The sequence below is a fragment of the Burkholderiaceae bacterium DAT-1 genome (genome assembly GCA_019084025.1).
Lineage (GTDB): Bacteria > Pseudomonadota > Gammaproteobacteria > Burkholderiales > Chitinimonadaceae > DAT-1.
The window spans coordinates 57,672-173,014 of sequence record JAHRBI010000006.1 but is presented as its reverse complement, the minus strand read 5'-3'; the positions used below and the strand labels follow the sequence as shown (position 1 = coordinate 173,014).

Sequence of the window (115,343 nt, the reverse complement as noted above, 5' to 3'; positions counted from 1 at the left end):
CAGGCGAGCAGGTGGTTGTGTACAGCGAGCGAGCCATCAACGGGCCACACGGCGTACGTGTCTATGCGCGGCTGCCGGGAGTGCCATCATGATCAGCCTGGCAGGCAGGGACATCCTGCATGCCTGGGGCAAGTTTCTCTTTACAGGCGTCGGCCTCGGGCTATTGATTGGCGTGACCCTGACCATGGCCGGGGTGTATCGCGGGATGGTGGATGACGGCAAAGTGCTACTGGATAACAGCGGTGCAGACATGTGGGTGGTACAGCGGGATACGCTCGGACCGTATGCCGAGTCTTCCAGTATTCCGGACGACACCTGGCGTAGCGTGCGCAGTCTGCAGGGCGTATCGCAGGTTGCCAGTATTACCTATCTCACCATGCAGGTGGCCAGAGGCGAGCAGGAAGTACGTGCCATGGTGGTGGGGATCGCGCAGGGTGAACCCGGCACCCCGGGCTGGCCTCCCTATCTGGTGGCGGGCCGCCATGTTGCGAGGAGTCATTATGAAGCCGTCGCAGATATCACCTCGGGATTCCGGCTGGGGGATGAGATTCGCATTCGCCGCAATCTGTACCGGGTGGTCGGGCTGACGCGCCGGATGGTGTCCTCCGGTGGTGATCCGATGATCTTTATCCCGCTGCGCGATGCGCAGGCGGCCCAGTTTCTCAAGGATAACGATGCCGTATTGCAGCTGCGGCGGCGCACACAGGCCAATCCCGCGCTCAATGTGCCGGGCAATCCGGGCGTGATGAAGTCGGTTCTGGCAAGTCAGACTGCCAATTCGATGGTGAATGCGGTACTGATCCGGCTGGATTCGGCCACCGCGAATGACCACGTCAGGACAGCTATCGAGCGCTGGCAACGCCTGACGGTATACGACCGCAGCGCCATGGAGCGCATTCTGGTCGGCAAGCTGATCGCCAGTTCCGCGCGCCAGATCGGTTTGTTTCTGGCGATTCTTGCCCTTGTCAGTGCTGCCATTGTGGCCTTCATCATTTACTCGCTCACCATGGACAAAATCCGAGAAATTGCGGTGCTGAAATTGATCGGAACGCGCAATCGCACGATTGCGTGGATGATTCTGCAGCAGGCGTGGATGCTGGGTCTCATCGGCTTTGTGGTCGGCAAGATTTCCGCCACGTTTGCGGCGCCCGCCTTTCCCAAATATGTGCTGCTCCTGCCTCAGGATGCGTTGGCTGGACTAGCGATCGTCCTGGTGATCTGCATGCTGGCCAGCCTCGTTGCCATTCGCATGGCGCTCAAAGTAGACCCCGCTGAAGCAATTGGAGGCTGAAATGCGCGGAAAAGGCATTCATATCGAAGGATTGAGCAAGCGCTACGGCGAGGGCGATACGGCTGTGCTGGCGTTAAAAGAAGTCAATCTGCACGTTGAGCCCGGCGAAGTGGTGGGCCTGATTGGGCCGTCCGGCTCGGGCAAAAGCACCTTGCTGAAATGTCTGGGTGCGGTCATCGATCCGACCGAGGGCATCATGCGACTGGGCGATGAGGTGATCTTTGATTCGGGTTGGCGAGTACGTGATTTGCGTGCATTGCGGCGGGACAAGATCGGCTTTGTGTTTCAGGCACCCTATTTGATTCCGTTTCTGAACGTACTGGACAACGTCGCCTTGCTGCCCATGCTTGCAGGCATACCAGACGCACAGGCCCGAGCACAGGCAATGGAATTGCTGACCGCGCTGGATGTACAGCACCGCGCCGAGGCCATGCCCGTGAGATTGTCCGGCGGCGAGCAGCAGCGCGTGGCCATTGCGCGCGGACTCGTGAATCGCCCCCCGGTCATTCTGGCAGACGAGCCCACAGCGCCGCTCGATTCCGTGCGTGCGCTCTCTGTGATCCGCATCCTCAACGACATGGCGCGTCGCTATGAAACAGCGGTGATTGTGGTGACTCATGACGAGAAAATCATCCCGACATTTCGGCGCATCTATCACATCCGCGATGGTGTCACCCACGAAGAGGCGGGTGAAGCGCGCCCCATAGACGGCTGAGCCATCGCCCATCTGCTCGCGCAATACCACGCAAATACATTTAAACCAGAGGAAATCAGTATGACTACATCCATGATCAAACACGTGATGGTAGCGGGATTGGCTGCATTGATCCTGCCCGGACTCGCCGTGGCAGATGCCCCCGCCCGACCGGGCAGCCTGCGCACCATCATGCTGAAACTCGATAGCAATATGCAGGCAGTTTCATCGGCCATTTCCCGCGAAGACTGGGTAAAAGTCGCGCAACTTGCACCCCTCATTGCCCAGCACGATGAACCCATTGCCGCAGATAAGCTCCGCATTCTCGGCTGGCTGGGCAAGGATGTACCGACTTTCAAATCCTTCGATACGAATGCACATAATGCAGCGCATGAAATGGCGGAGGCCGCAGAAAAGGGTGATGGCTTAGCGGTCATCCGGGCTTATGGTAGCATCCAGCAAAATTGTCTGGCATGCCACCAGCGGTTCCGTAAAGCGTTTAGCGAGCAATTCGGGCAGCCTTGATTTGGCGCACGGTAAACGGCATGCTCATGCATGCCTCAAGTGTGCTTTATCTACTGGCCTTGGTGGTTTGGTTGCTGGAATGGATTAAATAGAGGCGTAAATTTAATGCAGATCAAGCAGGTCGGTGACACAAGCATTCAGCCAATCCACCGTGCAAGCTGCCATTGCAGCGCTGTCGTCATGGAGCTGGATTTACCCAACGGCATCGACCGGCCCCGCCGCTGTGATTGCTCGATCTGCCGTCGTAAGGGCGCCATAGTGGCATCGGTCAAGCTGTCGGGTATCCGGATTCTGCAAGGGGAAGATGTACTGCGTTTGTATCAATTTAATACGCATACGGCGAAGCATTTCTTCTGCAGCATCTGCGGGATTTATACCCACCACCAGCGTCGATCCAATCCCGAGGAATATGGATTCAATGTGGGCTGCCTAGAAGGTGTGAATCCATTTCTGATTCCGGATGTGCCGGTGAATGATGGGGTGAATCATCCGGCGGATCGGTGAGGGGTACCAGCACTGCGGTGCCTATTTTAACTGCACCATTGGGTGCAAAGATCTTCTTGGAAATATCGATATTGAACGTGATAATGGCCAAGGTCCTCCCTTTCAAAGGTTGGAGGGGTAAAGCGTCGCCGCAGCGTCGGCTGCAGGTTCAGGATGGGCAAGTTATTGTTCGATAGGTAATTTAATGAAACGTCGTCCAACAATTCCATTTTTTAAATGGAGAATAGCAGTTCACTTAGGGCGAACTAAGCAAATACAAAACCAACCGAGCATGCCCGCGTATAAGTGTCAGTGCGAGTTGTGTAGTAAATGGAAGTGTTCATATCAAGAAATTATTCCTTCAGAAACTCTAATGGAGTTACAAAGGCTTGGGGTTCAACTTGAAGCGCCGAATGAGTTGTATGGTGGTCAGCAAAACCAAGGAAAATATCATGTAAGGGCTATTTATCACATTGTTGGAAAAATAGTATCAGGACCTGAAAGCACAATATTTCATGATCGTTTAGGTGAGTACGTTCAAAATTACGTCGTAATTAGAAGTGATCCGTGGTTTAGCGTATGTGTTTCGAATGCTAAGGAATCATGTGTATTATCGCCTCGCATCGATAATGCAAAAGACGGTGACATCATTGTTTTAGATTTTAGATTCGATATGTAATGGAATAGAAACTCGATCAACTTCGCACATCGTTCTCCAGGCGCGTGACGAATGGTGGTGAATTTAAATATTAAACCTCATCCATCCCCAACCCCGCCACCACCGCCATAAAATCCTCCGCCGGCGACACTTTCAGCTCTATCCGCTCCCCACTCACCGGATGATTAAACCCCATCTCGGTACACGCCAACAACAGACGATTCACACCAAACGCGGTCTGAAAGTAGCGATTGTGAATGCCTTTGCCGTAGGTGGCGTCGCCGATGATGGGGTGGGCGATGTGCTTCATGTGGCGGCGCAGTTGATGGCGGCGGCCTGTGACGGGTTCCAGTTCCAGCAGTGCATAGCGTGACTGCGGGTAACGGTCGATCATTACGTCCAGCGTGGCGGTGGCCAGTCGGGTGTAGCGGGTGAGGGCGGGCTGCGGGGCGCAGGCGTCGGGGTTGCGGGCCGCCAGATATTCATCTTTCGGGCGGCTCAGCGCGTGGTCGATTTCGCCGGATTCGGGCGGCCAGCCGCGCACGATGGCTTGATAGCGCTTGTGCATATTGCCCTGCTCGAATGCCTGCGACATCACGCGGGTGATGTCGGCATCAAAAGCAAACAGCAGAATGCCCGAGGTGCCTTTGTCGAGCCGATGCAGGGCGTTGACGCGGCGGCCAATCTGGTCGCGCACGATCTGCAGCGCAAAGCGCGTTTCGTGGCGGTCGATCTCGCTACGGTGAACGAGCAGGCCAGAAGGCTTGTGTACTGCGATCAGCCAGTCATCGTGATAGATAACCGGCAGCGTTTCCTTTTCCAGCATCAGGACGCACTCAGGCTTTTGCTGAGGTCTGCCAGATGGGTCAGGGCGGCCCATGCCTGAGCCTGATCTTCATTGCTCATCAGACCATCGTTCCCCATTCGGCCAAGCACGGTGCTGATGCTGGCAAGGTCGCTGCGAGCTGCGTCGAGCATATCTGGCCTGCTTGCGAGCAGAGGTGCGTTTCCGTTGAGTCCCGTGACAAGCGAAGCAGTCAGACCACGCACCATGGACTGGGCAACAAATCGGGTTTGCCGACTGCGCCACCAGCCCTGCTTGCTGCGATCAATCGGGTTGTTTACGCTTAAGGCCAGCAGCCTGTCGCGCAAATCCAGAATTCGTTCATTGACCAGCATCAAAGCAGACTGCCGGGGCAGTGGTCCGGTTGAGCTAAGGAGGTCATTCAAACGAGTGGCCTGACTAGCCAGCTCGGTGGCGACCAGCTCTGTGTAGTTGCATCGTTGTTTGAAGCGAATCCGACCCAGTTGCGCCAGCGGGCGATCTTCGCCCCAGAGCAGGTATTCGAGCACAGTCAGGCCGCGGACATTCGGCTGCGGCAGAGCCCCTTCCTGAATCGAAGCCTGGCTGGCTGCACGGATCGCACTTTCTACTTCGGGAATGGTGACAGACTCGCCGGTGAAAATAGGTGCATCCGTGAGTTGAACCGGTGTGCCATATAACTCGTACCACGTACCCAGCACATCTAGCCAGGAAGCGCGTACTGCATTAAAACCGGTTTGCGTGACCCGCTGGCACAATCTGTCCAGCTTATCCGCCAGCATATTGCCTTGATCTTGTAACTTGCCGGACAGTGTTGTCGCGCGAGGACTACCGGCACCCGTTGGCGGATCGTCCGCCCGCGCTGTCAAGCTGATGCAGGAGGCGATAAGAGTGAGGGCGATTAGCTTACGCATGGCACGAAATTCCCGGCGATTGCATGCACAATGGGTGAATGCATAAAAATGTGACAAGGGGCGACATTGTTCAGTGTTTTGGTCAAACTGCCAAGTGACGCTAGCCATTCGAGCAGCGTTTTACACAATGTCGCAAGCACAAAGGGGTCACCTTATACATGATGGCGAGTGAGTAGCGCTAAAATCGCGCAGCTCAACGGAATCAGGATGTCGAATATGCTCCGTTTGATTGAGGGCGGATGTGGGTGATCCACGGCAAGTCGACATAATGCGGGCAGAAGGGCATAGATGGCCAATCGCACGCTTGGCCATGGTAACGCGGTGGCGAATGCCCCCAGTGCCATTATTCCGCCCGCAAACAACGCATGCCTGACGGCATTCAGGTGGTGCTGCAATACGCCTGGCGCACTTAAACAGAGTGCGTCCAGTGTATCCTGAGGTGCGCGTCCTTCGGCAATCTCCGCTAATAGCACGCCTGCCTGTTCGAGAGGCAGTCCAGCGCCGGTGATGGCGCCAGCAAAGCCCAGAGAAGTCTCGGGATCAGGCAAGGTGAGTTCCCGTTCAGCATAGTCATCAGCAAGCAGAAGACATTGTGTGCGCGCCTGCCACCACCCCAGCACATACCCGAAAAGCGATGCCAGTACGCAGAGCATGATTGCGATACTGTGAATTAACGCGGTGTCGGAGCGGTACACCTGTAGCATCATCAGCAGAGAGACACCTGCAATCAGCCAGTTGAGATAGCGTGTCTGCCTGAGATGCGGGGGCAATGCGTACAGATGCATTCCCTTCAGGCCACAGTATCGGATGATTGGTGCGAGGAAGGCGAGCGGAAGGTGTTCAATCAACCAGATGAAGAGATGGGTGCGTGAGCGAATGCTGTCAGTCGTTTGCAGTTGGGCGGCCAGCTCTAGAAACACCCATTGCCGATGACTGCCACTTTCCCGATCGGACCAGGCAAGATAGGCCAGCCGACGTTCAGTCTCGTTCAACATGCATTCGGTCGATTGTTTGCCACTTACCCTCAATCATTCCCTCCAATGGCTGGAATGATGTCTTGTAAGACATCTTGCGACATTCTTCGATCCAGTAGCCCAGGTAAACCCATGGCAAACCTAGTGCCTGCGCGTGCTGAACCTGCCAAAGGATATTGTAAGTGCCGTAGCTACGACTCGAATCATCAGGTTCGAAGAAGGTATACACGGACGATAGCCCATCATCGAGCCGATCAATCAGACTGACCATTTTCAGGTCATCGCCCTCGTGAAAGGCAACCAGAAAGCTATCGACATGGCTGCTGAGGATGAAATTTTCGTATTGTTCGCGGCTGTCACCATCCATGCCGCCACCAGCATGGCGCACAGCCTGGTACTTGCGATACAGCTGGTAGTGGCTTTCTTCAAAACCCAGGGGCATGATGCGCGCCTCAAGCGTTTGATGCTGGCGTAGCATGCGACGCTGGGTACGATTCATGCGAATATTTGCGGCATCAAGCCTCACGGGTACGCAGGCACGACAGCGATCGCACCACGGGCGATAGGTGAACATCCCGCTGCGGCGAAAGCCATTGCGGACCAGATCACTGTAGACGTGCGAATCGATCAGTTCGGACGGAATCGCCACCTGAGAACGAGCCATGCGGTCGTCAAGATAGCTGCACGGATACGGTGCAGTGGCATAAAACTGCAAGCGGATGACGCGATGATCATTCGGATGACTCAAGCGCATTTCCCCCTTCAGGTTCACCGCTGACTGCGTACTGCCATGGACCGGGAAGACCGGGCTGGTCGCAGAGTCGTGTCAGCGTGTCGATGAAGGCCGGTCGGGCAATTTGCACCGAACCAAACCGTGCCAGATGTTCAGTATGCATCTGGCAGTCAATCATGCCAAAACCGTGGCGATCAAGCCAGCGAACCAGATGCACAAATGCGATTTTTGATGCATCTGGTACATGGGCGAACATGGATTCACCATAGAACATCCGCCCAATCGCCACGCCATACAAGCCCCCAACCAGTTTTCCATCCATCCAGCACTCTGCACTGTGCGCAACGCCTGCATCATGCAAGCGAGTGTAGGCGGAGATAATCTCGGAGGTGATCCAGGTGCCATCCTGTCCTGGACGGGGCGTACCTGCACAGCCGCGCATAACATCTGAAAAAGCAGTATCAAAGCGCACTTCATAGGGCTTATTGCGGATCACCTTTGCCAGTGATCGTGGCACATGCAAATTGGCGGGGAAAAGAACCGTTCGCGGGTCCGGACACCACCACAGAAAGGGATCGCCCGGTGAAAACCACGGGAAGATACCCTGTCGGTAGGCTTTGATCAGGTTGGCGGTACTCAGGGTGCCGCCCGCCGCCAGTAAGCCATTGGGATCAAGAAGCGCAGACGTGACCGGTGGGAAATGGCAGTCCGCATTGAGCCACGGAATCATGAGAAGGTGATGCGCTCCTTGCCGGATAAACGCTGGCGGCAGCTTGCACAAATGCCGTACAAATACATGGAGTGCTCTTGAATCAGGAAGCCGGCCTTTTCTGCAATCTCTTCCTGACGTTTTTCGATTTCGGCATCGTAAAACTCTTCAACGGTGCCGCACTTTACGCACACCAGATGATCGTGATGACCACCTTCGTTGAGTTCGAATACGGCCTTGCCGGATTCAAAATGGTGACGAACCAGCAGTCCGGCCTGCTCGAATTGAGTAAGTACGCGGTACACGGTCGCCAACCCAATGTCCTCCTCCTCATCCAGAAGGAGGCGATAGACATCTTCGGCAGTCATGTGGCGCTGTCCGCTGCTTTCAAAAAGGCTGAGAATCTTCAGGCGAGGGCCGGTGGCTTTCAGTCCGGCATCCTTGAGATCGTGGGCTTTGCTCATGATCGAATCTTTTCACTATGGCTATTTAGGCTAAATGATAGCGATTCTTTTTGTCATTGGGTGAGTTGAATGTCAGACATCTGCATCTTGACCCCACCCGAGCGCGCCATTTACGGATATGATACGGACTTTCGCGGAAACCAAGCGGAAGTTTCGCTGTCCATTAGACTCCTTTCGCTCTACTAGATCGCCATGCGCACACGTTTATCAGTTCTGCTGCCGACTATTGCTTTGCTCGGCGCCTGTAGTTACCTGACACCCTACAAGCTGGAGATCCCTCAGGGAAACCCGGTGACGGCGGATCAAGCTGCCAAGCTCAAAGTTGGCATGACCCGTACGCAGGTGAAGTTTGTTCTGGGCACGCCCATGCTGGAAGATGCCTTCCATCAAAATCGCTGGGATTACCAGTATTTCGAGGCTCGCGGCGGCCAGGAGCGCACCAATAAGCGCTTCTATGTCCTGTTTGATGGCGACCGCGTCACCGGGTTTGGCGGCGATACCTTGCCTGCCAATATCTCGGTTGCAGAACCTGCTCCAGATCAAATGAAAAACCGCGCCCTCGAAGATGGCAAGGATAAGCGAGGTGGTCGATGAGTCAGCCGCTGCGCATCGCGATCGCAGGTGTAAATGGTCGCATGGGTAAGGTATTGGTCGAATCGGTGCTGAATGCAGAAGGGTGTGTGCTGTCCGGCGCACTGGTTCGCGAAGGCTCCCCTCTGGTGGGGACTGATGCAGGTGTGCTGGTTGGCCGCGAGGCGGGCGTGCAGATCAGCAGCGATGTGCGTCAGGCATTGTCGCAGTCCGATGTGCTGATCGACTTTACCCGCCCCGACGCTACACTGGCCTATTTGACCATCTGCCGCGAGCTGGGTGTCGGCATGATCATCGGCTCGACTGGCTTCGACGATGCAGGCAAGGCGGCTATCCAGTCAGCAGGCGCCGACATCAGCATCGTGTTTGCTGCCAACTTCAGTGTAGGTGTGAATCTCGCATTCAAATTGCTGGAAACGGCCTCGCGCGTGCTGTCGCATGGCTACGATATCGAAATCGTAGAAGCACATCATCGTCACAAGGTTGATGCACCGAGCGGTACTGCGCTGGCTCTGGGTGAGGTGATTGCCCGCACATTGGGGCGCGACCTGAAAACAGACGCCGTATACGGCCGCGAAGGCATTACCGGCGAACGCGATCCTTCCACCATAGGCTTTGCCACTGTGCGTGGCGGCGATGTTGTTGGCGATCACACGGTCATGTACCTTGGTACTGGCGAGCGTCTCGAAATTACCCACAAGGCCAGTTCCCGTGCCACCTTTGCCCAGGGTGCCGTACGTGCTGCGCGCTGGCTGGCCGGCAAACCTGCTGCGCTCTACTCCATGCAGGACGTGCTCGATCTGCATTAAGCTGCACGACCCTTCATTGCACGCCGACCGCATGGCAGTCGGCGTCGCATCTCCCCGTTAATTGCGCTATAGATACGCTACTCAACGTATCCGACGCGTACCATGAGTTCTGGTTCCAGCGCACTGGTCATTGACCCATCACCTGCTGTTCGCATGATGATGCGCAATGTTCTCTCCGAGATTGGGGTCGACCATTGCGACATCGCGCCGTCCTTGTCTGAGGGACGCAAGCGCTTGCGCGAACATCATTACGACATTGTACTGAGTGAGTACAACTTCGAGACCGGCGAATCCGGGCAGGACATGCTCGAAGAAGGTCGCAAGACCGGATTTCTACCGCCCACAACCTTGTATTTTATCGTGACCGCCGAGGCATCCTACGGCACAGTGGTGAATATTGCCGAAGAGTCGCCGGATGATTATCTCCTCAAGCCGCTGAATACGGCTGATTTAGCCAAACGAGTCGAGCGTGCATTTGCCAAGCGCAATCTGATGCTGGACGTGCTTCAGGCGATGGAGCAAGGCAAGCTCGAAACCGCAGTCAAACTGGCGACCCAGCATATGCACGGAAAAGGTAAGTTTGCGCGGGATGCGGCTCGTCTGTGTTGTCAGCTACTGTTTCGGCTGGGCAAATATGAAGAGTCGGCACGTTTACTGAAGGCACTGCTGGCACAGAAAGACTTGCCCTGGGCACGGCTTGTGCTGGCGCGGGTCGCCATTCGCATGGGTGATCATGTGACAGCTGAAGCGGCACTTCGCGAGTTGATCGCGCAGCATCCCATGTACCTGCCCGTGTATACCCAATTGGCTGATGTCTGCAAAGCGCAGGAACGATTTGCAGATGCACTGGATGTTACCGAGCAGGCCATCAAGATCGCACCTAACAGCGTCAAGCGCTTGCAGTTTGCCGGACATCTTGCCACTAGTCTGGGCGATTCAGAGAAGGGGACGGCTTATCTCATGCGCGCAGTGCGATCCAGCGGAAAATTGCTGGACATGGATGCGCGGACGGTATATCTGCTGATCCTTGCTGCGCAAGAAAAGGGGGATGCCAAGGAAGCGCTGAGTATGATCAAGCAGATGAAGCTCAAGGCGCAGGAAGCACGGGATCATCTTGTGATTCGTTCTCGATTGAACTGGTATGCCGCACTGGCGGAGGCATGGCTGTCGCTGGAAAGGCGGGAGATGCTGGGTGCCATCGACAAGGTCAAGTTTGTATCTGAAGCATGGAATGAAAAAGGCTTCGACTTACCGCTTGCGCTGGATTTGTTCAAAGTCATGGATCGCATGTACGCCGACGATTTGGCATCCACCATGGGATCATGGGTGCATGTGATTGCATTGCGGATGTGCGCGGGCAAATCTGCTCAGGACATGCTGGAAAGTGCGCTGTCGGCCAATCAGCGATTATCCAGCCTGGTCATCGAGGCGGGTGACTACATTGCCAGTGTTGCAAAGGATTCGGCGCGTTTAATGGTAAGTGATGCGCTGGAGGATGCAACTGACAAGCTGTCCATGATCGGGCTGCAAACCAAAAACAACCGCTTGCTGATTGCCGCTGCCAATGCAGCTTCGCGCAGTCTGCAGCGCAACAACGATCTCAAATATGCCGCACTGGCTAAGCAATGTTTGTCCATGGTCGACCCCCCGGACGAGGAACTCCTCGCTCGCCTCAAGTGGGTGACGGATAAGGTCGAACAGGCAAATACCTGAGACCTGATTTGAATCTGTTGTAAATCCTACTCAAATAACGGCAAATGCGCCGCATCCCGCAAAGCACGTGTTCCTTCCTGCTCCGAGGCGATCTAAATTTACACGCAAAGGTCACTTTGTGTGGCTTTTGCGCCCGTGATGAATGACACATACATCGCTTCAAATTACACTGTCGAGCGATAGCTAGGTTAAGTAGCCGAACTAGCCACGAGAATAGTCTGGTATGTTGTACAAAACATGCCTAATCAGGAGACACATCGAATATGAAGCGCACCCTCTCTTCGCTGCTGGTGGGCACCGCACTGGCCACGCTTGCCCCGGTAGCCTCTGCCTACGATTTCAGTAACGTCTATTTTTTCGGTGATAGCCTGTCGGATGTTGGCTCATTTGCGAAAGTTGGCGCACCTTCGGATTACCGTTTCACCACCGATTTTGGCAAGCTGTACGCCGATTGGCTCTACGGCAAATATAAAAATGGCGCTGCCGCCAAGTCTGGCATTGCCGTGCCTGGCGGAACAGACTTTGCAGTGGCGGGTTCGACTGCTAATGCATATGCTGCAAGCGTATGGGGAACCGAGGCTCAAAAGCTGAATCTGTACCCGACGGTCGGCCAGCAGGTTGATTACTATCTGCAATCGAGTGGTGGCCGCGCCGATCCGAACGCCCTCTATACCGTCTGGATTGGTGGCAACGATGTTCAGGCAGCCCTGAACGATGCGGCTTTGAACGGCAACAACAGTTATGTGGCGCAGGCTGATATGGGCAAGGCTGCCCAGAATACGCTGGCTCAGGTGGATGCGCTCCGCAAGGCGGGTGCCCAGCATATCATGGTGCTGAATTTGCCGAATGTCGGTGTAACACCGGGTATCATCTATGGCTCGCTGGGACTGGTGAAATCCGGTCTGAATACAAGCATCAACGGCGCGGTGAACACGCTGGTTGCACCGCAAATTGCTGCCAGCGTTGCCGCGAGCAAGGTGCAAGGTGCACCATTGTCTGCAGCTATTCTGAGTCAGGTGGGGCAGGCACTGGGTGCTGCAGGTGTGCCGGCAGGTCTGGCTGGTTCGCTGGCAGGCAATGCGCAATTAAACGCAGCAGTGACATCCGCCCTAAGCAATGCAGCTGTTTCCACCACATCTGCCAACGCGGCAGTCAGCACTGCCCTGAATACTGCATTTAACACCAGCGTTGCACAGGCTGTCGCTCAGTCGCTGGCAAAAAATGGCAACTATCAGGCTGGCATGACCGCTGCCACCAATGCAGCTGCCCAAGCCGCGTTGACCGCTATCACGGGCAATGTCGTGAACGCGGCCGCCAATGGCCTGGCTTCCAGTTACGCGACTAACGCCGCCGATGCAGTGGTGAATGTCATTGCCGCTTCGCTGGTGCCCGCTATGGCACAGGCAGGCGTTACACTTCCGCAGCCCGTACTGGATGCGCTCACCGCGCAACTCAAGACCACTCTGGCTTCCCAGCTTCAGACTCAGGTGAGTGCCACCGTGAGCGCTAGCTTCAGTGCTCAATTGGGGGCGATGCTGTCTGCTTCCCTTGCAACGAGTTTTGCGCAGGCTCAGCAAGGTTTGTCCTCTGCTGCGGGTTCCCTCGTGAACAGTGTTTACAATCCGGCACTGAATGCGGGTTTGAATGAACGCGGCAACATTATCGAAATCGATATTAATCGCTTGTTTGCCGAAGTGATGGCCAATCCGCGTGCATTCGGTCTGGATAATGTCGCAGGAACTGCATGTGCCATCAGTGTGGGCGCATCAAGCTGCAAGAGTAACGGCGCGACATTTGATGCCAGCCAGCAATATCTGTTTGTTGATGGCGTTCATCCCACGCCGCTGGTACATCACGTGATTGCCCAGTTCATTGATCAAACGCTGGATGCACCGATGTTTGCTGCGCAGCTGGTGAATGCGCAGTATGCGCCTGCACAGGCAACCTTTGCCGCCATTGATAATCGCTCCGGCATGCGCAAGCAAGGGAATATCGACTGGTTTGCAAGCACAACCCGCTTGAGCAATCGTTACGCACCGGGCAATGACAACGTGGCGAACAATAGCAGCGACGTGGCGCTGACCATCGGTGGCGAATACCAAATGCGCTCTCATCTGGCAGCAGGTTTGGTGTTTACCGCTAGCCGCACCCGTTCCGAGATTCAAGATCCTTCGTCGATCAGTTTCATGACTGGTAAGTTCCTGGCCAGCAACGAAGTGATTGATGCGTATGTCCGGCACGAGTATGGTCCGATGACAGTGGGTGCTGATTTCATTCTGGGAAATGCGCGCTACACCGATATTCAGCGTACCTTCCAGCTGGGTGATCTCAAGCGAACCGAACGTGCGGATACCAGCGGTATTCAGGCTGGCTTGCGTGTGAATGCTCAGTATGTCATGCCGGTTGGCGACTTTAATATCACCCCGAATGTAAACCTGGCATTCCGTTCGACCCGTGTCGGGAACTACAACGAAGGCAATGTAGATTCAACTTCCATGCGTTTTGCCAAGCAGTCGGTTCGTTCCCTGCAAGCAAACGTCGGCCTGAAAGTGGATACGACCGTAGGCGACTTCAAGCCGTTTGCCTCGGTCAACGTGTTCAACGAAGGTAAGGATAAGGATCGTACAGTCACTTTTGCCCAGCAATCTGCTTCGGTGGATGGCACACTGCCAGTCTTTACGCCAGCAACTCACTATGTGACTGGCGCGCTGGGCGTGACTGGCAAGCTGACGCGCTCGGTCTCTGCTTACGCCAGCTATACGCAATCCTTCAAGCTGAAGAATGAAAACCGCGAAGCAGTCTCCGTTGGTCTGAGCGGTACATTCTGATCAGAACGACCTGAAAAACGCGCAATTTTTGCAAACCCGGCTTCGGCCGGGTTTTTTCATGCGCATCCTTGAACTAGATTGATAGTGGCGATCCAGCATATGTGTGTGCATTGCTGACATTCAAGGGAGTGGGGGATGCGAAGCCTGTATTGGCGCGCAGTCTGGGTGTGTGTACTGCTATGCACTTGTGTGCAGGCAGAAACACGCCTGCAATTGACCCTGGCTTCTGTGAATTATCCACCCCTCATTGATGATCGGCTGCGTGGCGGTGGAGTCCTCACGCAAATTGTGGATGCAGTGTGTAAACGTGCAGGCATTGATGTGCGCTTCGAAACTGTTCCCAACAATCGCGCCATGAGTGGGATGATGAAAGGCTGGTACAGCGGTAGTTACGGATGGAGCCATTCGCCGGAACGCGATGCAAAACTGCTCTTCTCGACCCAGCCGGTTTATACATTTCATATGGTGTTTTTCCAGCGTAAAGGGGAAGTCTTTCCGTGGAAAGCGCTCGCGGATTTGGCGCCATACCGCATTGGCATGACCGCAGGCAATCACTATTCCGACGAGTTTTCTCGCTTGATTACCGCAAAAGTGCTGCGTGTGGACGAGGCGACAAGCGAACTCTCCAATATGCGCAAGCTACTTGCAGGACGAATCGACCTGTTTCCGATGGAGGAAACGGCTGGAAGGTTTATGGTTCAGACCGAGTTTGCTCCGGCCGAACAGCTCAAACTTGAGGCACAGAGCAAATCTATGTGGGACGTACCAACCTATCTGGTACTTCGCAAAGATCTTGCTAATGCGACAGAACTGATGAGCCGCTTTGATCGTACATTTGCAACAATGATGAAGGCGCGTGAGATCGAAAGGATCATTGATGAAGCGGAGCGCGACTGGATGGTACGACGCCGTTAGCAGCGTGCGTGCTTTGGTGGTGGCCCTGATATCTGCCTTGTCGAATAACACTTGGGCGGAGGAGGGTGCAGATCCGGAGACCCCGGTTCGACTGGATGCGGTGGTCGTTCATGCTCAGAAGCGAGAGGAGCAATTGCAGCGAGTGCCCATGCACGTTGAGGTGATCGACTCTGGTACGCTGGCGAAAATGGGTGTAACAACTGCAGCCGATTTGGCTCGAGCGACCCCGGGATTGACGGTGCTATCGGCAGGGCCGGGGCAAAATATACTCAGCATGCGCGGGATTGCATCTTCTGCGGGAACCGCCGGGACAGTGGGCTACTATCTCGACGATACGCCCATATCTGCATCCAGCAATGCAGCTTTATTATCGGTTCGCGGCCTGATGGATCCTGCTCTGCTGGATATTGCGCGGACTGAGGTGCTGTTTGGGCCGCAGGGTACCTTATATGGCTCCAGCTCGATGGGTGGAACAGTCAAATTCATTAGCCGCCCGGTCGATTTTAAGCGGCAATCGATGACGCTCGGGACGGAGCTGGCACATACCACGGAGGGTGGCTGGAGCCGCAGTATTCAAGGGGGCATCAATCTCCCACTTTCAGATTCGGCAGGGATCAAGCTGTCTGCCCTGCTCCGCGAAAATGATGGATTTATTGATCGTGCAGGCATACAAACGAGCAACTACCTGCAGATAGACCCCGCTATTGCGCGTCAGGCCGGTGTGAATACAGAGCACACGGAAGGTGGTCGTGCGACAGTGCGGTTGCGATCAGCCGATGGAACGGACATCAGTGCTTCACTGCTGCATCAATACACGCGAACGGGGGCGCCGTTTCAGTTTGATATGCCGCCGGGTACTCTGGCACACCCTGTACAAACCCGCATGGTGGATGAGCCTGCTACACAATACTCAACCATAGCTAATCTCACGTTACGCAAGCAGATTGGCGATATCGATCTGATGTCGGCGACCTCCTGGTATTCGCGGACGGTCAATATGGCGGAGGATGGTTCCAAGGTCTTATTTGCATTGATTAATGCGTCGGGGCAAGACCATATCTATCCGACGGTCATGAACGGGTCTTATGCAAATCGGGAATGGACAGAGGAAATTCGTGCGCGCATGCCGCTCGCCGCAGGGGACATCATTGCGGGTGTTTTCTATCATCATGTTGATGCACCGTTGCACTCAGTCATTCCGGTTCCACCCGGATACAACGAGACATTTGGCACGCGCTACGACCTACTGTTTCGGGGTGCCCGACAGGCAAGTGTGCGCGAATGGGCAACCTTTTCGGAGATCAGCCATCCGCTGTCAGATACCCTGCGTTTCAATCTGGGTGCGCGGGCATTTTCCATTCGGCAGTCATTTGCCCAGCAAGGAGATGGCTTGTTTAATGGCGGAGCCTCGGAAGTGAAGGGGGATGCAAGTGACCATGGCGTCACGCCGCGCGCTGTGCTGTCCTGGCAAATCAATCCTCAGCAGATGGCGTATGCAAGTCTCTCCAGAGGCTATCGTCAGGGGGGGCCGAACAATCCGGCGCCCGAAGCGGTGTGTGGTAATGACGTACGCAAACTTGGCATGTCCGAAGATGCGCTTAAACGTTTCGCGGCAGATACGCTTTGGAGTAAGGAGCTGGGATTCAAGGGGAGCCTGCTCGAGCGCACGCTCTTTTTCAATGCCGTGTTGTATCAAATGGATTGGCAGGATGTGCAGCAACAAATTGTGCTGCCTTGCGGGTTTAATATCACGGCCAATTTTGGTTCTGCGCGCAGTCGAGGTGCCGAGATTTCGCTCATATGGCAACCTGACCGTGCATGGGAGACCCGTGTGTCTGTTTCTCATACGGATGCGCGCCTTGAAAACGATGTACTCGGGACGTCTGCACAAGCAGGGGATAATTTGCTGAACGTGCCTCACTGGACAGCAGCCTGGTGGGCAGAGCATCGCTTTGCCTGGCGGGGTGACTCGACCTATGTGCGCCTGGACTACACCTTTACGGGTAGTGCCGATACCTTGTACGAACATCAAAGCCTGTTTCGACGCCGCGCAGGGTTTGGTGTATTCAATGTACGCACCGGCCAAGTCGCACGGCAGGGCAGGATTGGATGGTCGATGTTTATTGAGAATCTGACCAATAAAATGGGGCAGACTGATTTGCCCGTGGCCATTTTTGCCGATCTAAACGACACACGAAGAATCGCCATCAATCGTCCGAGGACGATCGGACTAAACGTCGATTTCGCATTCTAACTGCGCAAGATCGGTGGATTAGGTATGCTCCCTCCCTCTAAAGGGGGGCTTACACATGTCAATGTCGGAATCAGCAGTTCAAGCGCTTGTTTTGGCGCAGGCGCAACTGGACGCATATAACACCCAGAATCTTGACGCATTTCTCGCCTGTTACGCGGAAGATGTCATCGTAACCCGTGATGACGGTAGTCCTCCCGCCGTGGGTAAAGCAGCCATGCGCGAGCGCTACGGTAAGCTGTTCAAAGACTTCCCTCAAAACCGAGCCATTCTGCTTGGGCGCGTCCATGTTGGCCCGTGGGTTTTTGACAGTGAGCAGGTGATTGGCCGTGGCGATCAGGCCTTATATGTGGTGGCGCAATATCTGGTACAGGATGGACTGATTCGCAAGGTGAATTTTTATTCCGAGCATCCGCATTTGCCAGAATGAAACAACCGCATGTGAGCACATGGATTCCCATGTACGCCTTGCTATGCTGAATCAAAGGGCGAGGGATATATCATGCAGAAATTCGGATTCCGCATCAAAACGCGCGCAGGTGCCGTGGTCGATAATCTGGTGATTCAGGGACAGGACATGGCTCATGCCGAAAGTAAATTGCGCCAGATTTACCATCAGGCGCAAATTGTGGAGGCGTGTGTCCTGAGTGATGTGCCAACAGGTCAGGTGAATGATCTGGAGGGTGCAATCTCCCTGATTTTGAGTCAGGAAGATCCGCTAGGGCGTTAACGCTGCGCGACACGACGCACGGTTCGTACCACCGCTGGCAGGTCGGCAGTCATTTCATCCAAGGTGGGCAGGCCTGGCAGGAAGCCGCAGGCCTTCAACTCTTCGTACAGCGCCTGATGGTCATGCGCACCACGACTATGGGGCGCATAATCGAATACATTCTGTCCTGAATAGGGACTCTCTGCGACCGCCACATTCTCGGTAAGGTGGGTTTCGCATAGTTCGCTGCCAAAGTGTGCGCGCAGCGTTTCTTCTATACTCCATGACATCTTTCTACGGGAATCAAAGCGGGTGAGCACATAGCGCCGCGTCACCCGCTGCTTGAGTACGCGAGTCATGGCATTGAGGGTACGTTCGACTTGCATGGCACCTTTAACGGCCAGATAGTCCGCTGAAACGGGGATGAGTACCCGATCAGCCGCGAAAATCGCAGAAAGCGATAACACGCCCAACATGGGGGAGCAGTCGATAATGATGGTTCGATCCGGCCCGGAAAACAACTCGCGCTGCAAGCCCATTTTTAGGCGATTGAGAATGTCGGGGCCTTTTCCGTACTGCGTATCAACCTTAGATAGTTCCAAATGTGCCGAAAGCAATTTGCCCTTGCCCGGCACATCTCGCACAATCTGGCGAAGCGGCTTATGGTCACGATAATAGGCATATACACTTTCCGCAGAATCGGTGGCTGCCTGACCCAGTAATTGAGAAAAGTGCGCCTGTGGGTCAAGGTCGATGAAAAGCGGTTGAATATGCTCCCTGTTCATCGCGGCGGCTAAGTTAAATGCCGTCGTCGTCTTGCCCACACCGCCCTTCTGGTTGAAGATTGCGATGCAAGTCATTGTTATTTCTGCCTTCTTGTTTTTCAGGTGGATGTCTTTTTTATAGGCTCCACAGACAAGCGCAGCAAGGAAAAACAAGCCATTTCCGTAAAATAGAACGGAAATGCATCCGTATACGATTAAGTCACCGATATAGGTCTGATGACTGCAGATTCATAACACTGTCTGAATTCGTCTGGTAGGCGCTTGGGCTTGCCTGTACTGATTTCGATGCATACCAGATCCCATTTTGCGCGCAGTACCGTTGTCTGATCGGATGCTCTGATCATCTGGAACACGCGGGTCATGCCGAGTCTGCCATGTCCGGCCACCAGCCAGGTACCCAGGATCAGTGCGTCACCGAGGCTTGTAGGTTGAATGTAGTCGTACTCGCCTTTTCGGATTGCCATGGCTCGATCAAGTCGGCGGTAATCTTCGACCGTCATGCCCAGCTGTCGGGAATGCGCCCATCCGGCTGACTCGCACCATTTCACGTAAACAGCATTGTTGGTGTGGTTCAGTCCGTCAATGTCATCCATTGCAGGGGAGATCTGCAAGGTAAAGGGGGAGGGATAGTCCCAGTTCATGGCGTGGTCTTGTGGATCAGGGAACCGGGACTGTAGCACGAGCGTCAGTGATTACTCATCGGCGGCTGCAATTCATGATTGATTACGCCGACACCCTTGCCTTAAATTTATCAAAGCGCCGCGCGAGATCCATTCCACGTGGCTCGTCGGGTTGGAGCCGATTGACCTCTGCGAGAAGGGTTTCCACTTCTTCCACCAGTGACAATTCCTCGTCACTTTTCTCCAGCATGAGTAGCATCACATATATGGTATTCAATAGTAGGCGGACGTTTGTTGGCATCATCTTGCGAGCATCGCGCATTAGATTAATAGCCTCTAGCAGTTTGCCTTCTCGCGTCAGGAGTACGCCTTTGTCCATGAGCTCGGTGGCCTCCCGGCTGGCAGATTCAACCAATTTCTTGCCTGCCTCGCTCATATCTGCCTTGTCGAAAACCGATTGCACTTGCTCACAAATATAGGGATTGTAATGATTGTTGCGTATGACGGATTGCAGTAAGGATAAACCTTTATCCTTTTCGTACATGCCGCCCGATAGCAACATGAGCTTGGCCATTTCCATGGTGACGGTCGGGCTCATTTGAATGGCTGCTTCATCCGCTACATTCCGTAATTTACCAGCGATTTCCTTGGCTTTGGCCTGTGGTCCATTTTCCTGATAAACCACACCCTCTGCAATGGTCGCTTGGATTGCAATATTATCTCCGGTAAATTGCTTTTTAAGATCATTAATCGCACGCAATGCTTCTTCTGGCTTACCTGCCGCGCTTTTGACTTTGGCAAGGCAAAAATAGGAATCAGGCGACTTAAATATGGAATTCGCACCAGAGGCAACAGATTTTGCATATGCTTTTTCTGCAACGACTAAGTCACCGGTTTCAAGTGCGACATCACCTAATAATTTCTGGCGGCCCGTGGAGTTTGGCGATAGCTTCACCGCACGTTCCAGTATGCCCTTGGTTTCCTGACGCAGACCCTGCTGTTGCAGGGTTTTGGCAAGACCATCATACGCTTCAATGTAGGCAGGATTTTCATTAATAACAGATTCAAACAATGCTTTTGCATCGTCTAACTTACCTTGCTGCAGACGGATTTTTGCTAACCCGGTTTTAGCCCAGGGGAAATCACGGCGAGCAAGAATTGAATCGTATAAATCTGCTGCTTTACCTAATTCCCCCATGCTGACGAGAATGCCACCCTTCAGCTTCATTAAATCAATGACATTGGCTTTATCCGTCTGGATGCGATCATCACACGCGCGCAGTGCTTTAGGTAAGTCTTTGTTGCGCATTGCCTGATCAATTTCCAGAAGTGATGCCTTTTTTGACCAGGTTTTTTCTAAGCGGGTAAATATCAGAGCCGCCGTTAGCGGCTTGACCAGATAGGCATCAGGCTGGAATTCGGCTGCGCCAAACACCGCGTCTGCGGTTTTCTCGCCCGAAATCATGATCCACACGCACGCAGGGCCAATCATATTGCGGTATTTGGCTTCTTCCAGTACCTGCTGGCCATTTTTGCCTGCACCGAGGTTAAAGTCGCAAAAAACAACGTCATATGCTTGTGCGCTCAGGCGTGTAATCGCTTCATTGCCATTTGTGGCTAGATCAATATGACGGGCACCTTTCTCGCGCAGAATGTCCCGTAATAGCGATCGCATTCCCTGAAAGTCATCAACAATCAGGATATGCATGTTTGCGTAATCGTCAGTTGCTTGCCACATCGTATTCGCCTCGAACCGTATTCAGCCTGCCTGATCAGGGAAGGGTAATGACAAAGCATCCACCACCAAGCGTACCGCCATTCTCAAGCTTGACCGCACCTTGGCGGCGATGATGCTTGTGCAGACGGGCGACTTGTTCGGAGAAATACAAGCCCAGCCCTGTGCCACTCATAGCGCGATCACTGGTAGAGATTTCGGATGGCGTCAGTTCCAGCATGGCCGCCGGATAGCCTCTCCCGTTGTCTTCAATATGCAGTGAAAGGAGCTTATCGTGGACTTCAGCCTTGAGCAGGATGCGATCTTGGGTATATTTGCTGGCATTGTTGATCGCGTGCGAAACCACGCTAGTCATCAGATATTCATCCATCGGCCAGAAAAGGTCATCTTCCGCCGCAATCTCCACTTTGATCTTGCGGGAATCGAGCAGGGTGCGCATGGGCAGCGTGCTTTCCTCCAGCATGCTTGGCACATGAATGTCGTGGATGTCGACCGGATAGGCAGATAAGCCGAGTTTGTACAGGGTGAGCAGGTGGGTAAGATTACCGTTGATCCGCTTCACCTCGTAAAACATCTGAGCGACGGATGCAAAGCGATCCGGCTCGGTTTGCAGGATCTGCTCGATGGCGGCATCCAGAACCGCGATTGAATTCTTGATATCGTGCGCCGCCGAAAACAGAAAGGTTTCCATTGTCGGCTTGCTTGGTTTTGGCATGATTCCTCCCCGCAAGGGTGTGTCCGCTGCTACTTTTAATCTAGCAGCTGATCATCCATGGGGAAGGATTTTGCACCGAAATAATGCTTATTCGTACTCGCGCGGATAGCCGGTGATGCGGCGAATGTCGGCATACAGCGGTTGCAGCCGTTCGTACATCTTGCGGTAGACACTCTGGTAGAGATCGTCATAGATGGCGTGATGCTGGGCATTCGGCTCAAATTCACGCTCTACGCGCGTCATTTCTTTCACCGCCGATTTGAAGTCAGGATACAGTTTTAGCCCGACTGCGCTATCAATGGCGGCGCCGAGCCCGGATGTTTCATAGACATGGGGTCGCGACGTCGGTAGCCCAAAGATATCCGCACTCAATTGCATGGCACCATTGCTTTGCGATCCACCGCCAGAAATACGCAGCGAGGTAAATCGCTTGCCGCCTCGCTTTTCGATGCGTTCACCGCCTTCGCGCAGGGCATAGGCCAGTCCTTCGAGGATGGCACGGTAGAAGTGTGCGCGCGTATGCACATCGCCAAACCCGATAATCGCGCCCTTGGCTTCCGGCCCGGGCAGACGAATGCCGGGGCTCCAGTAAGGCTGCAGCATAAGACCCATCGATCCGGGCGGAACGGATGCTAGCAGCTCGTCGAACAGTTCTTCTGCCATCTGTCCGCCATCTTGCTCGGCCATCTGCTCCAGATGCCCGAATTGCTCCTTGAACCAACTCACCATCCAGTAGCCCCGGAAAATCTGGATTTCCGTATTCCAGGTGCCGGGCAGGGCGCCGGGATAGGGCGGGATAAAAGGGGTGGCTTCGAGATACTTGCTGCGACTCGAATTGATGGTGGCGGTAGTGCCGTAACTCAGGCAGCCGATATCCGGTTCAACGCAGCCTGCGCCCAGCACTTCACAGGCCTTGTCAGCGGCTGCAGCGAGTACTGGCGTGCCTTCCGGGATGCCGCTGGCTTCGGCGGCTGACCTGCACACCCGCGACATGACTGTGCCCGGCTCGTGCAGGGCTGGCAGCATTTCGGGACGGATGTCCATCGCCTGCCACTTCCAGTCGCTGGCAGGCGCCCAGCGCAGCTTCTTGAAATCAAAGGGCAGAAAGCCGACTTGCGATGCCACCGAATCCACAAATTCGCCGCACAGGCGGTAATTCAGAAAGCCCGATAGCAGCAGGAATTTATGCGTCTGCTTCCAGAGGTCTGGCTGACAGGCCGATAGCCAATTGGCTTCCGCCTCCCGCTGGAAATAGGCAATGGTATCGTCCACGCGGGCCAGCTTGAATGCCGCCCGCCACATCGCGGAAATCTTGGGTGAACGCGGGCTCTTGCGTTGGTCCAGCCATGTAATGGCCGGGCGCAGGGGCTGGCCTTTTGCATCAATATTGATGACGGTGCCGCGCTGGGTGGTGACTGATACCCCGGCAATACGCTCGCGGTACTGCGGAAAGTCGTGCCAAACCTGCTGGCAGGCTACACAGGCCGATTGCCAGAATGCTTCGGCATCGTGTTCGTGCCAGCCCGGTTCAGGCGAGGTGTAGTCGTCCAGCGGCACGCGTGCTTTAGCCAGCAGATTGCCATGCAGATCAAATACCAGTGCGCGCACACTCTGGGTGCCATTATCAATCGATAGCAATAAATCACGCGACATGGAAAGACGTCCTTTCAAGGCCGGAAACCGCTTGCTCCGGCAGGCTGTAATGTTGATTCCAGATAATGCGCCAGCGCGACCATTCGATCTGCCATTTCACCGCATCCCACCCCAGTTCGTCTGCGCACATGGCCTGAAGGGTGTCTTTCAGTGTGGCCGCGCCATCGCGTACCACCAGTCCCAGCCGTGTTCGCCGCAGCAATAAATCGTCCAGATGCACCACATGCTCGTGCTGCAGCGCCCAGCGTACTTCAGCGAGCAATCGATCCTGACCGACAAAGCCATGCCACTCGTCGTGGCGGGCGGACTGCATCAGGGTCTCGAGCCGCTTGCCATGTCGTCCGCGCAAGCCTTGCCAGGCCGATGCGCCCAGTCCCGGCAAAGTAGGCGGCGCGCCATCCTTGAATACAGGCGCACGCTTGAGCCGGTGCAGCCCCAGCACGTCGCGTCCGGCCTTCAGTGCATCTCGCGCCATGCGCCGGAAGGTGGTGAGTTTGCCACCTGTTACGCTGATCATGCCGGGCATGGTCCAGACTACGTGATCGCGACGTTCTTTGGATGGATCGCCACCCTGACCACCCACCACCGGCCGCACGCCGGACCAGGTCGATAGAATATCCGGCTTGCCCAGTTTCACCGCCGGGAAAGCATGTTTGCACGCACGGAGCAGATAGTCGCACTCTTGCTCGCTGATTGCCGCCTCAAGTTCCAGATCCTCGTGATGGTCGATATCGGTAGTGCCCACCAACGTATGCCCTTGCCACGGATAAGCGAACACGGGGCGACCGTCGTCGGGATGATTGAAAGCCAGTGCCTGTGATAGGGGCAGCGCATGGCCATGAACCAGCAGATGACTGCCACGCAAGGGGCGAATGGCCTGCTTGCCATGCAATCTGTCCGCCCATACGCCGCTGGCATTAATGATCAATCTGGCTTTGATGGCCTGCACTTCATGCGTCTGCCCACATTCCGCACTTACACCGGTGGCCACGCCGTTTTCAATGAGCGGTAACGCGCGGGTGTAATTGCGCAAAGTCGCGCCTTCGGATTCAGCATCCAGTAACACCCGAAGCACCAGACGAGCATCGTCGGTAGACGCATCCAGATATTGATGCGCAGCCTTCAGGCCCTGCTTGCGAATGCTTGGCATCTGCTTCAGGGCTTCTTCGGCATTCAGCTTGCGGTGCCGCCAGTGTCCGGAAAGCAGGTCGTACATGCCGAGTCCGATATCCATTACGGCCGGCGATGTGCCCGGCACATCCTGATAATGCGGCCACAGAAAGGGCATCGGCTCGACCAGTCCCGGCGCACCTTTCATCAGCGCATCCCGTTCCACTACTGATTCCCGCGTCAGGCGTAGATCGCCTTCCTTCAGGTAACGCAATCCGCCATGTACCAGCTTGGATGAGCGGCTGGATGTCCCCCATGCAAAGTCTTTCTGTTCCAGCAGCAGGGTACGCAGCCCGTTACGTACCGATTCGAGTGCGACGCCTGCACCGGTAATGCCACCGCCGATGATGATGACATCCCACTGCTGTTCACTGAGTTGTGCAAGGCTTGGACGCGATGTCCCCATGATGAGACTCCTGTCAGATCAGTCGCACAGCTTGCCCGGATTCATGATGCCGTCCGGATCGAAATGATTGAGCATGTCACGCAAGGCTGCCATGCCGCGTTCACCCTTTTCCGCCTTGAGATACGGCGCGTGGTCCAGCCCTACGCCATGCTGATGGCTGATAGTGCCGCCATACGCCACGATGGCATCGCAGGCGGCGCGCTTGATGGTCTGCCAGCGCTGCAGGTCTTGCTGATAATCGCCGGTCAGACGGAAGACATAGGTGGTGTAGGCGCTGGAGCCCTGTGCATAGACGTGCGACAGGTGGGTATACACGTGTACCGGCTCGCCGCCCAGCGCATCGCGTACTGCCTGTTCCACGGCCTGGATGTAGGGGGTAATGCGCGGCCAGTCGAGTGCGGTTTCGAAGGTATCGACGGCATAGCCTTCCGCCCACAATGCATTGCGTAGATACACGTTGCGATAACGTCCGGCCTTCCATTTTTCGCCCAGCTTGGCCCCCGCATACACGCCGCCAAACGAACGGAAGATGCGTTTTGCGCGCGCAAAGGTCTGTTTACACTCACCCGGCGTGCCGGTGAAGCCAGCCAGCAACATGCATTTGCGATCACCACACCCGCGTAGCGCCAGATAACGCTCCAGCAGGCGGATAGACGCGTGATCGCCCGCCAGCTTTAGCGTGGTAAAGGTTTCCGGCGTATTGGAAACACGGAGCATGGACACCGGCACCCGCGCCTGCACCAGCGCGCGTGCGGCTTGTTCTGCGGCATGCCAGTCCGGGAAGAACCATCCTCGGAAGGTCTCGGCTTGTGAAATCGCGTGAATGCGCACCGTTACTTCGGTCAGAATCCCCATGCGACCTTCGGAGCCCAGCACCCATTCGCGCAAGTCCGGGCCAGCCGCGGAAGCGGGGAAGGTAGGCAATTCCAGTGTGCCGGTCGGGGTTTCCAGGCGGCCACCGGCAAACATCTGTTCAATGCGGCCATACATGCGCGATTGCTGGCCGGAGGAGCGGGTCACCACCCAGCCGCCTAGTGTCGAATACTCGAACGACTGCGGGAAATGGCCCAGCGTATAGCCCTGTGCACGCAATTGTGCTTCCAGATCGGGACCGGTGACGCCCGCCTGAAACGTGGCCAGCATGCTTTGCTTGTCAATACTGAGCAGCCTGCGCAGACGTGCCATCGATACGCACAGAGAGGGGCGATGGCCGCTTGGAGTCAGATGCCCGACCACGCTCGTGCCGCCGCCATACGGAATCACTTCGGCACCGCACACACGCGCCAGACGTAGCAATTCAGCAACATCTTCGTTGGATTCCGGAAAGGCGACTGCATCATGCACCGGATCAAGCTCGCCATGGCGCAGGGCCAGCCAGTCGGGCAGACTCTGTCCGCGTGAATGCAGCAGACGGGTCTTCGGGCTGCGGTCCAGCAGCGGGTGCTCGGGCAGGCGCGAATCCGGCAGGCGCGACAACACTGCCTCCAGAGTGGCATCATCCGGGCGGCGTGCGCCGGGAACCCGTTCACGCAAAAAGCCCAGTGCAGACTCTGGCAATGCCAGTTCGACCTGATCGTCACCCCATCCGTTCCAACGTCGCATGCTTGTCGTTCCTTAAAAGCGCGGTTATCCAATTGACGCAAGATTAAGGGAGAGTCTGCAACAATAACTTGCTCGCTTGTGCCAATAGATTTGATAAATTACGCCACATGAAGCATCCCCGCGTCACCGCCCCCTTTGCCCAACCTCTGATCGACACCTGTCAGCGTCTCGGCCTCGACTGGCGCGCCGGTCTGACTGAGGTCGGCATACATGTCACGCAGCCGGTTATCGCCGACGACATGTCTGTCGAATCCTATCTGCAGCTCTTGCAATGGGGTGAGCAGGCATCCGCTTGCGATGACTTTGGCCTGCAGGTCGGGCAGTCGGTCAAGCTCGCCTCGTATACCGTGTACGGCATGATCATGATGGCGTGCAGCTCGGTCGGCGAGGCCTTGCAGGCGGTGATGCGCTATGAAGGGCTGGCGCATGATCTGGGCCTGTCGCAATTGCGCGTCGAGGGCGATCTGGCGGGCTACTACTGGCGCAGTCCGTGGAGCGATCGCACGCCAGCACTGGCATCCAGCATTTTTGCCGGCATCATGGTGTCCGCCCGCTGGCTACTGGGGCCGGATATCAAACCGGTTGCAATGCAATTCTCGTTCGCGGCGCCGCTCGATACAGCGCCGTGGGAAGCCTTTTTCGGCTGCCTGGTCACGTTCGGGGCAGATGATCACGTGGCCTGGTTTGATGCTGCGCTGCTTGATCATCCTTTGCCCAATGCTGACCCGGCCTTTTATACGATGCTGACCGGCCATGCCGACCACCAGCTCGCTGCCAGGCAAGCCGCTGCCGCTGATGGCGAGGATGATCTGATCGACACGGTTCGCAAGCATCTGATGCGCCTACTCCCCACCGGACTACCCAAGATCGACGTGATTGCGCGTGAGCTGAATGTTTCATCCCGCACGCTGCAGCGCCGCCTGAGCGGGGCAGGGTGGACCTTTCAACGCCTGCTGGACGACACCCTGCAGGCGCTAGCCAAGCAATATCTCGCCGACCCCGCCATGCGCATGACGGATATCGCATTCCTGCTGGGCTACAGCGAACAAAGCGCCTTCAATCACGCCTTCCGCGAATGGACAGGCTGTTCGCCGCGGCAGTGGCGGGAGCAAAATGGGGTCTGACTGCCTATCAACCACTCGACAAGTTCTGCCGCAGCCCACACAATAACGGGCTTTGCATCATCCGTCGTCGAGGTAAAACGTGTCCCAGCATCGTATTCCGGTTATCGCCATTGATGGCCCCTCGGCTTCCGGCAAGGGCACAGTTGCGGCGCGCGTGGCCACGCGACTTGGCTTTCACTATCTTGACTCGGGTTCGCTGTATCGCGTTACCGCGCTGGCAGCGCTGGAACGCGAAATCGAATGGGATGACGAGGCAGGCGTGACTGAAGTGGCGCGCACCCTGAATGTCGTGTTCGAAGATCATCTGGTGCTGCTGGACGGTCTGGATGTCGGCGACGACATTCGCAGCGAACGTATTGGCGAAGGCGCCTCCAAAGTGGCGGCCATGCCAGCCGTGCGCGCGGCGCTGCTGCAGCGTCAGCGCGATTTCCGCATGGCACCGGGGCTGGTGACGGACGGTCGCGATATGGGCTCCGTGGTGTTTCCCGACGCAGATTTAAAGATTTTCCTCACTGCATCCGCTGAAGAGCGCGCAAATCGCCGCTATAAACAGTTGATTGCAAAGGGTGAGCAGGTTATACTCGTTCAAATTTTGGCCGACATCGAACAGCGTGATGCCCGTGACCGGGCCCGTTCGGTGGCGCCCTTGATGCAATTGCCCGATGCGCGTCTGCTCGATACATCTGATCTGAGCATCGATGCTGCGGTCAATGCAGTGCTGGATTGGTGGAACAGCGTGTTGCTGTCTGCCTGATAAGGTGCCGGACTGGCGCAATGCCCGTCTGGTTTCTTTTTAACTAACCCCCGAACGTGAGCGCCAGACAGGTGTCTGGCAGGATGTCCGGGCGATTTGGAAATTCCTTACATGACCTCCATGGAAAGTTTTGCCGCCCTCTTCGAGGAAAGCCTGACCCGTCAAGAGATGCGCGCAGGTGAAGTGATCACCGCTGAAGTCGTTGCTGTTGAAGACAAGTTCGTTGTCATCAACGCCGGCCTGAAGTCGGAATCGCTGATCGACATCAACGAATTCAAGAACGATCAAGGCGTGGTTGACGTCAAGATCGGTGACTTCGTGCAAGTGGCAATCGAAAGCCTCGAAAACGGTTTCGGCGAAACCAAGCTCTCCCGCGACAAGGCTAAGCGCCTGGCCGCATGGATCGAGCTGGAAGAAGCACTGGAAGCTGGCGAAATCAAGTCCGGTCTGATCTCCGGCAAGGTCAAGGGTGGCCTGACTGTGATGATCAACGGCATCCGCGCATTCCTGCCGGGTTCGCTGGTCGACATCCGCCCGATCAAGGACACCAGCCCGTTCGAAGGCAAGACCATCGAATTCAAGGTGATCAAGCTGGATCGCAAGCGCAACAACGTTGTGGTTTCCCGCCGTGCCGTGCTGGAAGAAACCATGGGCGAAGAGCGCGAAAAGCTCCTGGCTACCCTGCAAGAAGGCGCAATCGTCAAGGGTATCGTCAAGAACATCACCGACTACGGTGCGTTCGTGGACCTGGGCGGTATCGATGGTCTGCTGCATATCACCGACCTGGCATGGCGCCGTGTCAAGCACCCGTCCGAAGTTCTGGCCGTGGGCGACGAAGTTACCGCTAAGGTCCTCAAGTTCGACCAAGAGAAGAACCGCGTGTCCCTGGGTCTGAAGCAACTGGGCGAAGATCCGTGGGTGGGCCTGGCTCGTCGCTACCCGTCCGGTACCCGCATGTTCGGCAAGGTCACGAACCTCACCGACTACGGTGCGTTCGTTGAAATCGAACAAGGTATCGAAGGTCTGGTCCACGTGTCCGAAATGGACTGGACCAACAAGAACATCCATCCGACCAAGGTTGTCCAGCTGGGCGACGAAGTCGAAGTGATGATTCTGGAAATCGACGAAGACCGTCGTCGTATCTCCCTGGGTATGAAGCAGTGCATGCCGAATCCGTGGGACGACTTCCAGGCTACATACAAGAAGGGCGACAAGATCCGTGGCGCCATCAAGTCGATTACCGACTTCGGTGTGTTCATTGGTCTGCCAGGCGGCATCGATGGCCTGGTTCACCTGTCCGACCTGTCCTGGAACGTTGCTGGCGAAGAAGCTGTCCGCAACTACAAGAAGGGCGACGAAGTCGAAGCCGTTGTGCTGTCCATCGATGTTGAGCGCGAGCGCATCTCCATGGGCATCAAGCAGCTCGAAGGTGATCCTTTCAACAACTACGTCTCCACCAGCGACAAGGGCGCGATCGTTCGCGGTACCGTCAAGTCTCTGGATGCCAAGGGTGCCGTTATCGCCCTGACCGACGAAGTCGAAGGCTACCTGCGTGCGACCGAAGTTTCCCGTGACCGCGTGGAAAACATCGGCTCCGTGCTGAAGGAAGGCGACGAAGTTGAAGCCATGATCATCAACGTTGATCGCAAGAATCGCTCGATCAACCTGTCGATCAAGGCCAAGGACAGCGCTGACGAATCCAGCGCCATGAGCAAGATTGCTTCCGAGTCGGTTGCCAATGCTGGTACCACTAACCTCGGCGCACTGCTGAAGGCTAAGCTGTCGGGTAGCAACGAGTAATTGCTTATGTCGCTCGATAGCCCCATGACGAAGTCCGAGCTGATCGCAAAGCTCGCGGCGCGTTATCCGCAGTTGGTGGCAAAAGATGCTGAACTGGCCGTCAAGACAATACTGGATGCCATGGCAGGCAGTTTGTCTAGCGGTCAGCGGATTGAAATCCGCGGGTTTGGCAGCTTTGACCTCAACTACCGTCCGCCCCGTACGGGTCGGAATCCCAAGTCGGGAACCAAGGTCGCGGTTCCGGAGAAGTATGTTCCGCACTTCAAGGCGGGCAAAGAACTCCGTGAACGTGTCGACGTGAGTGGTGAAAGCTGAGCGCATCAGGACTCGGAATGAGAATAACGGTGTCAGGAAACTGACACCGTTTTTTTGTTCGTGCGTCACCGAGGTGCCGAAAGTAAAAATCTGAATTACATCGTGATGCACAACGCGATACAATTCACTATTCTGCCGATTATGCGAGTGATGCCATGCGCTATCTGTCAGCTCTGTTCAAGGTAACCATCTTCTTGGTGCTGTTCGGCTTCGCAATGCGCAATGTAGGCATTGTCGAGGTCACTGGCTTGCTGGGCGGCGTGGCCACTGCGCCGTTGGCCGTCGTGTTATTCCTTGCATTTCTGCTGGGCGCAGGTGCGGGCGTGCTGGCCATGACGACGCATATGGCTCGCATGCGCAAGGAAATAGGCGAGTTGCGTCGCCAATTGCGCACCCACACCGAGCGCGCAGATCCTGTCGCCGTCGAGGTGAGTGACATCGATCATCCGCTGGACGCGGTGGTCTAAGCTCCCCGATCTGATTTAATCAGGCTAACCTCAAGATGTTGGCCTATTTAGTGAACACCGATTTCTGGAGCTCATGTGGAATTTCAAGCCTGGTGGTTGATCCTCCTCGCCGTATTTTTCGGTTTAGGCTGGCTCACTGCCCGTGTAGACATCAAGCATGTTCTTGCTGATTCAAAGCTATTACCCCGTCAATATTTCGAGGGGCTGAACCACCTCCTGAACGAGCGCACGGATCGTGCCGTGGACGTGTTTGTTGATCTTGCACGGAATCATGCAGAAACAATCGAATTGCAATTCGCACTCGGCCATTTGTTCCGACGCAAAGGTGAACTCGAACGCGCCATCCGTATGCATCAGAAATTGCTGGGGCGTGCCGAGCTGAAACCATTTGAGCGGCAAAGTGCCGAATTTGAACTAGCGCTGGATTTCATGAAGGCAGGTTTGTTTGACCGCGCAGAAGAGCTGTTCGGCAAACTGGATGAAACGGAATTTGCACGTGCCGCCAGAAATCATCTGCTAGATATCTATCAGCAGGAAAAGGAGTGGTACAAAGCCATTGAGGTGGCGCAACAGCTGCGTGACACCAGTCATACATATCAGCATGAAATTGCCGAGTTCTACTGTGAGTTGGCGACTAGTGCCATGACGCGCTCGCAACCTGCCGAGGCACGGCAGTTGTTGCAGCAGGCGTTGGCGGAACATCGGAAATGTGTTCGTGCGCATCTACTGCTCGGCGATCTGGAAGCGACCAATCAGAACTGGTCCGAAGCAATTGAGGCATGGCTGAAAATTGAATCACAGGATCATCGCTTTATTCCGTTTGCCGCACGGAAACTCCTCAATGCGTACGATCAATTAAATCGCTCAGATGAGGGAACCGCTCTATTGAAGGGCTTTCTCAGTACCTATCCCGAGCTGGATATGCTGGATATTGTGCATGAGCGGATTGCAACGCAAGAGGGGCAGGATGCTGCTGATCAATGGCTGGGTGCGGAACTAAGGCGAAATCCAACCATGCCGGGATTGCTGAGATTGCTCGATGCGCAAGCGCAGTCGGCACCGGTTGAGAAGAAGGCAGAGCTAGATATCACGCTTCGACTGGTCAATGATGCCACACGAGGCGTGTCGATGTATCACTGCTCAAGTTGCGGCTTCAAGGCTCGTCAATACTTCTGGCGCTGCCCGGCCTGTAACGATTGGGAGTCATTCCTCCCGGCACGCGGCCAGACGCGCGCGTAGCGAGCTGTGTTTCAGGAATTAGATAGGTAAATGGCAATGAATGATCCTAAAGTAGTCGTCCCGCTTGATTTTGATTCGGCGAATGCCGCACTGGCTTTTGCGGATCGGGTCACACCGGCAATGTGCCGGTTGAAAGTGGGCAAGGAACTCTTTACGCATGAAGGCCCGGCACTTGTACGTAACCTGCAAAGCCGTGGGTTCGATATCTTTCTGGATCTGAAATTCCATGACATTCCGAATACCGTTGCGCAAGCGGTCAAGGCGGCGGCTGATCTTGGGGTCTGGATGGTCAATGTCCATGCCTCTGGTGGCCGCAAGATGATGGAAGCAGCGGCAAGGGGCATTGCCGATCGCAAAGATCGTCCGATTCTGATTGCGGTCACCGTTTTAACCAGCATGGACGCGTCCGATCTGGCTGAGATTGGCTTACCCGCACCTGAGGTGCAGGTTCCAAAGCTTGCGGCGCTGACCCGTGACTGTGGTCTGGATGGCGTAGTGTGCTCGGCGCAAGAAGCAACCGCGCTGAAAGCCCTGTGCGGGCAGTCGTTCAAGCTTGTGACGCCCGGCATTCGCCCTGCGGGCGCAGCGCTTGATGATCAGAATCGCGTGATGACCCCTGTCGAAGCCGTCAAAGCGGGCTCCGACTATTTGGTAATTGGCCGGCCGATCACGCGTGCAAGTGATCCCATTGCCGTACTGAAAGAAATAAATGACAGTCTAGGCAGCATGGCTTTGTAAGCACATCGCCTTTGACTTGTTTGCAGTACGAAATAGCAAGAATATCAGGATGGAGTAAGCATGAGAGTCACAATCATTGGTAGCGGGTACGTTGGACTGGTTACCGGAACGTGTTTGGCAGAAGTCGGTAACGATGTTGTTTGTCTCGATCTGGATCAAGCCAAGATCGACACCCTGAATCAGGGCGGCATTCCGATTTACGAGCCTGGCCTTGAAGAAATGGTCAAGCGCAATGTGGCCGCTGGCCGCCTTCGCTTTACCACGGATATCGATTTTGCTGTCGAGCATGGCGTGATTCAGTTTATTGCTGTCGGTACGCCTCCGGGTGAGGATGGTTCGGCAGATCTGAAATACGTGGTTTCCGCCGCCCGCAATATTGGCAAGCGGATGAATGAATATCGACTGGTGGTCGATAAGTCGACTGTGCCAGTCGGCACTGCTGACAAAGTTACTGCGGCATTGCAAGAGGAGTTGGATGCACGCGGTTCGCAGCTCAATTTTTCTGTTGTATCCAATCCCGAGTTCCTGAAAGAGGGCGCGGCCATTGAAGACTTCATGCGTCCAGATCGAATCGTGATTGGTGCGGATGATGAAAACGCAGCGCACATGATGCGCCAGCTTTACAAGCCGTTCCAACGCAATCACGATCGTCTGATTGTCATGGATGTCCGCTCAGCAGAGCTGACAAAATATGCCGCCAACGCCATGCTGGCAACGCGCATCTCCTTCATGAACGAACTGGCTAATCTGGCAGAGGTCATGGGGGCGGATATTGAACTGGTTCGCCAGGGCATCGGGTCGGATCCGCGCATTGGCTACCATTTCCTGTATCCCGGTGTCGGCTACGGCGGTTCCTGCTTCCCGAAGGACGTCAAAGCCCTGTGTAAAACTGCCGAGGAAAACGGCATGACACTGAAGGTGCTTGAGGCGGTAGAGCTGGCGAATAGCGCCCAGAAGCAGCGTCTGGTGCAAAAGGTTGAAAAGCATCTGGGCGCCGATCTCAAGGGCAAGCATTTTGCGCTGTGGGGTCTGGCATTCAAGCCGAATACCGACGATATGCGCGAGGCGCCAAGCCTGGAAGTCATTGGTGCCCTGCTGGCGCGCGGTGCCACTGTAACCGCTTATGATCCGGTTGCTGCCCATGAAGCATCCAAGACGCTCGGCGATACCATTGAGTACGCCACATCACCTATTGCAGCACTGGAAGGTGCCGACGCCCTGGTGATCGTGACCGAGTGGAAGGAGTTCCGCAGCCCGGATTTTGATGTGATCAAGGCCAAGCTGAAACAGCCAATGATCATTGATGGTCGTAATCTGTATGATCCGGAATATCTGCGCCGCATTGGCTTCACCTACGACGCGATTGGCCGCTGAGGTCGAGTCAGGGGAGGGCGATCCTCCCCATTTTCAACTGGAATAGTATCCCCGATGGTTGTAAATCCCGTTCAGGAAAAGCTGAAAAACGCCCGCGTGCTGGTGGTGGGCGATGTCATGTTGGATCGCTACTGGTTTGGCGATGTGAGTCGAATCTCTCCGGAAGCGCCGGTGCCTGTTGCGCGCATCATGCGCACAGAAGATCGCGCCGGTGGTGCGGCCAACGTCGCGCGGAATATTGTCGCCATTGGCGGTCAGGCAACGCTATTGTCCGTGACGGGCAATGATGAAGCCGCCGATTCACTCGACAAGGTGCTGTCGCAGCACGGAGTACGTGCTTCGCTTTATCGTGATGAGAGCATTACCACCACCATCAAGCTGCGTGTTGTCGCGAGACAGCAGCAATTGATCCGCATTGATTTCGAACATGCACCTAGTCACGAAATCCTTGCAGCCAAACTCGAAGAGTTTCGCCGTGAACTGGCCGAACACGACGTGGTTGTGCTGAGCGATTACGGCAAGGGTGGCCTTACCCATGTGACCAGCATGATCGAGGCCTCGCGCGCTGCAGGGAAGCCCGTACTGATCGACCCGAAAGGCGATGACTATTCGCGTTACGCCGGAGCAACCTTGCTCACACCTAATCGCGCGGAGTTACGCGAAGTCGTAGGGAAGTGGCGCGATGAGGCTGATCTTGTGACACGCGCAACGGCGCTGCGTAACGAGTTGAATCTGGATGCCTTACTGGTGACGCGCAGCGAAGAGGGAATGAGCCTCTTCGGTGCCAATGGCGTAACAAATGAGCCAACCGTCGCCCGTGAAGTGTTCGATGTATCCGGTGCAGGAGATACCGTGATTGCTACGCTTGCGGCGATGTTAGCGGCGGGCGAAACCCTGCCTGAGGCAATGCGCTGGTCGAATCGCGCAGCCGGTATCGTGGTAGGTAAGCTGGGCACGGCTGTAGCGACGGCTGAGGAATTATTCGGCCAGTCGGCTTAATACATCCCCGTTTGCGCTCTGCGCCTAGCCTTTCAATTATTCGCATCTTGGGTGCGGCAGCCTTGAGCCGTCGGCTGCAAAAAGCATGGACGGTAGTCGATGAGCTGGGCTATCCAGCTCTAGGCGCAATCAGGAATACGTGCAATGTCAGACCTGATTCGTGGCGACGGCGCAATCCGTCGTGATTCTTTGTATGGCAGCTCGATTGAAAACACCTACGCGGGTGTGCTGAGCTTCATGCGTCGTAACTATTCCCGCAATCTCGATGGCGCCGATGTCGTCGTCAGTGGCATTCCACTTGATCTGTCGGTTACCTTCCGCTCGGGTGCGCGCCAGGGGCCACAGGCAATTCGTGCAGCCTCTGTTCAGCTGGCCGAGCTGAAGCCATTTCCGTGGGGATTCGATCCGTTCGACGATTTGGCAGTCATTGACTACGGCGATTGCTGGTTTGACGCCCACAATCCCATGACAATCCACGACTCGATTGTCGAGCATGCCCGGACAATTATTGCGTCCGGTGCCAAAATGCTAACCTTCGGTGGCGATCACTATGTCACCTATCCCTTACTGAAGGCGCATGCCGAAAAATATGGCCGCCCCCTGTCCCTGATTCACTTTGACGCCCATTGCGATACCTGGCCGGATGATTCACCCGATAGCCTGAATCACGGCACCATGTTCTACAAAGCGGTTAAAGATGGTTTGATCGATCCTGCGACATCGGTTCAGGTAGGTATCCGCACATGGAATGATGATTACATGGGCGTACATCAACTGAATGCGCCATGGGTACACGAGCATGGCGCGCTTGCCACGCTCAAACGCATTCTGGAAATCGTGGGTGATCGCCCAACGTATCTGACATTCGATATCGACTGTCTGGATCCCGCCTTTGCGCCGGGGACAGGTACGCCTGTGCCGGGTGGACTCTCAAGTGCTCAGGCATTGTCCATCATCCGCGGGATGCAGCCTGTGAACCTGGTCGGGATGGATGTGGTTGAGGTGTCGCCTGCATTTGATCAAAGCGAGATTACCGCACTGGCGGCAGCCCATGTTGCGGCTGATCTGCTGTGTGTGCTGAGAAATCGAAAGCTTGAAGGTAAGCTGTAAGTGTTAAAGGCGGGTAGACATACCCGCCTTCTTTCCGGGCAATTAGAATAATTCGATGCGACTTGCAGCGGCTTCGCTGATTTTCTTGACTTCACTATTCAGGGCAGCCTCAATGCCCTCATGTGATTCCATGAGGGACGCATTGGACTCAATCAGCGCCTCCATGGCTAGCGACTCTTGAGTAAGCGCCTGAGCACGAATCACCGCATCTCGTGCCATATTCTGCAATCGCCGCTCCTGAGACTCAGACAGTCCCAGGTACACAAATGCACTTTCGATATCATTGATCAGCCTGCTGAGAATATCCGAGCTTTCTTCGCGCTGCCGGCGATTAGTGCCCTCTATTTCGCGTAATGTAGCGGTATTCTTCTTCAGTAGTTCAAGTAAAGCTTCATTACGATGTACCGATTCAACCATTAATTCCAGTGTGTTCATGTGAATGTCAATGGCGTCTGCAATTGTCATGACATTATCTTTAATCCGGCCATAAGAATCAGCGTTTCCCTTTGGCATGTTATTAATGATAATGGATACATGGGGAAAGTTGAATGCCGAACGTGTGCCGAGATCTACAATACGTGCACAGCTTGCCATGGTTTTGAGAACAGACTCTTCAAGTGAAGTGGCTTCACCATTATTGCTTCTTGAAACATTCCCTGTACGACTTCTAAGTTGAATACATCCTTCCAGACCATACTCATGCAGGATATGGAAGGATGCAGCAGAGATATCCTCAAAGTGCGTTAAGCAGGATATTTCCCGTTGAAACGACATGATGCGCCCAATGTCTGCTGCTGCAGATAATGCGGATATTGCAGCGGCGGAAGCAGTTGCTGCCATACTTCTTAAATCATCATGCTTAATACTATTTTCATTAATGATCTCAATTTGTTTGCGCAATTCGCGAGGAACAAATGGTTTGGTAATGTAGGCTGATCCCCCAACATTGTATGCCTTTAATCTGTCATCGACTTCGACGTTGGCAGAAAGGAAGACAATTGGAATATCAATCCAGTCATCATTGCTACGAATATTCAGGCATATATCGTAGCCATCCATTTCGGGTAGATTAATATCCAGTAAAATGATGTGTGGCCTGAAGGTATCGAGCAAGGGCATCACCGCACTCGCTGAATCCGCATGGCGAATATCAAACATATCACCGAGTATGGCCTGAATTTGGGAGACGATCCATGGATCGTCATCGACTACTAGCAGGCTGCGTTCCATACAATTACTCCTGTCTAAACCGCATTACATGTCTACACTCAGGCGTTTAGAATTCAGCCCATTCATCACTGGATTTACTGGTTGGATGAACTGATGATGGCTGCTTAAGACGTGGTGCAGGATGTTTGGTACGCTGAATAATTGAATGACTACTAGTGGTTTGGGATAGTTTAAAGCGGCTCACAATACTCAAAAGATGTTTGGATTGCTCATCGAGATTTTCGGCTGCTGCAGAGGCCTCTTCCACGAGTGCGGCATTCTGCTGAGTCGTACTGTCAAGCTGCGCAACTGCAATATTAATCTGATCAATTCCGTTTGTCTGTTCAGATGCAGCCGCGGAGATATCGACAATGATTCCAGATACGCGTTCGACAGACTCAACTATTTCATTCATACTGCTACCAGCTGAGCTAACAAGCTTATGTCCCTCATCTACTTTCTGGCGGGAATTCTGGATAAGGGTTTTTACTTCCCGAGCGGCACTTGCTGAGCGCTGTGCAAGCGAACGTACTTCAGATGCGACTACTGCAAAGCCGCGCCCCTGTTCACCGGCGCGGGCAGCTTCCACTGCTGCATTGAGTGCCAGGATATTGGTCTGAAAGGCAATGCCATCAATCACTGAAATGATATCGGTAACCTGTTTGGATGAGTTATCTATCTCTTCCATGGTTTGAATCACCTGCTGCATAATTTCACCACCCCGGGTGGCAAATGCACTCGACTCATGCGCCAATCGGCTTGCTAATTTCGCGTTGTCTGCACTCTGCTTTACTGTGCCCGTAATTTCTTCCATGGTGCTGGCGGTTTGCTCCAGGCTCGCGGCCTGACTTTCCGTACGGCGGGACAGATCAAGATTGCCTGCTGAAATCTCGGTCGCGGCTTGAGATACAAATGTGGCGGAATCATTCACCTCCGATATCATTTGCAGCAATTTTTGAATGGTATCGTTGATATCATGTTTCAGCTGATTAAATATGCCACTATATTCAGCCTGAATAGGGCTAGTAAGATCGCCATGTTTAATGCAATTCATGGCTGCTGCGAAATCATTTAAACTTGTTTCCGTGAGTTCGCTCAGTGTATTCAGGTTGTTGGAAAGCTGGGCAAAAAAGCCTTTTTGATTTCGACAATCGATACGCTGGCTAAAATCTCCTTGAGAGGCGGCGGACACCAGATTTACAACATCTTGCTCAATCACCTGAGACAGGCAGCTCACCATGTTGTTGGTGCTGCGCTGGATATCAGCAAATACTCCCGAATAAGTGCCTTCCATTTTTAATTGCAGCGAGCCTGCAGCAATGTGATTCATCACTTCGGCCAAAGCACGCATATTTGACTCTACTTTTGAAGAGAGTAGATTGAGGCCTTCAATGAGTTCAAGTGTAAACCCTGATTTACCCTGCGTCGGAATCTGTCGTGAAAAGTCACCTGAAAGTGCATGTTGCACCAGCTCCTTGAGTTCGGCGAGCGCGTGCTGTTCGGCATCATGCTTGGCCTGCATCTGACTGGCATGGGTTTCGAGTTGTGCAATTGACTGATTCGTATTTTTCAGTGCCTGAGCAAAACTCCCGTGTAATGCGCCTGCTTGCGCTTTTCGGAAATATTGCCCACGACTCGCATAATCCATTGCCGTACTTTGCTCGCGAAAACAGGCTTCGAGCTGATCCAGCATGTCATTGATATTCCAGCATAACTTACCAATTGCATCGGATGCATTTACGCCTGTTATCCGATCGGTTAATTTCCCCTCGACGACAGATTGGGCTACGGCTTGCAACTGGAGGATACGGGGGTCAGTGTCATTTCGTTTTGACTGGAGAAACCAGTAGATTCCTATGGAAAGAAGGAGACCCAATAGCATGCCGATGCCGCTATGCTGAGCGTACCACGCCCAGAGCGTCGCCATTGAAGCTGGCAGGAAAATCGCTACACCTTGATGATTAGAGAGCAAGGATGAAATTTTCATAGGTCATGCCTTCCTGCGCCAATGTTTCATTTAAATAGCGAAGTGACGCTTCACACGCATGTTTTGGGCCAGCCTGTTTTTCAATGTCGATCATTTGCTGATATATGACCGATATTTTCTGTACTGCGGGTTTTCTGGGGGCGCGGCGGACTGAAAAATAGCCAATGATATTTCCCGATGGATCATAGTCCGGGGTGACGTTGGCAAACACCCAGTAGAATCCGCCATCCTTTTGCATATTTTTGACGTAGGCAAAAATTTCCTTGCCTTGCGTCAGGGTATCCCATAACAGTTTGAATACCCCGCGCGGCATGTCCGGATGGCGGACAATATTGTGCTGCTGACCCAGCAACTCCGCTTCTGAGAAACCGGAGAACTCGATGAAGGTTTGGTTTGCGTAAACAAGACGACCTTTGGCATCAGTCTTGGAGATGATGAAATCGTAATCCCTCATCACTTGTTCACGATTTGTTGGTGCAATCTGATTTTTCATGGCGGCAACGATCCATGTGAATGTGTATTTCACCCAATATTTAGAAAGTTAGACCGCTCAAAGCGGCTACGCCAGACAGATTGACAAAGGGCTGCGCTAGAAATGAAAAAGCCCGGACAACAGTCCGGGCCGATCTGCGAGGGGCGTTGATTAGCCCTGCGCTTCGCGATGATAGCGGGTGACAACGTCGACCTCTTCTTTCGATCCTAGAAAGACAGCCACGCGCTGATGCAATTGTTCTGGTTGAATATCGAGGATACGCTCGTAGCCGTTTGTCGATGCACCACCAGCCTGCTCAATAATGTAGGACATTGGATTAGCCTCGTACATTAAACGCAGCTTGCCGGCTTTTTCTGGTTCGCGGGCATCACGCGGGTAGGTGAACACGCCACCACGGGTCAAAATGCGATGTACGTCTGCCACCATGGAGGCCACCCAGCGCATATTGAAGTCTTTGCCGCGCGGGCCAGTGGAGCCGGCCAGCAACTCGTCTACATAACGCTTCACGGGGGCTTCCCAGTGGCGCATGTTCGACATGTTAATGGCGAACTCCTTGGTCTTCTCTGGCACCTTCATTTGCGGGTGAGTGAGTACCCAGCTGCCGATTTCGCGATCCAGCGTAAACCCGTCGACGCCTTGGCCTGTGGTGAGTACCAGCATGGTTTGTGGGCCATAGACCGCATAACCCGCAGCGACCTGAGTGGCACCCTTTTGCAGGAAATGTTCTTCCTTGGCTTCTTCTACACCATCCGGCACCTTCAGCAGCGAGAAAATCGTGCCGACCGAAATGTTCACGTCGATATTGGACGAGCCATCCAGCGGATCAAACAGGAGCAGGTAGCCGCCCTTCGGAAAGGCACTCGGAATGGGATAGGGATGTTCCATTTCTTCCGATGCGATTGCGGCTAGGTGACCGCCCCATTCGTTGGCTTCGAGCAGCACGTCGTTGGCGATCACATCCAGCTTCTTCTGCGCTTCGCCTTGAATATTGCCGGTACCGGCTTCGCCGAGTACACCGGCCAGGGCACCTTTCTGTACGGCATGAGAGATGGCCTTGCATGCACGGGCAACAACTTCAATGGAGAGACGCAGTTCAGGCGTGATATGGCTATGCAGGCGCTGCTGTTCGATCAGAAAGCGGCTGAGCGAGATTCTGCTCATGGTGTCCTCTCGGGCAAAGGGAGTGAGTAATTGAATTCGCCATGATTATAGCGGTTTGCGTCACGCTCCGGTTGGCTGGAATACGTGATCCCATAGCGTCCTCACCGTAGCGCAGTGCTGATCCAGCGCCGGATCATCCGCATGCTGCTGCAACCCGCCATTCAACCGTTCGGCATGCTGATGTGCGCGCAGGCTGCGGTAGGCTTCCTGTCCGGCCGATGCAAGTGATTCGGGGATCAGCCCGGCATCGGCAGCGATATCCAGCAGCGCAATATTGCCGCTATTTTCTAAAAGCGATGGAATGGTATGACTGTGCGCCAATACCAGAAACTGGACGATAAATTCGAGATCAACCAGACCACCTCTGCGATGCTTTAGGTCCGTCTCATCGGCTGGATGCGTTTCCAGCATGCGTGCCCGCATATTCAGTACTTCATCCTTCAAGGTTTGCGGTTCGCGATCAAGTGACAAGACCGAACGACGTACTGTTTCAAACGTCTCGCCAATTGCAGGATCACCCGCACAGAATCGTGCGCGTGTCAGGGCTTGGTGTTCCCATGCCCAGGCTTCATGGCGCTGATAGTGGTCAAAGGATGCAATATTGCTGACCAGAAGGCCGGACGATCCGTTGGGACGCAGCCGCAAATCAACCTCATACAGGCTACCGGCCGCAGTCGTGGTGGTTAGCCAGGTATTGATGCGCCGCGCCAGTCGTGCATATTTCTCGCCCGCATCAGGATGATCGTCGTCATAGAGGAAGATCAGATCCAGGTCGCTGCCATAGCCCAGCTCTTTACCACCTAGTTTTCCGTAGCCAATGATGGCAAATGCAGGACTGTCGCGGTGTTTCCCCGGCATTTCGGTCCAGCAGCGCTGAATGGTTTGCTGCAAGATCAAATCGGCAAGATCGGATAAATGGTCTGATAAAGTGGTGAGCGACCATTCCCCTGCCAGATCCTGCGCGACCAGTCTGAATACTTGTTGATGCTGGAAATGGCGTAGCACATCCATTTCAACTTCCTGGTCGCCTGCATGGGCTTCCAGATCAGCTCGCAACAGCTCTGAAAGCTTGGGCCAGGTCGGCGGCGCGTACAGCAAGCGGGCATCCAGCAGCTCATCCAGTAGGATCGGGTGCTGATTAAGATAGGCCGCCACCCAGGGACTTGCACTGTGCAGCGCACAGAGACGACTCAGCGTTTGCGGATGTTCGGCCAGTAATGCCAGATACGATTCGCGACGACTGATGGTTTCAAGGAAATTCAAGATGCGCGACAGGGTTTCATCCGGATTGGATTCGCGTGATGCAACTTCGATTAGCGGCGGAATCAGTGCATCCAGTCGGCGCCTGCTTTTGTCGGCAAGCGACTTGTAACGACTACTTTGTGCAATCGCAGAGAGTCTTCGCTCGATTTCTTCCGGCTGCCGATAGCCGAGCGTTGCGAGTCTCGCCTGTGATGACTGGCCATCGGCAATCCCCAGCCATACGCCGGACAAGGGGTGGACGGCCTCTCCCTCGGCTTGTGGCAAGGCAAAGACCAATTCGAATTGATTCATGACGTGCTGTCGATAGCGTTCCAGTGTTTTACGGAAGCTGGCCCAATCATCAAATCCCATGCTACTCGCAATTCTGCGCTGATCCTCCTCCTGTTCAGGCAGCATCTGCGTTTGTGCATCATCCAGATATTGCAGGCGATGCTCCAGATCACGTAGAAATTCATACGCCTCGACAAGCAGATCAACGGCTGCCTGTTCGAGCTGCCCCATGGCCGCGAGCAATCGAAGTACATCGCGAGTAGGGCGGACGCGCAGCAATGGACGCCTTCCGCCCCGAATCAACTGGAAAACCTGTGCGATGAACTCGATTTCACGGATACCGCCCGGACCGAGTTTGATATTGTCAGCCATGTCACGGCGCCGAACTTCGCGCTGAATTTGCGCATGCAGATCGCGCATTGACGCATACGCGCTGTAGTCAAGATACTTGCGGTAGATAAAGGGCGTCACCAGCTTCATGAGGTCTTGTTCGACCGCATCACTGACCTCATTCACCACGCGCCCCTTGATCCACGCATAGCGCTCCCACTCACGTCCCTGTGTGAGTAGATAGTTTTCCAAGGCATCAAAACTCGATACAAGCGGACCCGAGTCGCCAAAGGGTCTTAATCGCATATCTACCCGAAAAACAAAGCCGTCTGCCGTTACATCATTCAGCAGTGCAATCAGACGTTTGCCCAGACGGGCAAAATATTCGTGATTGGATATGCGCCTTGGACCATTGGTCTCGCCATCTTCCGGGTAGATAAATACCAGATCAATATCGGACGAGACATTTAGTTCACCGCCGCCAAGCTTGCCCATGCCAACTACGAGGAGACGCTGGACCTCTCCCGTACTTTCACCAATGGGTTGCCCATAACGCTCATCCGGCACCTCCAGCAGGCGCATGCAGGCGCGAATGGTTTCCTCTGCAAGTGACGTGCAGGTTTGCACGACTTCATCGAGGTCGGACAGGCCGCCGAGTTCCCGGCAGATCATGCGAGCAAGCACCTGTTGCCGCAAATGGCGCATGCCTCGATGCAATGCGTCTTCGTCGCGACACTGCAATAATGCCGCTTGCATTTCAGTACGCGTAAACGGATGCTCAATATGTGCTTGAATATCAGCGCGAATCTCCGGCCGGACTGCAAGCAAGCGTTGCAGATATCGACTGTGGGAGAGGGCTCGTTCGAGTGCAGAATAGGCTGGCATAGCGGGAATGTATGAAATTCTGAGGGTTGATGCACGCGACATGCTGCATCGCGGTAGAATATGCGCCGATTTGGCAGCGATGCCAACTCTATCTTGATTATGATGATGGTGAATCACATTGAACCAGAACGGCCGGCGCTTGTCTGGATAAGTACAAGACAAAGACATACCACAACGAATGAGCCGTTTCTCTCCTTCCGCAATTGGCAGAAAATTCCGCACCGGTTTTAACCTGTGCTTTTCGGCTGTGCATTGGCAATCCCGTGTCCTGATCTGGATCGCCGCCATTCTGATGACGGTTGTCCTTGGATTGTCCGCCTGGCTGCAATGGTGGATGTTCCCGCATCTTGACGAGTATCGCGGAAAATTCGAGTCCACCCTCACCCAGAGCCTGGGGCGTGACGTGGAGATCCGTCGCATCCATGGGGGATGGCGAGCCTTCCAGCCCTGGGTACAGATCGATGGGTTTAGTCTTGCTGACCAGTCGGGAAAGCCCGCATTACAGCTTGCAGAAGTGGAAGGCACGCTGGCGTGGTGGCCATTCCTGATCGGCGACATCCGTCTGGATAGCCTGACAGCCATTCGCCCTGATCTGACCATCACACGTGAGAAGAATGGTCAGATTTCCGTTGCTGGCATCCTGCTCAATCACCAGGGCGGGGACAACCGTCTGATGGACTGGATGCTGCGTAATCACCGCTTGGGGATTCAACAGGGTCGAATTCTCTGGCGGGATGAAATGCGCGGTGGCGTGCCCCTTGTCCTTGATCAGGTCGACCTTGAGGTCGAGAACCAACTATTTGGTCGGCACAGTCTGAAATTGAGTACGACACCGCCAGCCAGACTCGCGCAACCCTTTCGGTTGGAAGCAAACTGGTCCGGCGATAGTCTCGATGCCTACAAGTCGTGGGAAGGTGAGCTACGTGGCGGTATAGCCGGCGTAGATCTCGCCGCATGGGGGCAGTGGATTCCCTATCCGGTTGATGTCCATTCAGGCAAGGGCAGTGTTGATTTGGCGATCAGTTTTCGCGCCTTCAATGTCAACGGCGTGGATATCAAGCTTGATGTTCGGGACACGGCTATGCGCATCGCGCCCGAGCTGGACGTATTTCGATTGTCCAGGCTGGGCGGTCAGTTGCATTGGCACGAAAAGAATGGTCAGCATACGCTGACTGCGAACAATCTGGCGCTGGCGACCGGTCAGAATCCAGTGCTCAATGGTGGTGCCTTAAAGGTTGAATACAGCGCTCAGGCGGGTAGCTTTAGCTTCGACAAACTGGTGGTGCCCCCATTAAGTGGACTTGAGTCTGCGTTGCCGTTACCGCCGGAGGTACGCAAGGCCATGAATGGCATGCATCCATCCGGTCGAATCGATTCAGTCAGCGGACGCTGGAAAGGCAACTGGCGTCATCCGTCGTCATATTCGGGAGAAGCACGATTCAGTGCGCTGGCTTTGACAGCGCCGGCACCCTGGCCGAGTAGCGGGCCGCTCAGCGGGCGAGTGACGATGACCCAGGCAGGTGGGGAAATCGATGTTTCAGGTAAGCAGTTTTCACTGGTTGCGCCCGGTATATTGCCCGATCCACTTTCGCTGGACACCATTGCACTCAAAGGCAGCTGGACGTATCAGCCCGACATGCGATTCGTGCTGAAGCAGCTTTCTCTATCCAGTCGAGCCATTCAAGCCAGCGCTAAAGGTGAATGGCGAGCTATGGCAGGTACCAGCGGGTATCTGGATCTTAATGCTGAGGTGGCGCGCGTCAATGCACGCGATGTGAGGCGTTTTCTCCCAGTCTCAATTGGCCCGGAGACCCACAAATACCTTGATGCTTCGCTGAAAGAGGGTGAGGCGCGCAATATCAAGATCATTGCAAAGGGGCCACTAGATGCGTTTCCATTTCCTGACAATAAAGAAGGTGTCTGGCTTGTCGAAGGCGATGCACATGATGTGAAGTTCGAATACACCCCCGGATGGCCGGGTATTGATCATCTCGATGGCAAATTGCGTTTCAGCGGTAATCGCATGGAGATTCTCGGTAAAGGGGAGATTCTCGGGACGCATATCGAATCTGCATCGGCGGTGATTCCTGATTTGTCCAAGGCAGATATTCTGACGGTGACAGGCAAAGTATCGGGGCCCACCAGTGAATTTTTCAGGTTTATCAATAAGAGCCCGCTAGATGAGGCACTGTCGGGTTTTGGTCGAGAAGCAAAAGCCGTCGGAAATGGCGATCTTGATCTACAGCTTGATATCCCACTCGATCATGCAGAAAACACACGGGTAGATGGGCGCTACCGCTTTAATCGTAATCAGATTCAGTTACTTGACGATATGCCGAATCTGTTTGAAGCGCGTGGCGAAGTACATTTTACCGAGCACGGTGCGGATGCCAAGGGCATCACTGCTAATGCGCTTGGCGGTAAGGTTAGGGCAGATATCAATACCTTGCGTGATGGCACCATGCGTATTGAGGCGAGCGGAAGCTTGCAGACCCGTCAAGCAGCTCAGCGTTACGACATCCCCTTTGGCGCCTACCTTGCAGGTAGCACTGATTATCAGCTTGAGGTTGCCTTACCCAAAGAGGGTGGGTGGCAGATCGGGGTCAATGCCTCCATGCGTGATACAACGGTTTCATTGCCCGCACCCTTAACTAAGGCGGCAGGCGAATCGAGACCATTGCGTTTAGCACTGGAACAGCATGCCAACGGCCAAGCCCAGCGATGGCGCTTCATGCTGGGCGATACGCTGGAAATGGATATGCGGCGTTCACAAGGCAAGGATGGCTGGAAAACAGATCGCGGTGAGATCACCATTGGCAAGCAGACACCGTCGCCCGTTCGTCCGGGCATGTGGGTTGTGATCAACCACCCCGAACTGACTCTGGATCCATGGCTTGATGTACTCGGGCAGGGAAGTTCGGCATCAACTTCAGCTGCTTCATCTGACTCACCGATTAATGGCATAGACATTCAGACTGCAAGGCTGAAGGCATTTGGTCGACAGCTGAATACGGTGAGTGCGCAGCTGCGGCCCGCAGCACAGGGATGGTCTGCCAGTGTGAAGAGTAAAGAACTACGCGGGAATGCCTTGTGGAGCGGTGCGGGCGGGGGGCGACTGTCTGCGCGTCTGGCTAATCTGTCTCTGCCGATTGCGGCTGTGCCAGAGAATCGCCCCACAGGATCGCCTGTTCAGACAGCACAACACCTGCCAGCATTGGACATCAAGGCCGAAAGCGTCAGTTTGAGTGATCGCGTGCTGGGTAAGTTGGCGATTCGGGCAAATCCGGTGGGTGATGCGTGGCAGATACAGCGCTTCGAATTAAGCGGCGATGACTTGAATTTCACGGCCGATGGCGCATGGAAATCGAGCGGTGCAGAAAACCACACAGATATGAATTTCTCGCTGTCATCGGGGAATCTTGGAAAAATGTTTGAACGCTTTGGCTATCCTGAAGTGATCAAGCGTGGAAATGGCAAACTAACTGGTCAGTTGACCTGGGCTGGCGCGCCGTATGCGCCAACCTATGCGTCACTCAACGGCAAGATTCATATTGATTTGGAGAGTGGCCAGTTCATGCGCTACGACCAGCCGGGGATTGGCAGATTGATCAGTATTTTCAGTCTGGCCTCACTCCCGCGCCGGTTGATGCTGGATTTTCGAGATGTGTTCAGCGATGGCTTTGTCTTTGATCGTGTGCAGGGCGACAGTGCAATTGTCCGGGGTATCATGAGTACAGATAATCTGGACATCAATGGGCCACCTGCAAAAGCGAATTTCAAGGGTAAGGTGGACCTGCCCGCCAATACCGTGCAATTACGAGTACGGGTCGTGCCGACACTCAGTGATCCAGTGTCCGTTACAGCTGGTCTGGCTCTGGCAAATCCGGCGATTGGCGTAGGTTCGTTGCTGTTGCAGAAAGTATTGAAAGATCCGGTCGGTCAAATATTCGCTCAGGAAATTGATATCAGCGGCAGTCTGGATGACCCAAAAATTGAGGGTGCTGCAAAGTCCGGATCAAACTAAGAAGACCTGAAAACAGGAATCGCATTATGTCTACCCGAGCACACACACATTCTAAGATGCAGGCGCATCTGGCCGAACGCGCTGGAGGATTCCGGGTCGCAGCCATTCAGATGGCGTCAGGCCCGACAGTCGGAGCTAACCTTGCTGAAGCCGACGTATTGATTGGCATGGCGGCTGCGCAAGGCGCCCAACTGGCAGTGTTGCCTGAATACTTTGCCATCATTGGCTTGAAAGATGCTGATAAAGTGGCGGTAAGGGAGTCTCCCGGCGCCGGCCCTATTCAGGATTTCCTTTCTCGCGCAGCCAAAAAGCATGGCATGTGGATCATCGGTGGCTCTGTGCCGTTATGGGATGAGCATCCGAACAAGGTACGCAACAGCTGTCTGGTGTATGACGATCAGGGTAAGCAGGTTGCCCGCTACGATAAGATTCATCTTTTCGGATTCGAGTCTGGCGAAGAGCGATATCGCGAAGAGGCCACGATTACCGCTGGTCGTGAAGTCGTGGCGTTTGATTCCCCATTCGGACGTATCGGACTATCAATCTGTTATGACCTGCGCTTCCCCGAGTTATACCGGCAAATGGGTATGCCGGACATTATCTGCGTACCTGCAGCCTTCACCGAAACAACAGGAAAGGCGCACTGGGAGCCACTCCTGCGCGCACGCGCCATCGAAAATCAGGCCTACGTGATTGCATCTGCGCAGGGGGGATATCATCGAAATGGTCGGGAAACCCACGGGGATAGCATGATTATCGACCCCTGGGGGCAGGTTCTGGATAGACTCGCACGGGGCTCCGGCGTTGTCATTGCCGATATTCAGCCCGAACACCAGTCGCGAATCCGTCAAAGTCTGCCTGCGTTAGCACACCGCGTGTTATAAGCGCGTTTCGAGTCATTCACATGCCGCTAGCGGCATGCACATTGGAACACACTATGAACGCTATCGACCCGGCAGTGGAAGCACGCCTGCAAGCAGACAAGTATTTGCTTGCACCTTGGGGCCTGGATGATCTGGCTCTGGATCGCGTCATGGGTGACATCATGACCCGCCAGGTGGATCATGCCGATCTCTATTTCCAATACAGCCGCTCTGAGGGCTGGAGCCTTGAAGAAGGCATCGTCAAAGCGGGTAGCTTTAATATCGACCAAGGTGTTGGCGTCCGCGTTGTATCGGGCGAGCGAACCGCGTTTGCCTACTCTGATGACATATCGCTTGGAGCGTTGCACGAAGCTGCCAATGCAACAAAGGCGATCGGGCGTCAGGGGGGAAGTGGCCATGCGCCGCTCAGTCGTACGCTTGTAAATGGGCCGCAGTTGTATGTACCCAATGATCCGCTCGCTAGCCTCAGTTCAACTGAAAAAATCGCCATGCTGGAGCGACTTGAGCAATATGCACGGGGGCTTGATCCGCGTATTAAGCAAGTGATGGCGAGCATTGCTGCTGAATTCGAGGTGGTTTATGTCGTGCGGCACGATGGCGTACGTGCAGCGGATGTGCGGCCATTGGTGCGTGCAGGCATTCAGGTGATTGTCGAAGAAAACGGCCGCAGGGAAACGGGGCATGTCGGCGGGGGCGGACGACTCGATTATGGCTGGTTTACCGATGAGTTACTGCAATCGTACGCGCGCGAAGCAGTACGTCAGGCACTGGTGAATCTCGAAGCACGACCCGCTCCCGCTGGAGAAATGACGGTTGTGTTAGGTAACGGTTGGCCAGGTATCCTGTTACATGAAGCGATCGGCCACGGGCTGGAAGGCGACTTTAACCGTAAAGGCAGTTCGGCCTTTTCAGGCATGGTCGGTCAGCGAGTGGCTGCACCCGGCGTAACGGTTGTCGATGATGGCACATTGCGCGATCGACGCGGCTCACTAAATGTGGACGATGAGGGTAATGCGACACAGCGTACCGTGTTGATCGAAGATGGTATCTTGAAGGGTTACCTGCAAGATGCCATGAATGCCCGTCTGATGGGTGTTTCGCCAACCGGCAATGGCCGACGTGAATCCTATGCACACATTCCGATGCCGCGCATGACCAACACGGTCATGTTGAATGGCAATCGCGATCCGCAGGAAATCATTGAATCCATTGACCGGGGCATCTACGCCGCGAACTTTGGTGGCGGACAGGTCGATATTACCAGCGGCAAGTTTGTCTTCTCTGCTTCCGAATGTTACTACGTCGAAAAAGGCAAAATTCTTTACCCCGTGAAGGGCGCCACCCTGATCGGGAATGGCCCGGAAGTACTGACGCGTGTGTCGATGATTGGTAACGATATGGCACTTGATCCGGGTGTAGGCACCTGTGGTAAGGAAGGGCAGAGTGTGCCCGTCGGGGTGGGGCAACCAACCATTCGGATTGATGGTGGACTCACGGTCGGTGGAACCGCCTGAAATATCTTAGCTTTTCTAGTTATCCACAATCAGCCCGCAGTCGCGGGCTGTTTCTTTTTGTACGGACAATAAGGCTCCATTAACCCTTGTTAGGCAGTGCTAAGTGTGACAGTTAAATGAAAATAATGCGCTTGGAATATTAGTACGTATTAATACAACGTGTTGATTTAATTGATAATTGGACAATAAGCAGGCACTTCGGCACAATCTCGCTCCTTACAAAAAAACAATATATCAAATCATACATTTGTTCAGGATCGAGAGATGAATCACGTTTACGCCATCGTTTGGAACCACGTTCGCCAATGCTTCGTGGTGGCTTCCGAACAAACTCGTAGCCACGGCAAGCCGGGCTCTTCCAAAAAGGTTGCAGTATCAGGCGCGGCAGCGCTGTGTGTGGCGCTGGGGGCGCCTGCTGTGTCAGCAGCAGATCCTTTTCCTGAGCCAGGTTTAGTGAGTTCTGAAGTTAAATATGACAATAAAAAGGAAACACAGGATCGCGCTGGCAAGAGCGGATACTTTGTTTCAGGTAGCTCCACGCTTGATTTATCAAACGGCACGCTTACTGGCTTTACTACAACTGGCGGCAGCGGTAGTGGAGGCGGTGCAGGGCTTGGTGGGGCGATATTTATCGGTTCCAAAGCGACCGTAAACCTTACTAATGTTGACCTGGTTGGCAATATGGCTGTGGGTGGTCTAGGTGGTGACGGCAATGTGGGTGGTGCGCTCAATGGATTTGCCAATTTCAACAAAGAGAGCATGGTCGGGGTGAATGGCACCTCAGGTGGTACACCAGAGCATCCAATGAGTGATGATGCCAACGGAACATCAGGCTGGAAAGGCCAGAGTGGTTACAACGGCTCAGGCATATCGGATTACGTGAGTGGCGCGGGCGGCGGTGGTGGCAAGGGCGGTAATGGAGGCCAAGGATCGGAAAAAAATCTAGTCCTAGAGGCTCGCGTTGTCGTGTCTATTGCGGCGGAAGCGGCCGCTGCAGCTGCAATCTTGGTTCCCGGCTTTGACCCTAAAGGCACTGCGGTTGCGATAGCCGATTTAGCCCTCGCAACTGCAACATTGGCGGCAGACAGGCAAGAGCTCAGTAACTGGGAGTCTGCGCTTGAAGCCGGTCAGATTGGTATTGGCGGCCAGGGCGGCAATGGTGGTAACGGCGGTAATGGCTACTTTGGCTCTGGCGGTGGTATGGGGGGGGGTGGTGGTGACGGTGGAAAAGGCGGTAGAAACTGGCTCCTATCTTTAAAAAATGGCGGTGCAGCTGGTGGCAATGGTGGTGATGGCGGCAAAGGCGGGAATGGTGGATTCGGTGCTGGTGGCGGCAGAGGCGGTGCCGCCGGGAAAGGCGGGGAGCCAGGGATCTCTTTCAGAGAAGCTGGTTCCGATGGGTCAGCTGGCGCGGGTGGTCTCGGTGGCTTTGGCGCCGGTAATGGAAGTGATGGGGACGGTATCGGCGGCGACGGTGGTTCAGGATTTGGCGGAGCCATTTTTGTTTCCGAAAGAGGCATACTGAATATTAACGGTAATGCGACTTTCGACCAGAATGGTGTGATCGGTGGAGTAAGTAAAAAGGGTGGAAATGCAGGTCAGGCAGCTGGTACCGACTTGTTTATGATGAAAGATTCCATCGTTAGCTTATTGGCCGGAAAAGGAAACACGATTACCTTCAATGGCTCTATTGCAGACAACAGTGCAGCTAGCGTCTCAAATACAAATGTTAAGATTGGTGAGGGTGCGAGTTTAACTATCGGCAATGGCGGCACGGTCAAATTCAATGGTGAGAACACCTACACGGGTGCAACCAACATTGCAAACGGCCTGCTTGTTGCAAACGATGGGATTGGCATTAATCGAAATAGTAATATTGCATTTGGTGATAAAAGTAGTTCAAGCAATGAAGGCGTGTTGCAAACCACTTCAGGTGTATTCAATCGCTTTACAGGCAGCGCTCCTAATCGTGTTCAATGGTTAGGCTCGGGGGGATTTGCTGCAGAGGGGCAGGACCTGAAGGTAACGCTGAACTCTGGCGCTAAGTTGACATGGGGTCAGGCTGGTTTTGTTGGCGGTTCCAACGCACTGGTGTTCGGTTCCGAAGCCGCTACGAATAAAGTTGAATTCACGAATGCCATTGATCTCGCAAATGGTAAGGCAGCCGTGAAGGTCTTCGCCAATCAAAGTGATAGTGTTTACGCAACGCTATCAGGCGTTATTTCTAATGGTACTTTGGTGGTCGGTGACAGTAATCACACCGGCACGTTAATTTTGACGGGTAAAAATACCTATCTCGGTACTGAGCTGTCTGGCGGCATGCTGAAGGTAGAAAATAACGGCACCTTGGGCGGCACCAACAGTGCATATAGCTACCTGAAAGTGAATTTGGGTACCGTCGATATTTCCAAGGCAAAAGCTGACCAAACGACCGGTACGCTGTCTGGATCAATCGGTACAGAAATAAAATTGGGTAGTAAGAGCCTGACTATCCATCAGGCGGAAAAGAATACGTTTGCAGGTGTTATCTCCGGCGACGATACCTCGGGCGTTATGGTTGCCGGGTCTCAAAATCTGATACTGTCAGGTCAGAATACCTACTCGGGTTCGACTGAGATTGCTAGCGGAGCCACGCTGACGCTGGGTCGTACAAATACGGGCATTGCCATCAAGGAAGGCAGCCTGGCCAGTCGCAAGATTACCGTCCAAAATACCGGCACCTTCAATGTGGAAACTGCTGGTCTGTCCGCACAAGCCAAGCTGGATAATCACGGCACGATCAATCTGGGTGCGGATAACACTGTCGATACCTTTACCAACAATGGCGAGATCAACAATCTGGTACTCGCTGGTACACCTAATGTTGTTCACACACTCACCGCCAAAACTTACAACCTGAATGACAGCGCTAAGGTCAATGTCAATTTGGGTACCGGTAAAATCATTGCAAACGGCCGGGTCAACTTGAATGGCAAGAGCGATGCACTGTTGCTGGACGTGCAAACTGGCACAACAACACTGGGCGCCTTCGGTGATCTGTCGGATATGGTTGAAGTGTCCATCGATGCAAATACTGCAGCGCTTGATTTATCCGGCGCGGCAGATCAAACCATTCGCTCGCTTACGGGTACTGGTAAGGTGGCGCTGGGAAGCAAAAAGCTGAAGCTGAATCAAGATATCGACGCAATCTATGAAGGTTCAATTCAGGATGGCGGCAGTTCGGGTGGAACGGCAGGTAAACTGGAGAAGCTAGGCGCGGGACACCTTACCCTCAGCGGGGATAATACCTATACCGGGGCAACAACACTGTCTGCAGGTGCGATCACCCTGACTGGGACACTGGACAGTCAAAAGATCGATATTGCAAAAGAAACAAAATTCACTGATGTCAACGGTGGTTTGAGTAGCACCGCTGAGGTTACTAATCAGGGTGTGTTGGATCTAGGGACTGATGAGGGAATTGCGCACCTTGTTAACAGTGGCACCCTTGATGGCGTAGGCAAAACGCTGACCGCGACAAAAGGCTATGAGCTGCAAGATGGTTCCATTATCAATGCGAACTTGGGCATGGGTTCGCTCAAGAGTGATGGTAGTGTGGCATTGAATGGTACGGTAGATGCGGAGCAGGTCGAAGTCAGAAGCGGCACAACTACGTTTGGTTCGGCTGGGCGCCTGATTAATGCAGCAACGGCGCTGCATGTTGAGAGCGGCGCGACACTGGTAACGGGTGGTGCAGAAGCAGTTGATGGGCTTTATGGCGCAGGGGTTATCAATCTGGCCAAGGGCGGATTGACGGTGGACCGCGGTTCGTTCCAAGGTAATTTGATTGATGATGGCAAAGAACCTAGTGATTCTGCGCTTATCAAAAATTCTAATGCTACGTTAGACCTGTATGGCAGTAACACAATTACTGGTCATACTCAGGTCAATGCGGGCACACTCAATCTGTTCGGCTCGCTATCAAGCAAATCTGTGGAAGTTGCTAAAGATGCACATCTGGTGGATGTGAATGGCAAATTGGCAGATGGCGCTACCTTGACCAACAACGGCGAATTTACCCTCGGTGTCAGCGATACCATCGGTAAACTTGTGAATAGCGGTACAGTAAATGGCGTGGGAAACACGCTAACTGCCGAACAGTATGATCTTCGTGATGGCTCGGTGATTGACGCGAACCTGGGAACAGGCAGCCTGACTGCAAATGGCGAAGTCGCGCTGAACGGCAAGAGCGACGCGTCTGTATTTGCGGTCCAAACAGGTACGACGAAACTGGGGGTAAATGGCGATCTATTTGATAAGGCAGCCGTGTCTATTGAATCAGATAACGCAACGCTGGATCTGTCGCGCGCAAAGAATCAAACCATAGGCTCGCTGAGCGGTGTGGGCACGGTAGCCTTGGGCACTTCGGTTTTGACGCTGGATCAGAATGTCGACACGACATTCTCGGGTTCGATTAAAGAAGACCAAGCAACTAAATATGTTGCGGGATTGCGCAAGCTGGGAACGGGCAATTTAACCTTATCTGGAAAGAATACCTACACCGGATGGACTACCGTCGAAGCAGGCAAGCTCACACTGACCGGTTCACTTGATAGCCGATCTGTCTATGTTGGTACCGACTCTACCCTGATTGATGCCAACTCTGGTTTGCAAGCGTATACCGAGTTGACTAGCAAAGGTAAGGTGGTATTAGGTGCCGATGAAGAGGTTAGAAGTATTGTTAACAATGGCACCCTCGATGGTGTCGGTAAAACACTGACTGCTAATCAGTATTTCATGCTGGATGGTTCAGTGGCGAATGCCAATCTGAGTAATGGTTACTTGTATTCGTCCGGCACGGTTGCACTCAATGGCACGATCGGTGCATTGGTTGCAATGGTTCAAAGTGGTACAACAACTCTGGGTTCCGCTGGTCGCTTTACCAATGCAGGCGTTAATGTGCAGGTTGATAAAGGCGCCACTCTGGTCACGGGTGGTAAGGAATCGATCTACTGGCTGAGAGGTGAAGGTACCGTCAATCTTGCCAAGGGCAGCCTGACTGTTGAAGGTGGTTCCTTCTATGGCCGTCTGGTTGATGAAGGTAAGGCTAAGGATGACGTTGCGCTGGTCAAAACAGGCAACTACATGCTGGACTTGTATGGCGACAACGCCTTTGCCGGTAAGGTGAAGGTCAATGCAGGCACCTTAAACCTACTTGGTACCCTGTCGAGCAAGGCTATCGACATTGCTAAGGGTGCAACATTTGTCGATGTTGCGGGTGGCCTAGCAGATGCTGCAACAGTAAGCAATGACGGTAGATTCAGCCTGGGTGACAACGAGACCATTGCAACGCTGGTTAATTCCGGCACCGTTTCCGGCCTTGGCAAGACACTCACAGCCAAGCAGTATGATCTGCGCGATGGCTCAGTGATTGACGCTAACCTCGGCACGGGTAACCTGACAGCCAACGGCAATGTGACGCTGAATGGTAAGAGTGATGCGTCGGCATTTGCCGTGCAAACCGGTACGACAACACTTGGTCGTTCAAGTAGCCTGAATACGGCAGCCGCTGTTTCAGTTGAAGCAAGGACTGCAAAGCTGGATCTGTCCGCAGCGGCCAATCAGACCGTTGGCTCGATTGCCGGTGCAGGTACGATCAGCCTCGGTGGCAAAACACTGACCCTGAATCAGAATAGCGATACGCTGTTTGCTGGCTCACTGCAGGATGGTGGTGTAGCAGGCGGTTCGGGTGCTTCTCTCGTTAAGCGTGGCAATGGCAACCTAACACTTTCGGGTAGCAATACCTTCAGTGGTAGCACCACTATTAATGCGGGTGCAATTACCCTGACAGGTTCGCTGGCAAGCAATCTTGTCACGATTAATCAGGGTGGGGCGTTATTCGACCTCCGCGGTGGCTTGTCTGATTCAGCTCGTGTGGTGAATTTTGGCCGGCTATCTGTGGGCGAAAACGACCAGATCGCTGCACTGATTAACTCTGGCATCATTGATGGTACAGGTACGCTCTCCGCATCTACCTATGCACTGGGCAGCGGGTCGGTTGTAAATGCCAACTTGGGTGGCGGTACTCTGACGGCTGATGGTGCTGTGACGATTAATGGCACGAGTGCCGCATCTGCAGTCGAAATCAAGAATGGTACTACGCGTCTGGGTTCTGGCGGCCGACTGACCAATTCGTCCGTGGCGCTTCAAGTCAATGGTGATGCTGCCCTGTTAATGGGTGGCAGCGAGTCGATCAATACCCTGGCAGGTGCAGGTCAAATTGCGCTGGGCAATGGTACGCTTTCGCTGAATAGTGGTTCGTTCTCCGGTCGACTGGTGGACGGCAGCGAAGGGGCACGTGGCTCGCTGGTTAAAAATTCCGATGGCTCACTGACATTGTCAGGTCAGAATACCTATACCGGTCAGACCCTCATTCATGGCGGTATGCTTGACTTGCAAGGTAGTTTGGCGAGTGATTCGGTCGTCGTTGACGCAGGTGCTCAGCTAAACAATGCAGCGGCTGGTTTGGCTAACAACTCGAAACTTAGTAATGCGGGTAAGGTTTGGCTGGGTGCAAATCAGACCATTGCTCAGCTGGTCAACTCGGGTGAGTTGAGCGGCGCACAGGGCGTGACGCTGACCGCAGCAAACTATGGACTGAACGACGGCGCGGTGATCAATGTCGATCTGGGTACAGGTACATTGACTGCTGATGGCAAGGTTGCGCTGAATGGTTCGACCAAAGCTGAATCGGTGGCAATCCGTTCAGGTAGCACTACGCTTGCAAAGGGCGGACGTCTGGCAAATCAGTCTGCAGCATTGCAGGTTGATAGCGGCGCCAACCTGGTGCTCGGCGGTAACGAGACCATCGATCGACTGACCGGCGCGGGTGAGATCAATGTTGCCAATGGCGCATTGATCCTGAATCAAGGTTCGTTCAGTGGTCAGCTGGTAGACAATGGCAAGGGTCTGGCCAATCCAGCACTGGTCAAGAAGTCCGCCGGTACCTTGACACTGTCTGGCAAGAATACCTTTACTGGTCAGACCCAGGTTGCCGGTGGCACGCTTGATCTGGTTGGCAGTCTGTCATCGAGCAGTGTTGCCATTGCAGCAGGTGCTACGCTGAACGATGTGAATGGTGGCTTGGCCAGCAATGCTCGTCTGATCAACAACGGTACGGTTGCACTGGGTACAAATGATGTGATCGACACATTTGTGAATACCGGCGTGATCAACGGCGCAGGCAAGACCCTTACAGCAGGTACCTATGCGCTGTACGGTGGTTCGGTGATTAATGCCAACCTCGGTACCGGTGCAATGGTGGTATTTGCTGACGCAGGTGGCCGTGCAATGCCTTCTGCAGATCAAACTCGTGCAGGCCAGATGACGGTTGATGCGGTGAGTGTCACACCTGTTTCCACACCGGGCGCAGTCAATGTTTATGGCACGATCGCAGCGTCGTCCATCAACATTACAACTGGTGCGGTACTGAATCTGGGTGGCCCGTCGGTTGTTGCAGACAACATCTTCCAGTCCCTGATCGGTACGCCTGATGTGCTGCTGAATGGCACAATCAATCTGAATGCGGGTACTGAGACGATTAACAGTCTGAGCGGTACCGGTATTGCCAATCTGAATGCGTATCAGCTGAATGTGCTGAATGGTGGCTACTTCAAGGGCACCATCAATGCGGCGAATTCGCAATTCAACCAGACGGGTGGCGAATTCACGATTGGTAGCGGTACTTCTGCTGCCAAGGCTGTGAATGTGAGTAATGGTGGTTACTTTGCCATTACCGGAAACGGCACATCGGTAACCGTACAAAGTGCTTCTGTTGGTAGCGGCAGTGTGCTTACCGTGGGTAATGGCGCCATGCTTGATGCAACCCAAGCTGGCGGCACGGGTACCATCACACTTGATAATGGCTCGCAGCTCAATCTTGAGACTGGTTCAACGCTCAAGTACCTGGTGCTGAATGGCGGTACCTCACTGACACGCGGCGGTTTGGTGAATGCTCAAGGTGGCTTTGTGAACCCGCTGGGTTCGAGCGTCCAGGGTTATCTGACCTTTGCGGGTGACTTTACCAATAACGGTACGCTGTCGCCGGGTAACTCTCCGGGTATGGTCGCCGTCACCGGCAACTATACGGAGAATGCACTGTACAAGGCAGAAATCCAGACAACCTCCACGGGCGCAGTTGCCTTCGATCAGGTTCGCGTTGGCGGCAATGTGACCATCAACAAGAGCAGTACGCTTAATGTTGTCGTGGATGAAAAGGTTAATCTGGCTCGCGGTAACACCTTCCAGATTCTCGCCAACCTGCAAGGCGGTCGTCTCGCCAAGGCAGCCAAGGGACACTTTGGCTCGGTTGGTTTCATCAAGAAGAGCGATGTGACCGGTAATCAGGCAATGTCCAATGCATCTGCAGTATTTGATGTGGCATCTGGTCAGCTGATTGCAACTGGCTTGGATGGTGCAAGTGCAGACTTCTCCCAACTGGGTGCAAATGCTAACCAGCGCGGCGCGATGCGTGTCATCATGTCTGCTGCGACCGGAGATGTGGCTGCAAGCCAGATCAACTCGGAAACAGCAGCCGGCGCCACTGCGTATGCAACGCTGATTTCTGCTGATAATCTGGCGCGATTTGTGCCAGAACAATTCAGCCTGACAAGTGATTTTGCACTGCAATCCGGCAAGCTTGTGTCTGATTTGATTTGGGCGCGTGCAACACCTGCCGCAGCTGGCGTATCCGGAGAGCATACTGTCTTTGCTGGCTACTCAAGCGGCAAGCTGGATGAGGCGGGCAAGCAGACCAAGCGCAAGGACTTCTACGTTGGCGTTGAGAAGCATCTTGAATCGCTGAGTGTTGGCTTCATCGCCAATAACGCAAGTGGTGATGTCAATGCGCTCTACACATCTGGTTCTGCAAAGGGTCAAGGTCTGACAGCTTATGCGAAGGTGCCATTTGGTGAGGGCTGGCTGATGACTGATAGCCTTGGCTTTAACCGTAACAGCTTCGATATGCATCGTAGCCTGTGGGATGGTGCTGCCAATGCTAACGTGGATAGCACAGGTGTCGATGCCAGCATTGGTGCAAGCTATCTTGCCTTGCGCGGTGAAGAGTGGACGGTTGTTCCGCGCATCAATCTGGCGCATTCCAGTACCAGCATCAAGGGCTTTAACGAAAGCGGATCGTCGGCGCAGCTGCTGTCCAGTAATGGCTTCAACGCTTCGCGTACCACACTGCAGTCTGGTGTAGCCGTGTCTCACGATTTCCTGGTGGGTGGTAATACGCTGGCTGCTTCCTTGGATCTTGGTGTTGATCGTGATCTGGCGAGCAAGGGTGGCGAGATGAATGCACGCCTGATCGGTGATGCACGCGTTCAGTTCCCGGTTGTTTTTGCTAGCGAGAAGAAGACACGTACTTCCGGTGGCATCACGCTTGGCTACGCACTGTCGAAGTCGATGACGCTGACCGGCAAGGTCGAGAAGCGTAGCGGTGGCAATCAGGCAAACCTGGAGCTGCGCGCAGGCTTCTAACAAGCCAGGTGGGAGCCCGATGCGAAACGGGTCCTCTGTGACAGCAAACATCCCACTGGTTTCAGTGGGATGTTTTTTTATGCGCGTCAGAGTTGTTCGGTGGTCAATGAGAGACGGAAAGCTAAACCAGCCATGCAACGTCGCACATGACTGCTAGAGCAGAAGGATGGCAGGCGCAATGATGATCTCGGTCACATCTGCCTATCCAGTTTTGTATCCTGATGCGACGGTGAACGAAGGATGTGCAAAGAAAAAGGGGAACGCTTTTATCGCGTTCCCCTTCTATCGTATCGAATGGGTTCGGAACCAGAGACGATCAGTCATCTACCCGAGCTTATCCTCAAATCGAGGGGATGAAGCATCGAAGTCGATAAAACAGAATCAGACCTGCTGGATACCTGCCAGGCGCCATTCAGTGCCTTGCTGCACAAAGTGCCAGACTTCATCGATTTCTTCTGGATGGCCACCATCTTCGGTCAGTACGGCACGATAGCGAATCGATGCCATGCCAGCGCTGTCATCGGCGAGTATGCAGGACACGGTGTTCACGAATGTCTGGCCAGCACCTACGGTTGGAGCCAGTTCTGCATACAGGGCGTCGGTACAGTGAGCGCGCAGATAACCATGGTCACCTGTCGAATTGGCCTGCTGCAGATCGCGATACAACTTTTCAGCCTGCGGCAGGAGTGTCGTACGTGCATTGCCATTACCAGCAGCCTGATTGCCGCTGCCGATCGACGGAATGCTGAAGTCGCGCGGTGCCGCATCATAGGCTGCTTGATTAACTGATGCTGCTGCCGGACGATTGCCTGCGCGGCGGAACATGAACCATGCAGCGATACCCACCAGGCCCAGAATCAGCAACAAGGGCATAAACGACCCTCCGCTACTTTGTGGTTGCGTATACCCTGCGGCAGGTGCAGTGCCCGCAGGTGCCACTGCCTGCACTGCCGGAGCAGGTGCAACAGCCTGTGGCGTATTGGAATGACCCGCCAGATAGCCTACTGCGGCACCCGCGGCGGCTGCGCCTGCCACCGTACCCCAGCCCGGCCCACTGCGCTGTGCTTGCTGCGGCTGAGCTGCATAGGCAGGTGCAGCGTTAGGCGCGGCCTGTGCAGCACCCTGAGGCGGCACATTGCCATTGCGGACATTGTTGACGACTTGGTCGCGCTGCATGCCAACACTCTTACCACCGCCAACGCGGCCAGGTTGAGTGACTGCACTTCTAGGCGCAACCGCTGTAGATCTGCTGCCACCGCTGCTACCACCAAGGCGTGCTTGTGCAGGCAGGGCAAGGGATGCCGAAATCAGTGAAACCATCAACAGATTCAGGATCGGGCGTTTCATTCGTGTACTCGCATAAGAGTTATTCAGTTTAAGACCGGCTACCAACTAGATAGGCCGTTGTCTCAGGATGCTATATGAGGTTATTAGAGAATATATTCAAGTGGTAGTTGCAAGTCTTTTCGTAATCTTACCGATATACGGAGGGCTATCTGTATTGACTGGAATAGTTGAAAGATTTACTATTTTTGCATGGAACAGCAGAATCTTACCCCGCCGCGTTTCGTACCCGTTGAAAAGCGGATTGCGCAAGTGTGCACCCGACTTCCGGAGCCAGAATTCCGTAACGTGGTACTCAAGCATCTCGTCAAGCATATCAATGACTTGATGGTAACAGACGCCAATCACATTTTCCGCAAGAACGGATTGAATCATGTGAGTTTCAGTGCCTTGCTTATGTTATATCGCGCTGAACTGGAAACCATCAATCCATCCGGCTTGAGTGAAGTGACCGGGGAGTCGCGTGCCAATGTCACCCGTATCTGTGATGATCTGGTGGCGAAGGGGCTTCTGATTCGTGATCCGAATCCCGAAGATCGCCGACGCATCGATTTGCGACTGGCGCCCGCGGGTGCCGAATTGATGGAGGCGCTGCTGCCACACATGCGCGATCGCCTGTGCAAAGCTTTTGCCTGTTTTAGTGACGAGGAAAAGGTGTTGCTTGAGGGTTTACTCAAGCGACTGCTGAGTGAACTTTACAAGATGGACGAACAGGTAGACTAAGGTCTTAGACTGTTTCTCAGATCCAAATAGGTTCAACATGCCGGATAGATGATCCGGCATTTTTTGACGGATATGGTTAAAAAATGAATTATCCAGATGTGAAACAATATATACGTGGTGCGCTCGCCATCGCTGTTTCGGGAGTATTGCTGGCAGGGTGTGCAGCGATTCCACCTGATCACGGGCATGCTGCAATGCGCGCCGCGCAGTCGGAAACTGTGCCTCCGTCTACGCTTCCTCAGGGTGACTGGCCTGCTGCCGACTGGTGGAAGCTGCTGGGTGATGATCAGTTGAATGCGCTCATCCAGCAAGCGCTGGCTCATGCGCCGCAGCTAGATGTGGCTGCGGCCCGGGTGAAGCAGGCACAGCTAGTTGTTGATCAGGCGCGAGCAGATAGCGGTCCGATGCTGTCTGCGAACGCCTCGCTTAGCCGTGAGTATGAGAGCGAAAACTACATCTTCCCGCCGCCGCTGGCTGGAAGCTGGCTGACTATGGGCCGCGCGGCGCTGGATTTTAGCTACGACTTCGACTGGTGGGGACGCCATCGTGCAGGTGTATCGGCAGCGCTTGGTCAAACTCAGGCCGCACGTGCAGAGCGTGCTGCAGTCGAAAATGTAATGACCGTAGCGGTTGCACAGTCCTATATGGCCTGGCAGGTGGAAGCGGCACGTCAGGAAATGTTTGCCCAGCAATTAAAGATTCGTGACCAGATTCGCGTCATCAATCAGAAACGACTGGCGCGTGGTCTCGATCCCGTTACCGTACAGCGCCAGACAGAATTTGAAATTGCGGCGATCCAGCAGATGCAGGCAGTGAGTGAAGCCAGCATGCGAGTCGCCGAAGTACAGTTGCGTGCGCTGACAGGTGACACCAGGTCGCCGGCCTTGTCGCCACGTTCCTTACCCCGCATGCAGGCTAGTGTGCCGGCTTCGCTTGATCTGGTCGCCAATCGTGCGGATGTCCAGGCATCAAAGCTGCGGGTGGAAAGCCTCGGCTACCGGGTCGATGCGGCCAAGGCGGCGTTTTATCCTGATTTCAGCCTGACTGCATTTGCGGGATTTACCAGCGTTGAACTGGATACCTTGCTGCGTTCTTCCAGTCGTACGGCAGGTATTGCACCCGCCTTGCACCTGCCCATTTTCGAGTCCGGCAGGTTGAAGGCGAATCTGGCATCCGAGCAGGCAGGTGTAGATCTGGCCATTGCCCAGTACAACCAGACCATTGTGGATGCCGTGAAGGAAATCGGTGAGCAGGTAGCGCTGGTGCAGGGTTATGGCAAGCAGGAACAAACGCTGCGCGCCTCACTGGATGCAGCCGCTGCCATCGAAAAGGCGGTGCAGGCCCGTGCAGATCGAGGACTGACCGATCAGGTGAGCGTCCTGCAAAGCCGTCTACCCATCCTGATCCAGCAGGAACAGATGATCCAGTTGAAAGGCCGCACTCTGTCGGCACAACTGCAATTGACACGTGCCCTGGGTGGCGGCTATCGCGCCCCGCTGGCCAAGTAAACCGAATTCCGGAGTAAAAGAACATGAGCAATCAGCCACTCAACAACGATCAGCCTAGTGCGCGCCGCAAACCTCTGATGCTGGCTCTGGGCGGGATATTTGCCCTCGCTGCAGTCGCTTACGGCTTCTATTACGTGAATGTGCTGTCGCAGCGAGAAGAAACCGAAGATGCCTACGTTGGCGGCAATGTGATCAATGTCACGCCGCAGGTGTCCGGTACCATCATCGCCATTCACGGTGATGAAACCCAAAAGGTGGAAGCAGGTCAGGATCTGATCAAACTGGATGCAACCGACTCGGAAGTGGGGCTGCGCCAGGCTGAGGCCCGACTAGGCGAAGTGGTGCGTTCCGTACGCCAGCAATACGCCAGTGTTGGCCAGTACGAATCCCTGCTTGCCCAGCGTAAGGTAGATCTGGCCAAGGCGCAGGCGGATTACGATCGCCGTGCCCCCTTGCTGAACGATAAGGCCATCTCTGCAGAAGAAGTGGCGCACGCCAAGGAATCGCTGGAAAGCGCCCGTCAGGCGGTTAAGGTGGTCGAGCAACAGCTTGCTGCATCCAAGGCTGGGCTGGATGGCGTAACCGTGCTGGATCATCCGAGTGTGCTGAAGGCGCGCAGCGATTTCGAGCAAGCCTGGCTGGTGCGCAACCGCAATGCTATCGTCTCGCCGATTACGGGCTACGTGGCGAAGCGTACTGCTCAAGTAGGTCAGCGCATTGCGCCGGGTAACACACTCATGACGATCGTGCCATTGGATAATCTGTGGGTGGACGCCAACTTCAAGGAATCCGAGTTGCGCAATATTCGCATTGGTCAGCCTGCGAAGATTACTGCCGACATCTGGGGCAACAAGGTTGAATATCACGGCAAGGTTGCCGGGATTGCTGCGGGTTCGGGCTCCGCTTTCTCGCTGTTACCCGCGCAAAATGCGAGCGGTAACTGGATCAAGGTCGTGCAGCGCGTCCCAGTTCGCATCGCACTCGATCCGAAGGAACTGGCTACGCATCCGCTGCGTGTAGGTTTGTCGACCGTGGTTGAAGTGGACACTCACAAACGCGATGGCGAGACGCTGGCTCAGGTAGCGAATACTGCACCGGTACAAGTGACGACAGCCTACAAGAATCGTCTGGATGAAGTCGCCAAAATTGCCGACAAGATTGTGGCGCATCATGCCGGTGTCTCTACCGCCGCTGTCCGCGCCGCCGAGCGGGCCCGGTAAACCGGAGTAGCCAATATGAGCAATCCTGCAACACAGGCTGCTGGCGGCGCCTTGCCGCCCATACGCGGCACGCAACTGGTCTGGCTGACACTGGCCGTGGCGCTGGCGACCTTCATGGAGGTGCTGGACACCACCATCGTCAATGTATCCGTGCCCACCATTGCCGGCAATCTGGCGGTGAGTTCCAGTCAAGGTACATGGGCGATCAGTTCCTATTCGGTGGCCGCCGCAATTGCGGTGCCACTAACGGGCTGGCTGGCACGACGCTTTGGCGAAGTGCGTGTCTTTCTTACCTCTGTTTTCCTGTTCACCATCATGTCGATGCTGTGCGGGCTGGCCACCAATCTGCCGATGCTGGTTTTTTTCCGGCTGATGCAGGGTCTGGTCTCCGGTCCGATGGTACCGCTATCGCAAACCTTGCTACTGGCAAATTATCCGCCACACAAGAAGGGACTAGCCCTTGCACTCTGGGCGATGACCGTGATTGTGGCACCGATTTTCGGGCCGCTGCTGGGCGGGTATATCACCGAAGTCTATAGCTGGCCGTGGATCTTCTATATCAATGCGCCGGTCGGCGTGTTTTCGGGCTGGATTGCGTGGCGTGTACTGAAGGGGCGAGAAACGCCGACCGTGAAGCAGCCTATCGATGTGGTTGGCCTCGTGCTGCTGGTGGTGGGCGTAGGTGCGCTGCAGCTGATGCTGGATAATGGCAATGATCTGGACTGGTTCAGCTCAACCTTTATCTGTGCGCTGACGGTGATTGCGGTCATTGCACTCAGTTTCCTTGTCGTATGGGAACTGACCGACCCGCATCCGATTGTGGATCTACGGCTTTTCGAGCTGCGTAATTTCCGGATCGGCGTGATCACGCTGTCGTTCGGGATTACTGCCTTTATGGGCAGCACGGTCCTGTTCCCGCTGTGGCTGCAGACGGTGATGGGCTACACGCCGAGCTGGGCTGGGATGGCCACTGCACCCGTGGGGATTCTGGCCTTTATTCTGTCGCCCATTGTCGGCAAGAATATGCACAAAATGGATCTGCGTATCGCAGCCTCTGCATCCTTTGTGATTTTCGCAATCACCATGCACTGGTTTAGTACTTTCAGTCTCGATACTGATTTCTCGCACATCGTGATGCCGCGATTGTTCCAGGGGATTGGTGTAGCGCTGTTTTTTGTACCGATCAACCAGATTGTGCTGTCCGGTATCGGACCATCGCGTATGGCGGCTGCCAGTGGACTGTCCAATTTCTTCCGGACGCTGGCGGGCGGGTTTTCTACTGCAGTCACGGTGACCATCTGGGAACACCACACTGATTTCCACCATGCCCGTTTGATGGAGCACATCAGTAGCACCAGTGCAGCCACTCAGGGTTATATGGAAAAGTTGCAGGGGATCGGCATGTCGGTGGGCGGAAGCTACGCGCATTTTGAGGGGCTTGTTCAGCGTCAGGCTGCGCAGTTGGCCACCACCGAAATCTTCTGGGGATTCTCGATGGTGTTTGTTGCGCTGATCGGCGTCATCTGGCTGGCAAAGCCACCGTTTGGTTCAACTGGCGGCGGTGGCGGACATTAGCAGGGCATACGCCATATGCAGGTCATCGAAGGCGCTCAGCAGGGCGCCTTTGTTACGTCTGCAGTCGGTGAAGTGGAGTCTGGATGTCTACAATGCATGAAGGACTGCTGCTTTACGGTGCAATGCATGAAAAGACCACAAAAATTCCGTTTGGGTGAGTTGCTCGTCCAGCAATCATTAGTCACCCAGGATCAACTTGATCAGGCATTGATATCGCAAAAGCACAGCGGACGACGTTTAGGGCGCGTGCTTGTAGAAAGTGGCATGGTCAGTGACGAGCAAATTGCAGTCGCCATCGCTCGGCAATTGAATATACGGTTTGTCGACTTGCGGTCATTTGTATTTGATAAGCGAGTGGTCAACATGCTGCCGGAGTCGATGGCGCGGCGATTTCGTGCGATTTTGCTTGCTGAAGAAGGCGATGCTTATCTACTGGGCATGTCCGATCCATCCGACGTATTTGCCTACGATGAAATCGCCCGCACATTGAAGCGAGAGGTCGATATTGCGGTGTTGAGTGAATCGCAGGTCGCTCTGCAAATTGACAAACTGTACCGACGCACCGAAGAAATCAGTGGGCTCGCCAAAGAGCTGGAACGTGATCTGGCGGGCACCTATTCCGAATTCGCGTCCTCTGCATTAAGCGGTGGTGCAGAAGACGCGCCGGTCGTTAAGTTGCTGCAAACCATCTTTGAAGATGCCTGCCAAATCCGCGCGAGCGATATTCATATCGAGCCTCAGGAAAGCCGTCTGCAAATTCGCTTTCGCATTGATGGTCTACTGCATTTGCAAAATGAAGCTGACAATCGAATCTTGCCGGCACTGGTTCTTCGTCTCAAGCTGATGTCAGGCTTGGATATCAGCGAAAAGCGGCTACCGCAAGACGGGCGCTTTAATGTGACGGTTAAAGGCCAATCCGTAGACGTGCGCATTTCCACATTGCCGACACAATATGGCGAGTGCGTCGTGATGCGTTTACTGGCGCAAAGCACCGGGATTCTTGATCTATCCAACCTGGGCATGCCGATGCAAATGTTGGCCAGATTTCGACAGATGATCCATGCCTCAAACGGCATGGTGTTAGTGACGGGTCCCACAGGCAGCGGCAAGACTACGACATTGTATGCTGCGCTCTCGGAGCTCAACGCGGCGGAACGCAAGATTATTACCGTAGAAGACCCTGTCGAGTATCGACTAGCGGGCATCAATCAGGTTCAGGTGAATGACAAGATTGACTTGAACTTTGCCAGAGTGCTCCGAGCTACGCTGCGCCAAGATCCCGACATTTTGCTCGTAGGGGAAATGCGTGATGAGGAGACTGCCCAGATTGGCATGCGTGCGGCAATGACCGGGCACCTCGTACTCTCGACATTGCATACCAATGATGCCGCAAGCGCACCGTCCAGACTTATCGACATGGGTATCCCACGCTTTTTGGTGAGCACATCTCTACTTGGCGTGGTGGCGCAGCGGCTACTTCGAAAAATCTGCGATCACTGCAAAACACCTGTTCCGCCTCTCGCAAATGAACGCACCTGGCTGGAAGCCGTATTGCCGGATCGTGGACACTCCGCCGTATGCTATCAGGGGCAAGGGTGTGCAGAGTGTAGTGGAACAGGCTATTTGGGACGAATTGCCGTATACGAATTACTGGACATGAACCGTTCAATGCTGGATGTACTGAGTCATATTGGCGTGGAAGATTTTCCTGCCGCTGCTCGTGAGCAAATGGGACGGACAACACTTAAACATCATGCGGCAGCGCGTGTATTTGCGGGTGAGACAACGGTGCGAGAAGCCATGCGTGTGGTATCTGCGCAGGATGACTGATCATGGGGAGCTATCAATTCCGAGCCCGGGATGGCCTGGGTAATCTGGTAGAAGGGATGCTCGACGCACCAAGTGAGACGGGTGTTGTGGAGCAACTGCGACTTAGAGGCTTAATACCGGTTGATATTGTTGATGCGACACCGACTGACAGTACGACGCAGATCACGGCAAATTGGAGGCGACAGCGCGTCACGCCTGAAGACATTATGTTATTCAGTCGCCAGATGCATACCTTGCTGAAGGCGGGTGTACCGATTTTGTCTGCCCTTGCGGGCTTGCGCGAGTCCTGCCCCAATCCTGCCTTTGCCTTAGTCCTTGGCCGTTTGCGAGATAGTCTGGATTCGGGGCGGGAGCTCTCAATTGCGCTAACGGAAGGTGGCGTGTTTTCCCCATTCTTTATCGCCATGGTTCGCGTAGGTGAAATGACAGGGCATCTGGATACGATTTTCCTGCGGCTTTACGAACACTTGGAATTCGACAAGCAAATGCGGCAGCGAGTGCGGGCTGCATTGCGCTATCCCTCATTTGTATTAGTGGCCATGGTATTGGCAATGATTGTGATCAATGTCTTTGTCGTGCCTGCATTTGCGCAGGTATTTGCCCAGTATAAAGCTGTGCTGCCGCTGGTCACACGCATGCTCATTGCAGTTTCAAACCTGACCGTCAAACATGGATGGTTGATTGCCATACTCGTGCTGAGTGCAGGGTGGGGTATACGTCATTACCTGCGTACAGATCAGGGCAGATATTGGTGGGACGAGACCAAGCTCAAGCTTCCCATTGTAGGTGGAACCCTTCAAAAGGCCGCCATGGCGAGATTTACACGATCGTTTGCCCTCGCGCTAAAGAGCGGGATTCCCGTTACACAGGGCCTGATGGTGGTAGGACAGGTAGTCGACAACCGGTGGATTGCCGAAAAGCTTAGATTGATGCGTCTAGGTATTGAACGAGGCGATAGTGTATTGCGTGTATTTTCAGCATCGACCATTTTTCCACCTCTGGTTTTACAGATGATTCAGGTAGGGGAAGAGACTGGCGACATGGATGGTTTGCTCGATGAAGTGGCAGGCATGTATGAACGCGAGGTTGCCTACGATATTGAAACGCTGAGTGTGCGAATCGAGCCAGTCCTGATTGTGATATTGGCCGGCATGGTCATGATACTGGCGCTTGGCGTTTTTCTTCCCATGTGGGATCTTGGAAGCACGATGTTACATCGCCAGTAGTGGCTATTTTCACGCGAAAGTTTGCCCGCTAGTCTATGGTGAAAGTTGAACGATGGTGCGCAGCGTGTGTTCAGGAGGATGCAATGCACAGCAAACAAAATGGCTTTACACTGATTGAGCTGATCGCAGTCTTGGTGATTCTGGGTGTGTTGGCCGCAGTGGCATTACCCAAATTTGTCAGCCTGTCCTCTGAGTCACGCATTGCAAAGATGAACGCCGCAATTGGTGCGGTAAACTCTGCGAATGGACTCATTCATGCGAAATGGCTAGCAGCGGGTTCACCTACTGCCGGAAGCATTGCGTATGACGGCGGTACGCTGCCTGTGCTATCGGGTACAACCACCGGACTGGGTGTGGCGTCGGGTTACCCGAATGCCTGTGCCATTGCAACGGTTGCCGGGCTAGATAGTTCATATGGTACTAGCCTCAGCCCATCCACATGTACCAATGGCACCGCTACTACTGTCACCATCTACGATACAACTAAAGGCGCATCAGGCAACTGCTCGTTTACCTTTGCGGATAGCGGAAATGGTGCGACACCCGTTACCTCGGCACTTACTTCCAGCGGGTGCTGATGCATCCGCTGCCAGTCGGAAAACAAAATACCCGGCTCGTTTTCACGGCCGGGTATTTTAGTCTGTATGCCCGTTAGAACGAGTAGGTCACCCCAAGATTGATGTATCGGCCTATCGCGCCATCCTGATGCAAGGCTGGATTGTAGGCAGCACCGCCATAATTGGCGCCATATCCTGCCGCGCCAGTGGTCTGGAGATCGTATGGTGCATGGCGATCAAACACATTGGTGACCGAACCAAATAACGACAGTTGCTTATTAACCTTGTATCGCCCCTGCAGATTCACTGTCGTGAACGCATCGACCGTACAGAACTGGCTGGGCGGCGTTGCACCATTAAACTCGCCGCTCAGTGCATCGGTACATGAATTCGATCCGATGGTCGGATCAAGTACCGAAATGCCGGAGGTGTAGTTGACCGTAGTCGACAGCTCCACCGGACCACGATTCCATGTCAGCGTTTCCTGAATACGTGTTTGAGGTGCTCCGGTATCGCCCGATACGAAGGAGGGGCCATGTGTACCCGCGATTGAATAGGTCTTTCCACCATATGACATATCAAACTTTGATACATGCGTGTAGGACGTGGCTGCGGTCAACTTACCCCATTCACCAAGATTAAATTTCAGACGAGCATCGATATCCACGCCGGATGTATGGGTTGAGCTGGCATTGATGAAAGGATAGGTTTCATACACGATCGGAAAGTATTCTTTACCTGTTGCAGCATCCACCATGGGCGCGGTTGTACGATAGATAATCGATCCGTATAGCTCTGGATGATCAAACTGCTGCTGACCCAGTAAGCCCACTGCAATGATCTGGTTGCGTAACTTGATATCGTAGTAATCGACAGACAGGTTGAACCAGTTAGTTGGCTCAAATACCATACCCAAGGTGTAGGAGCGGGATTTTTCAGGCTGAAGATGTGCGTTGGGCAATTGCTCCTGCGGCGGATTAATTGAGCAGAACGTGTCGTAATTGGCCTGAACATAGGCATCTGCCGGTGTCCCGCCCGCGCAGTACTTCGGATCGTAGAATGGCACGAGTGCACCGGACGTCGAACCCGAGTTACCAATTTCAGCCGGATTTGGTGCTCGGAAGCCTTCCGCATAGGTGCCCCGGAATACCAGATTGTCCAGCGGGTTATACTTGAAGCCGAGCTTGGGCGTGGTGGAACTACCGTAGGTATCATAATGATCGATACGTGCCGCGGCTTCCAATTCCAGTTGACGGGTAATGGGCGCCACCAGTTCGATGAATGCCGCACTGACCGTCTGCTTACCGATAGCAAATGAATAGATCGGATGATATTGCTCACCACGCGCAAATGATCCCGGGAATTGCTCATTCAGATTGCGGTGAACTACGTCTACACCGGTTGCTACACTGAGTGCGCCCCCGGGCAGATCCATTAATGGACGTGTGCCATGCAGGCTGAAGAAATCCAGCTCATTTGTTGAAGTTGACGAAGCGCTTGGTGCGACACGCGCCAGCACATCGGCACGATTGTATGCGCCCACAACATAGCTGCCGTCATTCAGCGCGCGCTGCAGGCCCGGAATGCTCAGATAGTTGCGATTTTCCATATTGGTGCGCACTCGCGTGACGCCCAAACTGGCATCCATATCCCAGCCTTGATAATTGCCACTCAGTTCGGCCACAAAACGCGAGGAAATGGTACGCAGCTCCTGCGTTTGCGGGCCAACATCCGGAAAATTGTACGAAAACGGCATAGGTTCGCCGGTACGATTCATCGGATTGTTGGCGGGCAGGGTGATGACATAGGGAAAATTATCCGGATCGTAGGGACGTACGCCGCCGCCGGGCTGGAAATTGAAGCTTACGAGACCTGATGCGTCGAGAGCATTGTAGACCGTTTCCTGTTTCGCCTTGCTGGTAAAGAGCGAGCCTTGCAGCGATAGATGCCAGTCATCTGTGAGCTGGCGATTAAATCGGGCAAGCACATTCACATTCTCGGTTTTCGGCTGAATCGTGTATCGGGTATTGCCCGGGCCGCAAGGTTTGCAATCGGTCGCGAGGGGCGTGCCATCTGCATCCGCTGGCTTGCCATTCATGGGTGTTAAATCCTGTCCGCCCCATGCTGTCCAGTCCGCATTGGCAAGGTAGGGACGGTTGATGAGCAGAACGGGGTCCTGATGGCGATACTCAAGTGAAACAAAACCATTTTGCCGATCATCCTCGCTGCCAAAACCTGTTGTCAGTGAGAGATGGGTAGTTTTGCCATCGTGCTTGGTGCTCTGCCCCGATTCTGCATTTAAAGTCGTGCCCTTGAAGCTCTTTTTGAGAATGACATTGACCACCCCGGCCATCGCATCCGAGCCATATACCGCAGATGCGCCGTCCTTGAGAATCTCGATACGCTCAATCGCGTCGAACGGAATGGAGGCGATGTCTACAAAGTCGCGCTGACCATCATCTGGCATCGGGTAGGACGCCATTCTATGTCCGTTGATCAGCACCAGTGTCGCACCCACTGTCAGCCCGCGCAGGGAAATCCCGCTACCACCCGCGGCAAATGCGCCGGGATTGGCCTGGGTGAGTGAGCCCATATTGTTTGCGGTGACATTGTGAAGTACGTCAGCCAAACTGGAGTAGCCGGACTCCTTGAGCGCTTCGCTCGAGATAGATTGCACCGGGCTTGGCGTTTCGTTACTGGTGCGGCGGATACGTGATCCCGTCACTTCAATCGCCTGCACACGCTTGCTGTCACTGGCCTTGCTCTCATCATTCACGCTGTCGGCATATACAGCTTGGGCAAATATAGGCAAGGCCATCAGGCACGATGCCGTCAATGTACTGAGTCGGAAATGAGTCGTGTGATGCAGCGGCATGTGCAACTCCAATAGGAGGTTAGTCTTTAATCAAATGTGCAGACGACCCGGTAGCGATAGGTGTATTGTCTGGATTGGATAGGCATATGTTGCAAAATTCGCATATTTTGTTCTGAATGACTATTGCTGTAGCCTCATGAAATGAACGGTTCGATTTTTGCGATTGTTTAACTTGTTGATAATTAAGTGAATATAGAAGTTGCATTAGGTGCAGGGCTGTTGTGAATTCGTCACATTTAAGGGAGGTGCCGACCTACAGGATATGGTATATTTTTTGAAAATTTCCGTCCTCATTTGTAGGAGTCCAACTTAAATAGTTAAGCCAAATGATATTTTCGATATTTTTTGCAGAAATTAGATAGTGAGTCCGTAGCAAATAGTTATATAAGACGATTTGTGCGGCGCTTAAAAGTTAAGCAGTGCTAGAGAGGATATGCCGTTTTGGACATTGAAGTTAAACGAGCTTTACTTGACGATGTAGCGCAGATTGCCGGGCTGTTCGATGCATATCGACAGTTTTATAACAGGCCGAATGATCTGGAAGCGTGCCGTCGCTACCTGCAAGCCCGTTTGTCAAAGGGCGAGTCAGTGATTTTCATGGTTGAGATGGACGGTCAGGCAGTGGGCTTCTGCCAGTTATATCCGGCGTGGTGTTCGGTAGAAATGGCGCCGATTTATGTACTGTATGACCTGTTTGTAGATGCTGATGCACGTAAGCACGGCATTGCGAGCAAGTTGTTGGATGCCGCAGCTCAATTCGGACGCAAGAATGGTGCTGTTCGCCTCGACCTCAGCACCGCGCGTACCAATCTAACCGCTCAGTCCTTGTATGAACGAAATGGCTGGGTTCGCGACGATGTTTTCCTGACTTACTCACTGATGCTTGGATAGCTGCTGGCAGGGGGCACCCGTATATCGATCCTGCCAAGTTAGATAACATTCATAAAGGTGGGTTTTGAGCGACTCTGCATCCTCAAAATCCGCCGGATCTACCGGATCATGAATGTGTACATTCGCACGGGGATTGCTGGCGGTGCCCAACTGCCAGATTTTGTGCAATAGATGCTGATCTCCCCATTCGAAGTCCTCTGCCGCTTCGTAGTGCAGGTAGATCGGTACTATGGGAATGCCCGTTGCATAACTAGCGGTGAACGCCCCATTAAAAAAGCGCGCAGATAGTCGACGTCCCTTGCATCCGCCTTCGGGATACAAAGCAATACTGTCACCTTGCTGCAAGGCATGGATCAGTGCCTGAGTAGCAGCTTTGCGCGAATCAGCAGCATTTCGATCGACAAATAGGGTGCCGGCAGCACGGGCGATACGCCCGACAATCCACCAGTCTGCGACCTCGATTTTTGCAAGTGAACGTGCTTTGAAAAGCGCGGGAATGGCAATATCTTCAAATGCAGACGGATGATTTGCGATCAGCACCATGATTCGAGGCAATTCGCCTGCGTAGTGTTGGTGTACGCGAAGCTCGATACCCAGCGCACGGACAAAACACCTGCACCAGCGGTGAAATAGTCTTGAATATAGTGCCTTGGCAATGATGGAGGGCAGCATGCCTGCTGCGAGCATCAACAGGGTAAATAGAACCAAATCAACGATGCCGATCAGCCTGATCATTAAACGCAGCAATGGCAACATGACAGGTCTGGCCCAGGACTAATTGATGAAGGCGCGCAATCTGTTTTCAATTACGCGTGGATTTTCACCATTCGCAATGGCGCCTAGCCCTTCCAGAATCAATTCCCGCTTTTTAATTTCGGTATTGATGGCATGTCGCAGTTTGTTTGATACAGGCAGAAAGAACATATTGGCCGATCCAACGCCATAAATGGTGGCTACAAACGCAACGGCGATACCGCCGCCAAGCTTGCTGGGATCGGTGAGATTTTCCATGGTATGAATCAAACCCATCACTGCGCCGAGAATGCCGATTGTGGGCGCATAGCCGCCTGCGGACTCCCAGATTTTGGCTGCATTGCGTAGTTTGTGCTCCAGCATGCTGATATCGAGATCCAGACTCTGGCGGATGGTGTCTGGCTCGGTACCGTCAACCAGCATTTGCAACCCGCGCTTGGCGAATGGATCGGCTTCACCCGCCAGCGGTGCCTCCAGCGCCAGTAATCCACCTCGGCGGGAGACATGGCTCCAATTGACAATACGGATGATCCAGCCTTCCATGTCGGCCACCGGTGGCTGGACAACCCAGCGAAGCATCCGGAGACCCTGTTTGAAATCGTCCAGGGTGCTTTGCAGGAGCACTGCACCTAATGTACCGCCGATCACAATCAAAAATGCAGTGACCTGCAGCAGGGATTGAATGTGTCCGCCTTCGAGCATCTGTCCGCCCAGAATCGCGATCAGGCCGATCATCACGCCGATTAGACTCAGTTTGTCGATGTTTCGCATAGGGAAACCGTGCGTGGCTCTCAAACGGTCTGACTGAGCGTCAAACCGGTGGTTAATCAAAACGATGAGTGTTCGATTCTTTATAGCAGAGGCAAGGGAGGGATACAGATAAATGGATGAACTACGACACTAACCTCTGACGGGTAGATCGCGGCTGCGAACCCATTCACCTAGGCGCGTGCGGAGGCGGGCAACGGCTTGGCTATGCAATTGGCACACGCGCGATTCGCTCACATTCAGTACGGCACCAATTTCCTTGAGGTTCAGCTCTTCATCGTAATGCAATGCCATGACTAGCTGTTCGCGCTCAGGCAGAGTCTCAATGGCGGACACGAGGGCTTTGTGAAAGTCGACATTGGACAGAATCTCGAGCGGACCTTCATCTTCGCTAACCAGCGCATCCAGCAAGTGCGGACTATCCTCGTCTTCGCCGCGATCATCGTAGTACAAAAGCTGATGGCCTTTGCAATCGCTGAGAAGCTGCTGGTATTCATCCAGTGCCATGCCCATGGCCTCGGCCATCTCGCGTTCACTCGGCGATCGACCTAGCGTATGTTCCAGTTTTGTGAGGGTGTTCTCGAGTTCGCGCATGGAGCGACGAACCTGGCGCGGCACCCAGTCAGCTGTGCGCAATTCGTCCAGCATAGCGCCGCGAATGCGTTGGCTGGCATAGGTTTCAAACAGCACACCGGCTGCATCGTCAAAATGCTGTGCTGCGTCCATCAGGCCGATCATGCCAGCCTGGATCAGATCATCCACTTCCACGCTGGCGGGCAGGCGCGCAACCAAATGGTAGGCGAGACGCTTGACCAGAGGCGCATGCTGTTTGATGCGCTCGTTCAAGTCGTCTTCGTCGACGGGGTGTCTGTAGAGTTCCAGAGCCTTGGGTGTCATGAATACGGCAGCATGGTTAACCGGAACACGGTTCCGGAGCGATCAATCCCTTTTTGATGCTGCGTGATCCGATCCATTATCGTGAATGGTCGCTCCGCGCATCGTGCTTTTGTATTCCTGCCACACTTTACTTTAGCAATGAGCTTTCAGGCTTTCCACCTGGAAATGCATGAAAGGTTGCAGAATGCCGGTCGCCATTCAATTAGGCACAGCGAACGGCAAATCGGCGGCTGAGATCCAGCGTCCGAAAGAGGAGATTGGCACGATCCGGCAAGACTTGAGGGACAGGCCAGCGGCTGTGATTGGCTGCGAGCTGGCCAAAGGCCACACTGCTTTCAGCTTGTGGAAAAGCTGTTTGTACGGGCAATGCAAGTTTGTCTGCTCGCGCCAGCATGTCATCCTCAGGCACAAAACCGATCAATGAAAGTCGCGTATCCAAATAGGTATGAGCAACTTCCTTGACGCGCCGGAATAGGGCTTGTGCCGTTTCGAGCGTTCTGACCCGATTCACTAAAATGCGGAAATGACGCTTACCGTATTCAACGTGTAGACGCTTGATGGCAGCATACGCATCCGTAATGGATTCACCTGAGGGGGTGATCACTACAATCACTTCGTCAGCCGCTATCGCCAGACCCGGTGGAGAGTGAGCGGATACCGGGCGGGCATCAATCAGGACATGGTCGATGGCTGCGCTCACTGAGTCATATTCGTCCGCCAGCTGCCTCTGCCGGGATGGAGGAATGGCAAGGGCCAGTTCGCCCGAAACATGAAGTGGCAGCAAGCTGAATTGCGGCCCTTGCAGCACCATTTCATCTAGGCGTACATCGCGCATGACCGCCTGCTCAAAGCGATGACGGGAGCGCAGCTGCAGCCGGCTTGCCGCACTTGCAGGTGACTCATCTTCGTCAATCAGCATGATGCTGCCGCCAGATTCCGCCAGCGCATGCGCCAGATTGATTGCAAGTGATGTCACACCCGTGCCTGTACCGCCAATCAGTGCGGTTGAGCGTCCCTCACGGCGAGCCAGCATCCTGCGCAGACTAGATGCTTGATCAGTCTCAAGCGTGGAAATAACCTGATTACCGCGATCTATCATCTGCATATCCGCTTAACCTGCTTCGCGCCAGCTAAAATCCAGCTCCTGGCGGGCGCCGAGGAACACCGGGTACTCTTCGCTTTTCAAGCGCCATGCGGGCGCTTCTGGTGGCGTCTTAAACACTCGATCGACTAGATAAAGCGCAGAGGCGACATGCAGATCTTCAGGGACTCGCTGACCGTTGGTGATGTAATACAGGGGCAAGCGGTAACGGATGATGACATCTAGTCCGGAACCTAGCGAGAAAGCCTCATCCACTTTTGTGAAAATACACCCCGTCAGACCTTTGCCATGGTAGCGGCGAACCACATCTTCCAGCGTCGTGCCCTGCGCATTGGCCGAAAGTAATAACAGGCGTTTGACGTCTGCGCCGGTATGTCCTGTTAACAGGGCGATCTGTTCGACGAGTCTTTGATCGCGCTGGCTCATCCCGACGGTATCCACTAATACGAGATGACGGTTGCCCAGACTAGCCAGCGTACGCTGCAGATCATCTTCATCCGTAACGGCATGAACGGGAATGCCCAGAATCTTGCCGTAAATGCGTAGCTGATCCTGCGCGCCCACGCGGTAGCCATCGGTTGTAATCAATGCGACCTGTTGGGGGCCATGCTTAAGGGTTGCGCGTGCTGCAATCTTGGCAACGGTCGTTGTTTTGCCGACACCTGTGGGGCCTACAAGTGCAAAAACTCCTCCGGTTTCGACGATATCTGCGCCAGGGCCCACTGTTGGAATGTTGTGCTGCAAGGCTGTACGCGCCCACTTCATGCCACGCTCGGTGGTATAGCCAGCAGGCATCTTGTCGACAATCTGGCGGGACAGCGCCGGGCTAAACCCGACAGCAAGCAGGCGCCTTAATACTTCGATGCGTTCGGGATCGTTACGTTTCAGTTCGTTCCAGGCCAGCCCGGCCAACTGGCCTTCAAGCAGTTTGCGCAAGACACGGATTTCGCTCGAAATCTCCTCAACATCTGTAGAGATCGAATCGATTCTCGCCATGTTTGCGGGAACAACAGGGGAGGGGTCTGCGACGCGAGGCGGCACAGCAGATAGCGGCATCGCCGGTGAAAGCGGTTCTTCCTGCTGAGGGGCTGGCGCACTTGCAAACATCGGTTCGGACTCGCGCTCGCGTGATGCATGAACCTGGCTCTGCTGCTTGGCTTGAGCCATGACCGCAGCCACGTTGAAATTGCGCGGGATGGGATCTGGCGTAGCCGGTGGTTCAGATGGAATCTGACGAGGAGCAGTGAAGGCGCCACCCCGGATGGAGGCGATGGTGGGCTCATCCTCTTCGGTTACTTCTGGCGGAAGCGCGTAGGTACGCTGTAGATTGGCCTTTCGCGCTGGCGAAGGTGGTACTTGTGCAGTACTAACAGGTGCCACAACTGGTCGTGGCGCGGGTGCGGGAGACTGACCCAAATTGGCAATGTCGGAATCAGCTACAGCTGTAATTTCGACCCGCCCATCCTGCAATTGCCGATTCGACAGAATCAGTGCATCTGGCCCTAATTGTTCGCGCACCTGACGCAACACGTCACGGGTACTGGTACCGATGAATTTTTTAACCATCATGACCGCCTTTTCCTGTCGATCCAACCAAGCACATTATTTGTCTACTTAAACCTGAACGTGTCACGCGAGGCTTAACTGTTATTCATTGATCAGGCTGGTTTGACCGAGCCAATCACACCTACCACCTTGATGGTTTTGTTATCCGGGATTTCACTGTGAGCAATCACTCTGAATTGAGGAATCGATCGCCGTAAAAAACGTGATAGCAAGGGTCGAAGCGGCGCGGGTGTAATCAGCACACTGGAAAGCCCCTGATTTTCCATTTGTTCGGTCATGTCACTGGCTTGCTGCAAAATGGTTTCTGCCAGACCTGGTTCCAGACCACCTCGTCCGCTTGATGCCTGAAGCAGGACCTGTTCCAGACTAGGGTCAAGCGAGATCACCTGGAGTTCGCTTTCCCCTGGGAAGAGTTGATGAACAATTGCACGGCCTAGTGCAACACGCACGGCGGATGTCAGTTCGTCTGTATCCTGAGTCCGGGCAATGTGCTCGCCCAGCGTTTCCAGAATCGAACGCATATCGCGGATATGCATGCCCTCGTCGAGCAGGTTTTGCAGAACTTTCTGCAGGGTTGCTACCGGCACCACTTTGGGAATAAGTTCTTCCACCAGCTTCGGAAATTCGCGGGAGATGTGTTCAAGAAGTTGCTGAACTTCCTCACGCCCAAGCAATTCTGCTGCGTGTACCTGGAGCAAATTGGAAATATGTGTCGCCACCACGGTTGAAGAATCAACGACGGTGTACCCCAGTGACTGAGCCTGCTCGCGCAGGCTGGCATCAATCCAGATGGCGGGCAATCCAAAGGTAGGGTCTGTTGTTTGCGCGCCGGGCAGGGGTCCCAGAACATGGCCGGGATTAATAGCGAGGTACTGTCCCGAATAGGCCTCACCCTGCCCGAGATCGACCCCTTTGAGCTGGATACGATAGGCATTCGGTTTTAATTCGAGATTGTCACGAATATGAATAGCCGGGACAAGAAAGCCCATTTCCTGGGCGATTTTCTTGCGGATACCTCGAATGCGCTTCAGCAATTCGCCATTCTGGTTACGGTCGACCAAAGGAATCAAGCGGTAGCCAACCTCAAGACCCACCGCGTCCACGGGGGAAACATCCTGCCAGCTGACTTCCTGCATGGGCGCTTCTGCTGCGGCCTGTTGTGCCTCGACCGCCTGTTCGACAACGGCTTGTGTTTGACGCTGTTTAGCAGCCCGTTCCATGTACCAGGCAAGCGAGCCCAATGAAATCGCCATCATCAGGAAGGCAATATGCGGCATATTCGGAATCAATCCGAACGCGCCAATCACTGCTGCGGTGATATAAAGTGTCTGCGAGTGCGAAAATAACTGCCCGATCATCTGTTCGGACAGATCTTTGTCATCGCCCACACGGGAAACAACAATACCGGCAGCGGTTGAAATAATCAGCGAAGGAATCTGTGCCACCAGACCGTCGCCAATAGAGAGTAGGGTATAGGTTTTTGCCGCTTCGCCTACCGCCAGATTATGGGAAATCACACCAACAATCATCCCGGCGATCAAGTTGATCACCATGATTAAAATGCCGGCAACAGCATCGCCACGTACAAATTTTGATGCACCATCCATAGAGCCGAAGAAATCAGCTTCCTGAGCGATATTCTTACGGCGACGCCTGGCTTCTTCTTCCCCAATCAGACCGGCATTCAGATCGGCATCAATGGCCATCTGCTTACCCGGCATAGCATCCAACGTAAAGCGTGCGGACACTTCTGCGATCCGCCCCGCGCCTTTGGTAATCACCACGAAATTAATGATGGTGAGAATCACGAACACCACTATCCCGACTGCGAAATTGCCGCCAATCAGGAAATGGCCAAAGGCCTCAATCACCTGGCCTGCGGCGGATTCACCCTGATGTCCCTGCGTCAGAATGACACGAGTGGATGCCACATTTAATGCCAAGCGTAATAACGTGGTCATCAATAGCACTGTTGGAAACGCAGAAAATTCCAGTGGTTCCCGCGTATTGATACTGACCATCAATACAACGATCGCCATCGCAATATTGAAGGTAAAAAACAAGTCCAGAAAAAACGGAGGCAAAGGCAAAATGAATAACATCAACACCATCAGAACCAGAACGGGTCCTGCAAGTGCAGATATATTGATCTTGTTCAGCATGTTGATTCCTGACGCATTCAATGTACGCAGTGCGCGCACCGTGTGCTATTGGCCAGTCCGGACCGCCCGGCTCACGTCGAAATGCCAACGCACATTCTAAATTCAGCATAGATGCCGTTCATCGGCTCCGCCATGGAATGGGTGGCTTTATGCGCTAGGTGTGTGCGGAGATGCTTCTCATGTTTTAGATTAACAACATGAGCCTTGTTATTGAATTATCAGGAAAAAATGGGATTGTGTTTTCCTTGCGGATAAACGGTATGGGAGTGTTGTATTTCGGATGGGGCAGCCTAGGCCTCCCCACCGGGATCAAGCTCGGGTGGGACTGGCAATTTGCCTGAGAGTTCGGGTTCGGCGCCGCCGTTTGCACGCCATTGATTGACCTGATAGAGGTAGGCTAATACTTCGGCCACTGCAGCGAAGAGTGCGGGGGGAATATCCTGGCCGAGTTCTGCATGATGATAGAGCGCCCGCGCCAGAGGTGGCGTGCGCAGAATCGGCACCTTGTTTTCCCTGCCGATCTCGATGATGCGTTCGGCAAGTAGATGCGAACCCTTGGCTACGACCAGTGGTGCCGCCATGGTGTCATCGTACTTCAATGCAACGGCATAGTGAGTCGGGTTGGTAACAACTACGCTTGCTTTAGGGATCTCGCTCATCATCCGTTTGCGAGCTGCAGCCATCTGCAATTGACGAACCTTTGCTTTGATCTGTGGATCACCCTCCGCTTCCCGCTGCTCCTGCCTGACCTCTTCCTTGGTCATGCGCAGCCCCTTGCGGTATTGCCAGATCTGGTAGGGTACATCGATGAGGACGATGACCAGCATGGAGCCGATCACCATGATTAGGGTGTAGCGTGTCAGCATCCACAGCTTGGACAGTCCGGTGAGCCCAGGCATCACAATCAGACCTAGCACCTCATCGCGCTCAGACCATATTGTCATGAAGGCTACGCCACCAATCAGAACTGATTTGAGCACTGCCTTAAGCATTTCTACGAGACCGCGTGTAGAAAAGATGCGCCCAATGCCTTTCATTGGGTCGAGCTTATCGAAATTCGGTTGCAGCGGTTCGAAGGTGAAAATCCAACCCGATACCATAATCGCCGCCAGCATGGCAGCAATTGCGGTGGCAAATGGAATGGGTAATAGCGCTAGAAGCGCATCTTGAATGGAATGATTAAACAGCCGGATTAGATAGTCGGCATCATCAAGATGGTCATGATTGAAGGTAAGGCTATCAACCATGACCTTTTTGATGGCGGCATACAGGCTACCTGAGACGGCAATCAGGGCGCCGATACCTGAGGATAGAATGGAGAAAGTGATCAGTTCATGCGAACGGGCAACCTGCCCCCGCTTTCTCGCTTCTTCGAGTCTGCGGGGGGAGGGGTCTTCCGTCTGTTCAAGATCGCTATCTTCGGCCATTCAGACCCCTTAACGGAAGAGGGGGAGATTAGAGGGCAAACTTCCCTACCGGCACTTCCAGACCCTTTGCTAAATCACTCGGCGCCTGACGCAGCAGGTCGGCCAGTGCAACCTTCTTGAGTTGGCCTTCAACCAGCAAATAGCCCAGGTAGCGCGCTTCAATCAACTTTTCACCAGACTGAAGCTCGGCAAAACTCGTTGCTGTCAATTTACCTGCAAACTGTTTGGCAATGCTCTTGCGAGAAGCTTCCAGCTTTTGCAGTTGCTCTGGTGTTACGCCAAGCAGCGCATCCAGCTTTCTGCCCGACAAGGTTTCGCGCATGCCGTGCAGTACCACACCTTCGCCAATCATGAATTCGGCAAAGTTACGTGGCTGACCAGCCTGCCAGTTGCTGCTTGCGTTATAGACTGCGCGGCTCAACACACGTGCAACCGCAAGTGTACGTTCCTCACCTGGGGTCTCCAGCGGGATATTCACCTCGATGCTGTCACCTTTTTCCTGCGCCCAGACGCGATTCTGAAAGGAGCCCACATACGCTACAAAGTGCAGCTTCAACGGACGCTGGCAAATCATGGCCGAATTCAGAATATTCACCATGCTCAACGGTTTGGGTGTGATCGCATCAAACCCAATCTCCAGATCCTTGATCAAGCTTGCATAGCGAGGCCAGGCTGACTCCAGAGATGCACGGGTCTCAGCTTCAGTTTGCGGCAACTGGAAGTTGTAAATCTGCTTGTAGAGATTCCAGCGACGATCACTGTCGGATTCAGTCGAGTTGCCAGGTTTGGCCGCATTCGCCTTTTCATAAAACTCGATAAAATCGGCCGACAAATCCTTCAGCGAAGCACTGGGTACGGTACGTTGTTGACGTAAATCCGCAGGCTTGGCGGGGGTTGCGGCAATAGCAGTTGCGGCAAAGCTTGTGGCAATCAGGCCGGCAATGATCAGGGAACGCATGGAAATCTCCGATAAATGGGTACAACTTGAAGCGGGCATGATTTTACCTGCAACAAGCTTGAGTCGCATGGGCAATTTAGATTGCCTACTTATGGTTATGTCTTGCTGCTTGACGTGACTTGGTATCTATGTGGTATAGCCGGTAAATTTCCCGCGCGTCACCCGCGCGCCGTCCTTCCCAGATAACTTGATCCACCGCCTCCTCTGGATAGGGGGCTGATTCTTGACGTAGCTGAAACGTACAGGCGTCATCGCTATGCTTGAAGGACAAATCTGCATAATAGTGGAAGACGGCTAATTGGCTCGGCCCAAGCCCTTCCGCTGAAATACAGGCATCTCTTTGCGCAGCTTGAGCAAGTGAATGGGATAGATCGCGATACCCATTATAGCGATTGATGAAATCGGTACCGAAGCAGACAAACAGGCCCCAGACAAGGGTTATACCGGCCGCCCAGTTTGTGACTGCCTGCCGTCCCATGGGGCGACGCCTTGACACGGATAATACCCATACACCGGTAAGAATCAACGCAATGGCGACCTTTGCCAGATTCATTTCACTCAAAAAGCCCGGATTGATTTCGGCGATGCGGGAAGCCAGGCGAGTGGGCGTACCCAAGTGCATCGCACTCCATACTACCCACAGAAAAACAGCTAATAGGCCAAATGTCATGACGCCAAACCAGTTAAGGAAGGCGGATGCACCTCTGCGTAGGATATCCAATCCAAAGGCGCCAATTAAGGCCAATGGCGGGAGGAGTAATAACGCGTAGCTTTCACGTGCGACTCCTGCCAGGCTTAGATTCAGCAGTACTAACGCTGCCGCAATGAGTGGCATGAGCAGGCGAGGTTCGGACAATCTGTCTTTGTGCATCCATAGTGTGGCTGCTGCTAAAGGCCATGCAGGCCACGCGTACCAAGGAAGCAATCCAAAGTAATAGCCGAACTCATGGGTGGCTCGAATGTGATTCAGACCGCCAAACCAGCCCAGCGCGTCTACCTGTAGCCAATGGTTAAAGGCTGCAGGATGACTTTGATGTAATGCAGAAATCCAAGAAAGCATGACGGGTACGGCGAGCGCTAATGCAATCACGAGCCCGGAGAAAAAGCGAGGATTTCGCCACGCAGGCAGTACTGCGATCGATAGAGCCAATAGCAGCAGATCCAGTGGCGCGACCAGATTGGCGGACAGACCGAGAATAATCAGCGCAGTACCAAGTAAGGCGCCCGATTGTAGTGGTAGTCTGCGTGCCAGCGTCAGTGCGTATAACCCTAAGCTCCATCCTGCCGCCATCGCGATATCAGGATTGAGCATGTGACCAGGCAGTAGAAAACCCAAACAACCGATCAGGATCAGAACAGCGCTGCGTCCATGTCTGCGTCCAAGTGCTTCTCGCCCGGCCAAGCCAACACCCCAGAGCGTGAGTGATGCGAAAGCTATGGTTGCTAAACGCGCTGCATCATGAATTGCAATTCCCAGTGGCTGGCCAAGCCAGGCAAAAGCAGATGCGACCCAAACAAATAGTGGTGGGCGTACAACATAGACTTCTCCGCCTATCATGGGCGTGGAGAGACTCCCACCCGAAAGCATGTGTTTGACCATATCCACGATGAGGGTTTCATCGGGCTTCAGTGGGTCGCGCCCAAATAGTCCGGGCAGGAGCCAGACCAAGCACAGCAGCAAAAGTAACCACGGCTTCTCTGTAGCCTTTGGAAGACGCTGTTCGGAGGGCGGGACATAGGTCAGCATGGGGAAGCGATACAAGTGTGGTACACGAGTCTATCAGCTTTATGACAATGTCCGAAACAGTAATCGCCTAGGTTAAAGGTGCATGTAGGGGAGATCAATCGTGCTGATAGAGGCAGGGCGGTAAAACAAAAGGGCAGCCTAAGCTGCCCTTTGCGACTGAAAGCGCTGAATTACTTCTTTGCGCCCAGCGAACCGTACTTTTGACGGAACTTGTCGATACGGCCTGCGGTATCAACGATCTTTTGCTTGCCAGTGTAGAACGGATGGCAATCGGAGCACACTTCGATGTGCAGATCCTTGCCGGTTGAGCCGGTCTTGAACACGCTACCGCAGGAGCAAGTTACGTTGATTTCTTTGTAATTCGGGTGGATACCAGCTTGCATTTAGGGAGTCCTTTGCAAAGGGGGCCTGGATTGTGCAGCGCCCGGTTTCAGTAAAAGCGGAATTATGCGTTATATCGTAAGGCATGGCAAGCAAACTAAAGTATGCTTGCTCGCCATTTTTACTTAGTGTGGCTTAGCGTTTACTGGCAACCCAGTCAGCAACCCCTGCAAGAGCCTTGACGATATGCTCGGGCTGCGTACCGCCAGCCATCGCCATATCCGGACGACCGCCACCCTTGCCGCCAACTTGCTGCGCAACAAAGTTCACCAGCTCGCCTGCCTTCAGGCTAGCAGTTAAGTCTGCAGTCACACCGGCCACAATGGCTACTTTACCATCAGCTACAGATGCCAAAACTACAGCAGCCGAGCCAAGCTTGTTTTTCAGCTTGTCGACGGTTTCGCGCAGAGCTGTGTTATCCGCCCCATCCAGTTGCGCCGCCAGTACTTTAATACCGCCCACGGCTACAGCTAGATCAGCAAGTGATTCACCTTGGCTGGCCGCCATCTGCGCCTTCAACTTGGCCAGCTCTTTTTCCAGTGACTTCAGGTTGTCCTGCAGTTTGTCGATCTTGCTAACCAGCTCGCCCGGCTGAGCCTGCACGGCAGCAGTTGCGCGTTTCATCTCGGCTTCCTGAGTCTGAACCCAGACCACAGCGCCTTCGCCCGTCACTGCCTCGATCCGGCGGATACCAGCGGCTACGCCGCCTTCGGCCACAATCTTAAAGAAGCCAATGTCACCAGTGCGATGGACGTGCGTGCCACCACATAATTCGGTGGAGAAGTCACCCATCTTCAATACGCGTACTTCGTCGCCGTACTTCTCGCCAAACAACGCCATCGCACCGCTCTTCACGGCATCATCGAAGTTCATCAGCGTTGCGGTCACCGCATAGTTCTGCGTGATCACATGATTGACGATGGCTTCGATCTTGGCGATTTCTTCCGATGTCACTGCCTGGGTGTGCGCGAAGTCGAAGCGGGTGCGCTCCGGATTGACCAGCGAACCCTTCTGCGCGACATGCGTACCCAGCACTTCGCGCAGGGCGGCATGCAGCAGGTGAGTGGCCGAGTGATTGCGAGCGGTCGCCATGCGCTTATGCAGGTCGATGATAGCCATCGCCGATTGTCCAACCTTCAGCGTGCCACGGGAAAGTGTACCCTGATGACCAAAAACGGATGCCTTTATCTTTTGCGTGTCAGCGACATCGAACAGTGCATCGAGTCCGCCGGAAACCACGATTTCACCCACGTCACCAACCTGACCACCGCCTTCTGCATAGAAGGCCGTATTGTCGAGTACGACTACGCCGGTTTCACCCGCCTGAAGCGTATCAACAGCTGCACCATCCTTGTACAAAGCAAGAATATTGGCATTCACGCTGCCCGATACATATCCTTCGAAGCAGGTTTCTGGACCATCATATTCAATATTGGCTGCTGCATTGAATTTGCCTGCAGCACGGCCGCGTTCTTGCTCCTCGGAAAGCTCGCGGTTGTAGCCAGCTTCATCCAGTTCGATTTCGCGTTCGCGACAGATATCGGCTGTCAAATCTATCGGGAAGCCATAGGTGCTGTGCAATGTGAATGCAGTCTTGCCATCCAGCGTCTTTTTGCCCCCTTCAAGCGACTTCTCGAGCAGCGCCATGCCGGTATCCAGCGTACGGGCAAATTGCTCCTCTTCCTGCTTGAGTGCGGCTTCGATGCGAGTCTGGCCGGATTCCAGTTCCGGATAGGCTTCGCCCATTTCCTTGACGAGATCAGCCACCAGCTTGTGGAAGAACAGACCCTTCTGACCCAGCTTGTAACCATGGCGAATTGCACGGCGAATAATACGACGCAGCACATAGCCGCGACCTTCATTCGATGGCAGCACGCCATCGGCGATCAGGAAGGAACAGGCGCGGATGTGATCTGCAATGACCTTCAGTGAAGGCACATTCTGGCTGTATTCAATGCCAGTTTCACGTGCAGCAGCACGGAGCAGGTTGGCAAAGAGGTCGATTTCGTAGTTGGTATGCACGTGTTGCAGCACGGCAGACAAGCGCTCCAAGCCCATGCCTGTATCCACCGATGGCTTCGGCAGCGGATGCATCACGCCGCTTTCATCGCGGTTGAACTGCATGAACACGTTGTTCCAGATTTCGATGAAGCGGTCACCATCTTCATCGGGCGATCCTGGCGGACCGCCTGGAATGTCCGGACCGTGATCGTAGAAAATCTCAGTACAGGGTCCGCATGGCCCGGTATCGCCCATTGCCCAGAAGTTATCGCTGGCATAGGGGGCACCCTTGTTGTCGCCGATCCGGATGATTTTTTCTGCGGGCACGCCAACCTGCTTGTTCCAGATGTCGAAGGCTTCGTCATCGCTGGCGTAGATGGTAACCAGCAACTTCTCCTTCGGCAGATTCAGCCATTGAGGCGAAGTCAGGAATTCCCATGCGAATTTGATTGCGTCTTCCTTGAAGTAATCGCCAAAGCTGAAATTGCCGAGCATTTCAAAGAATGTATGGTGACGTGCGGTATAGCCAACGTTTTCCAGATCGTTGTGCTTGCCGCCTGCGCGCAGACATTTCTGCGAGGTGGTCGCGCGGGTATAGCTGCGCTTGTCGAAGCCCAGGAACACGTCCTTGAACTGAACCATGCCGGCGACGGTGAACATGATGGTGGGATCATCGCCCGGAATCAGGCTGGATGATTGAACAATCTGATGGCCTTTGCCTTCAAAGAAGGTCAGGAATTTCTGACGGATGTCTGCTGCGCGCATGAACGGCTTCCGAAATCTGGGTAGAAAACAATACTGAGTTAACCCCCATTATGCCGCAGATGCAAATGAACTTCATCCATCTGGCGGGAAATCGATGCGCGCGGGCGTGTGCACGTGCACAAAAACAAACAAGTCACAATTTGAGAGATAGAAAAAGGGCCCGTGAAAACGGACCCTTTGAGCGAAATATCATGCCAGATTTACTTGGCAGCGCCTTCCGCGCCTTCGCGAGCTAGTTTGTCCCACAGGAATGCATATTCCATTGCAACTTTATCAGCACGTTGGCCGCTATCGGCTGCACCAGCGTGACCCCCTTCAATGTTCTCGTAATAGAGCACATTCGGGTGACCCTGATCCATCATCTTGGCTGCCATCTTGCGTGCATGGCCAGGATGGACGCGATCATCACGTGTCGAGGTTGTGAACAGCACATTCGGGTACTTTACTTCAGCCTTGACGTTTTGGTAAGGCGAGAAGCGGCTGATGTATTCCCACTCTGCAGGAATATCTGGATTGCCGTATTCACCCATCCAGCTTGCGCCAGCGAGCAGCTTGTTATAGCGCTTCATATCCAGTAGCGGCACCTGGCAGACCACAGCATTCCACAGATCCGGACGCTGAGTCAGCATGACGCCCATCAGCAGGCCGCCATTCGAGCCACCCTGAATGCCCAGGTGTCGCGGAGAGGTGATCTTGCGTGCAATCAGATCTTCACCGATGGCAATGAAGTCGTCATATGCACGTTGACGCTTTTCCTTCAGCGCACCTTCATGCCAGCGCGGACCAAACTCGCCGCCGCCACGGATATTGGCAAGCACATACACACCACCACGCTCCAGCCATGCTTTACCGATACCGGCGTTGTAGCCCGGAGTCATGCTGACCTTGAAGCCGCCATAACCGTACAGCAGGGTAGGATTATTGCCATCCAGTTTCAGGTCGCGTGGCTTGACGATGAAGTACGGTACCAGCGTGCCATCTTTAGATTTGGCTTCGTACTGTGCGATTTCCAGCCCGGATGCATTGAATCGTTCAGGTGACTGCTTCAGCAATTCGCGCTTGTCTGAACCTGCGCTCGCCAACGCCAGATTGGAAGGGGTTAAAAAGTCGGTATGACTAAAGAAGTAATCATCAGAGTGATCTGGATCTACCGCAGATGCTGAAACTGAGCCAAATGCAGGCGCATCGACCTGGCGGTTTGTCCACTTGCCCTGATCAAATTTCCACTCAATCAGGCGACCCTTGACCTTATCCAGTACATCCAAGATGACATAATGGCGCGTGAAAGTGTAGTGTTCGAGACTGGTTGTGTCCGAGGGCGTGAACAGTGCGACAAAGTTATCGTTGCCGGCACGGAAATCCTTCAGATCGATAGCAAGCAAAGAGCCGGCAGGCCATGTCTTGCTTGATGTGACGAGTGGTGATTCAAGCTTCATCAATAATTGATGACCGAAGAACGAGATGGTTGCGTCCTTTGGCTTGTTCAGTTTAACCAGTTTGTTGTTTTCAAACAGGTATTCATCGCTCTCATAGAATGAGTGCTGAACGTTAATGCGATCATAGTGTACGCCGTTGGTATCAACGCCGAAGCCATTTGCAGACATATCGTCTTTTTCTGCGGCGATGACAGTTTTGGCGGAGGACAGCGGGGTGCCGCGCTTCCACAGTTTCACAATGCGAGGGTAGCTGGAGGTTGTCATGCTACCGTCGCCAAAATCTGTTTGAACAAAGACGGTGTCGCGGTTAATCCAATCCATGCCGCCTTTGGCGAGTGGCAGCTCAAACCCGTTTTTCACCCATGTACGGTTCTTCAGATCAAACTCGCGCACGATCACGGCATCGCCACCGCCTACGGACAAGGATACCAGGCAACGATCATAGTTCGGATAAACACAGTTCGCACCGTGCCATACATAGCTTTGCTTATCAGCCTGACCCAATGCATCAACATCGATAATCGTGTCCCACTTTGGATCGGCCTTGCGATATTCAGCCAAAGTGGTGCGACGCCAGATGCCACGGCGATGTTCGCTGTCGGTCCAGAAGTTGTAATAGTAGTTACCAATTTTGGTGATGCCCGGAATACGATCCTTGGCATCAAGAATTGACAGCATGTCCTGGCGAATCGATTTGAAGGTGGACAGGTTTTCCAGTGTTTTGCGGGTGCTGGCATTTTGACCCTTCACCCAGTCCATCGGTTTCTCACCGTTTACTTCTTCTAGCCACTGAAAGGCATCTTCTGCTGTATCGCGTGCAGGTTCGGAGGCTTGGGCAAAAGCTTGACCAATACCGAGTGCCAACAAGCTGATCGCCAGGGTGGTGCGCATGGGTACGTCTCCTGAATGGTGTTCGAATTTTTCAATTGAGCATGCTTCGGGTTCGAGCATCGCAGAAGATTATTAGAAAGTGAGCAAAGGCGACAAGGTAAACGCGACGAGCTGTCGATTTTACGGATGGATGGAGATGTTTCGTTATGTTAGGGTTCTTTGAGGATTTTGCGGATTAAATCGAAAGAAAATCCTCTATTGTATAGAAATGATGCTTGCTTTTTATATTCATTTGCATTGGTCGGTGATGTGCGGAACTTTTTAAGCAATATTGCTCGTGCTCGATCAAGTTCGCTGTTGCCATCCGGATGGTCTGCGTGCGCAATGACCATATCGATCAGCTGACCGTCAATTCCGTGGCTTTGCAGGGACTGTCTGAGACGAAATTCCCCATGCTTACTACGGTAACTGTTGAAGTATTGCTCCGCGAAGCGCTGATCAGACTGCCAGTTGCGTGCCACAAAGTATTCAAGCAACGCTGTGATTTGCTCGGGTGTCGCGCCCTTCTGCATGAGCTTCTGACTCAGTTCAAGGCGCGAATGTTCACGTCGCGAAAGCAGTCGCAGCATGAAGTCCCTCAGCTTGTCGTCGCTCAGTGGGGGAGCATCGGAAGGCGATGGGTCTGCTTCTTCAAATAGCATGCTTGTTCATTCGGTGCGTCAGTGTGGAGGGAGATATTGTATGCAGTCATACATAGCAATATGGCCGGACAAGCCGGCCATATTGGAGAGTAGGCACTGCCTTATTCTTCAGTTGCCATCTCTTCGTCGTCTGCTTCCTGACCCGCTGCGATCGGCATGGACACGCCAACAATGTCGCGAATCTTCTTCTCGATTTCACTGGCCATTTCAGGGTTATCGCGCAAGAACTCGCGCGAGTTATCTTTCCCCTGACCAATCTTGTTACCCTGATAAGCGTACCAAGCACCAGATTTGTCGATCACCTTGTGCTGAACCCCCAGCTCGATGATTTCACCTTCGCGGGAAATGCCTTCGCCATACAAAATATCGAAATTGGCTTCGCGGAACGGAGGGGACACTTTGTTCTTGACAACCTTCACGCGGGTTTCGTTACCAACGACTTCATCGCCACGCTTGATCGCACCGGTACGTCGAATGTCCAGACGCACAGACGCATAGAACTTCAGTGCGTTACCGCCGGTAGTTGTTTCAGGATTGCCAAACATCACGCCAATTTTCATGCGAATCTGGTTAATAAAGATAACCAGTGTATTGGTGCGTTTGATATTGCCTGTGAGCTTGCGCAGTGCCTGACTCATCAGACGGGCCTGCAGACCGACGTGGCTGTCACCCATCTCGCCTTCAATTTCAGCCTTGGGCACCAGAGCGGCGACCGAGTCGACCACAATGATATCTACACCGGAAGAACGCACCAGCATGTCGCAGATCTCAAGTGCTTGTTCACCCGTATCCGGCTGAGAGATCAGCATGTCGCTAACATTGACACCCAGCTTCTGGGCATAGACTGGATCGAGTGCATTTTCCGCATCGATGTAGGCGGCGACACCCCCCAATTTTTGAACCTCTGCCACGGCTTGAAGACACAGCGTCGTTTTACCGGAGGATTCTGGCCCGTAAATTTCGATCACACGGCCGCGCGGCAGACCGCCAACGCCCAAGGCCAGATCCAGACCCAGGGAACCAGTAGAAACCACTTGCAGGTCGTTTTCGATTTGCGCTTCGCCCATCTTCATGATGGAGCCTTTACCGAATTGCTTCTCGATTTGCGCCAGTGCGGCTGCAAGTGCCTTGCTCTTGTTTTCGTCCATGATGGGCCTCTGCGTTTAGGGAACGATCGTTCACTGATTTCGATGGGCGGATTATGCAGAACCCGACCATCGAATGCAAGAGGCATGATGTTGCAAATTATCTACATGACGCGAAAGCTTATGCGCCGGAGACGATTTGATCCAGTCCCTGCTGGCGGCGCGGCAGGGTAAAGTAGAATGTGGCGCCCTGACCCGGTGCGGCTTGCGCCCACACTCGACCATTATGTCGATTCACGATCCGTTGCACGATTGCCAGTCCGACACCATTGCCTTCGAACTCTTGCGGACTGTGCAAACGCTGGAAGGCGCCAAATAACTTGTCGGAGTAGGCCATATCAAAGCCTGCGCCGTTATCGGACACGAAGAACGCATTCTGTCCTTCGAGATGCGTGGCACCAAATTTGATGACGGGCTCGGCTGTTTTTGCGGTGAATTTCCAGGCGTTACTCAGGAGATTCTGCAAAACCTGCCGCAGCAATTTGGGATCAGCGTCGGTTACAAGATTCGGCATCACGTTAAACGTGACGCGCCGGCTCGTATCTGCTGCTTTGATATCCTCGAATATATCGGTTGCCATCTCTGAAAGATTGACCGGTTGCAGCGACATTTCGCTCCGGGACAGGCGCGACAGGTTCAGCAAATCATCAATCAGATTTGACATGTTCTGCGTTGCGCGCCGAATCCGTCCAAGATATTGCTTGCCTGCGTCATCAAGCTTGTCACCGTAGTCCTCAAGCAAGACTTGCGAAAAGCCATCTACCGAGCGTAATGGGGCGCGTAAATCGTGAGACACAGAATAACTGAAGGCTTCCAGTTCGCGATTGGCTGCAGCCAGCGCACGGGTGCGCTGCTCGACGAGATCTTCAAGGTGATTGCGATAGTGGTTCAGTTCGATTTCCGCGCCTTTGCGCTGGGTAATGTCAATCAGATAGCCTTGCAAATGCCGTTCGCCGCGTTCGTCTTCGATGCTGGTAGCAGCGAGCATGACCCACATGATTTTATTTTCGGCGCCCAGCATGCGGCATTCGAATTCCATGCTGGCTCCGTTATCACTTCGGTCGCTGAATAGCTTATAGGCGAGGTGCCGGTCTTCCTGATGCAGATAGCTGGTCAGGAATCCCTCGCTGTACCAGATATGCAGCGGATAGCCTAAAAGATTTTCGGCCTGGGGACCGACATAGGTGAAGCGCCACTCAGCCGGATTGGCTTCCCATGGCACCACGTTGGTTGATTCAACGAGGCGCCGGTAGCGATCTTCGGACGTGCGAAGGGCGGCTTCAATTTGGGTTCGCTGCGCAATGTCTGCCTGCAATTCCGCATTTTTGTCTTCTAGTGCTTTAAACAGGCCATCCAGAGATTGCCGCGTAATTTCCAGACTCTGCCCCAGTCGACCGATTTCATCCTGCCGCTTCCATTCAAATGGCGTCGATAGATCGCGCTGTGCCAGTCGGATGGATTCGGTCATCAGTCGCTTGACCGGATTCAGTACACGATTATGCAGTAGGACGAGAATCAGCCCGAGGCTGACGAGAAATTGCAGTGCAACACTGCCCACATAGTAACGGGAATACTGGTCAATATTATTGATCAGAATGCCATCATCCATCTCGACGGTTACTTTGCCAATCACGTTGCCCTGCTTGGTCACAGGCAGAGACAGTGAGCGCAGCTTTCCCTGACGGCGTTCGGGCTTGTTTTGCTCGAGGAATGTGCCCAGCGTGGCGTCCTGCACTACGACACGCACAATGCGATCGTCGCCCATGACAGAGTCAAGGAGCGGTTTACCTGTCTCGGCGGAAAGGTTCCACAATGGCTCCTGCATACCCAGTACAAGAATCTGGGTAATGCGTGAGTGTTCCTCAACCAGACGCTTCTTGAGAGCTTCCTGCTGTCGGCCAATAGTGATGATACTGGTGATAATGCCTGGGATGAGCAAGCCAAACAGGATGGCAAGCGTAACAGCGCGACGCAAGGTTAGTGCCATGGTCTGAATTCCTGTGCATCCTGAGGGTTTAGGCAAGCTGCCATCTGTCAATCCTGTTAAGTATGACACGTCGTGCGGAGTATTTGGGACAACAAAAAGCCAGAATGCTGTTCCCTGCGCAATGGGTCTCCTCTATTATTAGGCCGTAAAGCGATTGATCGCAAAAATATCGAGGCGAGTAAGCGTGAAGGTGATTGTGCTCGGCGCAGGGATAACAGGCGTCTGTACGGCGTGGTTTCTGCATAAGCAGGGATATGAGGTAACTGTGCTGGATCGCCAGCCGGATTGCGCACTTGAAACGTCTTTCGCGAATGGCGGGCAGGTGTCCGTGTCTCAGTCCGAACCATGGGCATGTCCTGATGCGCCCGGACGCATCATTCGATGGCTGGGGCAGGATGATTCGCCATTGCTATTTCGTCCCAAAATGGATTCACGTCAGTGGCGTTGGGCATTGGCCTTTTTGCGGGAGTGCCTACCGGGAGCGGTCAATCATAATATCCGGCAGATGGTCGCACTCGGTGCTTTCAGCAAGCGCACATTGCGAGCACTACGAGCCGAAACGGGCATTCAATACGATCAGCAGACCAAAGGTATCCTGCAGCTCTATTTTGATGATGAGTCATTCGATAAGGCTTGCTTGACCAGCGAGACATTGCGATCGCTGGGGTGTGAGCGTAAAGCAATTTCGGTATTTGATGCACTTGAAATGGAGCCGGCATTGCGCTCGGTGAGTGGGCGACTGGCGGGGGTGACCTATGCCCCGGATGACGAATCCGGCGATGCGCGAAAGTTTACCCATGAACTGAAATTGCTCGCAGAAAGGGCGGGCGTGGAGTTCCGCTTTAACACCTGTATCCTTTCACTGGAAACGGATGGTCAAGATATTGTCGGCGTGCGTACGCGTTCTTCCGGTGCGCAGTGCCAGCTGGAAAAGGCGGACGCGTATGTGGTATGTCTTGGCAGCTATTCTGCCGATCTACTGCAGCGCGCAGGCATCTATGTCCCTATTTATCCGGCAAAAGGCTATTCGGTGACGATGCCGATCCAATCAGATGATCTGGCTCCTCGCGTTAGCATTACCGACGAGTCTGCACGTCTGGTGTATTCACGACTTGGGGATCGTATTCGAATTGCGGGGACGGCAGAGTTTTGCGGCTTTAACACTGACTTGAATAAGACGCGTTGCGAATCTCTACTTAAACGCTATTTTGCAACCTTTCCTGATTCCGCGGTCAGACAGGATGCACAGCTCTGGACGGGATTACGACCGTCTACGCCATCAAATGTCCCGATCCTGGGACGCAGTCGTTACCCAAGTCTGTACGTGAATAGTGGACACGGTACGCTTGGATGGACAGAGGGGCCGGGGTCAGGGTTGGCAATCGCAACGTTGGTGAGTGGTCAGAACCCCGAGCTAGATTTTTCATTCTGGCATGACGGCGGTCGTGCTCGCTTGCCCGGACACCCATCCTAGATGCGTCGCAAAATGTTGCCCAATCCGTAATTGCGGGTTTGACGCCTCAATCTGTTGTTCACTTTCCCACTTCTTGATGATTTGAGTCGCGATTGGCCAGGCCTCGGGTATGGTTCGCGCTTGCGGCAATGCATGTACTAAAAGTGCATTGCCAAACCAGGTGAGGTCGGACTCATGTCCGCACCCGAAGCTCGGATGCGTCGCATCGGACGCTGTCATGATCAAGGTATTCTGATTGGCAAGCGCATCGATATATCCACCGCTGAAACAGCCAGAGATAAAGATCGCTCGATAGTGAATGCCGGCGTCGTCAAGTGTTCCCTTCATCCATTGCGGCGTAATGGGATCGAACTCGACTGGCGGCTGTATCAGCTGGAGATCGAAGTCCGGCGAGCCATGTGAAGTGATGTAGAGTACAAGTATATCTTCGTCCAGCTTCATACGCTGGCTAACACTGCGGATTGCACGAGTCAGGCTGGTGCGCGTGACAAGTGGCAGCATTGTCGCGTGAGCGGGATGATTGGCGAGCAGAACCGCATCACGCGCATGAAAGTGTCGGCTGAGCGTAGTATGCGCCAGCCGCGCTTCATTCAAAAATACTTGCTCGTCACCATTGCCAGCAATGGCAATCACATAGACGTTGCGTTCCCCAGCGATACGTGGCGCTACGACATCTAGCTGAGCATCCAGTAGCACATTCTGATTGTATAGCTGGCTTTCAGAAAAGGCAGCTGTCGACTGAACACTCCCTGACGACATCGTCCAGTAGGGTTGCTGCCAGGCCAACCAGCCATGCGCCGTTTCAATCAAAAAGAGCGCGAACGCGGCCATGATCGTGCGTTTGCTGGTAGCAATCAGGCTGATATATCTCAGCAGTGCAATGCCCGCCCACGCTGCGGGGAGTGCCATGAGGACTTCGGGCAGCATGGGAAAATGAGCATTGCTCCATTCAGACGTAGCAGGAAAACGGGTGATGCCCCACGTGGCCGCTGCACGCAATGCACATACCGCCACTAGCATCCATACCCACAGCACAAGGAGGTCACGTGCGCGGGTCAGTCGAGGGAAAATGCCTGCCAGTACAACCCCCACGCAGAATAGCGACGCAAGCCGGAACGCAAACCGGCCGGCTACGAATAGGCTAACACCAGCCTCAACTGGCCAATCGCCCGCTATGCTCAGTAGCTCCGCAAGTAGAATTGCGAGTGGCAGACTACGCAAACTTAAATGCACCGTCTGAAATGGACGGGCAAATAGGAGTTTGAGTGCTAGTCGCGCAGCGATGGGGCGAGTTGGCATCATCAAGGCGGACTCAGACTGCCGGCCAAACCGAATCGGCGTTTTCCTTAGCACGATCGCTTTGTTTCAATGCAACCAGAGTATGTGGTGCATCTGCCAGCGTTACCAGCCATGTCCGCAATTCATCGCGACGGAAGCCAGCCAGCGTCACCGTATCGCCTGCCTTGAACTGGGAAACGTGCCCCTCAAGGGAGGTGTGGGTGACGCGCAGTCCATCGACCGCAATTATTAGATCGCCAGCGGAGATGCCCGCTGCCTGAGCCGGGCTCCCCTCAAGTACATGGGAAACCTTGGCGCCCGCTGCGTCTTGGCTGGTACGCCAGCCAAGCCAAGCAGGTGCAACTGGAATCGAATCAAGCCATTTGCCTTTATCGCCGCCATGACTTGGCGCGCGCTGTTGCCAGTCAATGCCTGCAGAGGCAAGCAAGGACTGCAGGGGAAGATCCTGGGTGCTGCGAACAGCTAGATCAAAGAATGTACGCAAATTCAGACCAGTCACGTCTTCCGCAATGGATTCAAATTCATCTTCTCCGATACCCTGTCCACGCTTCGCACCTTCATGGAAGTCGCGACCGTACCGCTGCCATAGAGCCAGCATGACATCATCCAGTGAGTGTTTGCCATGGGTTTCATTGCGAATGTGCAAGTCCAAGCACAAGCCGGCGAGCGCACCCTTGGTGTAGTAACTGATCCCGCTATTGGGCGAGTTTTCATCCTGGCGATAGTATTTGATCCACGTATCAAAGCTGGATTCAGCCAGTGTTTGCACAAGTCTGCCAGGCTGGCTGATGACGCCGGAAATTGTTTGACCGAGCAGTTCCAAATAGGAATCGGTATGAATGACCCCGGCGCGCAGCAGTAACAAGTCGTCGTAGTATGACGTAATGCCTTCGAACACCCACAACAGACGGGTCAGACTTTCGCGATCATGCGCATACGGGGCAAATGCGGCGGGTTTGATGCGTTTCACATTCCAGCTATGGAAGTATTCATGAGAGATCAGGCCGAGGTATTTGCGATAGCCATCCTTCTGCGTGGTTTCTCCTAGGCGTGGCAAATCGTCGCGTGTCACGACCAGTGCGGTTGATGCACGATGCTCCAGTCCGCCATAACCATCAGGGGTGACAACGGTCATGAATACATAGCGATCAAAGGGGGCAGGCTCGCCAAACATGCGGATCTGTGTCTCGCAAATGGCTTTACAGTCGTGTAGAAGACGCGCCTCGTCCAGATGTCTAAACCGCCCAGCCAGCACGAAATCATGTGGCACACCACAGGCTTCGAATTGCAGCAGGGTAAACGCGCCCAGCTCTACCGGATGATCAATCAGCTCGTCGTAGTCGGCCGCGCTGTAGTGACCAAAGCCATACGCTGGCGCACCTGCCGTTTGCAATGAGGTGGCAACCCGCCAATCCGCAAATTGTGCACCCTTAGGGGGGGCGATTTCAACATCGCAGGGCAGGTGACTCTGCCCCTCAACTGCTAGAAAAACGCTGGTGCCATTGAAAAAGCCGCGTTGATCATCGAGATAGGCATGCCTCACTGACAGATCGAAGGCATACACCGTGTATTCAAGTGTGAGTGCTCCCTGAACGGCCGCAGCTTCCCAGCGATTTTTATCTACTTTGTTCAGTGTGACATCCCGACCGGCGGAGTGCGCACGAATGGACACAATGTTCTTCGCAAATTCACGAATCAAGTAAGAACCTGGAATCCAAACGGGCAGGGAAAATGCCTGTCCCTGTGGATCGGGAGAATCTACCGTCAGACTGACGGTAAATAAATGGGCTTCCGGACGGGTGGCTTCGATTCTGTATTTGATCGTGTTCATTGCTGCTTGCTCATGCGATGGGCTTGGGTTCGGCATTCTAGCGCATGGCGAATGACTTGGGCGCGTTCGTCTGTATTCCATGCGTGTCAGGCGCTTTAACGCAGGTAAAGGCTGAAAAAAGTGTGTAAGTGATTTATACCAAGACAAGCAGGTTCATTGAATCTGGCGTGGCGCCATGGGCGATGGGCACAGGAGAAACACGAATGCTTGGCAAATTGACTGTCATTCAACGGATCGCAGGCGGTTTTGCGGTACTGGTTCTGATGTTGGTCATAGTGGCTGTGACCGGCTTGATTGGACAGGCGCGAATCAAAACGAGCTTGAATCACGTGTCTAGCGAGACTGCGCTGCGAAATGTCAGTCAGTCGGCCATGATTGCGCTCCTTGAAGTTGGGCGGCAGGCCGATGTGATGCATAATACGGTTGATAACGGTGAGATTACGGCGATCAAGGCCCAGTTTTCGGCCACTAAGCAGCGGCTTGAGAAACTTAGAGGCGAACTGAAAGAGGTGACAGCTGAGAGTGAAGAGCTGACCGAGGTTTTCAAGCAGTTCGATCAGCGCGTCTCCGGCGTCATGGATGCGGCTGGCAAGGTGTTTTCAAATCATAGCGACTATGCGGGCTTGCAGGCTCCGATCAAGCGCACACGCGGTGACCTGGAAGATACTGCCGACGAGCTCGACTCACTTTTAGCGGATGCAATTGATCACGGCGGTGCAGCCAAAGAGGCATTAACGAATATACGCAAGGCAGTGAAAAAAGGGGTGCTGCGAGCGACAGGCGCCATGCAGAATCGAAATCTGGCATCTGCCCGTATCGCCGCTACCGATATGAACCCCATTGCCAATGATCTTGACGCCAATCTGGGCAAGTTGAGCGGTGGCAAGCTTGATGAAATCAAGGATCAGGTTACACATTACCTGACGCTCATTAAGGGCGATAAAGCCCTGATGCCGCAATTTCTAAAATCACTCGAATTGGATGAGCGCTCCATTGCCGCGCTGAAAGAGATGAATGCCAAGCTGGCCGACACGCAAAAGGTGCTCGAGAAGGTGAATACCGACGCCGGGCAGCGAGCTGACGAAGCTCGTGAATCTGGTGCCCGGACAAGCCAGACTGCGGTCGTCATGATTTTGGTGATCGGAATTGCAGCGATGGCAATCGGGTTTGTAGTGGGTAGCTGGGTGACCGCCACAATCCGTGGCCCAATGGCCAGTGTGATTGAGCAGCTTAAGCGCGTCGCGCAAGGCGATATGACCCAGCGGGTGCGCGTTTCCAGTCAGGACGAATTTGGTGAACTGGCCAAGTTTACAAATGAGCTGACAGAGCAGCTGCGAGATACTCTGCATGAAATCAGTGATGGCGCCATCAAACTGGCAGAGGCCAGTGAGGAGAGTGCAGCGATTACACAGGAAACCAGCAATGGTATCGACATTCAGAAGCGTCAGACAGATGTCATTGTGGGCATCATGACGCAGATGTCGGATAGCGTGCATGCAGTCGCCCGGAGTGCAGACAGTACACTGAGCGAGATCCGATCGGCACGCGCAGTGGCGGAATCCGGACACCATGTGGTTGAACAAAATATCGGGCTAATCAATGGCTTGGCGAACAATATCGAAACGGCATCGCAGGTCGTTGAGCGCCTGAATGCATATAGCAGCGACATTGGCAGAATCCTGGATGTGATTCGTGATATTGCCGATCAAACAAATCTGCTGGCACTCAATGCGGCGATCGAAGCTGCGCGTGCGGGTGAGCAGGGACGCGGCTTTGCTGTTGTGGCAGATGAAGTAAGGACGCTTGCCAGTCGTACGCAGCAGTCAACCAGTGAAATCAATACCGTTATCGAGCGGCTGCAATCTGCTGTACGTGAAGCTGTGAAAGTGATGGCAGATAGCCGAAATGAAACCACGGCCAGTGTTACGCAGGCGGCCGAGGCAGGAAAGGCGTTGTCTGCCATCTTGGAAAGCATGCGCATTGTGGATCGCATGAGTCATGAGATTGCGGACGCGGCATCGACGCAAACGAGTAATTCACGTGATATGCAAAATGGCGTGACTGAAATCAGTCGCATCGCCGAGCAAACTGCAGACGGATCAGTTCAAATGGCGCAAGCCAGCAAGGATTTGTCAGCACTGGCAGATAGACTGCAAGTGCATGTGTCGAGATTCCGGATTTAAAGGGTGAGGGCGAGCGTATGCCATTACCAGATGACTTTGAAGCCAAACTAGCTAAGTTACGGTTAGACTACCTAGCGAGCTTGCCAGCCAAACTTGATGAGATGGAAGCGGCATTTCATCACTCGATAGACCATATTGAGTCTCGACGAGATTTTGCGCGTATGGCGCACTCTCTCGCAGGTACTGGTGCTACATTTGGCATGCCGGATCTCACGGCCTGGGCGCGTGAAATTGAGTATGGCGCAAAGGCAGAGCAAGGTAGCGAGACACCCTGGAGTGCGCAGTTTGCCGAGTTATTCAACCGGGCACTGCGTGATATCAGGATGCTCGTACAAAGCCAAATAGCAAGTGAATGAATGCCCCTTACCGGTCCAGCAGGCAGCCTGTCAGGGCGCTACTGCCTGTATTCTTGCCAATCCTCTCCGGTGTTGTGCAGATAGTATCGTCCTTGATACTTGAACACCATGATGCCACCGTTATCGCTGGCAAACTGGGTCCTTGCCAAACCGTGCGTGTAGTCACTGATTTTCACGCTGTCGGCAAATGGGCTCTTGGCCGCCATGCCATATAGTAATTGCGCCAGGGCAAGATAACTGCTGGGGGTATCGACAAGCACCGGTGAACTGCCGTGGTTCACCTGTTTGCCCAGTAAACGCACACCAACGGGTATTAACGAAATACTCGGGGCAGGTATTTCCCGTAAGCCGGATATCTGCATTTTGTCACCACGTAGCGCTGCGCCATGTTCCGGCACGAACACAAGTGCTGCATTTCGACCGGATGCTTCGACTAGATGCGAAAACTTATCGATATCGGACAATAGTTTCTCAAGCCGCGGACGATATATTTTTACGCTATCGCCAGTAGAGGTACCCGGATAGTGATTGCCATCGTGGAGGCTAATGGTGTTGTAGTAGAGCGCAACACGAGGGTTCGGCAACGCCAGTCTGGACTTCCACCATTTTTCTAATACGGCGTAGTCGTCACGAATCGGTGTGTCATCGAATGCTTTGAGATAGACAGATGTATCGTTAATTTCGATGGGCGATGCATTGAGATTGCCATGTTGACGCAGATCATCGAGGAAGCGGCCAAAATGGCCGTCATGGTTCATTGCAAATTGAGTAGGGAAACCGGCCTGATCAAGATTCTGAAACAAGAAACATCCCGGATTGGTGGCACCATAGAGATCTTTATGAGACATCTGTCCGCAACTTGACCTCATCAGTCGAATCGCTGCCGGACCGCTGTAGGATGCACCCGAGCTGAACTGGGTGAATAGCAGATCGAATTTCCCAAAGAGCGCAGGCTGTTCAAGGTTGACGAATTTCATGTCGTCCCACGCGAGCGAGCACACCTGAATCACGATGATGTCGAAAGGGACATCCGACGGATTGGCCTGAGGGGTAGCCAGGACACGATTTTTTTCACTCGTGAAGAAGCGTTTACTTGCTGCTTCGATGGTTGCCGAATCTGCTGCACTTGCCGACGGAGTGTTGTCGTCAGATGTCTGCACCGCGGTTGCTTGGCCGGCCCGGGCGCTGTGCGTTGTGGCGAGCGCGGCTAAATGATCGCGTAGAGACCATGCTGGCACGATGGTGACCATCGTTGCGATCACAAAGGCACTGATGCGTAGCCAGCGTCGGACAATCCAGTAAATCAGCGCGCCTGTGATCAGGACCGCAAGCAGATTCAGATTCACTAATCGACCAGCGAGTTCGAGCATATAGGCGGGACTGAAGCTATTCATGTAGCCCGCCTGCGATAGTACGCGTCCGACGGGGGGGAACCAGGTGTCGTGGTAGAACAGGGCGATGGCGCAGGGAATGGCCACGATCAATCTTGCTTGTCGCCAGCGTAAGGCTTTCAACGGAAAGTAGACACTGATTGCCAGTAATAAATTGGGCAATAAATGAAAGTCGATAAAGTTGCCAAAGTACAAAATAAATTTGGCAATGAAATAGATATTCCAGGCACTCATTGTTGGCTAAATGGTTCAGTCATGCTCAGAATTAGATGGTTTGCTCGGTTGTTGCTGCCGTACGAATAGGTCTGATTTGGGTTCCGGGTACCATGGCGTAACAAAAATTAGCCCGTTATCCCCTTGGCGCTTACGCCGGATCATCATACGGCGGAATGCTTTGCGGTAGCGCATGAAAAGCCAGCCCAGCGTGATTCCGCCCAGTGCATAGGCCATCCATAGAAAGGCCAAATCGGTAATGGACATACTGAAAGTCGGGCTCCGTTGTCGATTTAGTCAGGTCATTCAATTTGATCTTAATGGACTCGCGTGGGTTTGCCAAAAGATGACATTGGGATTTCAATATAAATGAGACGAAATGGCCGTGCAGATGAGTTTTTATAATCGCTGAAATGCAATTCAATCAGGGCATCAATCGTTGTGTTGCAAACATGTTCTGGGAATGGCGCAACTTTTTGCTCTACACTCAGCGTAATTGTCACGTCATCCACCGGGGTGGTAGCCGTCTGCATCTCGGGCCAGAATCACGTCTCGGCATGGGAGCCTAGCTCGCGTTGACCGCGTACGCAAAGCGGCACGGGCAGGGGACGCTGCCGTGTGCATATTCCAGTTTGAAATTTGCGTGAAAGCACAACTTCTTTCCTGGAATATCCGGAGCGGTTTACTCTGCACACCTCAAGATTTCAGGTTGCTCCCATGAGTTGTGCCGTCATTTCTGACATCGCCCGTGCGATGTGTATCTGCCCGAAAGTGAGTCTGACATGAGCGTATTGTCTTTCCGCCAGCCGAGCGTGCTGCCGGGCTTCAGGCTTTCATTTGGCTATACCGTCTTCTATCTGGCGATCATTGTCCTGATTCCGATGATTGCACTGGTGCTGAAAGCATCAACGCTGAGCTGGCACGACTTCTGGGCTGTGGCGGCAAGTGATCGCGTGATTGCAACCTACCAACTGACCTTCGGTGCCAGCTTCATCGCGGCCGTGATCAATCTGGTGTTTGGATTTCTGGTGGCCTGGGTACTGGTGCGTTATGAATTTCCGGGACGCCGATTTATTGATGCGATGGTCGATTTGCCATTTGCATTGCCTACCGCAGTGGCAGGGATAGCGCTGTCCGCTATCTATGCGCCCAATGGTTGGATTGGACAGCTTTTTGAGCCCATGGGCATCAAGATTGCGTTTACGCGAATCGGTGTGGTGATTGCGCTGACATTTATCGGCTTGCCATTTATTGTGCGCACGGTACAGCCTGTGTTGCAGGATCTCGAGCAGGAGCTTGAAGAGGCCGCAACCTGCCTCGGTGCTTCGCGTTGGCAGATTTTTCGTTCGATCATTTTCCCGGCGACACTGCCGGCATTGCTAACTGGCTTTACACTGGCATTTGCCCGCGCGATCGGGGAGTATGGGTCGGTGATTTTTATCGCGGGCAATATTCCTTTTGTCTCGGAAATCACGCCTTTGCTGATCATCTCGCGGCTTGAGGAGTACGACTATGCGGGCGCTACCGCTATTGCTTGCGTCATGCTGGCCATCAGTTTTGCCATGATTCTGGTTATTAACGGTATTCAGTGGTGGTATGGCCATCGCCATGGCATTAGACGGTGAGAGGGTTGCAATGCATAGTCTAAGTCAAAGTAGACGGTCGATTATTACCGTCGAGTCCCGTCCGGTACGCATCGCGCTGATTACGCTGGCATTGGCGTTTCTGGGGCTATTTCTGGCGCTGCCTTTACTCACTGTACTGGTGGAGGCGTTACGTAAAGGATGGACCGTATACCGTGAGGCATTGATAGAGCCTGACGCGTTTGCTGCAATCAAGCTGACGCTCACCATTACCGCAATCGCGGTGCCGTTGAATCTGGTGTTCGGTGTGGCTGCAGCCTGGTGTATCGCGCGATTTGAGTTTCGCGGCAAGAGCCTGCTCATTACCTTGATTGATTTGCCGTTTTCTGTCTCACCTGTTGTGGTGGGCTTGATGTACATGCTGGTATTTGGTGCGCAGGGCTGGCTGGGGCACTGGTTGTCTGATCACAACATCAAAATCATGTTTGCTGTGCCGGGTATTGTCCTTGCAACTGTTTTTGTGACTTTTCCCTTTGTTGCCCGTGAACTGATTCCGCTCATGGAGAGCCAGGGAAGTGACGAGGAACAGGCGGCGATGGTGCTCGGGGCGTCAGGATGGCAGATGTTTACCCGCATTACGCTGCCAAACATTAAATGGGGTCTGCTGTACGGCGTGATTCTGTGCAATGCCCGCGCAATGGGTGAGTTCGGTGCGGTCAGCGTGGTGTCTGGGCACATTCGCGGCCTGACCAATACGATCCCGCTGCATGTAGAAATTCTGTACAACGAATACAACTTCGTCGCAGCGTTCGCCAATGCCTCCATCCTTGCATTACTTGCGCTGGTTACATTGGCGCTGAAAACATGGGTTGAAGGGCGTGCAGCCGGTGCATCAGCGAAACAGGATGCAGAAGAGTAAGTCGTCTGGTAAAGCAGCTAACACACGAGTTTGAGTAAAAATCATGAGCATTGAAATTCAGTCAGTCTCCAGACGCTTTGGCAATTTTGTCGCTTTGGATAACGTCAATCTCAAGGTGGAAACCGGAGAACTATTGGCGCTCCTCGGGCCGTCGGGCTGTGGCAAAACAACGCTTCTACGCATCATTGCCGGTCTGGAAACCCCGGATCAGGGCGACATCCTGTTTCATGGTGAAAACACCACGGATCGCCATGTGCGCGAACGGCAAGTTGGATTTGTATTCCAGCATTACGCCTTGTTCCGGCACATGACAGTGTTTGAGAATGTTGCCTTTGGTTTGCGTGTACGTCCCAAGGAGACGCGCCCGAGCGATGCAGACATTCGCCGCAAAGTAACCGAATTATTACAACTGGTGCAACTGGATTGGCTGGGTGATCGTTACCCGGCGCAATTGTCGGGTGGGCAGCGTCAGCGGATCGCGCTGGCACGTGCGCTGGCGGTAGAGCCCAAGGTATTACTGCTGGATGAGCCCTTCGGTGCGCTGGATACCAAGGTGCGTAAGGAATTACGTCGCTGGCTGAAGCGTCTGCACGAAGAGGTGCATGTCACATCTGTGTTCGTGACACATGATCAGGAAGAGGCGCTGGAAGTCGCTGATCGCATCGTGGTGATGAATAAGGGCAAGATCGAACAGATCGGCACGCCTGACGACGTCTACGATAACCCGGCAACGCCATTTGTATACAAATTCCTCGGTGATGTGAATCTCTTTCATCATCGCGTGCATGCAGGGTTTGGTCTCAGTGACGACGAGATTCCTCCGGGTGCAAGAGATGGGGCTGTGGCATATGTCCGTCCGCATGACATCGAAATTGAGCGTATTGCACAAGGTGATGCGCTCCCTGCAACCATCGATCATGTGCGTGCGATTGGTGCCTCGGTCAGACTGGAGTTGAGCCTATCCAACGGTGATCCGGTGGAGGCAGAAATGTCCCGCGACCATTACGCAAATAAGCGCTTCATCGTGGGTGAGCGCGTCTTCATCCGGCCTCGCCAGAAAAAGACATTCGTCGAAGATTTTTCGATCTAAGGCAAGATGTCGCAGACTTAAGCCACTTGTTCAGCCGTGACTGCCGAACAAGTGGCTTATCTTTTATGCGGCGTTCAGTGCGGGCGACAAGGGTGAGTCTTCGGCACGAATCCACTTCACCTCAAGCTTGATCTGATCCAGTAAAGTGGGCGCTGGCTGATACCAACCCAAGGTCATGATTCGGCATACCTGTCGCGTCAGGCTTACGAAGAAGCGTGCAATGGCGTTAGCCAGTTGTATAAGAGCAGAGCGATCATCGAATCGATCATCGTGCACGGTCATGGTTTCCGGGAACGTAAGTGTCCGTCTAACCGTGTCGTCCCAGGCGAACAGCGCTATGCCTCGCGGAGAGGTATCACTGAGTTCTCTTACGCTCTTAATGCAATATTCAATCGCCATTTGATGCACTCCATTACAAAAGTGTGTTGCATAGAGCGGTACCAAATCAGGGCTAGCCTGCCATCTATACTATCTACGTTCGCGTATAAGTATGTACTGATTATATAGGCGGCGTTGCATGTCAAATTGCGCGGTGGAGGATGAAGTTCAGAAGGGCGGGATCGCCTCGACGGGCAGATTTATAGATGCAGATGGCTGTATGTCATTACAGATGCTGCAGGGATCAAGATTGGCAACTCAAGTACGCATCTTGGGGCCGTCGTTTAGGTGTGCTTCAAAGAACTCCGATGCGAGCCGGCAACGCGCTTCAATTCGGCCAAAAAGGGACATGGTCTCCTCTGATGTCCAGTCAAGGCCGATGGTGTCGCACGCTGCACTTGAAAGCGTAGTGACGCGGTTTTCCTTCCGGCCAGACACATCCAGTGCGTTGCTTAGCACTTCAGCAACATGCAAGGTGGCAACCAGTTCATCTGGCAAGGCATTCTCTGGCTCATGGTGGTACCGGATGGCTGCGATGATTTGCTCAGGCAATCGCCAATATTCTGCGAGCCAGGCACCAATCACGCTGTGGTCAATGCCAAAGCGGGTGGTTTCCGACCGCTCAATCGCTATATTGTGCTGCAGCGCCTCCGACCAGGCTGACTTGAATACATCTTCCTTGAAGCGGAATAGCCATAACTGCCCAATGTCGTGCAGCAAACCGGATACCAACGCAAAGTCGGTATCGACATGAGCGGGAACGGTCGTCGCCACTTCTTGCGCACAGATGCCCACCCCGACACTGTGTTCGTAAAAACTAACAGCAATATGATGCACGCCGGATTGCTTTACGAAATCATTGATACAACTCTTAATCGCCAGATTCCGCACTTTGCCTAATCCGATCAGCGTGACGGCGCTGTGGATGTCCCGAATGATTTTTCCGCCATGCGATTGCGCAGCCGCATTGGCAACTGCCAGTACGCGTCCGGTCAAGACAGGATCGCGACTGACATGGGTACTGAGTATTTTTACATTTGCGTTGGGATCATCAATGGTGGCAAGTAACTCATTTACCACGCCAGGGAAGACAGGCAGTGCCTCGCTTCGCTTGATGACTTCTTCTTGGGTCAAGCCTGCTGTACTCATGGCGTACCTCCCTGTATGAGGCGGTAGTCCAGAACAGCTTGCATAAGATTATTGATGGCTGGATTACTGAAATCGGCCCCGGCAAATATCTGCATGACGCGCGCGCGTGCAGCTGCGGCATCGGCATCGCATTCAGCTTTGCTGCGCTTATCGTTGAGCTTGATGGCCAAAAACTCACCATGATGCATGGTGAGTTGATGAATGGTGTCCGGGCAGAGCACAGTACCACGCGCCATCGTCAGCCGTAGCATGCCATTTTCAACCACATTGACATCATGGGCGAGCACCATACCCGGTCTGGCTTCCGCCATCGTAATGTAACGGATGTGCTCCGGTGGAAGATCATCCGGATGTGTGCTGCCAGCTCCGTGTTCCGTACTCATGACGGCCTCCTGCAAGGTTCGCGACGATGTGCGAACCTGTTCAGGATTTAGTCTGGTTGAAAGAACGCAACAATGCCATGACCGTTGAGCGGAAAATGTGCACAAAATGTACGAGCTGCGCTAGATCGATGTCATCGACCTTAGCGACTGACATGCTCCAGCACGAAATCGGCACCCGAGTCGATCGCCAGATACTCTACCAGCACAGGCATGATCTCCTGCAAGGCAGCATGCAATGTCCAGGGCGGGTTGATGACGAACATACCGCTACCGTGCATACCAAATCCGTCAGCAGAGGGATGCTGAACGTGCAGAGCCACATGCAACCACGAATCAATCGGCAATTGTTTCAGCTTTTCGGGCAGTTGCTGCGAATCATGCCGCTGCAAACAGGGGTACCAGACAGCATAAGTGCCGGTGGCAAAACGAGTGAGGGCGTCTTTCAGTGTTTTTTCCACTGTATGGTAATCTTCCTTCACCTCGTAGGGCGGATCAATCAGCACCAGTGCGCGCCGTGGAGGCGGAGGCAGGAATGCTTTGAGACCTGCGAACCCGTCGGCCTTCTGTACGATGGCCATTTTTCGCAGGTGGCAGACATTGTCTTCCAGTAACTCGAAATCTGCGGGATGCAGCTCGAACAGGCGAACCCGATCTTCATCGCGCATCAGCCGCTCGGCCACCATGGGTGAGCCAGGATAGAAGCGCAACTGCCCATCGGGATTGAACGATTTGATCAGATTGACATATCTGGCCAATGCCGCCGGCAAGTCGTTTGCATGCCACAATCGGGCGATACCCTCACGGTACTCGGCCTTTTTCGACGCAAATCCTTCCTCAAGCGAATAGAAGCCAGCACCAGAGTGGGTGTCGATATACCACCAGGGCTTGTCCTTTTGATTCAGGTAGTCGAGCAACATCGTCTCGACAAGATGTTTGAGCACGTCGGCATGATTGCCGGCGTGAAAGGCATGGCGGTAACTCAGCATGATTTAATCCAAATCTGTGGGCGTCAGGCAGCGTGCACTGCGCCCAGAATGCGCAATCCGCGTGCGCCAGTGACAGCAGGCAGATTGCCGGGTTTGTTGTGCAGACGTTCATGCGCAAGCCAGGCAAACGCGCAGGCTTCCACCCAGTCGGGGTGTAAGCCAAGCGCATCAGTGGTGCCGACGCTGCATAAGGGGTTGAGTTCGGTCAGACGGTTCATGAGCCGTGTGTTATGGGCTCCGCCACCGCAAACATAAATTTCTTCGGCAAGGCGTGCTTCGCGTTCGATGGATGCGCTGATGCTGCGCGCTGTGAACTCAAGCAAGGTGGCTTGAATATCCGCAGACGAAAATGCCGGACAGCGCGCCAATTTTTCATCCAGCCAGCGCATATGGAAGAGGTCTCGGCCCGTGCTTTTGGGCGGTGGTGCGTCGAAGAAGGCTTCTTTCAGCAATAGATCAAGCAGGGTTTTATGAACACATCCTTTTGCAGCCCACTCACCGCGCTCATCAAAGCTTTTGCCTTGATGTCGGGAAATCCACCCGTCCATGAGCAAGTTGCCGGGACCTGTATCCCAGCCACGAATCTGTCCACTTGTAGGCAGATCCGTTACATTAGCAATTCCGCCGATATTAAGAATGACGCGATGCTGTTCGCTCGCAAATAAGCTTGCATGAAACGCCGGCACCAGTGGCGCACCCTGTCCGCCGGCGGCAATATCACGGCTACGGAAATCACTGACCACGGTAATGGCACTCAGCTCTGCCAAAAGCGCCGCATTGCCAATCTGCAAGGTGTAGCCGAGTTCCGGGCGATGGCGAATCGTTTGGCCGTGCATGCCGATGGCTGCTACCTGACGCGGATGGACGTTTGCCAGTCGGCATACTTCGCGTACCGCAGACGCATAGCCCATGGCCAGATTGTTGGCGGCAAGGGAGGCACGATGCAATTCTGACCCGCTTGACGATTGCAGGGACATTAATTCGGACTTGAGTGCCGGATCAAACGGGTGAAGAACCTGCGCAAGCAAATCTGGCCGACCACGAGCCAAGTCGATCAGGACACAGTCGATGCCGTCCATACTGGTGCCGGACATCAGGCCAATGTAAAGTGTGCTGTTCGGCAAGAATGCCTTCCTTTCGGTTAGAATCGCGAGGATGAACGAATGTTGATGGAAAATCCACGCCAATGAGCACTGAACTGCACCCGGACACACTCGCTGCGCTTGAAATGATCAAGCGTGGCGCCGAAGAACTATTGGTCGAGTCTGAACTTGTTCAGAAACTCGAACGTAGCCGTACAACTGGCCAGCCACTTAAAATCAAGCTCGGTTGCGACCCGACCGCACCTGATCTGCATCTTGGTCACACCGTGGTACTGAATAAACTACGCCAATTTCAGGATCTCGGGCATGAAGTCCAGTTCCTGATCGGCGATTTTACCAGCCTCATTGGTGATCCGAGTGGCAAGAGCGCAACGCGGCCACCGCTGTCTCGCGAACAGATCGAGCTCAATGCTCGCACCTATGCAGAGCAAGTATACAAAATTCTAGACCCATCCCGTACCCGCGTCATGTTCAATTCAACGTGGTTGAACGAACTGGGCGCCGCAGGGATGCTGCGTCTGGCAGCTACGCATACCGTGGCCCGCATGCTAGAACGCGATGATTTCCAGAAGCGATTCAGTTCCCAGCAACCCATCGCGATTCACGAATTCCTGTACCCGCTGATGCAGGGCTATGACTCGGTTGCCATGAAGTCTGATGTGGAACTGGGCGGCACAGACCAGAAGTTCAATCTGCTGATGGGTCGTGAACTGCAAAAGCATGATGGACAGGAGCCACAGTGCGTATTGATGATGCCGCTGCTAGAAGGTCTGGATGGCGTTAAAAAAATGTCCAAGTCGCTGGGCAACTATATCGGTGTCAGTGAAGCGTCCAATGTCATGTTCGCCAAGGTGATGTCGATTTCTGACGAACTGATGTGGCGCTGGTATGACTTGCTGTCTTTCCGCCCGATTGCCGAGGTTAAGGCACTCAAAGCCGAAATCGAAGCAGGCCGTAATCCGCGTGACGCCAAGGTGATGCTGGGTCAGGAAATTGTTGCGCGCTTCCACGATCAGGCTGCAGCCGAAGCTGCGCTTGCCGACTTCCAGAATCGTAGCGCAGGCGGCATTCCAGACGACATTCCGGAGCTTACCGTCACACTGGATGCCGAAAGTATTGGGATTGCTCAGTTGCTCAAGCAGGCTGGATTGACCGCCAGTACATCCGAGGCCATGCGCAGCATTGATCAGGGCGGTGTGCGGATTGATGGTGAGAAGGTCAGTGACAAGACCCTTAACCTGACCAAGGGCATCACAATTGTTTTGCAGGTGGGGAAACGAAAGTTTGCGCGCGTAACCCTGAAATAAGACGCAGCGCTCAGCACTGCTGGTTGAACAAAAAACCATCCGGATTTCCTGGATGGTTTTTTGGAATGTACCTAGTCGAGAAAGTCAGAATATTCCCTAGCAGCATATCCCTTCAAGTTCAGCCAGGGCGCGACTTTTCCGGACGTTATTGCCGAAGAGGTAATGCGCCGGATTTTGCGATGATCATTTGACTGGAACTCAAGCACTTCTGGGAATTGATTATCCGGATGCCAGAGCACCTTCAATGTGCCATTTTTCTGCTGTTCAACGTAACAGCGTACTGCGGGTACGCTTCCCTTGTCTGGGCAGGACTTCATGTTCTTGATTCGTGCAGGATCGATCAGATAGAAGTGATTGTTCCAGTTTCCATCAAATGAAACATTGCCAAATTCACCCTGTGGCACTGAAACGATTTCGCGTTCTTCGCGACGAATTAATTCGAGTTGGAGTTGCTTGTTGCGCAAATAAATATGGTGCGGCAGCACGCCTACATTGAGCTCCTTGTGGTCATGGCCATGATCATCATCTTTTTGCGCAGCATTTGCGGGCAATACTCGCTCAACCCAGACATGATCTTCGCGCCGGATCAATTTCTCTTCAAATCTTGTTTCGCGCGTTACCCCTTCTGTAGTGAGTTCGCGTGAGTAGTGTTGTAAGCGGACATCTAGATTTGATGAGATGGTGGCTGCAGTGCTGCAAAGCGATACTAGTGTGTTAAATAGCAGGGTGACAGTAAGGGAGGTCGGGTATTTCATGATGTATTCACATGCGGTGCTGCAGATAGAACCGGTGCGGCCGAAGCCGCACCGGACATACACGGGCTTACAGGCCCAAAGCGTCCTTCACCAGCGAGAAGACTCGGGTATTGTCCAGCGTGCCCTTGAACGGCTTGGCACCTGCGCCCGTTGCAAACAACTTCACATCACCGCCGCCATGCGTTTCGCTACCCAGTTTGACACCTGTTTCCTGCATGTAGTTGTCTGACAGGGCATCTTCGGTGGTAATGGATGTGCGCAGATCCTTGCGATTTGGCCCATTGCCGAATACCAGCGTGGTGTAGGTATTACCATCGGCATCCTTGCTCGGTTGACCTGATTTGTAGTCGCGATTGATATCCAGAATCGGATTGCCGCGCTTGCCATAGCCATTGAATGCCAGCGTGTGGTCATGGTCGGCGGTCACAACGATCAGGGTGTTCGTCAGATTCGGGTCAGTCTGACGAGCCTTATCGAGCGCAGCCTTGATCGCATCATCAAATGCAATGGTATCAACCAGCGCACGCTTGGCATTGGTGCCGTGCAATGCGTGGTCGATACGGCCGCCTTCCACCATCAGGAAGTAACCCTTGTCATTCTTCGACAGCAGATCCATTGCCTTGATCGTCATTTCTGCCAAGCTCGGCTGGCCTGCACCTTCGCCGACCGGAGGGGTGGCAGTGCGATCCAATTCATATTCGAGATGGCTCTTGCTGCTGTATATGCCAATAAACTTCTTGCCCGCCTGTGCAGCCTGCATTTCCGTCTTGTTGGCTGCGACGGTGTAGCCCTTTGCCGCGAGTTCTGTCAGCAAGTTACGGCCATCGGAACGACCCGTTTTGTTGGCCGATGCATCGTACGGCGTAAAGTGGTTGCGGCCGCCACCCATCAGGACATCGACCCCATCACCAAGACCTGTATTGAAGCCGGCACCGCCCGGAACGAGTTGAGCGGCAATGCTCCACTGTGCGTCACGATGACAAATGTGGGAGTAGGTAGCGGCAGGGGTCGCGTGGGTCAGTTCGGTAGTGGTAATCGAGCCCACAGCCTTACCCTTAGCCTTTGCCAGTTCCAGTAAGGTCGGAACGGAGGTGCCATTACCAGTGGCCGGACAGTTATTGATGGTCTTGTTGCCATTGGCATCTTTGCTCGGGGCTTTGGCAATGGTTTCAGCGCTCATGGACAACACTTCGTTGTTCATTTTTACGCCGGTCATATACGCCGCCATCGACGGAGCGCTGTCGGTGGTCTGTGCATCGCGGGAGTAGGTTTTGATCCGTGCGGTGCGCTCGAACTTATCCATGGTCAAGCTGCCGTCTTCACCATATTTGAAGATTCGGGATGCTGTAATGGTGGTCGGCCCCATGCCGTCGCCCAAGAAGAAAATCACATTCTTGGCTTCACCTGCGGCGTATGCACCCTGCATGGCACATGCGGCAACCAGGGTAGAGAGGAGAGTGCGTTTCATGCTGCTTCGCTTTCCAATTTGTTCGTTGTGCGTGGTTTACAGGCCTGCAGCCTTGCGAACCAGATCGAAGACACGGGTGTTGTCCAGCGTGCCTGCAAAATTTTCCGAGCCCTTACCCAGCGAGCCGAGGAATACATCAGTGCCGCCATGGGTTTCATTGCCTGCGGTTACGCGAACCACGGCTTCTTGGTGGTAAAGCGCACCAGCCGTTTCCACTTCCGTCAGACCTTGCTTGGTGGCGCGACTGGATTGAGTGCGGTTTTCACCATTGCCGAAACCGATGATGGTGTAGGGTGCACCATCCAGATCTTTTTCTACTGCGCCAGAAACATAGTTCTTCACCACACCCAGCACGCCCGGGTTGTTTGCGGTTGTCTTGCCGGTACGCTGTGCGTACCCGTTCAGTACAATGGTGTGGTCGTGGTCAGCTGTCACCACGATGGTGGTGTTCTTCAGATCCGGATCAATCTTGCGCATCTTGTCGATGGCCAGTTTGATGGCGCTATCAAAAGCGACGGTATCCTGCAGTGCTTTCTTTGCAGTGGTTTCATGCAGTGCATGGTCAATGCGACCACCTTCCACCATCAGGAATAAGCCCTTGCTGTTTTTGGTCAGCACATCCAGTGCTTTGCCAGTCATGTCTGCAAGGCTAGGTTCCTTGGCCGGGTCACGATCGAGGTCGTAACTCATGTGGCTAGAGGTAAACAGGCCAACCAGCTTATTGGTCTTGGCGGCATCAATGGCTGCAAGTTCAGTTGCATTGGATGCAAAGGCATAGTTCTTTGCCTTGAATTCAGCCACCAGATCGCGGCCGTCTGCACGCTTTCCACCGTCCTTGGACGGTGTGAAGAATTGACGTCCGCCGCCCAT

General features: G+C 53.9%; 89 protein-coding genes (2 of these 89 cut by a window edge). 43 read left to right on the top strand and 46 right to left on the bottom strand.

Translation table 11 applies throughout. The features are described 5' to 3' along the window. The 6 genes from KSF73_13920 to KSF73_13895 form a co-directional block, all read left to right on the top strand. Positions 1–92, top strand: partial view of an efflux RND transporter periplasmic adaptor subunit gene (locus KSF73_13920; GenBank protein MBV1776809.1) — the 3' end only. The gene continues 1,057 nt to the left of window position 1, outside the view; only the last 92 of its 1,149 coding nucleotides appear in the window; the start codon falls outside the window, past its left edge; its stop codon occupies positions 90–92. Next, the gene (locus KSF73_13915; protein ID MBV1776808.1) at positions 89–1,291 is read left to right on the top strand and encodes an ABC transporter permease; all 1,203 of its coding nucleotides are present in this window, start codon (positions 89–91) and stop codon (positions 1,289–1,291) included. Before KSF73_13920 ends, KSF73_13915 begins: the two co-directional genes overlap by 4 nt. Before the next feature lies 1 nt (position 1,292). Continuing rightward, complete coding sequence (locus tag KSF73_13910) at positions 1,293–2,006, top strand: ABC transporter ATP-binding protein (GenBank protein ID MBV1776807.1); 714 nt, start codon at positions 1,293–1,295, stop codon at positions 2,004–2,006. A 192-nt stretch (positions 2,007–2,198) separates the two neighbouring features. Beyond that, the gene (locus tag KSF73_13905) at positions 2,199–2,510 is read left to right on the top strand and encodes a cytochrome c (protein ID MBV1776806.1); all 312 of its coding nucleotides are present in this window, start codon (positions 2,199–2,201) and stop codon (positions 2,508–2,510) included. A gap of 105 nt (positions 2,511–2,615) precedes the next feature. Further along, positions 2,616–3,014: a GFA family protein gene (locus tag KSF73_13900; GenBank protein ID MBV1776805.1), complete on the top strand. Its 399-nt coding sequence runs from the start codon at positions 2,616–2,618 to the stop codon at positions 3,012–3,014. A gap of 184 nt (positions 3,015–3,198) precedes the next feature. After that, positions 3,199–3,672, top strand: coding sequence for a hypothetical protein (locus KSF73_13895; GenBank protein MBV1776804.1), 474 nt, complete (start codon positions 3,199–3,201; stop codon positions 3,670–3,672). 70 nt (positions 3,673–3,742) lie between these two features. Here KSF73_13895 and KSF73_13890 read toward each other — a convergent pair whose 3' ends face one another. The 6 genes from KSF73_13890 to fur all read right to left on the bottom strand — a co-directional run bounded on the left by KSF73_13890 (position 3,743) and on the right by fur (position 8,268). Further along, a complete protein-coding gene (locus KSF73_13890) occupies positions 3,743–4,477 on the bottom strand; it encodes a pseudouridine synthase (GenBank protein ID MBV1776803.1) in 735 nt (244 codons plus the stop codon). After that, the gene (locus tag KSF73_13885; GenBank protein MBV1776802.1) at positions 4,477–5,388 is read right to left on the bottom strand and encodes a hypothetical protein; all 912 of its coding nucleotides are present in this window, start codon (positions 5,386–5,388) and stop codon (positions 4,477–4,479) included. The genes KSF73_13890 and KSF73_13885 overlap by 1 nt, the downstream gene beginning before the upstream one ends. Positions 5,389–5,540: 152 nt before the next feature. Then, entirely contained in the window at positions 5,541–6,380 is an 840-nt protein-coding gene (locus tag KSF73_13880) for a hypothetical protein (protein MBV1776801.1), read from the bottom strand. Beyond that, a complete protein-coding gene (locus KSF73_13875) occupies positions 6,367–7,116 on the bottom strand; it encodes an arginyltransferase (GenBank protein MBV1776800.1) in 750 nt (249 codons plus the stop codon). Before KSF73_13875 ends, KSF73_13880 begins: the two co-directional genes overlap by 14 nt. After that, positions 7,094–7,825, bottom strand: a complete 732-nt coding sequence (aat, locus tag KSF73_13870; GenBank protein ID MBV1776799.1) for a leucyl/phenylalanyl-tRNA--protein transferase — start codon at positions 7,823–7,825, stop codon at positions 7,094–7,096. Before aat ends, KSF73_13875 begins: the two co-directional genes overlap by 23 nt. Next, the gene (gene fur, locus KSF73_13865) at positions 7,822–8,268 is read right to left on the bottom strand and encodes a ferric iron uptake transcriptional regulator (protein ID MBV1776798.1); all 447 of its coding nucleotides are present in this window, start codon (positions 8,266–8,268) and stop codon (positions 7,822–7,824) included. The genes aat and fur overlap by 4 nt, the downstream gene beginning before the upstream one ends. Positions 8,269–8,460: 192 nt before the next feature. Here fur and bamE point away from each other — a divergent pair, with 192 nt between their 5' ends. The 8 genes from bamE (at position 8,461) to KSF73_13825 (ending at position 18,105) form a co-directional block, all read left to right on the top strand. After that, positions 8,461–8,862, top strand: a complete 402-nt coding sequence (gene bamE, locus KSF73_13860) for an outer membrane protein assembly factor BamE (GenBank protein ID MBV1776797.1) — start codon at positions 8,461–8,463, stop codon at positions 8,860–8,862. Positions 8,863–8,870: 8 nt separating this feature from the next. Further along, complete coding sequence (gene dapB / locus KSF73_13855; protein ID MBV1776796.1) at positions 8,871–9,668, top strand: 4-hydroxy-tetrahydrodipicolinate reductase; 798 nt, start codon at positions 8,871–8,873, stop codon at positions 9,666–9,668. 102 nt (positions 9,669–9,770) lie between these two features. Then, positions 9,771–11,381, top strand: a complete 1,611-nt coding sequence (locus KSF73_13850) for a response regulator (protein MBV1776795.1) — start codon at positions 9,771–9,773, stop codon at positions 11,379–11,381. A gap of 263 nt (positions 11,382–11,644) precedes the next feature. Next, positions 11,645–14,209, top strand: coding sequence for an autotransporter domain-containing protein (locus KSF73_13845; GenBank protein MBV1776794.1), 2,565 nt, complete (start codon positions 11,645–11,647; stop codon positions 14,207–14,209). A 135-nt stretch (positions 14,210–14,344) separates the two neighbouring features. Further along, a complete protein-coding gene (locus KSF73_13840; protein ID MBV1776793.1) occupies positions 14,345–15,124 on the top strand; it encodes a transporter substrate-binding domain-containing protein in 780 nt (259 codons plus the stop codon). Continuing rightward, a complete protein-coding gene (locus KSF73_13835) occupies positions 15,087–17,378 on the top strand; it encodes a TonB-dependent receptor (GenBank protein MBV1776792.1) in 2,292 nt (763 codons plus the stop codon). Before KSF73_13840 ends, KSF73_13835 begins: the two co-directional genes overlap by 38 nt. Before the next feature lie 55 nt (positions 17,379–17,433). Further along, positions 17,434–17,805, top strand: a complete 372-nt coding sequence (locus KSF73_13830; protein ID MBV1776791.1) for a nuclear transport factor 2 family protein — start codon at positions 17,434–17,436, stop codon at positions 17,803–17,805. A 72-nt stretch (positions 17,806–17,877) separates the two neighbouring features. Further along, positions 17,878–18,105 carry a hypothetical protein gene (locus KSF73_13825; GenBank protein ID MBV1776790.1) on the top strand — a complete coding sequence of 76 codons (228 nt, stop codon included), beginning with the start codon at positions 17,878–17,880 and terminating at the stop codon, positions 18,103–18,105. Here the strand turns inward: KSF73_13825 and KSF73_13820 are convergent. The 7 genes from KSF73_13820 to KSF73_13790 all read right to left on the bottom strand — a co-directional run bounded on the left by KSF73_13820 (position 18,102) and on the right by KSF73_13790 (position 26,770). After that, positions 18,102–18,944 carry a ParA family protein gene (locus KSF73_13820; GenBank protein MBV1776789.1) on the bottom strand — a complete coding sequence of 281 codons (843 nt, stop codon included), beginning with the start codon at positions 18,942–18,944 and terminating at the stop codon, positions 18,102–18,104. The two genes, KSF73_13825 and KSF73_13820, sit on opposite strands and share 4 nt — an antisense overlap. A 119-nt stretch (positions 18,945–19,063) precedes the next feature. After that, the gene (locus tag KSF73_13815) at positions 19,064–19,510 is read right to left on the bottom strand and encodes an acyl-CoA thioesterase (GenBank protein MBV1776788.1); all 447 of its coding nucleotides are present in this window, start codon (positions 19,508–19,510) and stop codon (positions 19,064–19,066) included. An 82-nt stretch (positions 19,511–19,592) separates the two neighbouring features. After that, positions 19,593–21,197, bottom strand: coding sequence for a response regulator (locus KSF73_13810; GenBank protein MBV1776787.1), 1,605 nt, complete (start codon positions 21,195–21,197; stop codon positions 19,593–19,595). Between the two features lie 64 nt (positions 21,198–21,261). Beyond that, positions 21,262–21,939 carry a HAMP domain-containing histidine kinase gene (locus KSF73_13805; GenBank protein ID MBV1776786.1) on the bottom strand — a complete coding sequence of 226 codons (678 nt, stop codon included), beginning with the start codon at positions 21,937–21,939 and terminating at the stop codon, positions 21,262–21,264. 87 nt (positions 21,940–22,026) lie between these two features. Then, positions 22,027–23,592, bottom strand: a complete 1,566-nt coding sequence (locus KSF73_13800) for an FGGY-family carbohydrate kinase (GenBank protein ID MBV1776785.1) — start codon at positions 23,590–23,592, stop codon at positions 22,027–22,029. Beyond that, positions 23,582–25,168, bottom strand: a complete 1,587-nt coding sequence (locus tag KSF73_13795) for a glycerol-3-phosphate dehydrogenase/oxidase (protein MBV1776784.1) — start codon at positions 25,166–25,168, stop codon at positions 23,582–23,584. Before KSF73_13795 ends, KSF73_13800 begins: the two co-directional genes overlap by 11 nt. A gap of 18 nt (positions 25,169–25,186) precedes the next feature. Beyond that, positions 25,187–26,770: an FAD-binding oxidoreductase gene (locus tag KSF73_13790; protein ID MBV1776783.1), complete on the bottom strand. Its 1,584-nt coding sequence runs from the start codon at positions 26,768–26,770 to the stop codon at positions 25,187–25,189. Positions 26,771–26,877: 107 nt separating this feature from the next. Between KSF73_13790 and KSF73_13785 the strand changes: the two genes are divergently transcribed. The 10 genes from KSF73_13785 (at position 26,878) to speB (ending at position 36,690) form a co-directional block, all read left to right on the top strand. Beyond that, positions 26,878–27,894, top strand: coding sequence for an AraC family transcriptional regulator (locus KSF73_13785; protein ID MBV1776782.1), 1,017 nt, complete (start codon positions 26,878–26,880; stop codon positions 27,892–27,894). Between the two features lie 79 nt (positions 27,895–27,973). Further along, entirely contained in the window at positions 27,974–28,648 is a 675-nt protein-coding gene (gene cmk, locus KSF73_13780) for a (d)CMP kinase (GenBank protein ID MBV1776781.1), read from the top strand. Positions 28,649–28,759: 111 nt separating this feature from the next. Further along, complete coding sequence (gene rpsA / locus KSF73_13775; GenBank protein MBV1776780.1) at positions 28,760–30,448, top strand: 30S ribosomal protein S1; 1,689 nt, start codon at positions 28,760–28,762, stop codon at positions 30,446–30,448. Positions 30,449–30,472: 24 nt separating this feature from the next. Beyond that, positions 30,473–30,763: an integration host factor subunit beta gene (locus KSF73_13770; protein ID MBV1776779.1), complete on the top strand. Its 291-nt coding sequence runs from the start codon at positions 30,473–30,475 to the stop codon at positions 30,761–30,763. Positions 30,764–30,918: 155 nt separating this feature from the next. Continuing rightward, on the top strand, positions 30,919–31,230 hold the full coding sequence (locus tag KSF73_13765) for a LapA family protein (GenBank protein MBV1776778.1): 312 nt from the start codon (positions 30,919–30,921) through the stop codon (positions 31,228–31,230). A 75-nt stretch (positions 31,231–31,305) separates the two neighbouring features. Then, positions 31,306–32,469, top strand: coding sequence for a lipopolysaccharide assembly protein LapB (lapB, locus tag KSF73_13760; protein ID MBV1776777.1), 1,164 nt, complete (start codon positions 31,306–31,308; stop codon positions 32,467–32,469). A 36-nt stretch (positions 32,470–32,505) separates the two neighbouring features. Then, the gene (gene pyrF, locus KSF73_13755) at positions 32,506–33,207 is read left to right on the top strand and encodes an orotidine-5'-phosphate decarboxylase (GenBank protein MBV1776776.1); all 702 of its coding nucleotides are present in this window, start codon (positions 32,506–32,508) and stop codon (positions 33,205–33,207) included. Positions 33,208–33,267: 60 nt separating this feature from the next. Continuing rightward, positions 33,268–34,581: a UDP-glucose/GDP-mannose dehydrogenase family protein gene (locus KSF73_13750; GenBank protein ID MBV1776775.1), complete on the top strand. Its 1,314-nt coding sequence runs from the start codon at positions 33,268–33,270 to the stop codon at positions 34,579–34,581. 54 nt (positions 34,582–34,635) lie between these two features. Then, positions 34,636–35,580 (top strand): D-glycero-beta-D-manno-heptose-7-phosphate kinase, encoded by a 945-nt coding sequence (rfaE1, locus tag KSF73_13745; GenBank protein ID MBV1776774.1) that lies wholly within the window; start codon positions 34,636–34,638, stop codon positions 35,578–35,580. A 144-nt stretch (positions 35,581–35,724) separates the two neighbouring features. Then, a complete protein-coding gene (gene speB, locus KSF73_13740) occupies positions 35,725–36,690 on the top strand; it encodes an agmatinase (GenBank protein ID MBV1776773.1) in 966 nt (321 codons plus the stop codon). Between the two features lie 42 nt (positions 36,691–36,732). Here the strand turns inward: speB and KSF73_13735 are convergent, their stop codons facing one another. The 5 genes from KSF73_13735 to glnE all read right to left on the bottom strand — a co-directional run bounded on the left by KSF73_13735 (position 36,733) and on the right by glnE (position 44,288). Beyond that, positions 36,733–37,920, bottom strand: a complete 1,188-nt coding sequence (locus tag KSF73_13735; protein ID MBV1776772.1) for a response regulator — start codon at positions 37,918–37,920, stop codon at positions 36,733–36,735. A 46-nt stretch (positions 37,921–37,966) separates the two neighbouring features. Then, entirely contained in the window at positions 37,967–39,592 is a 1,626-nt protein-coding gene (locus KSF73_13730) for a hypothetical protein (GenBank protein ID MBV1776771.1), read from the bottom strand. 268 nt (positions 39,593–39,860) lie between these two features. Further along, positions 39,861–40,340: a PAS domain-containing protein gene (locus KSF73_13725; protein ID MBV1776770.1), complete on the bottom strand. Its 480-nt coding sequence runs from the start codon at positions 40,338–40,340 to the stop codon at positions 39,861–39,863. A gap of 189 nt (positions 40,341–40,529) precedes the next feature. Next, on the bottom strand, positions 40,530–41,540 hold the full coding sequence (locus KSF73_13720; GenBank protein MBV1776769.1) for a class 1 fructose-bisphosphatase: 1,011 nt from the start codon (positions 41,538–41,540) through the stop codon (positions 40,530–40,532). Between the two features lie 60 nt (positions 41,541–41,600). Next, positions 41,601–44,288 carry a bifunctional [glutamate--ammonia ligase]-adenylyl-L-tyrosine phosphorylase/[glutamate--ammonia-ligase] adenylyltransferase gene (gene glnE / locus KSF73_13715; GenBank protein MBV1776768.1) on the bottom strand — a complete coding sequence of 896 codons (2,688 nt, stop codon included), beginning with the start codon at positions 44,286–44,288 and terminating at the stop codon, positions 41,601–41,603. A gap of 178 nt (positions 44,289–44,466) precedes the next feature. Here glnE and KSF73_13710 point away from each other — a divergent pair, with 178 nt between their 5' ends. The 4 genes from KSF73_13710 (at position 44,467) to KSF73_13695 (ending at position 60,229) form a co-directional block, all read left to right on the top strand. Then, positions 44,467–48,312, top strand: coding sequence for a TIGR02099 family protein (locus tag KSF73_13710; protein MBV1776767.1), 3,846 nt, complete (start codon positions 44,467–44,469; stop codon positions 48,310–48,312). Between the two features lie 56 nt (positions 48,313–48,368). Next, entirely contained in the window at positions 48,369–49,196 is an 828-nt protein-coding gene (locus KSF73_13705; GenBank protein MBV1776766.1) for a carbon-nitrogen hydrolase family protein, read from the top strand. Positions 49,197–49,249: 53 nt separating this feature from the next. Then, positions 49,250–50,710 (top strand): metalloprotease TldD, encoded by a 1,461-nt coding sequence (tldD, locus tag KSF73_13700; protein MBV1776765.1) that lies wholly within the window; start codon positions 49,250–49,252, stop codon positions 50,708–50,710. A gap of 264 nt (positions 50,711–50,974) precedes the next feature. Continuing rightward, positions 50,975–60,229 carry an autotransporter-associated beta strand repeat-containing protein gene (locus KSF73_13695; GenBank protein ID MBV1776764.1) on the top strand — a complete coding sequence of 3,085 codons (9,255 nt, stop codon included), beginning with the start codon at positions 50,975–50,977 and terminating at the stop codon, positions 60,227–60,229. A 381-nt stretch (positions 60,230–60,610) separates the two neighbouring features. Here the strand turns inward: KSF73_13695 and KSF73_13690 are convergent, their stop codons facing one another. After that, a complete protein-coding gene (locus KSF73_13690) occupies positions 60,611–61,576 on the bottom strand; it encodes a hypothetical protein (protein MBV1776763.1) in 966 nt (321 codons plus the stop codon). Between the two features lie 189 nt (positions 61,577–61,765). Here KSF73_13690 and KSF73_13685 point away from each other — a divergent pair, with 189 nt between their 5' ends. The 7 genes from KSF73_13685 to KSF73_13655 all read left to right on the top strand — a co-directional run bounded on the left by KSF73_13685 (position 61,766) and on the right by KSF73_13655 (position 70,233). Further along, entirely contained in the window at positions 61,766–62,296 is a 531-nt protein-coding gene (locus KSF73_13685) for a MarR family transcriptional regulator (protein ID MBV1776762.1), read from the top strand. 98 nt (positions 62,297–62,394) lie between these two features. Further along, positions 62,395–63,804: an efflux transporter outer membrane subunit gene (locus tag KSF73_13680; protein MBV1776761.1), complete on the top strand. Its 1,410-nt coding sequence runs from the start codon at positions 62,395–62,397 to the stop codon at positions 63,802–63,804. 23 nt (positions 63,805–63,827) lie between these two features. Then, on the top strand, positions 63,828–65,024 hold the full coding sequence (locus KSF73_13675; protein MBV1776760.1) for an efflux RND transporter periplasmic adaptor subunit: 1,197 nt from the start codon (positions 63,828–63,830) through the stop codon (positions 65,022–65,024). 15 nt (positions 65,025–65,039) lie between these two features. Next, positions 65,040–66,599 carry a DHA2 family efflux MFS transporter permease subunit gene (locus KSF73_13670; GenBank protein MBV1776759.1) on the top strand — a complete coding sequence of 520 codons (1,560 nt, stop codon included), beginning with the start codon at positions 65,040–65,042 and terminating at the stop codon, positions 66,597–66,599. A gap of 126 nt (positions 66,600–66,725) precedes the next feature. Next, positions 66,726–68,429: a Flp pilus assembly complex ATPase component TadA gene (tadA, locus tag KSF73_13665; GenBank protein MBV1776758.1), complete on the top strand. Its 1,704-nt coding sequence runs from the start codon at positions 66,726–66,728 to the stop codon at positions 68,427–68,429. Between the two features lie 2 nt (positions 68,430–68,431). After that, positions 68,432–69,655 carry a type II secretion system F family protein gene (locus tag KSF73_13660; protein MBV1776757.1) on the top strand — a complete coding sequence of 408 codons (1,224 nt, stop codon included), beginning with the start codon at positions 68,432–68,434 and terminating at the stop codon, positions 69,653–69,655. Between the two features lie 83 nt (positions 69,656–69,738). Beyond that, entirely contained in the window at positions 69,739–70,233 is a 495-nt protein-coding gene (locus KSF73_13655) for a type II secretion system GspH family protein (protein MBV1776756.1), read from the top strand. Positions 70,234–70,306: 73 nt separating this feature from the next. On the opposite strand, the gene KSF73_13650 is transcribed toward KSF73_13655, so the two are convergent. Then, the gene (locus tag KSF73_13650) at positions 70,307–73,087 is read right to left on the bottom strand and encodes a TonB-dependent receptor (GenBank protein ID MBV1776755.1); all 2,781 of its coding nucleotides are present in this window, start codon (positions 73,085–73,087) and stop codon (positions 70,307–70,309) included. A 441-nt stretch (positions 73,088–73,528) separates the two neighbouring features. On the opposite strand from KSF73_13650, the gene KSF73_13645 reads away from it, so the two are divergent. Then, positions 73,529–73,978 carry a GNAT family N-acetyltransferase gene (locus KSF73_13645; GenBank protein ID MBV1776754.1) on the top strand — a complete coding sequence of 150 codons (450 nt, stop codon included), beginning with the start codon at positions 73,529–73,531 and terminating at the stop codon, positions 73,976–73,978. Here the strand turns inward: KSF73_13645 and KSF73_13640 are convergent. The 15 genes from KSF73_13640 to KSF73_13570 all read right to left on the bottom strand — a co-directional run bounded on the left by KSF73_13640 (position 73,961) and on the right by KSF73_13570 (position 94,605). Further along, the gene (locus tag KSF73_13640; GenBank protein ID MBV1776753.1) at positions 73,961–74,734 is read right to left on the bottom strand and encodes a 1-acyl-sn-glycerol-3-phosphate acyltransferase; all 774 of its coding nucleotides are present in this window, start codon (positions 74,732–74,734) and stop codon (positions 73,961–73,963) included. The two genes, KSF73_13645 and KSF73_13640, sit on opposite strands and share 18 nt — an antisense overlap. A gap of 18 nt (positions 74,735–74,752) precedes the next feature. After that, positions 74,753–75,493 carry a flagellar motor protein gene (locus tag KSF73_13635; GenBank protein MBV1776752.1) on the bottom strand — a complete coding sequence of 247 codons (741 nt, stop codon included), beginning with the start codon at positions 75,491–75,493 and terminating at the stop codon, positions 74,753–74,755. 138 nt (positions 75,494–75,631) lie between these two features. Next, complete coding sequence (locus tag KSF73_13630; protein ID MBV1776751.1) at positions 75,632–76,396, bottom strand: RNA polymerase sigma factor FliA; 765 nt, start codon at positions 76,394–76,396, stop codon at positions 75,632–75,634. A gap of 202 nt (positions 76,397–76,598) precedes the next feature. Continuing rightward, positions 76,599–77,501, bottom strand: a complete 903-nt coding sequence (locus KSF73_13625; GenBank protein ID MBV1776750.1) for an AAA family ATPase — start codon at positions 77,499–77,501, stop codon at positions 76,599–76,601. Between the two features lie 6 nt (positions 77,502–77,507). After that, on the bottom strand, positions 77,508–79,067 hold the full coding sequence (gene flhF, locus KSF73_13620) for a flagellar biosynthesis protein FlhF (protein MBV1776749.1): 1,560 nt from the start codon (positions 79,065–79,067) through the stop codon (positions 77,508–77,510). 89 nt (positions 79,068–79,156) lie between these two features. Then, on the bottom strand, positions 79,157–81,226 hold the full coding sequence (flhA, locus tag KSF73_13615; GenBank protein ID MBV1776748.1) for a flagellar biosynthesis protein FlhA: 2,070 nt from the start codon (positions 81,224–81,226) through the stop codon (positions 79,157–79,159). A gap of 290 nt (positions 81,227–81,516) precedes the next feature. Next, positions 81,517–82,653 (bottom strand): flagellar type III secretion system protein FlhB, encoded by a 1,137-nt coding sequence (flhB, locus tag KSF73_13610; protein MBV1776747.1) that lies wholly within the window; start codon positions 82,651–82,653, stop codon positions 81,517–81,519. Positions 82,654–82,681: 28 nt separating this feature from the next. After that, the gene (locus KSF73_13605; GenBank protein MBV1776746.1) at positions 82,682–83,611 is read right to left on the bottom strand and encodes a hypothetical protein; all 930 of its coding nucleotides are present in this window, start codon (positions 83,609–83,611) and stop codon (positions 82,682–82,684) included. Between the two features lie 85 nt (positions 83,612–83,696). Next, a complete protein-coding gene (locus KSF73_13600) occupies positions 83,697–85,358 on the bottom strand; it encodes a glycosyltransferase family 39 protein (protein ID MBV1776745.1) in 1,662 nt (553 codons plus the stop codon). Positions 85,359–85,528: 170 nt separating this feature from the next. Further along, the gene (rpmE, locus tag KSF73_13595; protein MBV1776744.1) at positions 85,529–85,741 is read right to left on the bottom strand and encodes a 50S ribosomal protein L31; all 213 of its coding nucleotides are present in this window, start codon (positions 85,739–85,741) and stop codon (positions 85,529–85,531) included. Between the two features lie 133 nt (positions 85,742–85,874). Further along, a complete protein-coding gene (alaS, locus tag KSF73_13590) occupies positions 85,875–88,505 on the bottom strand; it encodes an alanine--tRNA ligase (protein MBV1776743.1) in 2,631 nt (876 codons plus the stop codon). A gap of 200 nt (positions 88,506–88,705) precedes the next feature. Further along, complete coding sequence (locus KSF73_13585) at positions 88,706–90,832, bottom strand: prolyl oligopeptidase family serine peptidase (GenBank protein MBV1776742.1); 2,127 nt, start codon at positions 90,830–90,832, stop codon at positions 88,706–88,708. A gap of 149 nt (positions 90,833–90,981) precedes the next feature. After that, entirely contained in the window at positions 90,982–91,473 is a 492-nt protein-coding gene (locus KSF73_13580; protein ID MBV1776741.1) for a recombination regulator RecX, read from the bottom strand. Positions 91,474–91,574: 101 nt separating this feature from the next. Next, the gene (recA, locus tag KSF73_13575; protein MBV1776740.1) at positions 91,575–92,621 is read right to left on the bottom strand and encodes a recombinase RecA; all 1,047 of its coding nucleotides are present in this window, start codon (positions 92,619–92,621) and stop codon (positions 91,575–91,577) included. Between the two features lie 118 nt (positions 92,622–92,739). Continuing rightward, positions 92,740–94,605 (bottom strand): HAMP domain-containing protein, encoded by a 1,866-nt coding sequence (locus tag KSF73_13570; GenBank protein MBV1776739.1) that lies wholly within the window; start codon positions 94,603–94,605, stop codon positions 92,740–92,742. A gap of 184 nt (positions 94,606–94,789) precedes the next feature. Here KSF73_13570 and KSF73_13565 point away from each other — a divergent pair, with 184 nt between their 5' ends. Further along, entirely contained in the window at positions 94,790–96,079 is a 1,290-nt protein-coding gene (locus tag KSF73_13565; protein MBV1776738.1) for a D-amino acid dehydrogenase, read from the top strand. Here KSF73_13565 and KSF73_13560 read toward each other — a convergent pair. Next, the gene (locus KSF73_13560) at positions 96,029–97,381 is read right to left on the bottom strand and encodes a C13 family peptidase (protein MBV1776737.1); all 1,353 of its coding nucleotides are present in this window, start codon (positions 97,379–97,381) and stop codon (positions 96,029–96,031) included. The two genes, KSF73_13565 and KSF73_13560, sit on opposite strands and share 51 nt — an antisense overlap. 10 nt (positions 97,382–97,391) lie before the next feature. Further along, entirely contained in the window at positions 97,392–99,209 is a 1,818-nt protein-coding gene (locus KSF73_13555; protein MBV1776736.1) for a PDZ domain-containing protein, read from the bottom strand. Between the two features lie 203 nt (positions 99,210–99,412). Between KSF73_13555 and KSF73_13550 the strand changes: the two genes are divergently transcribed. Both KSF73_13550 and KSF73_13545 read left to right on the top strand, forming a co-directional pair. Continuing rightward, positions 99,413–101,392 carry a HAMP domain-containing protein gene (locus KSF73_13550; GenBank protein MBV1776735.1) on the top strand — a complete coding sequence of 660 codons (1,980 nt, stop codon included), beginning with the start codon at positions 99,413–99,415 and terminating at the stop codon, positions 101,390–101,392. Between the two features lie 17 nt (positions 101,393–101,409). Continuing rightward, positions 101,410–101,748, top strand: coding sequence for an Hpt domain-containing protein (locus KSF73_13545; protein ID MBV1776734.1), 339 nt, complete (start codon positions 101,410–101,412; stop codon positions 101,746–101,748). A gap of 38 nt (positions 101,749–101,786) precedes the next feature. Here the strand turns inward: KSF73_13545 and bcsG are convergent, their stop codons facing one another. Beyond that, entirely contained in the window at positions 101,787–103,373 is a 1,587-nt protein-coding gene (gene bcsG, locus KSF73_13540; protein ID MBV1776733.1) for a cellulose biosynthesis protein BcsG, read from the bottom strand. 761 nt (positions 103,374–104,134) lie between these two features. Here bcsG and cysT point away from each other — a divergent pair. Genes cysT through KSF73_13525 form a run of 3 tightly spaced genes read left to right on the top strand, consistent with a single transcriptional unit; the run spans position 104,135 to position 106,944 of the window. Then, entirely contained in the window at positions 104,135–104,977 is an 843-nt protein-coding gene (gene cysT, locus KSF73_13535; protein MBV1776732.1) for a sulfate ABC transporter permease subunit CysT, read from the top strand. Further along, positions 104,961–105,854 (top strand): sulfate ABC transporter permease subunit CysW, encoded by an 894-nt coding sequence (gene cysW, locus KSF73_13530; GenBank protein MBV1776731.1) that lies wholly within the window; start codon positions 104,961–104,963, stop codon positions 105,852–105,854. The genes cysT and cysW overlap by 17 nt, the downstream gene beginning before the upstream one ends. A 43-nt stretch (positions 105,855–105,897) precedes the next feature. Next, a complete protein-coding gene (locus KSF73_13525; GenBank protein MBV1776730.1) occupies positions 105,898–106,944 on the top strand; it encodes a sulfate ABC transporter ATP-binding protein in 1,047 nt (348 codons plus the stop codon). A gap of 63 nt (positions 106,945–107,007) precedes the next feature. On the opposite strand, the gene KSF73_13520 is transcribed toward KSF73_13525, so the two are convergent. From KSF73_13520 to KSF73_13500, 5 genes are all read right to left on the bottom strand, one after another. Further along, positions 107,008–107,343 carry a hypothetical protein gene (locus KSF73_13520; protein ID MBV1776729.1) on the bottom strand — a complete coding sequence of 112 codons (336 nt, stop codon included), beginning with the start codon at positions 107,341–107,343 and terminating at the stop codon, positions 107,008–107,010. Positions 107,344–107,580: 237 nt separating this feature from the next. Further along, a complete protein-coding gene (locus KSF73_13515; protein ID MBV1776728.1) occupies positions 107,581–108,471 on the bottom strand; it encodes an HDOD domain-containing protein in 891 nt (296 codons plus the stop codon). After that, entirely contained in the window at positions 108,468–108,854 is a 387-nt protein-coding gene (locus KSF73_13510) for a hypothetical protein (GenBank protein ID MBV1776727.1), read from the bottom strand. Before KSF73_13510 ends, KSF73_13515 begins: the two co-directional genes overlap by 4 nt. 140 nt (positions 108,855–108,994) lie before the next feature. Next, a complete protein-coding gene (gene rlmJ / locus KSF73_13505; GenBank protein MBV1776726.1) occupies positions 108,995–109,840 on the bottom strand; it encodes a 23S rRNA (adenine(2030)-N(6))-methyltransferase RlmJ in 846 nt (281 codons plus the stop codon). A gap of 23 nt (positions 109,841–109,863) precedes the next feature. Next, entirely contained in the window at positions 109,864–110,964 is a 1,101-nt protein-coding gene (locus tag KSF73_13500) for an anhydro-N-acetylmuramic acid kinase (protein MBV1776725.1), read from the bottom strand. A 62-nt stretch (positions 110,965–111,026) separates the two neighbouring features. Between KSF73_13500 and tyrS the strand changes: the two genes are divergently transcribed. Then, positions 111,027–112,250 carry a tyrosine--tRNA ligase gene (gene tyrS, locus KSF73_13495; protein ID MBV1776724.1) on the top strand — a complete coding sequence of 408 codons (1,224 nt, stop codon included), beginning with the start codon at positions 111,027–111,029 and terminating at the stop codon, positions 112,248–112,250. Positions 112,251–112,321: 71 nt separating this feature from the next. On the opposite strand, the gene KSF73_13490 is transcribed toward tyrS, so the two are convergent. The 3 genes from KSF73_13490 to KSF73_13480 form a co-directional block, all read right to left on the bottom strand. Beyond that, positions 112,322–113,005, bottom strand: a complete 684-nt coding sequence (locus KSF73_13490; GenBank protein MBV1776723.1) for a hypothetical protein — start codon at positions 113,003–113,005, stop codon at positions 112,322–112,324. Positions 113,006–113,072: 67 nt separating this feature from the next. Continuing rightward, positions 113,073–114,473 (bottom strand): alkaline phosphatase, encoded by a 1,401-nt coding sequence (locus KSF73_13485; protein ID MBV1776722.1) that lies wholly within the window; start codon positions 114,471–114,473, stop codon positions 113,073–113,075. Between the two features lie 36 nt (positions 114,474–114,509). Then, positions 114,510–115,343, bottom strand: the 3' portion of a protein-coding gene (locus KSF73_13480) for an alkaline phosphatase (GenBank protein ID MBV1776721.1). The gene runs 615 nt beyond the window's last position; only the last 834 of its 1,449 coding nucleotides appear in the window; its start codon lies off the right edge, out of view; it ends in the stop codon at positions 114,510–114,512.

What these genes read in the sequence shown, in the direction of transcription:
- KSF73_13915 (MBV1776808.1), top strand. Translation starts at nt 89, where the DNA reads ATGATCAGCCTGGCAGGCAGGGACATCCTGCATGCCTGGGGCAAGTTT.
- KSF73_13910 (MBV1776807.1), top strand. Translation starts at nt 1,293, where the DNA reads ATGCGCGGAAAAGGCATTCATATCGAAGGATTGAGCAAGCGCTACGGC.
- KSF73_13905 (MBV1776806.1), top strand. Translation starts at nt 2,199, where the DNA reads ATGCAGGCAGTTTCATCGGCCATTTCCCGCGAAGACTGGGTAAAAGTC.
- KSF73_13900 (MBV1776805.1), top strand. Translation starts at nt 2,616, where the DNA reads ATGCAGATCAAGCAGGTCGGTGACACAAGCATTCAGCCAATCCACCGT.
- KSF73_13895 (MBV1776804.1), top strand. Translation starts at nt 3,199, where the DNA reads ATGAAACGTCGTCCAACAATTCCATTTTTTAAATGGAGAATAGCAGTT.
- KSF73_13890 (MBV1776803.1), bottom strand. Translation starts at nt 4,477, where the DNA reads ATGCTGGAAAAGGAAACGCTGCCGGTTATCTATCACGATGACTGGCTG.
- KSF73_13885 (MBV1776802.1), bottom strand. Translation starts at nt 5,388, where the DNA reads ATGCGTAAGCTAATCGCCCTCACTCTTATCGCCTCCTGCATCAGCTTG.
- KSF73_13875 (MBV1776800.1), bottom strand. Translation starts at nt 7,116, where the DNA reads ATGCGCTTGAGTCATCCGAATGATCATCGCGTCATCCGCTTGCAGTTT.
- aat (MBV1776799.1), bottom strand. Translation starts at nt 7,825, where the DNA reads ATGATTCCGTGGCTCAATGCGGACTGCCATTTCCCACCGGTCACGTCT.
- fur (MBV1776798.1), bottom strand. Translation starts at nt 8,268, where the DNA reads ATGAGCAAAGCCCACGATCTCAAGGATGCCGGACTGAAAGCCACCGGC.
- bamE (MBV1776797.1), top strand. Translation starts at nt 8,461, where the DNA reads ATGCGCACACGTTTATCAGTTCTGCTGCCGACTATTGCTTTGCTCGGC.
- KSF73_13850 (MBV1776795.1), top strand. Translation starts at nt 9,771, where the DNA reads ATGAGTTCTGGTTCCAGCGCACTGGTCATTGACCCATCACCTGCTGTT.
- KSF73_13845 (MBV1776794.1), top strand. Translation starts at nt 11,645, where the DNA reads ATGAAGCGCACCCTCTCTTCGCTGCTGGTGGGCACCGCACTGGCCACG.
- KSF73_13840 (MBV1776793.1), top strand. Translation starts at nt 14,345, where the DNA reads ATGCGAAGCCTGTATTGGCGCGCAGTCTGGGTGTGTGTACTGCTATGC.
- KSF73_13835 (MBV1776792.1), top strand. Translation starts at nt 15,087, where the DNA reads ATGAAGCGGAGCGCGACTGGATGGTACGACGCCGTTAGCAGCGTGCGT.
- KSF73_13830 (MBV1776791.1), top strand. Translation starts at nt 17,434, where the DNA reads ATGTCAATGTCGGAATCAGCAGTTCAAGCGCTTGTTTTGGCGCAGGCG.
- KSF73_13825 (MBV1776790.1), top strand. Translation starts at nt 17,878, where the DNA reads ATGCAGAAATTCGGATTCCGCATCAAAACGCGCGCAGGTGCCGTGGTC.
- KSF73_13820 (MBV1776789.1), bottom strand. Translation starts at nt 18,944, where the DNA reads ATGACTTGCATCGCAATCTTCAACCAGAAGGGCGGTGTGGGCAAGACG.
- KSF73_13815 (MBV1776788.1), bottom strand. Translation starts at nt 19,510, where the DNA reads ATGAACTGGGACTATCCCTCCCCCTTTACCTTGCAGATCTCCCCTGCA.
- KSF73_13810 (MBV1776787.1), bottom strand. Translation starts at nt 21,197, where the DNA reads ATGCATATCCTGATTGTTGATGACTTTCAGGGAATGCGATCGCTATTA.
- KSF73_13805 (MBV1776786.1), bottom strand. Translation starts at nt 21,939, where the DNA reads ATGCCAAAACCAAGCAAGCCGACAATGGAAACCTTTCTGTTTTCGGCG.
- KSF73_13800 (MBV1776785.1), bottom strand. Translation starts at nt 23,592, where the DNA reads ATGTCGCGTGATTTATTGCTATCGATTGATAATGGCACCCAGAGTGTG.
- KSF73_13795 (MBV1776784.1), bottom strand. Translation starts at nt 25,168, where the DNA reads ATGGGGACATCGCGTCCAAGCCTTGCACAACTCAGTGAACAGCAGTGG.
- KSF73_13790 (MBV1776783.1), bottom strand. Translation starts at nt 26,770, where the DNA reads ATGCGACGTTGGAACGGATGGGGTGACGATCAGGTCGAACTGGCATTG.
- KSF73_13785 (MBV1776782.1), top strand. Translation starts at nt 26,878, where the DNA reads ATGAAGCATCCCCGCGTCACCGCCCCCTTTGCCCAACCTCTGATCGAC.
- rpsA (MBV1776780.1), top strand. Translation starts at nt 28,760, where the DNA reads ATGACCTCCATGGAAAGTTTTGCCGCCCTCTTCGAGGAAAGCCTGACC.
- KSF73_13770 (MBV1776779.1), top strand. Translation starts at nt 30,473, where the DNA reads ATGACGAAGTCCGAGCTGATCGCAAAGCTCGCGGCGCGTTATCCGCAG.
- KSF73_13765 (MBV1776778.1), top strand. Translation starts at nt 30,919, where the DNA reads ATGCGCTATCTGTCAGCTCTGTTCAAGGTAACCATCTTCTTGGTGCTG.
- pyrF (MBV1776776.1), top strand. Translation starts at nt 32,506, where the DNA reads ATGAATGATCCTAAAGTAGTCGTCCCGCTTGATTTTGATTCGGCGAAT.
- KSF73_13750 (MBV1776775.1), top strand. Translation starts at nt 33,268, where the DNA reads ATGAGAGTCACAATCATTGGTAGCGGGTACGTTGGACTGGTTACCGGA.
- rfaE1 (MBV1776774.1), top strand. Translation starts at nt 34,636, where the DNA reads ATGGTTGTAAATCCCGTTCAGGAAAAGCTGAAAAACGCCCGCGTGCTG.
- speB (MBV1776773.1), top strand. Translation starts at nt 35,725, where the DNA reads ATGTCAGACCTGATTCGTGGCGACGGCGCAATCCGTCGTGATTCTTTG.
- KSF73_13735 (MBV1776772.1), bottom strand. Translation starts at nt 37,920, where the DNA reads ATGGAACGCAGCCTGCTAGTAGTCGATGACGATCCATGGATCGTCTCC.
- KSF73_13730 (MBV1776771.1), bottom strand. Translation starts at nt 39,592, where the DNA reads ATGCTGGATCAGCTCGAAGCCTGTTTTCGCGAGCAAAGTACGGCAATG.
- KSF73_13725 (MBV1776770.1), bottom strand. Translation starts at nt 40,340, where the DNA reads ATGAGGGATTACGATTTCATCATCTCCAAGACTGATGCCAAAGGTCGT.
- KSF73_13720 (MBV1776769.1), bottom strand. Translation starts at nt 41,540, where the DNA reads ATGAGCAGAATCTCGCTCAGCCGCTTTCTGATCGAACAGCAGCGCCTG.
- glnE (MBV1776768.1), bottom strand. Translation starts at nt 44,288, where the DNA reads ATGCCAGCCTATTCTGCACTCGAACGAGCCCTCTCCCACAGTCGATAT.
- KSF73_13710 (MBV1776767.1), top strand. Translation starts at nt 44,467, where the DNA reads ATGAGCCGTTTCTCTCCTTCCGCAATTGGCAGAAAATTCCGCACCGGT.
- KSF73_13705 (MBV1776766.1), top strand. Translation starts at nt 48,369, where the DNA reads ATGCAGGCGCATCTGGCCGAACGCGCTGGAGGATTCCGGGTCGCAGCC.
- tldD (MBV1776765.1), top strand. Translation starts at nt 49,250, where the DNA reads ATGAACGCTATCGACCCGGCAGTGGAAGCACGCCTGCAAGCAGACAAG.
- KSF73_13695 (MBV1776764.1), top strand. Translation starts at nt 50,975, where the DNA reads ATGAATCACGTTTACGCCATCGTTTGGAACCACGTTCGCCAATGCTTC.
- KSF73_13690 (MBV1776763.1), bottom strand. Translation starts at nt 61,576, where the DNA reads ATGAAACGCCCGATCCTGAATCTGTTGATGGTTTCACTGATTTCGGCA.
- KSF73_13685 (MBV1776762.1), top strand. Translation starts at nt 61,766, where the DNA reads ATGGAACAGCAGAATCTTACCCCGCCGCGTTTCGTACCCGTTGAAAAG.
- KSF73_13675 (MBV1776760.1), top strand. Translation starts at nt 63,828, where the DNA reads ATGAGCAATCAGCCACTCAACAACGATCAGCCTAGTGCGCGCCGCAAA.
- KSF73_13670 (MBV1776759.1), top strand. Translation starts at nt 65,040, where the DNA reads ATGAGCAATCCTGCAACACAGGCTGCTGGCGGCGCCTTGCCGCCCATA.
- tadA (MBV1776758.1), top strand. Translation starts at nt 66,726, where the DNA reads ATGAAAAGACCACAAAAATTCCGTTTGGGTGAGTTGCTCGTCCAGCAA.
- KSF73_13660 (MBV1776757.1), top strand. Translation starts at nt 68,432, where the DNA reads ATGGGGAGCTATCAATTCCGAGCCCGGGATGGCCTGGGTAATCTGGTA.
- KSF73_13655 (MBV1776756.1), top strand. Translation starts at nt 69,739, where the DNA reads ATGCACAGCAAACAAAATGGCTTTACACTGATTGAGCTGATCGCAGTC.
- KSF73_13650 (MBV1776755.1), bottom strand. Translation starts at nt 73,087, where the DNA reads ATGCCGCTGCATCACACGACTCATTTCCGACTCAGTACATTGACGGCA.
- KSF73_13640 (MBV1776753.1), bottom strand. Translation starts at nt 74,734, where the DNA reads ATGTTGCCATTGCTGCGTTTAATGATCAGGCTGATCGGCATCGTTGAT.
- KSF73_13630 (MBV1776751.1), bottom strand. Translation starts at nt 76,396, where the DNA reads ATGACACCCAAGGCTCTGGAACTCTACAGACACCCCGTCGACGAAGAC.
- KSF73_13625 (MBV1776750.1), bottom strand. Translation starts at nt 77,501, where the DNA reads ATGCAGATGATAGATCGCGGTAATCAGGTTATTTCCACGCTTGAGACT.
- flhF (MBV1776749.1), bottom strand. Translation starts at nt 79,067, where the DNA reads ATGATGGTTAAAAAATTCATCGGTACCAGTACCCGTGACGTGTTGCGT.
- flhA (MBV1776748.1), bottom strand. Translation starts at nt 81,226, where the DNA reads ATGCTGAACAAGATCAATATATCTGCACTTGCAGGACCCGTTCTGGTT.
- flhB (MBV1776747.1), bottom strand. Translation starts at nt 82,653, where the DNA reads ATGGCCGAAGATAGCGATCTTGAACAGACGGAAGACCCCTCCCCCCGC.
- KSF73_13605 (MBV1776746.1), bottom strand. Translation starts at nt 83,611, where the DNA reads ATGCGTTCCCTGATCATTGCCGGCCTGATTGCCACAAGCTTTGCCGCA.
- KSF73_13600 (MBV1776745.1), bottom strand. Translation starts at nt 85,358, where the DNA reads ATGCTGACCTATGTCCCGCCCTCCGAACAGCGTCTTCCAAAGGCTACA.
- rpmE (MBV1776744.1), bottom strand. Translation starts at nt 85,741, where the DNA reads ATGCAAGCTGGTATCCACCCGAATTACAAAGAAATCAACGTAACTTGC.
- alaS (MBV1776743.1), bottom strand. Translation starts at nt 88,505, where the DNA reads ATGCGCGCAGCAGACATCCGTCAGAAATTCCTGACCTTCTTTGAAGGC.
- KSF73_13585 (MBV1776742.1), bottom strand. Translation starts at nt 90,832, where the DNA reads ATGCGCACCACCCTGGCGATCAGCTTGTTGGCACTCGGTATTGGTCAA.
- KSF73_13580 (MBV1776741.1), bottom strand. Translation starts at nt 91,473, where the DNA reads ATGCTATTTGAAGAAGCAGACCCATCGCCTTCCGATGCTCCCCCACTG.
- recA (MBV1776740.1), bottom strand. Translation starts at nt 92,621, where the DNA reads ATGGACGAAAACAAGAGCAAGGCACTTGCAGCCGCACTGGCGCAAATC.
- KSF73_13570 (MBV1776739.1), bottom strand. Translation starts at nt 94,605, where the DNA reads ATGGCACTAACCTTGCGTCGCGCTGTTACGCTTGCCATCCTGTTTGGC.
- KSF73_13560 (MBV1776737.1), bottom strand. Translation starts at nt 97,381, where the DNA reads ATGATGCCAACTCGCCCCATCGCTGCGCGACTAGCACTCAAACTCCTA.
- KSF73_13555 (MBV1776736.1), bottom strand. Translation starts at nt 99,209, where the DNA reads ATGAACACGATCAAATACAGAATCGAAGCCACCCGTCCGGAAGCCCAT.
- KSF73_13550 (MBV1776735.1), top strand. Translation starts at nt 99,413, where the DNA reads ATGCTTGGCAAATTGACTGTCATTCAACGGATCGCAGGCGGTTTTGCG.
- KSF73_13545 (MBV1776734.1), top strand. Translation starts at nt 101,410, where the DNA reads ATGCCATTACCAGATGACTTTGAAGCCAAACTAGCTAAGTTACGGTTA.
- bcsG (MBV1776733.1), bottom strand. Translation starts at nt 103,373, where the DNA reads ATGAGTGCCTGGAATATCTATTTCATTGCCAAATTTATTTTGTACTTT.
- cysT (MBV1776732.1), top strand. Translation starts at nt 104,135, where the DNA reads ATGAGCGTATTGTCTTTCCGCCAGCCGAGCGTGCTGCCGGGCTTCAGG.
- cysW (MBV1776731.1), top strand. Translation starts at nt 104,961, where the DNA reads ATGGCATTAGACGGTGAGAGGGTTGCAATGCATAGTCTAAGTCAAAGT.
- KSF73_13525 (MBV1776730.1), top strand. Translation starts at nt 105,898, where the DNA reads ATGAGCATTGAAATTCAGTCAGTCTCCAGACGCTTTGGCAATTTTGTC.
- KSF73_13520 (MBV1776729.1), bottom strand. Translation starts at nt 107,343, where the DNA reads ATGGCGATTGAATATTGCATTAAGAGCGTAAGAGAACTCAGTGATACC.
- KSF73_13515 (MBV1776728.1), bottom strand. Translation starts at nt 108,471, where the DNA reads ATGAGTACAGCAGGCTTGACCCAAGAAGAAGTCATCAAGCGAAGCGAG.
- KSF73_13510 (MBV1776727.1), bottom strand. Translation starts at nt 108,854, where the DNA reads ATGAGTACGGAACACGGAGCTGGCAGCACACATCCGGATGATCTTCCA.
- rlmJ (MBV1776726.1), bottom strand. Translation starts at nt 109,840, where the DNA reads ATGCTGAGTTACCGCCATGCCTTTCACGCCGGCAATCATGCCGACGTG.
- tyrS (MBV1776724.1), top strand. Translation starts at nt 111,027, where the DNA reads ATGAGCACTGAACTGCACCCGGACACACTCGCTGCGCTTGAAATGATC.
- KSF73_13490 (MBV1776723.1), bottom strand. Translation starts at nt 113,005, where the DNA reads ATGAAATACCCGACCTCCCTTACTGTCACCCTGCTATTTAACACACTA.
- KSF73_13485 (MBV1776722.1), bottom strand. Translation starts at nt 114,473, where the DNA reads ATGAAACGCACTCTCCTCTCTACCCTGGTTGCCGCATGTGCCATGCAG.